The 89,504-nt window shown below is 72.2% G+C and carries 74 protein-coding genes (1 of these 74 running past the window's edge); 40 read left to right on the plus strand and 34 right to left on the minus strand.

Features of this window, described 5'->3' with window-relative positions:
* Positions 1–262 carry the end of a PaaI family thioesterase gene (locus tag ACIRL2_RS02255; RefSeq protein ID WP_395869459.1) on the plus strand. 443 nt of this gene lie to the left of the window's left edge, so only the last 262 of its 705 coding nucleotides appear in the window; its start codon lies beyond the left edge, outside the window; it ends in the stop codon at positions 260–262.
* A gap of 136 nt (positions 263–398) precedes the next feature.
* Here the strand turns inward: ACIRL2_RS02255 and ACIRL2_RS02260 are convergent, their stop codons facing one another.
* From ACIRL2_RS02260 to ACIRL2_RS02275, 4 genes are all read right to left on the minus strand, one after another.
* Positions 399–1,976 (minus strand): ABC transporter substrate-binding protein, encoded by a 1,578-nt coding sequence (locus ACIRL2_RS02260; protein WP_402229504.1) that lies wholly within the window; start codon positions 1,974–1,976, stop codon positions 399–401.
* Between the two features lie 1,305 nt (positions 1,977–3,281).
* Positions 3,282–3,386 (minus strand): DUF397 domain-containing protein, encoded by a 105-nt coding sequence (locus tag ACIRL2_RS02265; RefSeq protein ID WP_402229633.1) that lies wholly within the window; start codon positions 3,384–3,386, stop codon positions 3,282–3,284.
* On the minus strand, positions 3,365–4,474 hold the full coding sequence (locus tag ACIRL2_RS02270) for a Scr1 family TA system antitoxin-like transcriptional regulator (protein WP_402229506.1): 1,110 nt from the start codon (positions 4,472–4,474) through the stop codon (positions 3,365–3,367). The genes ACIRL2_RS02265 and ACIRL2_RS02270 overlap by 22 nt, the downstream gene beginning before the upstream one ends.
* Before the next feature lie 477 nt (positions 4,475–4,951).
* Positions 4,952–5,566, minus strand: coding sequence for a TetR/AcrR family transcriptional regulator (locus ACIRL2_RS02275; protein ID WP_402229508.1), 615 nt, complete (start codon positions 5,564–5,566; stop codon positions 4,952–4,954).
* 158 nt (positions 5,567–5,724) lie between these two features.
* Here ACIRL2_RS02275 and ACIRL2_RS02280 point away from each other — a divergent pair, with 158 nt between their 5' ends.
* The 5 genes from ACIRL2_RS02280 to ACIRL2_RS02300 all read left to right on the plus strand — a co-directional run bounded on the left by ACIRL2_RS02280 (position 5,725) and on the right by ACIRL2_RS02300 (position 9,673).
* Positions 5,725–5,982 (plus strand): hypothetical protein, encoded by a 258-nt coding sequence (locus ACIRL2_RS02280; RefSeq protein WP_395869468.1) that lies wholly within the window; start codon positions 5,725–5,727, stop codon positions 5,980–5,982.
* A 74-nt stretch (positions 5,983–6,056) separates the two neighbouring features.
* The gene (locus ACIRL2_RS02285; protein ID WP_402229510.1) at positions 6,057–6,950 is read left to right on the plus strand and encodes an SDR family NAD(P)-dependent oxidoreductase; all 894 of its coding nucleotides are present in this window, start codon (positions 6,057–6,059) and stop codon (positions 6,948–6,950) included.
* A 92-nt stretch (positions 6,951–7,042) separates the two neighbouring features.
* Positions 7,043–8,023 (plus strand): EamA family transporter RarD, encoded by a 981-nt coding sequence (rarD, locus tag ACIRL2_RS02290; protein WP_402229513.1) that lies wholly within the window; start codon positions 7,043–7,045, stop codon positions 8,021–8,023.
* Complete coding sequence (merB, locus tag ACIRL2_RS02295) at positions 8,020–8,670, plus strand: organomercurial lyase (protein WP_395869474.1); 651 nt, start codon at positions 8,020–8,022, stop codon at positions 8,668–8,670. The genes rarD and merB overlap by 4 nt, the downstream gene beginning before the upstream one ends.
* Positions 8,671–9,028: 358 nt before the next feature.
* Positions 9,029–9,673: a LysE family translocator gene (locus ACIRL2_RS02300; protein ID WP_395869476.1), complete on the plus strand. Its 645-nt coding sequence runs from the start codon at positions 9,029–9,031 to the stop codon at positions 9,671–9,673.
* Positions 9,674–9,872: 199 nt separating this feature from the next.
* Here the strand turns inward: ACIRL2_RS02300 and ACIRL2_RS02305 are convergent, their stop codons facing one another.
* Entirely contained in the window at positions 9,873–11,555 is a 1,683-nt protein-coding gene (locus tag ACIRL2_RS02305) for a long-chain-fatty-acid--CoA ligase (protein ID WP_402229516.1), read from the minus strand.
* A gap of 181 nt (positions 11,556–11,736) precedes the next feature.
* Here ACIRL2_RS02305 and ACIRL2_RS02310 point away from each other — a divergent pair, with 181 nt between their 5' ends.
* Positions 11,737–13,035 (plus strand): NYN domain-containing protein, encoded by a 1,299-nt coding sequence (locus ACIRL2_RS02310; protein WP_395869479.1) that lies wholly within the window; start codon positions 11,737–11,739, stop codon positions 13,033–13,035.
* 204 nt (positions 13,036–13,239) lie between these two features.
* Here ACIRL2_RS02310 and ACIRL2_RS02315 read toward each other — a convergent pair whose 3' ends face one another.
* Both ACIRL2_RS02315 and ACIRL2_RS02320 read right to left on the minus strand, forming a co-directional pair.
* Complete coding sequence (locus ACIRL2_RS02315) at positions 13,240–14,442, minus strand: lipid-transfer protein (RefSeq protein WP_395869481.1); 1,203 nt, start codon at positions 14,440–14,442, stop codon at positions 13,240–13,242.
* A gap of 112 nt (positions 14,443–14,554) precedes the next feature.
* Positions 14,555–16,759 (minus strand): acyl-CoA dehydrogenase, encoded by a 2,205-nt coding sequence (locus ACIRL2_RS02320; RefSeq protein WP_395869483.1) that lies wholly within the window; start codon positions 16,757–16,759, stop codon positions 14,555–14,557.
* Between the two features lie 196 nt (positions 16,760–16,955).
* Here ACIRL2_RS02320 and ACIRL2_RS02325 point away from each other — a divergent pair, with 196 nt between their 5' ends.
* The 7 genes from ACIRL2_RS02325 (at position 16,956) to ACIRL2_RS02355 (ending at position 25,154) form a co-directional block, all read left to right on the plus strand.
* Complete coding sequence (locus tag ACIRL2_RS02325; protein ID WP_395869485.1) at positions 16,956–17,594, plus strand: class I SAM-dependent methyltransferase; 639 nt, start codon at positions 16,956–16,958, stop codon at positions 17,592–17,594.
* A 436-nt stretch (positions 17,595–18,030) separates the two neighbouring features.
* Positions 18,031–19,338, plus strand: coding sequence for a hypothetical protein (locus ACIRL2_RS02330; protein WP_402229519.1), 1,308 nt, complete (start codon positions 18,031–18,033; stop codon positions 19,336–19,338).
* Entirely contained in the window at positions 19,328–20,431 is a 1,104-nt protein-coding gene (locus ACIRL2_RS02335) for an N-acetylmuramoyl-L-alanine amidase (protein WP_395869489.1), read from the plus strand. Before ACIRL2_RS02330 ends, ACIRL2_RS02335 begins: the two co-directional genes overlap by 11 nt.
* A 240-nt stretch (positions 20,432–20,671) precedes the next feature.
* Positions 20,672–21,694, plus strand: coding sequence for a hypothetical protein (locus ACIRL2_RS02340; RefSeq protein WP_395869491.1), 1,023 nt, complete (start codon positions 20,672–20,674; stop codon positions 21,692–21,694).
* A 111-nt stretch (positions 21,695–21,805) separates the two neighbouring features.
* Positions 21,806–22,816, plus strand: a complete 1,011-nt coding sequence (locus ACIRL2_RS02345) for a hypothetical protein (RefSeq protein WP_395869492.1) — start codon at positions 21,806–21,808, stop codon at positions 22,814–22,816.
* A 180-nt stretch (positions 22,817–22,996) separates the two neighbouring features.
* Positions 22,997–23,884 carry a hypothetical protein gene (locus ACIRL2_RS02350; RefSeq protein ID WP_402229523.1) on the plus strand — a complete coding sequence of 296 codons (888 nt, stop codon included), beginning with the start codon at positions 22,997–22,999 and terminating at the stop codon, positions 23,882–23,884.
* Positions 23,885–24,140: 256 nt separating this feature from the next.
* A complete protein-coding gene (locus tag ACIRL2_RS02355) occupies positions 24,141–25,154 on the plus strand; it encodes an LLM class F420-dependent oxidoreductase (protein WP_402229525.1) in 1,014 nt (337 codons plus the stop codon).
* 72 nt (positions 25,155–25,226) lie between these two features.
* Here the strand turns inward: ACIRL2_RS02355 and ACIRL2_RS02360 are convergent, their stop codons facing one another.
* The 4 genes from ACIRL2_RS02360 to ACIRL2_RS02375 all read right to left on the minus strand — a co-directional run bounded on the left by ACIRL2_RS02360 (position 25,227) and on the right by ACIRL2_RS02375 (position 30,757).
* Positions 25,227–27,050: a protein kinase gene (locus tag ACIRL2_RS02360; protein ID WP_402229528.1), complete on the minus strand. Its 1,824-nt coding sequence runs from the start codon at positions 27,048–27,050 to the stop codon at positions 25,227–25,229.
* Positions 27,051–27,378: 328 nt separating this feature from the next.
* Positions 27,379–28,512, minus strand: coding sequence for a prenyltransferase (locus tag ACIRL2_RS02365; RefSeq protein WP_402229530.1), 1,134 nt, complete (start codon positions 28,510–28,512; stop codon positions 27,379–27,381).
* On the minus strand, positions 28,509–29,276 hold the full coding sequence (locus ACIRL2_RS02370; protein WP_395869502.1) for a class I SAM-dependent methyltransferase: 768 nt from the start codon (positions 29,274–29,276) through the stop codon (positions 28,509–28,511). The genes ACIRL2_RS02365 and ACIRL2_RS02370 overlap by 4 nt, the downstream gene beginning before the upstream one ends.
* 65 nt (positions 29,277–29,341) lie before the next feature.
* The gene (locus ACIRL2_RS02375) at positions 29,342–30,757 is read right to left on the minus strand and encodes a glycosyltransferase family 4 protein (protein WP_402229533.1); all 1,416 of its coding nucleotides are present in this window, start codon (positions 30,755–30,757) and stop codon (positions 29,342–29,344) included.
* 197 nt (positions 30,758–30,954) lie between these two features.
* On the opposite strand from ACIRL2_RS02375, the gene ACIRL2_RS02380 reads away from it, so the two are divergent.
* On the plus strand, positions 30,955–31,560 hold the full coding sequence (locus tag ACIRL2_RS02380) for a TetR family transcriptional regulator (protein ID WP_020554687.1): 606 nt from the start codon (positions 30,955–30,957) through the stop codon (positions 31,558–31,560).
* A gap of 167 nt (positions 31,561–31,727) precedes the next feature.
* On the opposite strand, the gene ACIRL2_RS02385 is transcribed toward ACIRL2_RS02380, so the two are convergent.
* On the minus strand, positions 31,728–31,958 hold the full coding sequence (locus tag ACIRL2_RS02385; protein ID WP_395869506.1) for a ferredoxin: 231 nt from the start codon (positions 31,956–31,958) through the stop codon (positions 31,728–31,730).
* 81 nt (positions 31,959–32,039) lie between these two features.
* A complete protein-coding gene (locus ACIRL2_RS02390; protein WP_395869508.1) occupies positions 32,040–33,503 on the minus strand; it encodes an aldehyde dehydrogenase in 1,464 nt (487 codons plus the stop codon).
* Between the two features lie 310 nt (positions 33,504–33,813).
* Between ACIRL2_RS02390 and ACIRL2_RS02395 the strand changes: the two genes are divergently transcribed.
* Together ACIRL2_RS02395 and ACIRL2_RS02400 are read left to right on the plus strand one after the other, a co-directional pair.
* Positions 33,814–34,854, plus strand: coding sequence for an MBL fold metallo-hydrolase (locus ACIRL2_RS02395; protein WP_395869510.1), 1,041 nt, complete (start codon positions 33,814–33,816; stop codon positions 34,852–34,854).
* Positions 34,855–34,950: 96 nt separating this feature from the next.
* The gene (locus tag ACIRL2_RS02400) at positions 34,951–36,267 is read left to right on the plus strand and encodes a prenyltransferase/squalene oxidase repeat-containing protein (protein ID WP_402229537.1); all 1,317 of its coding nucleotides are present in this window, start codon (positions 34,951–34,953) and stop codon (positions 36,265–36,267) included.
* 55 nt (positions 36,268–36,322) lie between these two features.
* Here ACIRL2_RS02400 and ACIRL2_RS02405 read toward each other — a convergent pair whose 3' ends face one another.
* From ACIRL2_RS02405 to ACIRL2_RS02415, 3 genes are all read right to left on the minus strand, one after another.
* A complete protein-coding gene (locus ACIRL2_RS02405; RefSeq protein ID WP_395869514.1) occupies positions 36,323–36,763 on the minus strand; it encodes a DUF779 domain-containing protein in 441 nt (146 codons plus the stop codon).
* Positions 36,763–38,280, minus strand: a complete 1,518-nt coding sequence (adh, locus tag ACIRL2_RS02410; protein WP_395869516.1) for an aldehyde dehydrogenase — start codon at positions 38,278–38,280, stop codon at positions 36,763–36,765. The genes ACIRL2_RS02405 and adh overlap by 1 nt, the downstream gene beginning before the upstream one ends.
* A gap of 247 nt (positions 38,281–38,527) precedes the next feature.
* Positions 38,528–38,719 carry a hypothetical protein gene (locus ACIRL2_RS02415; RefSeq protein ID WP_395869518.1) on the minus strand — a complete coding sequence of 64 codons (192 nt, stop codon included), beginning with the start codon at positions 38,717–38,719 and terminating at the stop codon, positions 38,528–38,530.
* 18 nt (positions 38,720–38,737) lie between these two features.
* Between ACIRL2_RS02415 and ACIRL2_RS02420 the strand changes: the two genes are divergently transcribed.
* The 4 genes from ACIRL2_RS02420 to ACIRL2_RS02435 all read left to right on the plus strand — a co-directional run bounded on the left by ACIRL2_RS02420 (position 38,738) and on the right by ACIRL2_RS02435 (position 42,220).
* On the plus strand, positions 38,738–39,022 hold the full coding sequence (locus ACIRL2_RS02420; RefSeq protein WP_402229541.1) for a hypothetical protein: 285 nt from the start codon (positions 38,738–38,740) through the stop codon (positions 39,020–39,022).
* 232 nt (positions 39,023–39,254) lie between these two features.
* Positions 39,255–41,549 carry a collagenase gene (locus ACIRL2_RS02425; RefSeq protein ID WP_402229542.1) on the plus strand — a complete coding sequence of 765 codons (2,295 nt, stop codon included), beginning with the start codon at positions 39,255–39,257 and terminating at the stop codon, positions 41,547–41,549.
* A gap of 114 nt (positions 41,550–41,663) precedes the next feature.
* On the plus strand, positions 41,664–41,984 hold the full coding sequence (locus ACIRL2_RS02430; protein ID WP_395869524.1) for an antibiotic biosynthesis monooxygenase family protein: 321 nt from the start codon (positions 41,664–41,666) through the stop codon (positions 41,982–41,984).
* A 23-nt stretch (positions 41,985–42,007) separates the two neighbouring features.
* Positions 42,008–42,220 carry a zinc ribbon domain-containing protein gene (locus tag ACIRL2_RS02435; protein WP_402229545.1) on the plus strand — a complete coding sequence of 71 codons (213 nt, stop codon included), beginning with the start codon at positions 42,008–42,010 and terminating at the stop codon, positions 42,218–42,220.
* A 287-nt stretch (positions 42,221–42,507) separates the two neighbouring features.
* Here ACIRL2_RS02435 and ACIRL2_RS02440 read toward each other — a convergent pair whose 3' ends face one another.
* Both ACIRL2_RS02440 and ACIRL2_RS02445 read right to left on the minus strand, forming a co-directional pair.
* Positions 42,508–43,185 carry a restriction endonuclease gene (locus ACIRL2_RS02440; protein ID WP_395869528.1) on the minus strand — a complete coding sequence of 226 codons (678 nt, stop codon included), beginning with the start codon at positions 43,183–43,185 and terminating at the stop codon, positions 42,508–42,510.
* A 179-nt stretch (positions 43,186–43,364) separates the two neighbouring features.
* Positions 43,365–44,186, minus strand: coding sequence for an SDR family NAD(P)-dependent oxidoreductase (locus ACIRL2_RS02445; RefSeq protein ID WP_395869530.1), 822 nt, complete (start codon positions 44,184–44,186; stop codon positions 43,365–43,367).
* 229 nt (positions 44,187–44,415) lie between these two features.
* Between ACIRL2_RS02445 and ACIRL2_RS02450 the strand changes: the two genes are divergently transcribed.
* The 5 genes from ACIRL2_RS02450 (at position 44,416) to ACIRL2_RS02470 (ending at position 47,903) form a co-directional block, all read left to right on the plus strand.
* Positions 44,416–44,721 (plus strand): GNAT family N-acetyltransferase, encoded by a 306-nt coding sequence (locus ACIRL2_RS02450; protein ID WP_402229549.1) that lies wholly within the window; start codon positions 44,416–44,418, stop codon positions 44,719–44,721.
* A gap of 43 nt (positions 44,722–44,764) precedes the next feature.
* Positions 44,765–45,250 (plus strand): (4Fe-4S)-binding protein, encoded by a 486-nt coding sequence (locus tag ACIRL2_RS02455; protein ID WP_395869534.1) that lies wholly within the window; start codon positions 44,765–44,767, stop codon positions 45,248–45,250.
* Positions 45,251–45,427: 177 nt separating this feature from the next.
* On the plus strand, positions 45,428–45,961 hold the full coding sequence (locus tag ACIRL2_RS02460) for a hypothetical protein (RefSeq protein WP_402229551.1): 534 nt from the start codon (positions 45,428–45,430) through the stop codon (positions 45,959–45,961).
* An 11-nt stretch (positions 45,962–45,972) separates the two neighbouring features.
* Entirely contained in the window at positions 45,973–46,785 is an 813-nt protein-coding gene (locus tag ACIRL2_RS02465; RefSeq protein WP_395869538.1) for a serine hydrolase domain-containing protein, read from the plus strand.
* A 173-nt stretch (positions 46,786–46,958) separates the two neighbouring features.
* The gene (locus tag ACIRL2_RS02470; RefSeq protein WP_402229554.1) at positions 46,959–47,903 is read left to right on the plus strand and encodes a hypothetical protein; all 945 of its coding nucleotides are present in this window, start codon (positions 46,959–46,961) and stop codon (positions 47,901–47,903) included.
* Between the two features lie 56 nt (positions 47,904–47,959).
* Here the strand turns inward: ACIRL2_RS02470 and ACIRL2_RS02475 are convergent, their stop codons facing one another.
* Positions 47,960–48,220 carry a hypothetical protein gene (locus ACIRL2_RS02475; RefSeq protein WP_020554669.1) on the minus strand — a complete coding sequence of 87 codons (261 nt, stop codon included), beginning with the start codon at positions 48,218–48,220 and terminating at the stop codon, positions 47,960–47,962.
* Positions 48,221–48,485: 265 nt separating this feature from the next.
* On the opposite strand from ACIRL2_RS02475, the gene trxA reads away from it, so the two are divergent.
* On the plus strand, positions 48,486–48,854 hold the full coding sequence (gene trxA / locus ACIRL2_RS02480; protein ID WP_395869542.1) for a thioredoxin: 369 nt from the start codon (positions 48,486–48,488) through the stop codon (positions 48,852–48,854).
* Between the two features lie 446 nt (positions 48,855–49,300).
* Here trxA and ACIRL2_RS02485 read toward each other — a convergent pair whose 3' ends face one another.
* From ACIRL2_RS02485 to ACIRL2_RS02510, 6 genes are all read right to left on the minus strand, one after another.
* Positions 49,301–50,464: a PrsW family intramembrane metalloprotease gene (locus ACIRL2_RS02485; protein ID WP_402229557.1), complete on the minus strand. Its 1,164-nt coding sequence runs from the start codon at positions 50,462–50,464 to the stop codon at positions 49,301–49,303.
* Positions 50,461–51,051 carry a hypothetical protein gene (locus ACIRL2_RS02490; RefSeq protein WP_395869546.1) on the minus strand — a complete coding sequence of 197 codons (591 nt, stop codon included), beginning with the start codon at positions 51,049–51,051 and terminating at the stop codon, positions 50,461–50,463. Before ACIRL2_RS02490 ends, ACIRL2_RS02485 begins: the two co-directional genes overlap by 4 nt.
* A 117-nt stretch (positions 51,052–51,168) precedes the next feature.
* A complete protein-coding gene (locus ACIRL2_RS02495) occupies positions 51,169–51,624 on the minus strand; it encodes a tellurite resistance TerB family protein (protein ID WP_395869548.1) in 456 nt (151 codons plus the stop codon).
* A 390-nt stretch (positions 51,625–52,014) separates the two neighbouring features.
* Entirely contained in the window at positions 52,015–53,253 is a 1,239-nt protein-coding gene (locus tag ACIRL2_RS02500) for an Ig-like domain-containing protein (protein WP_402229560.1), read from the minus strand.
* A 250-nt stretch (positions 53,254–53,503) separates the two neighbouring features.
* Positions 53,504–55,069 (minus strand): DEAD/DEAH box helicase, encoded by a 1,566-nt coding sequence (locus ACIRL2_RS02505; RefSeq protein ID WP_402229562.1) that lies wholly within the window; start codon positions 55,067–55,069, stop codon positions 53,504–53,506.
* Between the two features lie 379 nt (positions 55,070–55,448).
* Positions 55,449–55,652, minus strand: a complete 204-nt coding sequence (locus tag ACIRL2_RS02510; RefSeq protein WP_020554660.1) for a cold-shock protein — start codon at positions 55,650–55,652, stop codon at positions 55,449–55,451.
* A 347-nt stretch (positions 55,653–55,999) separates the two neighbouring features.
* Between ACIRL2_RS02510 and ACIRL2_RS02515 the strand changes: the two genes are divergently transcribed.
* The gene (locus ACIRL2_RS02515; RefSeq protein WP_402229565.1) at positions 56,000–56,476 is read left to right on the plus strand and encodes a hypothetical protein; all 477 of its coding nucleotides are present in this window, start codon (positions 56,000–56,002) and stop codon (positions 56,474–56,476) included.
* Here ACIRL2_RS02515 and ACIRL2_RS02520 read toward each other — a convergent pair.
* Complete coding sequence (locus ACIRL2_RS02520) at positions 56,467–57,234, minus strand: rhomboid-like protein (RefSeq protein ID WP_395869555.1); 768 nt, start codon at positions 57,232–57,234, stop codon at positions 56,467–56,469. The two genes, ACIRL2_RS02515 and ACIRL2_RS02520, sit on opposite strands and share 10 nt — an antisense overlap.
* Before the next feature lie 207 nt (positions 57,235–57,441).
* Here ACIRL2_RS02520 and ACIRL2_RS02525 point away from each other — a divergent pair, with 207 nt between their 5' ends.
* Positions 57,442–58,404 (plus strand): DMT family transporter, encoded by a 963-nt coding sequence (locus ACIRL2_RS02525; protein WP_402229567.1) that lies wholly within the window; start codon positions 57,442–57,444, stop codon positions 58,402–58,404.
* An 18-nt stretch (positions 58,405–58,422) separates the two neighbouring features.
* A complete protein-coding gene (locus tag ACIRL2_RS02530; RefSeq protein ID WP_402229569.1) occupies positions 58,423–60,066 on the plus strand; it encodes a tetratricopeptide repeat protein in 1,644 nt (547 codons plus the stop codon).
* Between the two features lie 46 nt (positions 60,067–60,112).
* On the opposite strand, the gene ACIRL2_RS02535 is transcribed toward ACIRL2_RS02530, so the two are convergent.
* Both ACIRL2_RS02535 and ACIRL2_RS02540 read right to left on the minus strand, forming a co-directional pair.
* Entirely contained in the window at positions 60,113–60,598 is a 486-nt protein-coding gene (locus ACIRL2_RS02535) for a DUF1269 domain-containing protein (RefSeq protein WP_395869561.1), read from the minus strand.
* An 88-nt stretch (positions 60,599–60,686) separates the two neighbouring features.
* A complete protein-coding gene (locus tag ACIRL2_RS02540; RefSeq protein ID WP_395869563.1) occupies positions 60,687–61,187 on the minus strand; it encodes a hypothetical protein in 501 nt (166 codons plus the stop codon).
* A gap of 255 nt (positions 61,188–61,442) precedes the next feature.
* On the opposite strand from ACIRL2_RS02540, the gene ACIRL2_RS02545 reads away from it, so the two are divergent.
* Together ACIRL2_RS02545 and ACIRL2_RS02550 are read left to right on the plus strand one after the other, a co-directional pair.
* Positions 61,443–62,672, plus strand: coding sequence for a hypothetical protein (locus tag ACIRL2_RS02545; protein WP_402229572.1), 1,230 nt, complete (start codon positions 61,443–61,445; stop codon positions 62,670–62,672).
* A gap of 26 nt (positions 62,673–62,698) precedes the next feature.
* Positions 62,699–63,544, plus strand: coding sequence for a ribonuclease BN (locus tag ACIRL2_RS02550; RefSeq protein ID WP_402229574.1), 846 nt, complete (start codon positions 62,699–62,701; stop codon positions 63,542–63,544).
* Here ACIRL2_RS02550 and ACIRL2_RS02555 read toward each other — a convergent pair.
* The 4 genes from ACIRL2_RS02555 to ACIRL2_RS02570 all read right to left on the minus strand — a co-directional run bounded on the left by ACIRL2_RS02555 (position 63,535) and on the right by ACIRL2_RS02570 (position 67,767).
* The gene (locus ACIRL2_RS02555) at positions 63,535–64,353 is read right to left on the minus strand and encodes an AraC family transcriptional regulator (protein WP_395869569.1); all 819 of its coding nucleotides are present in this window, start codon (positions 64,351–64,353) and stop codon (positions 63,535–63,537) included. The genes ACIRL2_RS02550 and ACIRL2_RS02555 overlap by 10 nt on opposite strands.
* Before the next feature lie 46 nt (positions 64,354–64,399).
* Positions 64,400–65,314 (minus strand): carbohydrate ABC transporter permease, encoded by a 915-nt coding sequence (locus ACIRL2_RS02560; RefSeq protein ID WP_395869571.1) that lies wholly within the window; start codon positions 65,312–65,314, stop codon positions 64,400–64,402.
* Positions 65,311–66,177, minus strand: coding sequence for a carbohydrate ABC transporter permease (locus ACIRL2_RS02565; RefSeq protein ID WP_402229635.1), 867 nt, complete (start codon positions 66,175–66,177; stop codon positions 65,311–65,313). Before ACIRL2_RS02565 ends, ACIRL2_RS02560 begins: the two co-directional genes overlap by 4 nt.
* Before the next feature lie 189 nt (positions 66,178–66,366).
* Positions 66,367–67,767, minus strand: a complete 1,401-nt coding sequence (locus ACIRL2_RS02570) for an ABC transporter substrate-binding protein (RefSeq protein ID WP_402229578.1) — start codon at positions 67,765–67,767, stop codon at positions 66,367–66,369.
* Between the two features lie 414 nt (positions 67,768–68,181).
* Between ACIRL2_RS02570 and ACIRL2_RS02575 the strand changes: the two genes are divergently transcribed.
* Positions 68,182–69,906 carry a beta-galactosidase family protein gene (locus ACIRL2_RS02575; RefSeq protein ID WP_402229638.1) on the plus strand — a complete coding sequence of 575 codons (1,725 nt, stop codon included), beginning with the start codon at positions 68,182–68,184 and terminating at the stop codon, positions 69,904–69,906.
* Positions 69,907–69,981: 75 nt separating this feature from the next.
* Here the strand turns inward: ACIRL2_RS02575 and ACIRL2_RS02580 are convergent, their stop codons facing one another.
* Entirely contained in the window at positions 69,982–70,869 is an 888-nt protein-coding gene (locus ACIRL2_RS02580; RefSeq protein WP_395869575.1) for a LysR substrate-binding domain-containing protein, read from the minus strand.
* Positions 70,870–71,339: 470 nt separating this feature from the next.
* On the opposite strand from ACIRL2_RS02580, the gene ACIRL2_RS02585 reads away from it, so the two are divergent.
* The 7 genes from ACIRL2_RS02585 to ACIRL2_RS02615 are packed head-to-tail and all read left to right on the plus strand — an operon-like array spanning position 71,340 to position 88,181.
* On the plus strand, positions 71,340–78,464 hold the full coding sequence (locus ACIRL2_RS02585; protein ID WP_402229582.1) for an SDR family NAD(P)-dependent oxidoreductase: 7,125 nt from the start codon (positions 71,340–71,342) through the stop codon (positions 78,462–78,464).
* Complete coding sequence (locus ACIRL2_RS02590; RefSeq protein ID WP_402229584.1) at positions 78,461–82,990, plus strand: beta-ketoacyl synthase N-terminal-like domain-containing protein; 4,530 nt, start codon at positions 78,461–78,463, stop codon at positions 82,988–82,990. Before ACIRL2_RS02585 ends, ACIRL2_RS02590 begins: the two co-directional genes overlap by 4 nt.
* Positions 82,987–83,298 carry an acyl carrier protein gene (locus ACIRL2_RS02595; RefSeq protein ID WP_402229587.1) on the plus strand — a complete coding sequence of 104 codons (312 nt, stop codon included), beginning with the start codon at positions 82,987–82,989 and terminating at the stop codon, positions 83,296–83,298. Before ACIRL2_RS02590 ends, ACIRL2_RS02595 begins: the two co-directional genes overlap by 4 nt.
* A complete protein-coding gene (locus tag ACIRL2_RS02600) occupies positions 83,295–84,140 on the plus strand; it encodes an alpha/beta fold hydrolase (RefSeq protein ID WP_395869582.1) in 846 nt (281 codons plus the stop codon). The genes ACIRL2_RS02595 and ACIRL2_RS02600 overlap by 4 nt, the downstream gene beginning before the upstream one ends.
* Positions 84,137–85,300, plus strand: a complete 1,164-nt coding sequence (locus ACIRL2_RS02605; protein WP_402229589.1) for a glycosyltransferase — start codon at positions 84,137–84,139, stop codon at positions 85,298–85,300. Before ACIRL2_RS02600 ends, ACIRL2_RS02605 begins: the two co-directional genes overlap by 4 nt.
* Positions 85,294–87,183 (plus strand): methyltransferase domain-containing protein, encoded by a 1,890-nt coding sequence (locus tag ACIRL2_RS02610; protein WP_402229591.1) that lies wholly within the window; start codon positions 85,294–85,296, stop codon positions 87,181–87,183. The genes ACIRL2_RS02605 and ACIRL2_RS02610 overlap by 7 nt, the downstream gene beginning before the upstream one ends.
* The gene (locus ACIRL2_RS02615; RefSeq protein ID WP_402229594.1) at positions 87,180–88,181 is read left to right on the plus strand and encodes a hypothetical protein; all 1,002 of its coding nucleotides are present in this window, start codon (positions 87,180–87,182) and stop codon (positions 88,179–88,181) included. Before ACIRL2_RS02610 ends, ACIRL2_RS02615 begins: the two co-directional genes overlap by 4 nt.
* 82 nt (positions 88,182–88,263) lie before the next feature.
* Here the strand turns inward: ACIRL2_RS02615 and ACIRL2_RS02620 are convergent, their stop codons facing one another.
* Positions 88,264–89,148, minus strand: coding sequence for a LysR substrate-binding domain-containing protein (locus ACIRL2_RS02620; protein WP_395869590.1), 885 nt, complete (start codon positions 89,146–89,148; stop codon positions 88,264–88,266).
* Positions 89,149–89,504: the final 356 nt, after the last annotated feature.

An 89,504-nucleotide genomic window follows, 5' to 3' on the forward strand; every position in this document is an offset into this window, starting at 1 on the left:
GCGCGTGCACGGCGGCTATGTCGCGGCGGCCTTCGACGAGGTGATGGGCTGCGCGCAGTCCGGCGCGGGGGCACTCGGGATGACCGGGTGGCTGACCGTGCGGATGCGCCGCGCGACGCCGCTGTACACGCGCATCGACTACGAGGCCGGCGTCACCCGCGTGGACGGGCGCAAGGCCTGGGTCACCGCCCGGTCGTACGCCGACGGCGAACTGGTCGCGGACGCCGAGGCGTTGTTCATCCGGGCCGCGCCGCGCGGCTGATCCGAGCGGCCCGCAGCCGCTTGGGGCCGGGTGCAGCCGGCCCGGGTTCACCTGAGACGACGTCAGGGACGTACCGTGGGTACGTCCCTGACGTGGCGTCACTTCACTGCGTCGGCCCGGTCGGCGTCGGGTGCGACTACTTGAGCGCGATCCGGTCGAAGAGGATCAGGCCGTCCTCGAACAGCGCCAGGCCCTCGATCTTGGTGTTCTTGCCCTGGACCGCCGCCGCGAAGGACTTCTCGTAGGAGAAGAACGGGACCTCCTTGACGATCTCCGCCTGCACGCTCTGGTAGGCGGCCTTGCGCACCGCCGCGTCGTCGCTGTTGCGGGCGTCGTCGAGCGCCTTGTCCACGACGGGGTCGTTCCACTTGGTGCGGTTCTCAGAGCCCTTGGAGTGGGTGAAGTTGTACAGCACCGGCTCCGGCTCGTCGAAGGTGATCACGAACTCCGAGGCCTGGAAGTCGTTGTTGATCAACACCTTCTGGATGTAGGCCGCGCCCTCGAGGAACTCGGTCTTCATCGTGATGTTCTTCATGTTGCCGATCTGGGTGAGCCAGTACTCGGCCGTCAGCCGCGCGCTCGCGCTGCTGTTGGTGGTGTACGTGAAGTTCAGCGGCTTGCCCTCGGCGGCCAGTTCGTCGAGCAGCTTCTGCGCCTCGACCCGGTTGTTGGTGGCGTACACCGCGTCCGGGTTGGCGAACGGCGACGCGGGCTGGAACAGGGTCTTGAGCGTCTGGCCCGGCGAACCCTGGATCGTCTGGTTACGGTCGTCCGGGTTCATGATCAACGCGAACGCGCGGCGGGCGCGCGCGTCGTTGAACGGCGGCTTGGACGTGTCGAACATGGTCATGAAGCCACCGCTCTTGGGATCGAGGGTGACCGTCATGCCGTCCTTGCGCGCCTGCTCGGTGGACGGGAAGTGCGCCGTCGTCATGAGCTGGGCCTGGCCCGAGGACAGCGCGGCCAGGCGCTGCTTCTGGTCCATCACCGGCTTGAAGATCAACTCCTTGAGCGCGGGCTTGCCCTGGCTCCAGTACGAGTCGTTGCGCTCCAGCGTGAGCTGCGAGTCGCGCATCCACGTCTTGAGCTTGAACGGGCCCGCGCCGACCGGCTTTTGCGCGAACAGCTTGGGGTCCGCCTTGATCGCCGTCGGCGAACCGATGAACGCCAGGTTGTGCGCGACGACCAGGTCGAAGTGGGCGTTCGGGGCGGGCAGCGTGACCTTGACGGTCTGCGCGTCGACCGCGTCGAACTTCATCCCCTTGACGGCGGTGAACTGCACCGACCGGTTCGCCGGGTCGGCGTGCCGTTCCCAGTTGAACTTGACCGCCTCGGCGTCGAGCGCGGTGCCGTCGGAGAACTTCACGTTGGGCTTGAGCTTGATCGTCCAGACCGAGTTGCCCTCGCCGGCGGTCGCGCTCTCGGCGATCTGCGGCTCGGCCTTGCCGGTCTTGGGGTTGATCCAGAAGAGCATGTCGAACACGGCCGCGGCCTGATTGCCGCCGGTCAGCGACGACACGGTGGTCATGATCGGGTCGATGCCCTTGGCCTCCTGCGTGATGAGCACCGTCATCGAGCCGGAGGCTCCGCTGCCGGCGTCGTCGCCGCCACCACCGCACGCGGTGGCACCGAGCGTCAGGCCGGCGAGGCCCGCGAGTACGCCCGCGCGGCGCACCAGGCGGGTTTTGAGGGGTGTCGAGTTCACGGTTCGCACGGGACGCTCCTGCGTTCGGGAAGCACAAGGCACGCCGTCCCGGGAGCGGGGTGGCGTCGTTTCCTTGATCCAGACGTGGATATACGGCCACGGTAAGGAGAAATCTGACGGTCCGTCAAATAACAATTCCGCACCGTCCGTGACGGTACCGCAGCCCCAATCCCCAAATTCCACCGACCGAAGTGACTCTCCGTCAGTTTTCCCTGACCCGCCGACCGATGCCCCGATATCCCCCACCTCGGACCCCTCCCCCAAGCCACATCACGCACCCCGGAGCCAATTCACGCACCATCCGATTCACGCACCCCAGTCCTGATCACGCACCCCCCCGAAGCCCGCGGAACACGAGATGGACCACACCGGGAGGCGGAGCGGGCCGGCCGGGGCGGGCGGCGCGGGGCCGGGCCGAAGCCAGGGGCGGGCGGCACTGGGCCGGGCCGAAGCGGGAGCTGCGGATTCGAGGCCCAAGGCGCACGCACATCGCAGCGCGCGGCGGAGGCGGCACAGGGGTGGAGACGGGCGGAGGGGAGACGGGGACGGGCGGAGCGGGAGCCGTCGATCCGAGGCGACGAGGCCCACGCTCAACGCGGCGCGCACAGGAGCGGGCGCGGCACGGGCTGATCGGGGCGGGAAACGGGCCGGGATGGGGTGGGGCCGAGGTGAGGCCGGAGCTGCCGATCCGGGCCCCGAAGCCCACGCGCGGCGCGAGGGGGCGCGGGGAACGGGCCGGGGTGGGGTGGGCCGGAGCTGCCGATCCGGGCCCGAAGCCCACGCGCGGCGCGGGGCGGGGCGGTCGAGGGGGCGGCCCGGGAACAGGGCCGGGCGTGAACGGGGACGGGGTGGAGCGGGCTGGGGCCGAGGCATGCCGGCGTCGCTGATCCGACCACGGGACACGTTCGACGCGTCGCGGGCATGGGGAGCACGGGAACGCGAGCGCGCGCGGGGCGCAAGGAGCACCGCGCGCTTGAGCTACACGTCGGTGGCGTCACCCGGCTTATCGCCGGGTACCGCTGCGGCGGCCCCCTGGGCGGCGCAGCGCAGCGCTCGACGCCTCCGACGGGACGAATGTTTGTCGCCGGTTCGGGGCCGGTGACCGGTCCGCGTTCGGTGCTTCACCGCGTCGCCAATTGCCTGATCCGCGAGTTCGGTTGCGGCCGGGCCCACTACCTGCGCGTGATCGCGGAAGGAAGACTCCCACCGGGCCCGCGGGCCCTCAAGCGGCGCTCTCGAACGTCATCCGTCGAATCGTGAAACGAGATCGACGCGACCGGCACACTGCGGCCGCCTGACCCACAAAGGCGCCGATCAGCGACCGGCACGCTCTATGAGGTGAGCCCACGCGGCCGAGTTGACGGCGATCACCGGCGAGTCGGCGACCTTGTTGTCTCTCACTCCGACGAACGCTCCCAGAACCGCGACCTCGACACAGTTTTCTCCTCCGCTGTGGCTGCTGGTCGTCCATCGCCCGCGAGCATCCATGCCGTCTCCAATTCCGCGAGCCTCTGTGCAACGAGATGCATCGACTCGTCGGCCGTGAGTGCTGCTGCCTGAAGTCGATCGTAGGCGAACGCGTACGCCGCGAGACATGCCGGCCGTGAAGTCCACGAAGCCCCGGTGAGGGCCTCGGTGTACACGACTCGCCTGTCTCCGAGGTCGAACAGCACGAACGGACCTGCCATGCCGGGATGACCACCGGCGGAGAGCGGCATCACCCGAAGTTCCACATGGGGCAGCGCAGACACCGTGACAAGCAAATGAGCAAGCTGATCACGCAGGATCGCCTCGCTGCCGACGGAACGATGCAGGACGGGCTCGTCGATGATGTACAGCAGTGCACGAGACCCGTCGGAGCGCGCCGTCAGGTCGGCCAGCCGTTCGGTGCGCCTACGTGCTCGCCGAATGACTTGATCCTCGGGCAGCGCGGGCACGAATGCGCGAATCGCCGCGACTGCGTACTCATACACCTGAAGAGGCCCAGGGATCAGACTGGACTCGTACGTGCGCGTGACCACCGCGCGTTGTTCCACCTGCACCAAGCGGTCGACGCGAGCGGCTGACCCTTCGTTCGGGTCGGTGCGCCACCACCCCGACTGCTCGCCCTCGTGCAGTCCTTCGACGATGTCGACGACCTGGGCGCTCGCGATCTCCTCCTCGAACCGGCGCGAGCCGACCGGTGGCGAGAAGCCAAGCATGGTCAGTGGCAGCCCGAACAGTGCCTCCAGGACCGTTTGGTAGTCGCTCGACGGCCACGGCGGCTCGGCACTCTCCCAGCGCCGGACCTGACGCACGCTGACACCGATGCGAAACCCGCATTCGACCGCCTTCTGCTCGAAGGCGTCCGCGAGCCGCTGCTGGGAGTGCCACCCACGCTGGTGCCGCGCGGCGACGAACGCCGGGTTGCCCGGCTCGATCAAACGTTTCACGACGCCCCCAAGATGATCACCAAACACACGGTAACCACCTTGATCCGCCCATTTCGCCGTTTCATGCTTCTGCACAGGTGGCGGATGGTGGCGACCCGCAGCCCGGCGCGGTTGACCGGCCGTCCCGATCGCCGATCCGGGGTCGCGGTCCAAGCGACCGCACCTTCTCGCCCCGGGCATCGATGTGGCCCAACACGTCGCCGAGCGAGTCGGGCGGGAGCCGGGTACACAGGCTGGATCAGGTTGACCGGCAGTCGATCCGTGAATGCCGGCTCGTGCCGCACCCGGCCCCGGCGGCGCGGCAAGGCTCACCGCCGCGCCCCTCGCACGGCGCGGACTCCCACCGCGCCTGCGACGGTCGAGCCGACTCCCCGACGACAAGCAACCGCAAGGCGCGCAACCAACACTCGCCGCCCGCCCCGCGCGGAGACGCTCGTCCGGTATGCGGCTGCTCCGACCGACACCCGCCTGCCCGGCCCGCGAACCCGTCGGAGCGCGCTGCCGATTGCGGGTGGGGAGCATCGGTCGTCGGTCGGGGGCGGGGCTCGGCTCTCAGGGGCGGAGGGCCTTGAGGGTCAAGTCGACCAAGGCGTCGGCGTATTGCTCGGTGAGGGGGCCGGAGCGGAGGAGCCAGCGTTGGTAGAGGGGGGCGTAGAGGAGTTCGAGGGCCAGGTCGAGGTCTATGTCGGGGGCGATCTGGCCGGCCCGCTGGGCGCTGCGCAGGCGTTCCTTCTTGGCCTCGTCGATGGGGGCGGCCATCTTCTCGTGGTAGAGCCTGGCGAGCTTGGGGTCGTTGATGATCTCGGCGTTGAGTGCGCGGATCGGGCCCTCGAACGCGGGATCGGCGAACTCGGCGACGGTCTCGCGCATCAGGTACTTCAGGTCCGTCGCGATATCACCCGTATCGGGCAGCACGATGCCCTCCCCCGGGTCGCTCAGCGCCAGGAACGCCTCGAAGACGACCTCGCCCTTGGAGCCCCACCACCGGTAGATGGTCTGCTTGCCGACGCCCGCGCGTGCCGCGATGGCCTCGATCGTGAGCTTCGCGAAACCGAGCTCGGAGACCAGTTCCCGGGCTGCGGCGAGGATCGCGCGGCGGGACTGTTCGCTGCGCCGGGACGGGTTCGGCTTCGCGGCGGTGCCGCTACTCGTGTTGTCGATGCTCATGGGCACAGCATAGCCGATCCACGAGACGAACCGTCTCGTCTTGACATGCAGAGCCGAAGCGTGCATGCTCGAATCTCGAAGCGAGACGAACCGTCTCGTCTCACATGACATGCGTCCCGCATGCCTCTCGCCATCGCGTTTTCGAGGAGTTGTCACTCATGTTCCGCACCCCGACCGCCGCCGCGCCGATCACCGTCCCCGCGACCGACGCGAGCGACGCGTTCTCCGTCGTCGATGTACGAACCGCGACCACGACCGGTATGCGGATCTCCGCCGCGGCCGCAGCCGTCCCTCGTGTGGTGTCCCCCGCCGAGCCGCCCCGACCGCGCCACCGGCGCGAGGCGCGGATCACCGCCCCTCGTCCCGCGCCGGCCGGCCGCCGCGCGGCGACCTCGTCCGGCTACCGACCGAGGTGAGCCCGATCCCGACCACCGCCCGAACCATCCCGCCGACAGCCTCCGACACCACCCCCACGAAGGAGCCCACGCTCATGACCACCGCCACTGTTGCCGACACCACCACCCCCACCACCGCCACCGAACCGACCGCTGTCACCGGCCCCACCGACCGCGAGCCCCGCGTCTGGTTCATCACCGGCGCGTCGCGAGGTCTGGGTCGGGCCTTCACCGAGGCCGCGCTCGCGGCGGGCGATCGAGTCGTCGGCGTCGCGCGGGACGTCGCGCCGCTCGGCGATCTCGCCGCCGAGTACGAGGGTCGCTTTGTGGCTCTTCCGCTCGATGTCACCGACCGCGGAGCGGTGTTTCGCACCGTGGCCCGTGCCATCGCGACCTTCGGTCGGCTGGACGTCGTCGTCAACAACGCCGGCGTCAGTCTGATCGGCATGGTCGAGGAGGTGACCGAGGAGCAGGTCCGGGCGCACTTCGACGTCAACTTCTTCGGCGCACTGTGGGTGAGCCAGGCCACGGCGCCCTACCTGCGCGAGCAGGGCTCGGGGCACATCCTCCAGATCGGTTCGATGGGCTCCGCCGTCGGCTTCGCGTCCACCGGTCTGTACGGCGCGGGCAAGGCCGCGCTCGAGAACGTCACCGGCGCCCTGGCGATGGAGATGGCCGCCTTCGGGGTGCACGTGACCCTCGTACAGCCCGGCGGCTACGAGACGACGCTGTTCACCCACGGCCTGACCATGACCACCGAGAACGAGGCGTACGCGCCACTGCGCGCCGAACTGGCCGAGATGTGGGCCGAGTCGAAGGACGCCGACCCGGCCAAGGCGGCCACGGTGCTGCTGCGACTCGTCGATCTGCCCGAGCCGCCCCGCCGGATCATCCTGGGCGGCGCGGCCTACGACATGATCGCCGAGCTGGACCGGGCCCGCCGTGAGGAAAACGACCGCTGGGAGGCGATGAGCCGTGACGGCGACTGAGACCCCGGCGGCGCCCGGCCGCGCGAGGGGCGGATCCACTCATTCCGGATTGGCCCCTGACGGCAGGCCAATTCGCCAGTACCGTCTGCGGCATGGGTTCAGAACGACGCGGATTGCTCCTGGGCACGGCGGCCTACGTCATGTGGGGTCTCTTCCCGCTCTACTGGCCCCACGTCAAACCGGCCGGCGCCGTGGAGATCCTCGCGCACCGGATGACCTGGTCACTGCTGTGCATGCTCGTCCTGCTCGCCGCGCTCCGGCAGTGGTCCTGGATCCGCGAGATCATGCGCGCCCCGGCCAAGTTGGCCACGGTCACGCTGGCCGCCGTGATGATCTCGATCAACTGGGGCGCCTACATCTACGGCGTCAACCACGACCAGGTCGTGGAGACCTCGTTGGGCTACTTCATCACCCCGTTGGTGCTGATCGGCATCGGTGTCGTGGTGCTCGGCGAGCGGCTGCGGGCGATCCAGTGGACCGCCGTGGGGATGGGCGTCGCGGCGGTGGTGGTGCTGATCGTCGCCTACGGCCGAGTCCCGTGGATCGCGCTGAGTCTGGCCGCGTCGTTCGCGACCTACGGCTATGTCAAGAAGCGGATGAACCTCCCCGCCACCCACTCGATGACGGCCGAGACGGCGGTGATGTTCCTGCCCGCGCTCGGCTACCTGACCTGGTTGGCCTGGACCGGTGAGGGCACGTTCGGGCACGAGGGGACGCCGCAGGCGTTGATGCTGATGACGGCGGGGCTGATCACCGTGATCCCCATGCTGTGCTTCGCGGTCGCCGCGAACACGGTGCCGCTGAGCACGATCGGCATGCTGCAATACCTGGCCCCGATCATCCAGTTCGGGATCGGTGTCTCGGTCTACCACGAGCCGATGCCCGCGGCCCGGTGGGCGGGCTTCGCCCTGGTGTGGACGGCGCTCGCGGTGCTCACCTACGACGCGATCCGCCAGTCCCGCCGCAATCGGGTCGCCGTCCTCGTATCCGAGCGGGAGCCCGAGGCCACTGTCACCACCGCGCCCCGGGAGACTGCGGTCACCGTCGTGCCCGAACGAGAGGCGACCTCGTGAGCGTCGAACAGTTGCGCCTGGCGGTCTATCGGGGCTTCGCCGACACCGGGCGAGCACCGTCCGATCAGGAGCTGGCCGCGATCCTGGGCGTCTCGGAGCTCACCGTACGCGCGGGCTTGTGGACGCTGCACGAGCAGCGGCACATCGTGCTGCACGACGGGGCGATCGTGATGGCGCATCCGTTCAGCGCGGTCCCGTTGGGCTTCTCGGTGATGGGCTCGCGCACGTTGTGGTGGGGCGGCTGCGCGTGGGATTCCTTCGCGGTGCCGCACCTGGTGGACGAAGAGGTCCTGGTCGCGACCCGCTGCCCGGGCTGCGCAGGGGCACTCGCCTGGAACGTGGGCACCGAACAGCCGCCCAAGGGCGACGAGGTGGCGCACTTCCTGGTCCCGATCACCATGCTGTGGGACGACGTGGTGCACGCGTGCGGCAACCAGCGGCTGTTCTGCGACGAGGGCTGCGTGGATCGCTGGCTCGCCCGCACCGGCCAGACCCGCGGCTACGTGCTCGACCTGACCACGCTGTGGCGCCTGGCCGAGCACTGGTACGAGGGCCGCCTGCACCGAGGCTACGAACGCCGCGACCCGGCCATGGCGGCGGCCTACTTCGCCTCGATCGGACTCGAAGGCCGCTTCTGGGGCCTGTGAGACGCGCCGTTATGGCCCCAACGGTGCCACCCGTCAACGCCGGCACGGCCCACCGGCGCCGGAACGCGCCCGACACCACGCCCGCTCCGAGCCCTCGCCGCACACACGCCGGGGGCGAAGTTCACCGCCCGATCCCGCTCCCGCCCAACCGCCGCCTCGACCCCGGCCCCGGACTCCGGTTCTGGCACCGGTCCCGGCCCCGCCCCAACCCGGGCCCGGCATCGGCCGTCCGCCCCGGCCGTACGCGACCTCGCCCGAATCGCCCGCCAGGACTCGATCATGACGACGTGTCAGCACGTCGCGCGACCGATCTTCGCCCACCGCTTGGGCTCTCGGCCGAGGCCGGCAGCATGACCGTATGGACGTGTTGACGCACCTCGCCTCATTCGCCCTGGTCGCCGGGCTGCTGACGATCATCCCGGGCCCGGACACCGCGATCGTGCTGCGCGCTGCCCTCACCCGGGGGTCTCGGCACGGATTCGCCACCGCGCTCGGCATAGGGTCCGGCACGCTGGTCTGGGGCGCCGCCGCGGCGGCCGGCGTCTCGGCGGTGCTGACCACATCCCGGGTCGCCTATACGAGCCTGCGAATCGTCGGTGCCTGTTACCTGTTGTGGCTGGCGTACGGGCTGCTGCGGGCCGCGTGGGCGAACCGGTACACCGATGTCGAGGTCGGCGCGGAGTCCGGTGCCAAGGCAGCTCCGGGGCTGTGGTCGGCGTGGGGGCGCGGCGTGCTGACGTCGTTGACCAATCCCAAGGTCGGCGTCTTCTACATGGCGATGATCCCGCAGTTCATCCCGTCCGGGACGCCGCACCTCGCCTTCGGGATACTGCTCGCGCTGGTCCACGACATCGAGGGCATGGTGTGGTTCGCGGTGATCATCCTCGGCGCGAACAGCCTGCGCGCCAAGCTCCGCCGCCCCCGCTTCCGCCGCACCCTCGACGCCTCGACCGGCACCGTCATCGGCGCCTTCGGCATCGGCCTCGCCGCCTCCGACGGCTGAAGCCGCACGGCCTCCCCGCCCCACCGGCGACCGGCCGCGACGGGAAGCGGGCGTCGCGCCGGCCATCGAGTCAGTGCCGAGCCGAGCGCGACGATACGTCGGTTGATGCGCCCGCGCCCGCACGTCACCTCGGGATGACACAGCCCAACCCGACCTCGACCGCCCCGACCCGACGCCCGCCCCGCGCGCACTCCCGCCCCTACCCCTCCCGTTCCATCAGCGCCAAAACATGCGCCCGCCCCCGGTCGGCGAATGCCGTTTCCAGCGTCTTGCGATCAGCCTCGGTGAAGGGTCGGTACGGGCCGTCCTTCGCGTCGCGCCACCACAACTCGTCCGCGCCGGTGTACCAGGCCTGCCGGACCAGGACGCGGGTCAGGATCTTGTTCGTGCTGGTCTGCGGGAGCGCCGCGGCAATCCGGACGTAGCGCGGATGCCAGGCCCGGGACAGGTCCGACTGCTCCGCCAACCACGCGGCGAACTCCGCCGGTTCGAAGCGCGCGCCCTCGCGCAGCACCAGGGCCGCCATCGCCTGGTCGCCCGCCGCCTCGTCGGCCACGCCGTACACCGTCGCCACCGCGACGTCCGGGTGCCGGGACAGGATCCGGGTGACCGGTGTGGCGCCGAAGTTCTCCCCGCCCACGCGCAGCCATTCACCGCTGCGGCCCGCGAAGAAGATCAGGCCGTCCTCGGTCCGGTAGGCCAGGTCGCCGCTCCAGTACCAGCCCTTGCGCATGCGCTGCGCGGTCGCCACCGGATTGTTGTAGTAGCCCTCGAAGGAACCCGCGCCGCCGATGTTGACCAGTTCGCCGACCGCCTCCTCGACGTTGGTCATCCGGCCCTCGGCGTCGAAGACCGCCGGCGGGCACTCCTCGCGGGTGTCCTGGTTCAGGATCCGGATCTCGCCGTTGGGTCGGCCCAGCGCACCCGGCGGCATGCCCGGGACCGGAACGAAGGACAGGCCGCCCTCGGTCGAGCCGAATCCGTCCCGCACCGTGCAGCCGAACCGCCGGGCGAACCGCTCGACGTCCTGCGGCCCGCCCTCGTTGCCGAAGACGCGCGTGAGCGGGTTGTCCGCGTCGTCGGGCAATTCCGGTGTGGCCAGGATGTATGACAGCGGCTTGCCCACGTAGTTCGCGTAGGTGACCTTGAACCGCCGCACGTCGGGCAGGAAGCCGGACGCGGAGAATCGCCGGCGCAACACCAGTTCGGCCCCGGCCGCGACCGCCGGCGCCCAGCACGTGATGACCGCGTTGGAGTGGAACAGCGGCATGGCGCAGTACGCGACGTCCGCGCCGGTGAGCCGTTCCATCGCCACGACGCTCGCCCCCTGCGAAGCGATCTTGCCCTGCGAGCAGATCACCGCCTTGGGATGCCCCGTGGTCCCCGAGGTGAGGATCAGCATGAAGGTGTCCTCGACCGCCGGTCGCTCCGCCGGCGGCTCGGCGTCCGCGTACGGCTCCAGCGCCGCCGCCCAGGACGCGTCGTCCACGCACAGCAGCCGGTCCGCCGGGAAGTCCGGAGCGGCGGTGCGCAGCTGCGCCAGGTGCGTGGCGTCGGTGATCACCAGCGAGCAGTCGGTGTGGTCGATGTCGCGCGCGAGCTCGGAACCGACCCGGGTCGGGTTGAGCCCGACGATCACCGCGCCGGACAGCGCCGCGGCACCCAGCAACAGCGGAAACTCGGGGACGTTCTCCAGCATCACCCCGATGTGCCACGGCCGGCCCTCGACCCGCATCCCACGCAGCAGCGCCGCCCGGCGCGCGGACTCGGCGACCACTTCGGCCCAGGACCACACCCGGTCCTCGGATCGGAGTGCGGCCGAGGAATCCGCGGCCCGCCGGCGTAGCAGTTCGTCCAGGGTGGTGGTCCAACGTCCCGACACGGCACGACTCCTGACGGACAGACACACGTACGTGGCACGATCAAGCTTTCGCTTGGCAACCTAACCCGGGTGCGCGCGGATCGGAAGACGGCCAAGATCGGAACCGGACCGTAAGTGGCCTCGCTTGCCCGCACGTGACGCGTCGGACAGATTGAAGCCGTACGCATCGGGGGAGGCAGGCATGGACATGAGTATGGATTCGGGCATACCAGGCAGAATTCGCAGCGCGCTTTTTCTTGACTTTGACAATATTTACAGCGGGCTGCGCGAGACGGATCGGGCTTCGGCGGAGATTTTCGCCCGCAAGCCCTCCCAGTGGTTGGAGTGGTTGGAGAACGAGGCGACCGAGCGTGGCCTGCGCCGATCGTTGCTCGTGCGCAACTGTTACCTCAACCCGGTCATGCACGACCGTTACCGGGCCTTCTTCACGCGGTCGGCCTTTCGCGTGATCGACTGCCCGCCGCTGACGGGACGGGGCAAGAACAGCGCGGACATCCACATGGTGATGGACGTCCTCGACACGCTCCAACACTCGACCCGGTTCGACGAGGTCATCATCATGAGCGCGGACGCGGATTTCACGCCCGTGCTGCTGCGGCTGCGCAGCCACGACCGGCGCACCATGGTGATCGCGAGCGGCCCGGCCGCCCAGGCGTACGTCGCGGCGGGGGACGTGGTGATCAGCGACCAGGAGTTCATCGAACGGGCCCTGCGCGACGAGATCGACGTCGCGCCGGCCGACGAGGGCGTGCGCGAACAGGTGATGGCACACGTGCGCGAGCAACTCGGCGGGTCCGAGGAGCCGATCGTGCTCGCGACGCTGGCCCACTCGGTGCTCCAGCAGGTCGGCCGGGAGCAGGTCACCCGCACCCGCTGGGGCGGCGCGGCCACCTTCTCGTCCCTGCTCGAACTGATGCTGGAGCAGGGCTCCGACGAGAAGCTGCTGATCAGCCGGGTCCCCCCTGGATACATCTACGACCGGACCCGACATCAGCCGCCCTCGGCACGTCCCAACGGCCAGGGTCGGATGGACCACGTACGCGAGCCGGTCCGCGACCTGATCGACCGGGTGGCCACGGTCACGGGTGCGCCCCGGCTGTCCCCGGAGGAGTACCACGTGCTCTTCGAGGAACTGCACGCCGAGGTCAGCGAGAACGGCTTCCAGGGCAACCAGACCTCGGGCGCGGTCCGCGACCGGTGCGCCGAGCGCATGCAGACCATCGCCCGCAAGGCGATCGCGTTCGTCACCACGGGGCTGGTCTACTCCGGCTACTGGTCCTCCACCGCGCACCCGGTCGCCTCCGCCGACGACCTGGCGGTCGCGTTCCTGCGCAACGTCGAGACGTTGTGCGCCAACGCCCGGCTGTACCTGAACGACACCGAGCGCGCCATGCTGTCCGAGTGGCTGCACGGCAAGACCACGACCGCGGACCGGATGGCGCCCGACCTCACCATCGTCCCGGGCACCAACGGCGGCTGACCGCACCCGACGACGGGTGCGGCCCCACGCCGCACCCGTCACGATGTCGAGCCGCCCCACGGACGCCGACCCGGCGCAGCCATAACGCAACAATCACGACACCCCGGACAGCCGGAAGCCACGGACGACGACCGGCAACCAACCACCGGCAGGCACCGGCGGCGCCGGCAACGGCAACGGCAACGGCAACGGCAACGGCAACGACTAGAACTGACCCCGGCGGTACAGCCCCACGACGGCCGCGCCACCCAGACCGATGTTGTGCGTCAGGCCGACCTTGGCGTCGGCGACCTGGCGCGCGTCCGCCAGCCCGCGCAACTGCCAACTGATCTCGGCGGCCTGGGCCAGGCCGGTGGCGCCCAGCGGGTGGCCCTTGGAGATCAGGCCGCCGGACGGGTTGACCACCCAGCGCCCGCCGTACGTGGTGGCCCCCTCGGCGACCAGCTTGCCGCCCTCCCCCTCGCCGCACATGCCCAGCGCCTCGTAGGTGAGGATCTCGTTGATCGAGAAGCAGTCGTGCAGCTCGATCACGTCGACGTCCTCGATGCCCAGACCGGACTGCTCGAAGACCTGCCGACCGGCCGCGGCCGACATCGGCTTGCCGACCACGTCGATGCACGTGTTCGAGGCGAAGCTCTCCTCGGTGTCGGTGGTCATCGACTGGGCCACGATCTCGATCGCCTGGTCCTGAAGGCCGTGTTCGCGCACGAAGCGCTCACTGACCACGAGCGCCGCGGCGGCGCCGTCCGAGGTGGGCGAGCACTGGAGCCGGGTGAGCGGCGAGTGGATCTCCTTGGCGCCGAGCACCTCTTCGAGCGAGTACTCGACCTGGAACTGCGCGTACGGGTTGTTCACCGAGTGCCGGTGGTTCTTGACGCCCACGTGCGCGATCTGCTCGGCGGTGGTGCCGTAGCGGGCCATGTGCTCACGCGCCGCGTTGCCGAAGATCTGCGCGGTCGGCGGCGCGGTCATCGAGAACCCGTGCGCGTCGCCCATGATCTTGTAGTGCCGCGCGACCGGCGACGTGGAGAAATCGCCCTCGCCGCCCCCGCCCAGCGATCCGCGCTTCATCTTCTCGAAGCCGATCGCGAGCACACAGTCGTTCAGCCCACCCGCGACGAACTGACGGGCCATCATCAGCGCGGACGAGCCGGTCGCGCAGTTGTTGTTGACGTTGTAGACCGGCACGCCGGTCAGACCCAGCTCGTACACCGCGCGCTGGCCCGCGGTGGACGCCTGGAAGCAGTAGCCGACCGGCGCCTGCTCGACCAGGTCGTAGCCGACGCCCGCGTCCGCCAGGGCCTTGTCGCCGGCCTCCTTGACCATGTCCCAGTACTGCCAGTCGCGGCTCTCCGGCTTCTCGAACTTGGTCATGCCGACGCCGACGATGAACGCCTTTTGTGCCATGTCGCGAACTCCCACTGAAAGAGAACCACTGAACGGAAAATCGAACCCGCGGAACCAACGGAACGAACCGAACGAACCGAACGAACCGAACGAACCGAACGAACCGAACGAACTACTTCTCGGCCGGCTGCGGGTCCCTGGGCAGTCCGAGGATGCGCTCGCCGACCACGTTGAGCTGGACCTGCGTGGTGCCTCCCGCGATGGTCAGGCAGCGGCTCATCAGGAAGCCGAACGCCGCCTGCTGCCCCGCGCCCTCGTCCACCGCGCCCAGCGGGCCGAGCAGTTCGAGCGAGAGCTCGGACTCGCGCTGCTGGTGCGGCGTGCCGACCAGCTTGCGCACCGACGCGCCCGCGCCCGGCTCCAGGCCGGACAACCGGGCCAGCGTGGTGCGCAGTTCGATCAGCGCGAGCGAGGACGCCTCGGCCACCAGCGCGCCGAGCCGCTCGCGGAAGCCCCCGTCCACGAACTCGCCCGCCGGACCGTTCACCGCCGCGACCAGGTTCGCGATGCCCGCGCCGAACGAGCTGCCCGCGCCCATGTGCACCCGCTCGTTGCCCAGCGTGTTGCGGGCCACCTGCCAGCCCTCGTCGACCTTGCCGACGACCATGTCGTCCGGCACGAAGAGGTCTTCGAGAAAGATCTCGTTGAACATCGCCAGGCCGCTGATCTCCTTGAGCGGCCGGATGTCCAGGCCCGCAGCGGCCATGTCCACGATGAAGTAGGTCAGGCCTTCGTGCTTGGGCTTGTCCGGCGAGGTGCGCGCGAGCAGGATGCCCCACTGCGACTCCCGGGCCCGCGAGGTCCACACCTTCTGCCCGTTGATCAGCCAGCCGCCCTCGGTCCGCGTCGCGCGCGTGCTGATCGCGGCCAGGTCCGAACCCGCGCCGGGCTCGGAGAACAGTTGGCACCACTGGATCTCGCCGCGCAGCGTGGGCGGCGCGAAGCGCTCCTGCTGGGCCGGCGTGCCGTACGCGATCAGCGACGGGATCACCCAGTTGCCCATGGTGATGTCCGGCAGCCGCACGCCCAGCGCCTTCATCTCCTGCTGGATCACCAACTGCTCGACCGGACCGGCGCCGATGCCGTACGGCTTGGGCAGGTACGGCGCCGCGTAACCGAGCGGGGCCAGCCTGGCGCGCTGCTCGGCGCCGGACTCGCCGGCCACCTCGGTCAAAATCGCACGCGCGGTGTCGCGCAGGCCCTCCGCCTCCTCGGGCAGGTCCAGGACCAGTTCGCGGCGCGCGCCGGCGCTCGCCAGCTCGCACACGCGCAACCGCCAGTAGGCGGCGGGCCCGGCGTACTGACGCAGCGTCAGACCGCGACGCAGGTAGATGTGTGCGTCGTGCTCCCAGGTGAAGCCGATACCGCCGAGGATCTGCACGCAGTCCTTGGTGGTGGTGAACGCCGCCTCGATCGCGTACGTGGCGGCGATCGCCGCGGTCAAGGACCGGGTCGGCGCGTCCGCGCCCGCGTCGATCGCGCGCGCCGCGTCCCAGGTGACCGCGCGCGACTGCTCGACGCGCACCAGCATGTCCGCGCACAGGTGCTTGATCGCCTGGAACTGGCCGATCGGCCGACCGAACTGCTCGCGCACCTTGGCGTATTCGGTCGCCGTGGTCAGCGCCCAGGCGGCCACCCCGCACGCCTCGGCGGACAGCAGTACGGCCGCCAGGTCGCGGGCCAGGTCCTCGTCCACGCCGCCGAGCACGCGCCCGGCCGGGACCACGGTGTCCACCGTGACCTCGGCGCTGCGCCGGGTGGGGTCCACGCTCTTGAGCGCGCGCACGCTCACGTCCGCTGCGTCCACGACCACGTACGCGGGCGTGCCGTCGGCCCGGCGCGCGGCCAGTACCAGCACGTCGGCGAGCGCGCCGCCCAGGATCGGCGTGGCCACGCCGGTCACCCGCAGGCCGCCCGCCTCCTCGCTCGCCGCCACGGTGCCGGGGCCGACCGCGACCGCGCCGATCAACGTGCCGTCCACCAGGCCCGGCAGCAGTTCCTTGGCCGCGTCGCCGCCGTCCGCCTGGATCAGCGCCGAGGCCAGGACGGTGGGCAGGAACGGGCCGGGCAGCATGCCCTGACCGGCCTGCTCCAGCGCCACGACGGTCTCCACCAGGCCGTATCCCGCGCCGCCGAACTCCTCCGCGACATGCATGCCGAGCAGGCCCTGTTCGGCCAGGCCGGCCCAGTGGCCGGGCCGTTCCTCGGCCGCCGCCTCCAGCACCCGGCGCACCTCTCCGATGGGTGCAACACGTTGCACCCACCCGTGTACCGATTCCGCCAGGGAGCGGTGCTCCTCCGTGATGCCGATGGCCATATCGCGCCTTCCGTGACTCGGTCCAGTACTTGCGATAGTAGAACCCGTTTCAATTAATCGGGAGACCGAAGTGCCGTCGAGGGGCCCGAATGTGGCCCCCGACACGGTGCCGCGGGAGCGGCTGCGGCAGCATGGCGGCCCCGGGGTCGCACCGACCCGGTGCGCCGCGCGCGGCTCGATCAAGGAGAACCCCAGGATGAGCACCATCGACCCCGCCGTGCGGGCCGCGTTCGAGGCCGCCACCGGATTCATGCCGGCGAACGAGGGCGACGCGCTGTACGCGGCGGCGACCGAGGCCGCCAAGGTCGGCCCGCTGGTCGAACTCGGCACCTACTGCGGTCGCTCGACGATCCTGCTCGCCGCGGTCGCCCGCGACGCCGGCACCGTGGTGGTCACCCTCGACCACCACCGGGGCTCCGAGGAGCAGCAGCCCGGCTGGGAGTACCACGACCCGACCCTGGTCGACCCCGAGGTCGGCGTGATGGACACGCTGCCGCGCTTTCGGCGCACGCTGTACCGCAGCGGCCTGGAGCCGTACGTGGTGGCCCTGGTCGGGCACAGCCGGGTGATCGCGCCGCTGTGGAACACCCCGGTGGGCCTGGTGTTCATCGACGGCGGGCACACCGACGAGCACGCGCAGGGCGACTACGAGGGCTGGGCGCCGCATGTCGCGGTCGGCGGGCTGCTGCTGATCCACGACGTGTTCCCGGATCCGGCCGACGGCGGCCAGGCGCCGTACCGGGTCTACCTGCGCGCGCTGGCGTCGGGCGCGTTCGAGGAACTGCCCGGCGACGGGTCGCTGCGGGTGCTGCGGCGGATCGCCCCGGGCATCTGAGCGGGCCCGGGGACGGAAGCGGCGCGGGGACAGAGCGGGCCCGGGCCCAGGGCGTCTCGGGCCCAGGGCGTCTCGGACCCAGGGCGTCTCGGACCCAGGGCGTCTCGGACCCAGGGCGTCTCGGACCCAGGTGGACCCACCCGAGGCGACCCGGATCCGACGAGGCATCCACACCCGAGGCGACTCGGCCCCGAGGCGCCTCATATCCGGGCGACTCGACCTCACCCGACCAGACCCGCGGCACCCGGGATCCGCCACCGACCCGCCCCGAACCCGCCGGGCCGGCGGTCTGCCTCGCCACCGCCGCGCGCGCCCCGTTGACCCGGTCAAGAGTGAATCGAGCCTGATTCGATTTCCGAAAGCAATCGGATCCGGTCCCGCGCGGGTCCCGTTTGCTGGGACAATGCCGTTCCGGGAAGGACGCGGGGGGATCTTGATGTCCGATCAACAACAGCACGACGACCGGCCCGGCGAACCCGAGGCGGACGGCGAGCGGTTCGAGACCGTCTGGGAACGTTCGGCCAACGGCGGTGTGGGCGGTTGGGTCCGCCGCCGACCGGCCGCACCGCCGACCGTGGTGAACCCGGACCCGCCGCCGCGACCACACCACCAGCCGACGGCACACCTGCCGGCCGCGCCTCCGGGGCCGGCCGCACCGCCCACTCCACCACCCGCACCATCCGCGCCCCCCGCACCACTCGGGCCGCCCCCTCCACCCGGTGCGCCTCGCTCGCTCGAGGATCAGGACACGGTGGACAACCCCGCCGCGCGTGGTCTGCCGGCCGGGCCTCCGCCGCCCGCGTGGCCGGTTCCCGCCCCGCCCCCGACGCCCCGCCCGTCCGCGCCGCCGGGCGAACCGGCCCCGCCCGCCGACTGGTTCCAGCACGAGCGCGGCCCCTCGCCGATGCCCCCGGGCGGCACCTTCGCCGACGCGGCGCACACTCCCGTGCACGGCTTCGGCGTGCCGCCGGCGCGGGACGTACCGGCCGCGCCGGACTGGTATCGCGCGGCCGGCCCGCCGCCGCCGGGACCGCTGTCCCCGACCCCGCCCGGCCCGTCCTTCGAGCGCACGCTGCTGTTCATCGTGGTCGCCGTCGTCTTCGTCGCCGCGCTGGGCACGCTGTTCGCGCTGCGGCCGTGGGAGGAGGACAAGAAGGAACCGGCCGCGCGAGGCTCGGAGAGTGCCGGACCGTCCACGGCGGCCTCCCCGACCCCCTCGGGCGACCGCTCGGGCCTGCCCCCCGCCCCGCCCCCGACGCAGAGCGCGGTGGTGACCACCCAGCCGCCGACCACCGCACCGCCGGACGGCCGCACTCAGGCCGCGGCGCTGGACTCGCTGCTCTCGCGCAGCGGTTCGTCCCGGCAGGCGGTGATCGACGCGGTGAACAACGTCGGCTCGTGCTCGGCGCTGGCCGCGTCCCGCTCCGCGCTGCTCGACGCCGCCGCGCAACGCGATCAACTGGTCACCCAACTGGACGCGATGCGCTTCGACGGCGTTCCGGAACTCCAGTCCGCCGCACCGACGTTGCGCACCGCGTGGACCGCGTCGGCGCGCGCCGACCGGGCCTTCGCCGCGTGGGCGCAGTCGGCCGCCGACTCGGGTTGTCCGGGCACCCGTTCGCTCTACGACGACGGCGCCACGATCAGCGCCGAGGCGTCCACCGCGAAGAAGTCGTTCGTCGAGACCTGGAACTCGCTCGCGTCGCGGTACGGCCTCACGTCCAGGAGTGAACTTGACCTCTGACCGCCGCGACGACCGCGGCCGTCCCGACGACCCCGGCTTTCCGTACCGCCGAGAAGCCGGCTTCTTCGGCCACTCCGCGTCGCACGAGGCCCGAGTCGAGGCCGCGCGCGACCGGTTGCGCCGGCGTCGCCGGATCACCCTGACCGTGCTCGCGCTCGCGCTCGCCGCAACCGGCACCACGATCGCGGTGGCCTGGCCGGACGGGCACGACAAGGCCCGCGCCGACGTCGGGCGGCCGATCCCGACCGTCGTCACCCCCGGCGCGCCGGCCGACTCCTCCGACCCGGCGACCGCGGGCGGCGCGCCGGCCCCGACGGCGACCTCCTCGCCGGGCGGGCAACAGGCGTCCGGCGCACCGCCGATCGGCGCACCGGCGACCTCGGCCGGCGCGCCGCCGCACGCCGGGACCACCGGACTGCCGCTGTCCGGCCGGGTGGTGATGATCGACCCGGGCCACAATCCGGGCAATGGCGGCCATTCCCGCGAGATCAACAAGCAGGTGTACGCGGGCGGGTTGTCCAAGGAGTGCGACACCACCGGCACCGAGACCGACAAGGGCTACACCGAGGCCGAGTTCACCCTGGACGTGGCACATCGCACCAAGCGGCTCCTGGAGGCCCAGGGCGCGACCGTGCTCTACACGTGGGAGACCGAGGTCTGGGGTCCGTGCGTGGACGAGCGGGCGGCGCGCGGCAACGCGTCCCGGGCGGACGCGATCGTGTCCATCCACGCCGACGGCGGACCGGCGAGCGGGCGGGGTTTCCATGTCATCCTGCCCGCCCCGGTCAAGGACAAGAACGTCGACACCACCGCGATCCTGGCTCCCTCGCGCGCCTTGGGCAGCACCCTGGCCGCCGCCTTCCGGGCCGCGACCGCCACGAGCCCGGCGACCTACCTCGGCACCGACGACGGGCTGGTCACCCGCACCGATCTCGGCGGGTTGAACCTGTCCACCCGACCCAAGGTGTTCATCGAATGCGGCAACATGCGCAACGCCTCGGACGCCGCGCAGTTCACCGACCCGAACTGGCGCGAACGCGCCGCGTCCGGGATCGCGACCGGGATCACGGCCTATCTCCTGAAGGGGACGTGAGGCACGAGTCACTCGTCCCCTAGGGTCTTCCCGACCGTTCTCGCCGCGCACGCAGCGGTGACGGTCCCCGCTTCGCGGCGTCCACGCGCGCCGTGCACCACCGGACGGTTCCGGGTCGGGTCAACCGACCGCCGCGAGCCGCACGCTCGGGCCCGGCACGAGCCGTCCACGCACCGCACGTCCTACGGCGCGCCCGCGCCGTCGGCGTCACGTCCCCCTCCGTACCTCTAAGGAGAAACGTTGAACCGGAAAGGGATCACGAGGGGCGATGCGATCGTCATTCTCGCGATCGTCCTGATCTTCATCTTCTCGTTCTTCAAATACTACGAAATCAGCGCGTCCTTCGGCGGCAGCAGCAGCGATGACGACGACCCGCTGGGCAGCGGCCGTAGTCAGAGCAAGGGCTGGAACGCCTGGACGGTCAACTTCTATCCGTTGATGCCGGCCGTGGTGCTGGTGCCGCTGCTGGCGGTACTGCTCATGGTGATCGGCCGCTTCGCGGCCCAACCGGACAAGCCGGCGCTCGGACTGGCCCCGCGCCAGTGGGCGATCGCGTTCGGCGTCACCGGCGCGATCAGCGGCTTTTTCGCCCCCTTCGGGGCGGGCGGCATGCTCGGCGACATGTACGAGGGCTCCGGTTCCTCCCGCTACTCGATCGACACCGGACCCACCGTCTTCGCGTGGTTGATGATGGTGGCCGGGCTCGTCGCGGCGCTTTTCCTGATCATCGGGGATCGCATCCCCAGCCTGGCCGCACCGCTGTTCAGCCCGGTGCCGCAGCAACCGTGGGGCTACCCCCCGCCGAACGGAACCGGCGGCTACCCGGCTCCGGTCGACCCGAACACCGGCTACCCGCTGCCGAACGCCACCGGCGGCTTCCCGCCGCCCGCCTACCCGGCACCGGGCGCCACGGGCACCGGCGCGCCGATGGCCGGCGTACCGGCCCACATGCCGCCGCCGGACGCCGGCACCGGCACCGGCACCGCGGTCGCCGGCGGAACCGGTGCCACGCCGGCCGTCACCGGGCAGCCCGCCCCGGCCGCGGCCGGCCAGGACACGCGCGAGTTCGCACAGTTCTGGTTCGCCGTACCGGAGGCCCGCCCGCTGGCACCCACCGAGGGTCTGTCCAAGACGCCGGTGGCCACCCTCCAGACCGGCCAGTGGTACCTCGCGGTCGCCCCGCACCCGGGCGGCGTCCTGGTCGAGGTCGACGGCGTCCGAGGGGTCCTCGGCGACGTCTCCGGGATCCAGCGCGGAGAATGACGGTACGTCAGGCTCCGGTGCCGGTGCGGTCACCCGCACCGGCACCGGATCGGCGCAGCAGACGCACGGCAATTCCGAGCAGTACGAAAAGCCCCGTCAGGGAGGAGCACGATGCCACGCAAAGGCGTCACCCGAGGTGATCTGATCGTCGCGGTGGCGGCGATCGGAGTTCTGGTCTTCTCGTTTCTCCCCTGGTACACGGTGACCGCCAAGGGCAAACGCATCACCGAGGGAACCACCGACTATTCGGCGTGGATCGGCGACTTCTGGCCGCTCGCGCCCGCCGTCGTACTGCTGTCCTCGATCTCGCTGGTGCTGCTGCTGATCGGCCGGTACACGATCCGGCCGGGCTCGCCGCAGCCGACCGAGATCCAGTTCGGCGGTCTGGCGTTTCGCCAGTGGGGCATCGCGTTGGGCGTCGCGTCGGCGTGGAGCGCGGTGTGGGCCGTGTTCGGCGCGGACGGCGGCTACGAGAAGTTGGCGCACGCCGCCGAGCAGATCGCCCGCTCCAACGGCGACGCGCAGGCGACCGTGGACGCCGGCCACGGCTGGGGCGCGTGGGGGCTGGCGGGCTTCGCCGTGCTCCAGGCTCTGCTGCTGCTGACCATCGACCGGATCGGCGGGCTCAACGTCCCACTGGTGCGTCCGCGCGAGAACAACTGGCAGGGCTACCCCGGCGGCGGCTTCCCCGGCGCTCCCGGCGGGTATCCGCCCGGCCCGCCCGGCACCGGCGGCTTCCCGGTCCCGCCGCCCGTCGCGCCGCCGGTCTACGGGCCGTCCGGCAACACTCCCCCGCCGCTGACGCCGCCGATGCAACCGCCCGCCGTGCAACCGCCGGTACTGCTGTACAAGTCGGACGAACCGGAACCCGCCCCGGCAGCGGACCCGGTCCGCGCCCCGGAGCCGGAATCAGGCGATCCGGGCACGTTCGAGCAGTACTGGCTGGCCGTGCCCGAACAGAGGCCGCTCCAGCCGCTCGACCACCCCGGTGACGCGGTGGCCACGCTGCATCCCGGCGTGTGGTATCTCGCGGTGGGCGTGCAGGACGGCGGCATCGTCATCGATATCGACGGCCTGCAGGGCATGTTGACCGATCTGACGGGCATTCAGCGGGGCGAATAGACATCTTTGAAAAAATGCCCCCATACGGCGCGTCGCGTGGGGTCGGGGCACAGATCGTTCGCCCGTCTGGCACAGTGTCCCCGGACCAATGCACCGGGGACGCGCGGGGGCGACGTCGGTGGCACGACTTGGGTCGCCCCCGTACGCTGTCGGCGCCCATCCCCCTCGGGAGGAGTATTAGTGGACGTCAGAAAGCTTTCGCGTGGCGACGCGGTCATCGGGGTCGCCGCCGTGCTCATCTTCATCTTCTCGTTCCTGGATTACATCGGTGCCAAGGACGGCCTCGGCCGCTCGTCCGACTTCACCTGGAACGCCTGGTCCGGGTTCCTGGCCCCGACCATCTCGGCGGTCGTCCTGACCCCGATCATCGCCGGCGTGCTGTTCATCCTCGGCGGGCTGCTCCCGCAACTGCGCGACCGTCAGATCCTCGGTCTGACCGCGCGTCAGTGGGCGCTGCCGCTCGCGGCGATCTCGCCGATCAACGCGCTGTGGTCGATCGGCGGTGCCGACGACGGCCTGGAGATGAAGTTCGGCGGCATCATCATCATCCTGCTGGTCCTCGTGCTCAGCGGAACCCTGATCGCCACCACGCTGGTGCCCGCCCTCCAGGCGCCGCTGCTCGGCGCCGCGGGCCCCGCGGCGGGTCCGCAGGGTCAGTTCGGCGGCCCGCAGGGGCAGCAGCAGTACGGCGGCGCGCCCTACGGCGGCCAGCCGGGCCCCCAGGGTCCGCAGTCGTACGGCGGCGCCCCGCAGCCCGGCGGCTTCGGCGGCCCGGCGCCGCAGGGTCCCCAGGGTCCGCAGGGTGGCTTCGGTGCTCCCGGGCCGCAGGGTCCCGGCGCGCAGCAGCCCAACCCGGCCGGGGCACCCGGCGGCGCGCCGTTCCAGCCCTTCTGGTTCTCGGTGCCGGACTCGCGGCCGATGCTGGACGAGCACACCAACCAGGAGAAGGGCGTCCTGAACACGGGCGTCTGGTACCTGGCGGTGGCCGAGCACCCCAACGGCCTGCTCGTCGAGGTCGACAACGTGCGCGGCGTGCTCCAGAACACGATCGGCATCCAGCGCTCGTGACTCCGGTGCTCCCGAGGAACCGGTAGTACCGAGACACGAACCGCGACTCGGCAACAAGGCAAGGGCGTCGTCCACACCGGACGGCGCCCTTTCGCCTGTCCCGGGTACGGAAGTCCGCGCCTGCCCGGGACGCGAGTCCGCGCGCCCGTCCGGCAGCGGCCGGAAGTCCGCGCCAGGGGAGTCGGTCTCCCCACGAACTAAAACGTGTTCTAGTCTGCGGGGGCGATTCGCCGTGCAACTCCGTGGAGGTAACGCCATGAGGCTGGGTCTGACGTTCGGGTACTGGGGCCGAGGCCCGTCCGCCGACTTCGTCGAACTGGCGCGGGAGGCCGAACGACTCGGGTTCGACGCGGTGTGGACCGCCGAGTCGTGGGGCTCGGACGCGTTCACGCCGCTGACCTGGATCGCCGCGCACACGTCGCGGATCAAGCTGGGCACCGCGGTGACCCAGATGACCGCGCGTACGCCCACCGCGACCGCGATGCACGCGCTGACCCTGGACCACCTCTCCGGCGGGCGGGTGATCCTCGGCCTCGGCCTCTCCGGGCCGCAGGTGGTCGAAGGCTGGTACGGGCGGCCGTTCCCGAAGAGCCCGCTGACCTTCACCCGCGAATACGTCGACGTGATCCGCCAGGTGCTGCGCCGCGAGGGGCCGGTGGTCGCCGAAGGACGCTACGCCCGGCACCCGTATACCGGCGAGGACGGCAGCGGGCTCGGCAAGCCGCTCAAGTCGATCACCCATCCGTTGCGCGCGGATCTGCCGATCTTCCTCGGCGCCGAAGGGCCCAAGAACGTACACCTGACCACGCGGATCGCGGACGGATGGCTGCCGTTGCACTGGGCGCCGACCCGGCCCGAGGTGTACGCGGACGCGCTGCGCGACAAGCCGGCCGGCTTCCGGATCGCGCCGATGGTGCAGGTCGCGCTCGGCGACGACGTCGAACAGGCGATGTTCCCGATCAAGGCGGCGATGGGCTTCTACGTCGGCGGGATGGGCGCGAAGAACAAGAACTTCCACGCCGACCTGATGCGCCGGTTCGGCTACGCCGAGGAGGCGGACCGAATCCAGGAGCTGTTCATGGCCGGCAAGCGGGACGAGGCGATCGCCGCCGTCCCGAGCGGCTTCGTCGACGAGATCGCCCTGGTCGGCCCGGCCGACCGCATCCGCGAGCGCTACGCCGCGTGGGCGGCCGACCCGCACGTCACCGACATGATCGTCACCACCCGCAACCCCGAGGCCCTGAAGCTCCTCGCCGAACTCGCGAGCTGACCGCCGCCCGGCCGTCGCCGCCCCGTGGCCCGCGGGCACGGGAGCGGCGGTCGGGACGACCCGGGCCTGCCATCAGGGCAGCGGGGCCATGCACAGTTCCTGGACTCGGGACGGCAACGGATAGTAGACCGGCGAGCGGCCCGGGCAACTGGTGGCGTTCGACGCGGTCATCGGGTGCACCTCGTCGATCCGCAGGCGCGCCGGGCGATCCTGCGGAAGCGGCCCCTGGCACGGCACCAGCGAGGCCAGGAAGGCCCATTGCCGACCGTCGCGCGTCTCGGCCGGCACGCACTCGCCCGGGCGGAAGATCCGCTCCAGGCACAGCGCGGGCACGCCGGGCGTCGCCGGCCAGCGGCTGCGCCCGTCGGTACTCATGCAGTCGCTCGCGCCGCCGGCCGCCGAGGTACGCGCCAGCACCCGCTGCCGGGCCGCCGGGTCCTCACAGGGCAGCGAGCGGGGCGCGGCCGGTCGCCATCCGGGCGTGCCGTCGCTCGCGAAGTCCACGCAGCCGCCCACCGGTACGCTCGCCACGAAGGCCGCGACCGGGTCGCCGGGCGGAATCGAGGGGCGGGCATCGGCCGCACCCGCCTTGCCCCGATCACGATCCCCGCGCCCGCGCTCGTAGGCGACACCCGCGAGCAGGCCGCCCACGAGCGCGATTACCACGAGCGCGGCGACCAGGAGCCACCCGGCCCCGCCGCCCTCGTGCGGCTCGGGCGGAACGGGCAGGTCGTAGGGGTCCTGACGGTCGTCGCTGTCGTCGATCCGCGGCACCATCGCGTCGACGATCCGGGCGAGTTGCATCGTCTCGGCGACGGCCTCCTCCGGCTCGGGCGCGCCTTCCCCGGGCTTGGCCGCATCGGCCTTCGTGGCCCCGCTCGGCACGGCCTCGCTCTTCGCCGGATCCTTCTTCGCCGCGCCGGCCGGAGCCGACACGGCCACACCCTCCCGGGCCGGCTCGGCGTCCTCGGCCGGAGCGCCCGCCTCGGCGGGCCCGGCGGGCTCGGCGGCCTTTCTCGGGCCGACCTTGTCCCCGACCGAACCGCCATGTGCGGAACCGCCCTTCGACGCGCCGCCGAATCGATCGCCGAGCGGCACGGTCGGCGGGTCGCCGACCAGACGCCCACGCCGGTGGTACGCGTCGATCAGCTCCACCGCGGGTCCCGGCAACCACGACGCGGCACCGTACGCCCCCTGACGATCCGCCAGTTCCGCGGCCGACTCCTCCAACAGCGCGCGCGGCGTGGGCCGATCCTCCGGATCCCGGGCCAGACAGGACCGGATCAGCTCGGCCAACTCAACCGGCACATCCGCAAGTTCCGGCTCGCCGCCGGCCACACTGCGCCGGATCGCCGCCTCGCCCTCGCCGGTGTGCGGCGGCCGTCCGGTCGCCGCGAAGCACAACAACGCGCCCAGCGCGTAGACGTCGGACGCCGGCCCCGGCTCCTCGCCTCGGGCCTGCTCCGGCGCGAGGTACCCGGGCGCGGTCAGCGGACTGCCCGCGCCCTCGATCCCGAATCCGGTCACCCTCGGTCCGTCCGAGGCCACCACTATCTGCGCGGGTCGCAGATCGCCGTGCGTGAGCGAGGCCTGATGGATCGTCACCAGACCCTCGGCGATCCCGGCCGCCAGCCACCGCACCGCGTCCGGCGGCAGCGGGCCGCACGAGATCACCAGGTCCCCCAGCGACGGCGCCGGCACGTACACCGACGCCACCCACGGATTGCGGGTCGCGCCACCGCTGCCGATCACCTCGATCACACCGGGCCCGCGCACCTTCTGGGCCCGCTTGATGCCACGCTGCTCGCCGTACAACATCCGCACGGCCATCGGCCGCCCGGCACCGGTCCGCGCGAGATACACCCACCCGGGGCTGCCGGCGCCCAGCAATCCCACCACCGTATAAGGACCTATCCGGTCCCCCGGCCCCAACCCAGCCGCCATGCCCACCCTCGTCACGCGAGTCGCCCAGCCCCCCACGCGAACCCTATTGCCGCCCCGACCAACCCCGACAACCGAGTACACCCACGCCGACTACCGACCCATACAGCCCGTCCGGCGCCCAAGCCCAAGCCCGCCACACCCACGCCCGAACCAACCGCCCCCTTCAGCCCGTCCGACGCCCAAGCCCGCCACACCCACGCCCAAGCCAACCGCCCCCTTCAGCCCGTCCGGCGCTTGAGGACAACCCATCCAGCCCGTCCGGCGATTGAGGACCCCGGCCTCAAACCCCATCCACGCACAGCTCCGAGCCACACCGCACCTGCTCGGGCGCAAGCCCAACCGGCAACCCGTCGCCCGCGAACGCCGAGCCCCCACCACCGAACACCGCGGTGGTCGCCGGCTCACCCCCCAGCACGGCCGTGGCCAGGATCATCGCCCCCGCCGTCCACGCCGTGCGCTCCACGGGCCAGATCGCGTCGTCCTCGAACACGTACCCGGTCCAGTACAACCCGTCCTCGTGCCGCAACCGCTGGATCCACGACACGATCTCCACCGCACGGTCGCTCTCGCCCAACGCCCAAAGCGCGATGGCCAGTTCGCAACTCTCCGCACCGGTCACCCAGGGCCGGTCGGAGACGCACCGCACGCCCAGGTCCGGCACCACGAAGGTGTCCCAGCCGTCCTTGATCCGCTCGTCCGCCGCAGCCCCCCGCAGCGCCGTGCCCAGGATCGGGTAGTACCAGTCCATCGAGTAGCGGTTCTTGTCCAGGAACCGCTCGGGGTGCGACAACACCGCGTGGCCCAGCCGACCCGCGGCCAACTCCCAGTCCGGCTGCGGCTCGCCGAGGTGCTCGGCGATCGCCAGCGCGCAGCGCAGCGCCTGGTACATGCTCGCCGAGCCGGTGAGCAGCGCGTCCGGCACCGGCACGCCGTGTTCGTCGCGCTTCCAGCGGATCTCGCCGCCGGGCGCCTGGAGGTCCAGGATGAAGCCCATCGCCGCACGCAGCTTCGGCCACATCCGGACCAGGAACTCCTCGCCCCCGGTGAGCAGATGGTGGTGCCACAGGCCGACCGCGAGGTAGGCCGTGAAGTTGGCCTCCTTGTTGCGATCGGTGACCACGCCGTCCACGTAGGCCGCGTACCACGAGCCGTCCGGCTCCTGCCGGCTCGCCAGCCAGCGGTACGCCCGCTCGGCCTCGTCGTGCCGGCCGGCCACGTCGAGCGCCATCGCGGCCTCGGTGTGGTCCCACGGGTCCAGGTGCCCGCCGACGAACCACGGGATCGACCCGTCCGGCCGTTGCACGGCGGCGATCCCGTCGATCGTCTCGGCCACCTGCCGAACGGTCAACACGCCTTCCAGCGCCAGCAGTTCGAGCGCCGACTCGGGGCCGCGACGGCGACCCGCGAGGCTCATGCGCGGGCTCCGGCGAGGTCGCCGTCGGCGCCTGCCGCGGTGTCGCCGTGCGGCCGGGGCTTGGTCGCGTAGACCACCAGGCTCTTGCCGATCAGCGGATCCAGCGCCTTCTCCGCGAGGCGGGTGGCCAGCGGGCGCTTCATGATGTCCCAGACCAGGAGCTTGTGCCAGGCCCGGACCGGGAGCGCCTTGTCGTTGTCCACGCCCACCGCGCACTTGATCCACCAGTACGGCGAGTGCAGCGCGTGCGTGTGGTGGGTCCCGTACGGCCGTAGCCCGGACTCGCGGATCCGGGCCTGGAACTCGTCGCCCTTGTAGATCCGGATGTGCCCGCCCTCGACCTCGTGGTACGCGTCCGACAGCGCCCAGCAGATCTTCTCCGGCCCGTAGCGCGGCACGGTCATCGCGGCCAGGCCGCCGGGCTTGAGCACCCGGAACAGCTCGGCCAGGACACCCTTGTCGTCCGGGATGTGTTCGAGCACCTCGGAGATGATCACCCGGTCGAAGCTGTCGTCCGGAAACGGCAGCGCCAGCGCGTCCCCGACGAGCGCCTCGGCACGCGCGCCCTCGGGAACCTCACCGGCGGCCAGCATCGAGGCGAACATCGCGTCCACCTCGGCGATGTCCTTCGCGTTCCGGTCGAGCGCGACCACGTCGGCGCCACGCCGGTATGCCTCGAAGGCGTGCCGGCCGCCACCACAACCCATGTCCAGGACCCGATCCCCCGGGGCCAGGGGAAAGCGGGAGAAATCCACGGTGAGCAAGTCGGCGACTCCGTCTCGTATTGCGCGAACCGGTTGCGGGGGCGGCCGGCGAGGGTGGGGTGTGGTCAGCGGTTTCCGGGTCCGGCGCCGTGCGACGCGGGCGGGGGCAGCCGGCGGCCGAACGGCGAGCGGCCGAGCAGGACGTCGCTCGCGCGCTCGGTGAGCCCACGTCTACCGGCGCCGGCCGTGGTCGGCGCGGTGGGACCGGCCTCGACTGCGGCCCGGTAGCGCTCCGCGGTCCGGACCGCGGTGTTGCGCCAGGTGAACCGCTCGAGCACCCGGGCACGGCCCGCCTCGGCCAGTCGGGCCCGCAGTTCGGGGTCTTCCAGCAGTCGGGTGAGCGCGGCGCGCAGGGCTTCCGGGTCGCCCGGCGGCACCGCCAGGCAGGTCTCCCCGTCCGGCCCGGCGACCTCGGGGATCGCGCCGCCCGTGGTGGCCACGAGCGCGGTCCCGCAGGCCATCGCCTCGGCGGCGGGCAGCGAGAAGCCCTCGTAGAGCGAGGGTACGCAGGCGATCTCGGCGCTGCGGATCAGGTCGACCAGTTCGTCGTCGCTGAGTCCGGACACGAAGCGGATCGCCGAGGTCAGTCCCAGCCGGTCGATCGCGCGCAGCACCGGCCCGTCGCCCTTGGGGCGGCCCACGACCACGAGTTCGACGTGGTCGTTGTCGGCGCGCAGTTTGGCGAGCGCCTCGACCAGGTGGATCAGGCCCTTGAGCGGCACGTCCGCGCTCGCGGTGGTGACGATCCGGCCGGGCACCTTCGGGACCGAGGCGTCCGGCGCGAAGCGGTCGGTGTCGGCGCCCACCGGCACCACGGTGACCCGGCTCGGCGAGACGCCGAGGTGGTCGATGATCTCGGCCTTGGACGAGCCGGACACGGTGAGCACTTCGCTCAGCCGGGCGGAGACCCGCTTCTGCATGGTGGTGAACCCGTACCAGCGGTGCAGCGTGGCCTTGCGGCGCAGTGTGGTGGCCTCGCCGATCTCCAGCGCGCGGTCGACCGTGATCGGGTGGTGGATCGTGGTCACCAGCGGGAAGCCGAGTCGGGGCAGCGCGAGTTGGCCGTAGCCCAGCGTCTGGTTGTCGTGCACGACATCGAACTCGCCGCGCCGGGCCGCCAGGTGCCGCCATGCGCGCAGCGAGAAGGTCAGCGGCTCGGGAAAGCCCGCGGTCAGCATGCCGCCGACCTCGAGCACGTCGATCCAGTCCCGGTACTCGCCGAGCCGGGGCAACCGGAACGGGTCCGGGTCGCGGTACAGGTCCAGGCTGGGCAGGGTGGTGAGCTTCACGCCCTCGTCCACGACCGCGTACGGGGGACCGGAGATCACCTCGACGTGGTGACCGAGCCGGGTGAGTTCGCGGGACAGGTGGCGGACGTAGACTCCCTGTCCGCCGCAGTACGGATCGCCTCGGTACGCCAACAGGGCGATTCGCAAGGGTCGCTCCGGGGAGGTCCGCGCCGGGTCCACCTGGGTATCCACAGCGGTTGCGGTCTCCCGTATCACGAATGGCCCCCTATCGCTGCCCTCGTCGGAGCATAGTAGTCGCGTAATCTAGAACAAGTTTCAGTATCTGCTCGTCGGAGAGCAGCCAAGATACCGCCGGGTACCCACTGCGACGAGCACGGCGTGACCCGTAACACACCAGCCGGCGAACCGCCGCGCACCGAGGGGCTGACATGACCACGTACACGAAGGCCGACCGGGCGCCGCTGACCGAGCGGCAGGAGGCGCGCCGCCGCCGGATCCTGCGTGCGACCACCCAGTTGGCCGCTCGGGGCGGCTACGAGTCCGTCCAGATGCGCGAGGTCGCCGAGCTGTCCGAGGTGGCGCTCGGCACGCTGTACCGCTACTTCCCGTCCAAGGTGCACCTGCTCGTGGCCACCATGTACGACCAGCTCGATCAGCTCCACGCCCAGCTCCGCCGGCGCCCGCCCCGGAGCGCCGGCTCGCGCGAGCGGGTGGTGGACACGCTGCTGCGCGCGTTCAAGGGCATGCAGCGCGAGCCGCATCTGACCGAGGCGATGATGCGCGCGCTCCAGTTCGCGGACCGTTCGGTCGGCGCCGAGGTGGACACGGTCAGCCGGGAGACCACCACGATGATCCTGGAGGCGATCAGCGGCGACGAGCCGGCCGGGGAGCCGACCGCCGAGGACCTCGCGGTGATCCGGGTGATCACCCACACGTGGCACTCGTCGCTGATCGCGTGGCTGAACGGCCGCGCCTCCATCGCCCAGGTCCGCACCGACATCGAGACCGTCTGCCGGCTGATCCCCGAGGACTGAGCGCGCCCGTCGCCGTCGTGACGCCGCACGGCCCCGGTCGGCGACCAGGGCCCGCGGCTTCCGTGCCGGCTCGTCCGCGGCGACGTCGAACCGACGCGGTGCCGCGGCGCGCCGACGTCGCCGCGGGCCGTGCCCCAGGCCCTGGCCCTGGCCTCCGGACAGGACCTCTAGTCCGGCGGGAACACCGTCTTCCCCGAGCCGGCCTCGATGATCGAGATCGCCTCGACCGGGCAGCTCTCGGCCGCCTCCAGGATCGCGTCCGAGGCGTCCATCTCCTCGGCCCGGGGATGCGATTGCCGGCCCGCGTCCAGCTTGAAGTCGGCCGGGGCGCTGCCGATGCACATGCCCGAACCGATACAGACGCTTCTGTCGACCTCGACGCGCCAGCGATCACCCATCAGAACACCTCTTCTTCGCTCGGCCCGGCAGGGCCTGGAACCGCCGGCCCGCCCCGCGCGGAGGCGGGCCGGCGGCGACGGTCAGATCTGCGCGTCGTAGCCCGCGGGCAACGCGATCGACTTGGCCTCGGTGTACGCGCCCAGGCCCTCGATGCCGAACTCCCGGCCGATGCCCGAGTTCTTGAAGCCGCCGAACGGGCCGAAGAAGTCCAGGCCGAACGTGTTCACCGAGTAGGTGCCGGTGCGGATCCGGCGGGCGACGTCGATGCCCTTCTCGATGTCGGTGGTCCACACGCTGCCGGACAGTCCGAAGTCCGAGTCGTTGGCCAGCGCGATCGCCTGCTCCTCGTCGTCGTAGGGGATCAGCGCGACGACCGGGCCGAAGATCTCCTCCTGCGCGATCCGCATCGAGTTGTCCACGTCGCCGAACAGGGTGGGCTCGACGTACCAGCCCTTCTCCAGCGCCTCGGGACGGCCGCCGCCGGCGAGCAGCTTGGCGCCCTCCTCCTGGCCGATCCGGATGTAGTCGAACGAGCGCTGCTGCTGGCGCTTGGCCACCAGCGGGCCGACCTGGGTGTCGGCAGCCATCGGGTCGCCGACCTTGAGCTCGCCGACCCACGCGGTGAAGCGCTCGGCGATCTCGTCGTAGCGGGCGCGCGGCGCCAGGATGCGGGTCTGCGCGACGCACGCCTGGCCGTTGTTCATGTACGAGTTGGGCAGCAGCGTCGTGGCGGTGTGCTCCAGGTCGGCGTCGGGCAGGATGATCGCCGCCGACTTGCCGCCGAGTTCCAGGGTGACCCGGGTGAGGTTGCGCGCGGCGACCTCCATGATGCGCTTGCCCGCGCCGACCGAGCCGGTGAACGCGACCTTGTCGATGCCGGGGTGGGCGACCAGGTACTCGCTGACCTCGCGGTCGGCGGCGACGATGCTCAGCACGCCGTCGGGCAGGCCGGCCTCGCGACAGATCTCGGCCAGGATGTACGAGTCGAGCGGGGTCTCCGGGGACGGCTTGAGCACGATCGTGCAGCCGGCCGCGATCGCCGGCGCCAGCTTGGCGGCCGTGACGAACTGCGGGACGTTCCACGGCACCACGGCGGCCACCACGCCGACCGCCTCGCGGCGGATCAGCAGCGGGTTGAGCAGACCGGTCCGCTTCTCCTCCCACTGGTAGTCGCGGGCGATCTTGGCCACCGTGTCGTAGATCATCCCGGCGCCGATGGCCTGCGCGAACAGGCCCCAGCCGACCGGCGATCCGTTCTGCGAGGCGACCACCTCGGCAATCTCCTGCGACCGCGTCATGAAGCCGTCGCGGATCTTCTCCAGGATGGCGATCCGCTCGTCCAACGACATGCGCGGCCACGGGCCCTCTTCGAACGCCTTGCGCGCGGCGGCGACCGCGGCGTCCACGTCCGCGGTCGAGGCGTGCGGAACGCGCGCGATGACCTCTTCGGTGTGGGGCGAGACGACCTCGATCGTGTCCTTGCCAATGGGGTCGACCAGCTCTCCGCCGATGACCAGTTGGCTGTGCTCCACGATATCCGTCATCACGGTCCTCCTCGGTGCGGGCGTGCACACACGCTGCGCGATACAGGGGCTTGCGGGCTATGAGCAGAACTCTGACTAGAACAGATATCAGTTTGCCGATGAGGGAACAACGCATTCGCGGCTCGAATGAGACTGGAGTCTCATCGGCTGACAGGTAAGGATCGTACGTGCCGGATCTCGATCTGACGACCCCTCAAATCATCGGCGCGGTGGTGTATGAGAGAACGTGTTCTATGGTGATCATCGAAGTCGGGCGCGCACCCGGCGTTCGACTGGCGCCACTTCGAGTACATCGAGAAGGAGGCCGCCCATGACCACCGCATCCAGCCGCCCCACCCCGCCGACGCCTCGGGTCGCCGATCTGGGCAACGGTGTGTGGACCGTCCCGGTTCCGATCCCGAACAATCCGCTCGGTTGCACCCTCGTCTATGTGCTGGAGACCGACGCCGGACCCGTCCTGGTCGACTCGGGCTGGGACGACCCGGTCTCCTACCGGGCCCTGGTGGACGGCCTGGTCGAGGTCGGCACCTCGATCGAGGAGGTGCACGGCGTACTGGTCACCCACGCGCACCCCGACCACCACGGGCTCTCCGAGAAGGTGCGCGAGGTATCCGGCGCGTGGGTCGCGCTGCACGCGGCGGACGCCGAGCAGGTCGAACTGATCAACAACGCGCCGCGCTCCGCCTGGCTGCGCCACCACCTGGAGGTGCTCGCCCTCGCGGGCGCACCGCAGGAGGCGCTGGACGCGCTCACCGGCCTGCGCACCGCGACGGCCGGCAGCCGCCCGCGTCTGCACTACGCGGTGCCCGACCGCGAGTTGGTGCACGGCGAACTCGCACCCGCGCCCGGTCGCACGGTACGCACGGTGTGGACGCCCGGGCACACGCCCGGCCACGTCTGCCTGCACCTGGAGGGCGGCGACGGCCGGTTGCTCTCCGGCGACCACCTGCTGCCCTCGATCACGCCGCATATCGGGCTGTACGACGAGGCCGAGGAGGCCGACCCGCTCGGTGACTTCCTGGCCTCCCTGACACGTGTCGCCAGGCTGCCGATCACTGGTGTGCTCCCCGCCCACGAGCACGCCTTCGAGGACGCGGCGGGTCGGGCGGCCGAGGTGGCCCGGCTGCACGAGGACCGGCTCGCGGCGCTGCACACGCGCCTGTGCGCGGCGTCGCTGACCCTGTGGCAGATCGCCGAGGGCATGGACTGGAACCGGCCGTGGGCGCAGTTGGGCGCGCAGAACCGGCAACTGGCCCTCAGCGAGGCCGCCGCGCACCTGCGCCACCTGGTCAAGCGCGGACGGGCGGGCGCGGAGCCCGGCGGCGACCCCGTGCGCTATACGGCCCTGTGACCCTCGGGCCCGCGGGGGCGCACGGGTAGGGTGGCCGGGACCGTCGACCGTCGGTTTCGCGGTCCGATCCGCTCAGCGTTCAGCGAAAGGCACTGCATGCCCTCCCCCCGACGCCGCGGGCGTGCCGCGGCGGCCTCCGTGCTCACGACGACGCTGTTGTGCTCGCTCTGGACGGGGGGTGTGGCCGCCGCCGCGCCGACACCGCCGCCGCCCGGCGGCTCGCTCGGGGCGGCCGTGGGCGACTCGGTGCCGCGCACCATCACCACCTCCGTGTCGGCCGTCCAACGCGTCTCGGTCGACAAGGCCCAGTCCGGACCGGTGCCGCTCGCGCTGTACGGGCGAAGTGATCCGACCTCGGACGGGGTCTACCGGCAGTCGCTGGCGATCATGGCCCTGGCCTCCACGGACAGCCAACCGGCCCCGACCGCGATCGAGTGGCTGCTCGGGCAGCAGTGCGCGGACGGCGGCTTCACCGCGTATCGAGCCGATCCCGCCGCGCCGTGCGACGCCGCTCGGGAGAACACCGTCGCGACCGCGACCGCGATCGAGGCACTGCACGCGCTGCGCACCTACGACACGCGGGTCGCGCGCGGCGTCGACTGGCTGCGGTCCAAGCAGCTCGCGGACGGCTCGTTCGCGACCGCACCGGCGCCCGACGCGACCGGTGACCCTGCCGCGACGGCGGCCGCGATCAGCGCGATCGTCACCGCCGGCCGCTCGCCGGAGCTGCTGAGGTCGCCGCAGGGGCGTACGCCGACCGACGCGCTCAAGGCGACCCAGTCGCGCTGCGCCGCGCCCGAGCCGGACCGGGGCGCGTTCGCCACGCGCCCGGGCGGTCCGGTCGATCCGACGGTGACCGCACACTCGGTGCTCGCGCTCGGATACGGCACCCAGCCCGCCGTACCGGCCCCCTCCATCGCGGTCACCCCGCTGGTCTGCCCCGGTGCCGAGCCGGGCCGGGCGTTGGCCGCGCAGGGCGGCGCGGCGTGGCTGATCGCGAAGCTGAAGGCGGGCGGCAATCACTTCGGCGGGCCGAGCGACTTCGACGCCACGGTGGCCGCCGTCCAGGCGCTGTCCGCGACCGGTCACCCGGCCGAGGCGGGCGCGGCGGTCGACTGGCTGGCCTCGGGCGCCAAGACCATGGCGGGCAGCGACCCGGTCCGGCTCGCCTCGCTGATCCTGGCGGCCAAGGCGACCAACCGCACGGTGACCACGTTCGGCGGCCTGGACCTGCCGAAGCTGCTCCAGGCCACGGGGCCGGCCGCGACGCCGACGCCGGACATGACCAACCAGAGCAACCTGATCGACGGCCCGGCGGACCACACCCTGCGGGACACGCTGGCCGCGGTGATCGCGGTACTGCTGGCGGCCACCCTGATCCTGGGCATGCGACGCAGCCGCCGCGAGGACTGAGCCGACCGTGCCGGCGGGCCCGGGACGGTAGCGATCCCGTCCCGGGCCCGACCGTTCAGTGCCCGCGCCCCGGCTGCGCCCGGTCGCTCTCCAGTCGGCGCGCCTCGTCGTCGGTGAACACCCGCGAGCGGATCAGGAATCGCCTGCCGGTCGGCGCCTCGACCGAGAACCCGCCGCCGCGACCGGGCACCACGTCCACGGTCAGGTGGGTGTGCCGCCAGTACTCGTACTGCGCCGCGGACATGTAGAACGGCTGCCCGGCGACCCAGCCGAGCAAAACGTCCGCGTCGCCGACCAGGAACTCCCCTCTCGGGTAGCACATCGGCGAGGACCCGTCACAACAACCGCCCGACTGGTGGAACAGCAACGGCCCGTGCTCGGCCGCGAGTTCGACCACAAGTTCGGCGGCGGCCGCGGTGATCGCGACCTTCTCGACCGAAGTCCCCGGCCGTTCGGGCGGGTCGGCCACGCTCGGCGTCTGCGGCGACTCGGTCATCAGAAGAATCCGAGCTTCTTCGCCGAGTAACTGACCAGCATGTTCTTGGTGTTCTGGTAGTGGCCGAGCATCATCCGGTGGTTCTCCCGGCCCATCCCGGATGCCTTGTACCCGCCGAACGCCGCGTGCGCGGGGTAGGCGTGGTAGCAGTTGGTCCACACCCGGCCGGCCTTGATCTCCCGACCGAACCGGTAGGCCCGCGTCGCGTCCCGGGTCCACACCCCCGCGCCCAAGCCGTACAGCGTGTCGTTGGCGATCCGCAGCGCTTCGGCGTCGTCGCCGAACGTGGTCACCGAGACCACCGGACCGAAGATCTCCTCCTGGAAGATCCGCATGTCGTTGGTGCCCTTGAAGATGGTCGGCTCGACGTAGTAGCCGTCCTCGAAGCCCTCGACCACCTTGCGCGCGCCGCCGATCAGGACCTCGGCTCCCTCCTGCCGGCCGATGTCGAGGTAGGACAGGATCTTCTCCAACTGGTCGTTGGACGCCTGCGCGCCGACCATGGTCGCCGGGTCGAGCGGGTTGCCCTGCACGATCGCCCGGGTGCGCTCCAACGCGCGCGCCATGAACCGGTCGTAGATCGACTCGTGGATCAGCGCCCGGGACGGACACGTACAGACCTCGCCCTGGTTGAGCGCGAACATCACGAAGCCCTCGACCGCCTTGTCGAAGAAGTCGTCGTCCTCGTCGGCCACGTCGGCGAAGAAGATGTTCGGGCTCTTGCCGCCGAGTTCGACGGTCACCGGGATGATGTTCTGCGACGCGTACTGGAGGATCAGCCGCCCGGTGGTCGTCTCGCCGGTGAAGGCCACCTTCGCCACCCGGTTGCTGCTCGCCAGCGGCTTGCCCGCCTCGAAGCCGAAGCCGTTGACCACGTTGACCACACCGGGCGGCAGCAGGTCGGCGATCAGTTCGATCAGCACCAGGATGCTCACCGGGGTCTGCTCGGCGGGCTTGAGCACGACGCAGTTCCCGGCGGCGAGCGCCGGCGCGAGCTTCCAGGTGGCCATCAACAGTGGGAAGTTCCACGGGATGATCTGCGCGACCACGCCGAGGGGCTCGTGGAAGTGGTACGCGACGGTGTCCTCGTCGAGTTGCGAGATGGACCCTTCCTGGGCCCGGATCACCCCGGCGAAGTAGCGGAAGTGGTCGACGGCCAGCGGCAGATCGGCGGCCAGGCACTCGCGGACCGGCTTGCCGTTCTCCCACGTCTCGGTGACCGCGAGGCGTTCGAGGTTCTGCTCGATGCGATCGGCGATCTTCAGCAGGATCAGCGACCGCTCGGTGACGCTGGTCCGCCCCCACGCGTCGGCGGCCGCGTGCGCGGCGTCCAGCGCGAGTTCGACGTCCTCGGCAGTGGAACGGGCCACCTCGCAGAACGGCTGTCCGGTCACGGGGGTGATGTCGTCGAAGTACCGGCCCTGCACGGGCGGCACCCACTTGCCCCCGATGTAGTTGTCGTACCGAGGTTCGAAATTGACGATGCTGTCCGGTTGGCCGGGCTGACTGTAGACCACGCAAGCCTCCGCTTCCCTTGCCGTGCACTGGGCATGACGGACCATCAGCGGCACACACCCGACCGGGTCGCGGCTCGGGGCGCCTGCGGCCGACGCTAGTCGCCGGCGGGCCGAAGGTCACGGGTTCATCGGCGGGAAATGCCGGCTCCGGGGGGCGTCGCGGGCCGGCCCGCTCCTGGGCTGCCTACCCCTGTCCCATCGCTGTTCTGTCCCGGTCGTGTTCCCGTCCCACGGGGCACGGTGGTGGTTACGACGGCTGCGCGTCGGCCCCTTCGGCGGCCCCGATGCCGGCGATCAGCGCGTCGAGGCCGCGCTTGATGCGGTCCACGTCCCAGCCGCGCTCGGTGCGCTGGAAGTCGAACAGGCCCGGTGCGAACGCCATCAGGAGCAGATCGGCGACATAGGCGGCGTCCGCGTCGGGGGCGAACTCCGCGACCATGCCGGCGATCTGCTCGTGGTGTCGGCGAAACGGGGCGCTGCGATAGCGCCCCGCCGGCGCGCTCCCCTCTGCGAGTCGCAGGCGCACACCCTGCTCGACGAACTCGCCGACGCCGGGCTGGTCGACGGCGCCCGAACGGCTCTCACCGACAAGGGCGCCGCCCTCCGGCAGGGGTTCACGGACGCCGTGGCCGGCGTGGCCGAGCGGCTGTACGGCGACCTTCCGACCGCCGACCGGGAGATCGCCGCCCGCGCGCTCGCCCATGTCACCGCCAAGGCGAACGCCGAACTCGCCGCCCGGTAGCCGACACGACCGCCGAGCGCCGCGAGCACGGCGGCAACTTCCGAACCGACTTCCGCCCCCGTCGGAAACGATTCACCGTGAATCCATCTGGATGTCACGTGTGACATATGCCATTGTACTCAGCGTCGTGTTCTCACTGTGGACCACCGACCGTGGTCCGCCCGTGCCCGAAGGGCCGTACATGAGCAATCACGCACGCCGCAGGAAGTGGTTTGCCACAAGCGTTCCCCTCTTGGCACTGGCCGTCGGCGTGCTGCCGATCGCAGCTCCGTCGACGGCCTCGGCCGGCCCCGTCCCGAGCACGAACTCGCGGGTCGGGCAAGCGAACACGGCGACGGCGGCCGATCCGGACGACGAGGTCGACCGGATCGGTTCGCCACTCTCGCTCGGCCCCGACCGGGGTCCGGGTCCGGTCGACGGGAGCAACGCGAAGCCGCCCGGCCGGGGCCCCTCCCCGGCGGACCTCCCGATCGCCCCGCCGGCGCACCTGCGAGCCCAGGCCGCCGCCCTGCCGGCCGGCTGCACGCTCGCCGAGTTCTCCGCACTGTCCCCGCAGGCCCTTGCCGACTTCCTCACCCGTGCCGACGTCGGACCCGACTGCCTGCGCGGCTTCCTGTGGACCTACACCCCCGAGTTGGGCCGGGTGCTGACGCCGGCTCACCTCCAGGCGGTACTGGCCCGGATCACCGCGCTGGCCCCCGGCTACGACGGCACGAACGCGTCGCACCTGTACGAACTCTGGTACTTCACCCACGCCGCGCTCTACCTCGACTGGGACAACCCGGCGATCGACCTGCGCGGGCCGGCCGTGGTGGCCGCGATCAACGCGGCGGCGGACGCCTTCCGCGCCGCGCCGCACGCGTTCGACCTCACACCCACCTCGGGCGCACTGCTGCGCGAAGTGCTGATCAGCGCCGACATCGACGGCGTACGCGGACGGCAACTGCCTCTGCTCACACGGATGTTCCGCGACATGGACGGCAGCACGGCAGCCTGGCAGGACGCGGCCCGGCGGAACGCGGTGCTCTCCGCACAGACCCTCGCCTACCACGGCATCTACAACGGCGACGCGGGCTTCATCGCCGCCGTACAGGCCGATCCGGCCTACCGCGCCGGCCTGAAGGCGTTCGTCGGCTACCGGCACCTGAACACGCCGAGCACCTCCGGGCTGCTGCGCAACGGCGTCTACGAGTACGGCCGACTCGGGCAGATCCCGAGTCTGACCGCCGAGACGGTGACCGGGCTGAACACGATGCTCACCGACACCGAGGGCTGGTACGGCCGCTTCTCGGTGCCGTGGAGCGAGGTCGCGCACTGGCTGGAGACCTACGGTCGCTGTCACGCGGCGGGAGTCTGTCGGGCCGACGTGGAGGCGGCCGTGTTCCCGAACACGTACACCTTCGACCGGGGTGACATCGAGGTGCACACGTCTCTCGACCGGGCCACCGTCGAGCAGTTGTACTACGCCTCCAAGCAGGTCAAGGAGCAGTTCTTCCGCACGGTGGGCGCCGACCTGCCGCTCACGGGCGACCCGAACCACAAACTGACCGTCCGGCTGTACGCGAGCATGGCCGACTACCACACGTACCAGCCGTTCCTGTACGGCTACTCGACGAACAACGGCGGGTTGTACATCGAGGAAGGCGCGACCTTCTACACCTATCAACGCGTCGTGCCGCGCGATTCCCTCCTCCAACTGGAGGAGTTGTTCCGCCACGAGTACACCCACTACCTCAACGGCCGCTGGGCGGTGCCCGGTTCGTTCGGCCAGGGCCCCTGGTACGCGGAGAACCGGACCACCGCCTTCGACGAGGGCATGGCCGAGTACCTGGCGGGCGCGACCCGCGACCAAGGCGTGCAGCTACGCAAGTCGCTCGTCACCAAGGTGATCTCGGACGTGCGGAAGTACGGCAGTCGGCCGTCCGTCCGCGAGACGCTGCACTTCACATACGACGACGACGGCTATTTCTTCCGCTACTACGCCTACGCCGGCTCGTTCTTCTCGATGCTCGGCCGGGACCACCCGGACCTGCTCACCGAGATGTACACCCACCTGCGGAACAACGACGTCGCCGCGTTCGACGCCTTCCTCGACCGGGTGAGCGGCCCGACCTTCCAGGCCGAGTTCGACACCTACCTCGACCGCCAAATCGCCGACGTGGACAACCTGATCGTGCCGGTGGCGAAGTACACCCCGCCCGGGAAACTCACCGCGACCGGCGCCGACCAGGTCCGCCGGGCCTTCCGTGGGGCCACCTCCAACAACCCGACGTCGTGCAGCGCGACCCGCGACAGGCTCCCCCGCTTCACCTGCACCGGCGCGATCACCGCGAACATCGACTCGACCGATCCGGGCCGCATGCACACCGCCATGGCGGCCACGGTCGACTACTTCATCCTCATCCGCGCCGGCGCGGCCCTCGACAACCTCGCCGACATGAACTGCCACTTCACCGCACCCGTCGCCTGGACCAACGCCCGGGCCGCCACCTCCACCTACACCTGCGAAGGCCCCCTCCGCCCCTGATCCACCACCCCCACCAACGACGGCCCCCGAGCGCTGCCCACCCCGCGCCCGGGGGCCGTCCCCTCCACCCGCTCCGGTGCGAGGCGACACCCGACCGTCCGGCAGACTGGGGGCATGTCTGTGGTGAAGATCAACGCGCTGACCGTGCCCGCCGAGATGCGGGAGACCCTGGAGCAGCGATTCGCGTCGCGTGCGGGGATGGTGGACTCGCAGGACGGGTTCGAGTGGTTCGAACTGCTGCGGCCGGTCGAAGGGACCGACCAGTACCTCGTGTACACGCGCTGGCGCAGCGAGGAGGACTTCCAGGCGTGGATGGCCGGGACCATGAAGGCCGCGCACGGGCAGGGCGACGGCGGCGAACGGCCGAAGCCGGCTTCCACCGACTCGGCGCTGTGGTCCTTCGAGGTCGTCCAGAGCACCGGCCCGAAGGCCTGACCTCCGGTACTAGCCTTGGCGCCATGCCACGCTACGACTACCGCTGCCGCACCTGCGACATCACCTTCGAGCTCAACCGCCCGATGTCCGCCGCAAACGACCCGGCCACGTGCCCCCAAGGCCACGGCGACACCACAAAACTCCTGTCCACGGTCGCGGTAACCGGCGCCGCCTCCACCCCCCGCCCCACCGGCAACACCGGAGGCGGCTGCTGCGGAGGCGGCTGCTGCAACTGACCCCACCCAAGCCCAGCGGAAAACCACCCACCCCAACCGCCGCACCACTCAGCCCGGCCGGCGCATGAGGCCAACCCAACGCAGCCAACTCCCCAAGACCAGCCGAAACCCATCAGCCCGGCCGGCGCATGAGGCCACCCAGCCCGGCCGGCGTTTGAGGCCAAATAGCCCGGCCGGCGCTTGAGGCCAACCCAGCGCAGCCAACTCCCCAAGGCCAGCCGAAACCCATCAGCCCGGCCGGCGCTTGAGGCCAAATAGCCCGGCCGGCGCATGAGGCCAAAAGCCCGCTACGCAGCCAAAGGCGCCGGCACCTCTTTGTCACACTCCCAGTGCGCCAACGCCGCGCGATCCAAAAGCACCACCCCCGCAGACGCCGCAACCGCCGCCGCCTTGGCCGAAAAGCACCCGGCCGTCGTAGCGAGCAACAACGCCCCGGACCCATCCCCGCCCGCGCCGGCCCCCGCAGCAGCCCCATCCCCACCCGCGTGAGCGGCGAGCGCACTCACGAAGTCCTGGACCACGCCCCCCGCCACCGGCCCGGGCCCCTCCGCACTGCGACACCGCAACACCGCCGATGTCCCGTCGACGCGCCTCGCGTGGATGTCCACCGCGTACGCGTCCTCGACGACCCGCACCGTCTCCACCTCGGCCAGCCCGTCCCGCTCGCACAGGTCGGCCACGTGTTCGGCCAGCCGGGCCGGGTCCATCCGGTCCAGCCGCGCCTTCGCGTCCCGCAGCGCGGTGTCGTCGCAGCGTTCGACGAACTCGTCGGCCCGAGGCCGATATCCGCCCAGCCAGATGGCCGAGCCGAGCACCGCGGCGGCGCAGACGTAGACCACCATCATGCTGTCCGCCTGGTCGACTCGGATGCCCTCGAGGACGAACCAGATGCCGATGGCGAGGAGTTCGAGCCCGGCCACCAGGATGGCCAGATTGAGGTAGGCCCTCACCGTCGTACGTGCCATGTCCGTCGTCCCCCCGGTGACGCTGTGGCCGGTCGTACTCGTGTCGTTCACGCTGTCCCGATCCGATCGGCGCCACCGACTCCGCGGCCACGCCATCGTTCCCTCTTGCTGTCCCGACGTATGGGACACCTGCCCGGTTCCCGGCCCGAACAACAACCGGACACCCTACGAAATGCCGCTCACGCGCCATCCGGCAGGTTGGTCCAACCGCGACCGTCCGCCCGCCCGTACCACCCGCTCGCGGCGGTCGTACCGCCGTCCACCGGGATCAGGTGACCCGTCACATACGACGATGCGGCACTCGCCAGGAAGAGCACAACCTTCGCGTAGTCCTCGGGTTCGCCGAACCGCGCCATCGGCACCCACGAACCGATCAGCGCGGGGTCACGATCGCGCAATTTCGCCTCGTATGTCGTCTGCGGCGTGTTCGCCATGTCCGGTGCGATCGCGTTGACCCGCACCCCCTTGCGCGCCACGTCGACCGCGAGACTCTTGGTGAACGCGATGATCGCGGCGTTGTACGCGGAGTAGACCGGGCAACCCGGGATGCCGCGCAGTGCCTCGACCGTGGACACGTTCACGATGCTGCCGGAGCCGCGCTCGATCATCTGCGGCAACAGTGCGTGCGTGACGCGCAACACATGTTCGAAGTTGATCGCGTGCAGCGCCCGCCACTCCTCCTCCGTGCTGCGCAGGAACGTGGTCGAGGGCCGATAGTCGCCGACGTTGTTCACGAGTACGTCCGCGCCACCCGCCGCCAGCGCGGCATCGCGCAGCCTGGCCACCGCGGCCGGCTCGCGGATGTCGCCGAGCACCACCTCCACCCGCCCGCCGGCCGCCTCGATGTCCACCCGGGCCTGCTCGGCCCAGTCCGCGTCGATGTCGTTCAGCAGCACCAGCGCGCCCGCTCGGGCCAACAGCCGGGAGACCCCGCCGCCGATGCCCGCGGCTCCGCCGGTGACGACCGCGACCTGACCGGCGAGGGGTTCGGGATCGAGCATGAGTGGTGCCTCCCAGCAAATATGACGATGCGTCAGATCTGCGCATGCTCTCCCAGGTCGCGCGCGAGGTCAACGGCGGAGCACCGACCGGAGCGCGGGAAACGATCAAGCGCTCCGGCCACCGCGACGGTCGCCCTGGGTCGCACCACACCCGGGTATGCGTTCGAATGGATTCGAGAGAGAGTGTCGGGTCGGCATCCGCCTATCCGAACCACATCGAGGGGATCACATGGACATCGCGGTCGAGGACGTTCCCGCACAGAACCGCTTCGAGGCCCGGGCCGACGGCGACCTGGCCGGCTACGCCGAGTACATGACCACCGACGCCCTGATCGTGTTCACCCACACCGAGGTGGACCCGAGGTTCGAGGGCAAGGGCGTCGGCGGTGCGCTCGTGCGCGGCGCGCTCGACCTGGTGCGCGGCGGCGACCGCAAGGTGTTGCCGCTGTGCCCGTTCGTCAAGGCGTGGATCGGCAAGCACCCCGACTACTTCGACCTCGTCTACGACGCCCCGCCGAGCACGGTCACGGACTGACCCGTCCGACGGTCCCCGCTCCGACCGATCCGAGTTGATTCAGATGAGCACCGCCCCAGGTCCCGACCGAGGCGAGGAGTATCCGGCCGAGGACATCGTCGTCACCTTCGACGCCAAGCGTTGCCTGCACTCCGGCGAGTGCGTACGCGGCCTGCCCGAGGTCTTCGACACCGATCGGCGGCCCTGGATCGACCCGACGCGGGTTCCGGCCGAGCAGGTCGCGGAGGTGATCCGGCACTGTCCCAGCGGCGCGCTGCACTACACGCCCACGGGCGGGGCGCCGGAGATGCCGACCCACCCCACCCGGGTGTACGTCGTGGACGGCGGCCCACTGGTGCTGCGCGGTCATATCCAGGTGACCATGCCCGACGGCACGCACCGCCACGAGACGCGGGCGGCGCTGTGCCGCTGCGGCTCGACCGGCAACGTGCCGTTCTGCGACCGCAGCGCCGGGTGCGCGCTGACCGGCCGCGACTGGGGCCAATCGGACCCACCCGGCCGCCCGGCCGCCGAACCACCCGGAACCTGACCCACCCGGAACCGGACCCAGCCGACCGGGCCGCCCACCTCGCCCCGGTGGCACCGAGCCCACACCCACCCGACCCGGCACCGCCCGACCCGGCACCGCCGAGCCCCACACCCACCCACCCCGGACCGACCGCGGCCCGCCCCGCCCCGCCTCGATGACCGGCCCCATGATGTACGGATGACCTCGCTGCTCTTCGTGTGCACCGGCAACGCCACCCGCTCGGTGATCGCCGGCGAACTGGCCCGCGCGGCCCGGCCCGATTGGCGCGTGGCCACCGCCGGCACCTTCGTGGTCGAGGGCCTACAGATCAGTTGGCGCACCCGCGCCGCGCTGGAGCGGCTCGGCCTGAGCGCCGCGGGCCACCGCAGCACCCAGCTCACCGACGCGCACGTGGCCGCGGCCGACCTGCTGATCACGCAGGAGTACCAGCACGTGCAGTACATCCGCCGGCACCACCCGGAGGGCGCCGCGCGCACCGCGACCCTGCGGCGTCTCGTCCGCGACCTGCCCGCCACCGGACCGGCCGGCGAACCCCTGGCGCACCGGCTCGCCGCGCTCGACCTCGCCTCGGTCGAGCTCGAACCGGACTGGGAGGACGTGGTCGACCCCGGCGGCGGCGAAGAGGCCGATTTCGTCGCGTGTGCGCACGAACTGGCCGCGTTGATGGCGGATCTGATCCCTCGGTTGGGCGACCGCGTACCCTCGCCGTAGGCTCGACTCCCGTGAACAGCCTGCGCATGATCGACACGTGGCCCGTCGGGAAAGCCGCTGCGGCCGTGATCACCCGGGACGGGGTGGTCAAGGGCGAGCACGGCCCGGTGGACGAGCCGTTCCGACTCGCCTCGGTGACCAAGTTGCTCACCGCGTACGCGGCGCTCGCCGCGATCGAGGAGGGCGCGATCGAGCCCGGGGACGCGGCGGGGCCGCCCGGGTCCACGATCCGGCACCTCCAGGCGCACACGTCGGGTCTGGCCTTCGACGAGGACCGCGTTCTGGCCGGCCCGGGCCGCAAGCGGATCTACTCGAACACCGGCTTCAACCTGCTCGGCGCCACCATCGAGAAGGCCTGCGACATCCCGTTCGACGAGTACGTCCGTCAGGCGGTCTTCGAGCCGCTGGGCATGACCGAGACCACGATCGGCGACTCCCCCGCGGCCGGCGGCGTGTCCACCGTGCGCGACCTGAGCCGGTTCGCGGCCGAGTTGCTCGCACCGCGCCTGCTCGCGCCGGAAACGGTGCGCGAGGCCACCACCGTGGTCTTCCCCGGCCTGGACGGCGTACTGCCGGGCTACGGCACCCGACGGCCCAACGACTGGGGGCTCGGCTTCGAGATCCGCGGCACCAAGTCGCCGCACTGGACCGGGACCACCAACTCGCCCGCGACGTACGGCCACTTCGGCGCGTGCGGCACGTTCCTGTGGGTGGACCCGGAGCTGGACGCGGCCTGCGTGTGTCTGACCGACCGCGAGTTCGGGCCGTGGGCGGCCCAGGTATGGCCGGTGCTGAACGACGCGGTGGTCGCCGAACTGCGCTGAGCCGGCGAATCGGGCCGCCCGGTCCGGCAGTTCGGCGCATCCCGGAGGGCCCACGCCGAGAGACCCATCCCGAGAGGCCGCACCGACCGGCCGCGCCGGGCACCATTCCCGGTCACCCCTTCGCACCGCCCGTCCTGCACCACGCGGGCCGGAACGACACATACCGTCGAACCGTGTTGTTCTCCGTGCTCGCGGCGCCGGCCGCCGCGCTCTGCTACGGCGTCGCGACCGTGCTCCAGGCGCTGGGCGCGCGGCGCACCGCGAGCACGAGCGGGCTCGATCCCAGGGTGCTGGTCCGGGCCCTGGGGCAATGGCCCTTCGTCCTCGGCACCGGACTCGATCTGGTCGGGTACGTCTGCCAGTTCGTCGCACTGCGGCAACTGCCGATCTTCGCCGTCGAGGCCGTCCAGTCGGCCAACCTCGCGGTCACCGCGGTGCTGGCCGTCCCGATCCTGGGCGCCCGCCTGCACAGTCGCGAATGGGGCGCGGTCGCGGCCGTGTGCGCCGGCCTGGCCCTGCTCGGCGTCTCCGCGGGGCACGAGGGCCCGGCACACACCCACGCCGCGTTCCGCTGGTCGCTCCTGGCCGGCGTCGCCCTGCTCGGCCTGGCCGGCCGGCGCTGCGCGCGCCTGACCGAGCCGTGGCGCTCGCGCCTGCTCGGCCTGCTCTCCGGGCTCGGCTTCGGCCTGATCGCGCTGGCCACGCGCGTGATCACCGACCTGTCCCCGTCCGCGCTGGTCCGCGACCCCGCGTGCTACGCGCTGCTCGCCGGCGCCGCGCTGACCTTCCTGCTGTACACGGTCGCGCTCCAGGGCGGCGTGGTCACCGCGGTCGCCGCCGCCCTGGTCGTCGGCGAGACCGTACTGCCCGCCGCCGTCGGCATCGTCTTCCTGGGCGACCACAGCCGCCCGGGCCCGTACGTCCCGCTCGCGCTGATCGGCTTCGTGCTGGCCGTGGCCGGCGCGATCGCCCTCTCCCGCTTCGCCGAGGTCGAGCCCGGGCCGGCCGGTACGCCCGAACCGGACACCCGCGCGACGAAGGCGGGTCCGGCCGCCCCGGATCCGACCGACGAGCAGGGCGGGACCCGGGAATGCCGACGGCTCCCGCCGAGCGCGTGACGGGAGCCGATGCGAGGTGGACTGCCACGACCGGGCCAGACCCGATCGCGGTCCGCTCACTCCTCCGGTTCGATGATCTGGTAGTCCAGCTCACCGATCGAGTGCGCCAGTTCGGCCGGGGTGTACACGGCACCGTCGTAGACGAACGCGGGCTCGATCGCGGTCTCGGTCAGCCCCTCGGCGCTGGTGTCGAGCACGACGATGGCCCAGCCGATGACGGGGCACAGAACGGCCTCTTCGCCGGCCTTGGTCACCTCGACGTCCCACCCGGGTTCGGCCGGGGCGAGACTGACGACGCTGCGGCGGGTGTAGCGCATGGCGGGACTCCTCGGCTGCACGGTAACCGGCGGTCGGCGCCGGTTCGAACAAGCCTATGGTGCGGGTGTGACGGTTGGGGTCACGGGGCGTGTGCAGTGCGGCGGTCGGCTGGGTAGGTGTTCGCGGAACGCGCCCGCAGGACCCCGTCGACGCCCCGCGCGGTCGTCGCGAAGTCCCGCGGACGGGCCCGAGACAAGCCCAGGAATGCCCTCGCCCCCGCGCCTGTTGACAGCCACGTAGACGCAAGCCACGGGGCACGAACGTTTGGGAGGACGCATGGCCACGGTCGCACTGACCAAGGAGAACTTCGAAGAGGTCGTATCCGGCGACGGACTGACCGTGCTCGACTTCTGGGCGTCCTGGTGTGGACCCTGCCGATCGTTCGCACCGACCTTCGAGAAGGTTTCCGAGGCGACCCCGGACGTGGTGTTCGCCAAGGTGGACACCGAGGCGGAGACCGACCTCGCGCAGGCGTTCTCGATCCAGTCGATCCCGACCGTGATGCTGGTCCGGGACGGCGTCGTGGTGTTCTCGCAGCCGGGCGCGCTGCCCGAGGCCGCGCTCGTCGACCTGATCAAGCAGGCGCAGGGGCTGGACATGGACGAGGTCAAGCGCAAGATCGCCGACGGCTGACCGACACCCTCGACGGCCACACCGGCGCCCTCGGCCGGCCAGGCCCGAGGGCGCGGCCGACGCCCGAAAGCCCGCCGGATCGAGTCCGGCGGGCTTTCGTGTCGCCTGCTCCAGGCAACCGGGGTGGCGGTGACCGGGGTTGCCGCGGTGTGCCCGACCGCGATGATGCGGCCGAGAGGGGCCCATCCACTTCTCGTGGATCCTGATTGCGCGGTGCGCGGTCCGACTTCGATCGCTTCTCCGCGTCTATCTCCGTCGGACCCCTCTCGCTCCATCAAGTAGAACTCCACCGCCGCGAAGTTGCAAAAGATCCCCCGCCGGCGTGCGCGAATCCGGGACGGCATCGAACTCGGCAGCCCAGAGGGGCTGGTGAGACGCAAGAGGGGCCGAGCCCGCGACACGAGAGGGGCCGGGCACAGGACACGACGCCGGTGCCAACCGCCCGCTCACGAAGGCGGCGCCGGTGTCCGCCCCGGCCATCCCGACGCGTCCGCGACGGGCCTCGCCCGCAGGTGCGCCCGCAGCGTCGCGATCTCCGCGCGCAGCCGCTCGGCGCGGGCCGGCGCCTCCGGGTCCGCGGATGGAATCCGCGCGGCCACGAGCGCCAGTTGGGCCGCCTCGATCTCCCCGATCAGCACCCGCGTCGGCCGCGGGCGCGGGCCGGAGCGAGCCTGTCGCCGACCATGGCACCGCGGCAACAACGCGGCCTCTTCCGGCCGGATCGCGCCGCTCGCGGCCTCCTCGGCGGCCACCTGCCGGAACCTGGCCAGGTAGTGCCGGCGCGCGGCCCGGTAGACCAGCAGCGCGATCACCAGGTTCGCCGCCACCTTCACCAACGTGCCACGCCATCCGAACACCGTCGGCGCGTTGAACGACACGTGCATTCCCATCGCGAGCAGCCAGCAGCCGAGCGCGACCGCCAGTCGGCGGGCGAGCGGTCGACCGTCGCGCGCGACCAGGTAGCCGATGCCGGTGCCCGCCACCGCGCTCATCGCCCAGTGCGAACCCCACCCGGTGATCCCGACCCGGGCCGCGAACGACGCGTCCACGGACGCGCCCGGATCGGTCGCACCGTCCAGCAGGATGGTGTTCAGCGCGTACAGCAGGTTCTCCACCACCTGGAAGCCCAGGCCGACCAGGGCTCCGTACACCCAGCCGTCGATCGGCGCGCGGATCGCGCGTGACGCGGCGAACGCGAGCAGCAGCACGCCGCACAGCTTGAGCGTCTCCTCGTTCAACGGCGCGGTCACCGCGGCGCCCCACCTGTCCGCGAAGTCGACCCCCCTGGTCTTCGCCCAGATCCCGCCCAGACCGGTGTTGGCCAGGATCGCGCAACCGGTCGCGGCGGTCATCCCCCACCCGACACACGCGAGTGAGCTCGCGTGCGGAGGCGCCACCACCGGCCGGATCCGGCGGGGCAGCAGATAGCCCACGCCCAGGGTGAGCACGAGCAGGAAACCGGCGAGCGCCGCCGCGGCCGGGAACACCCGTACCGTGTCCCGGTATTCGTAGCCGATCACGCCGAGGCCGAACACGCAGGCGAGCAGTCCCACCGTCAGGGCGATCGGTGCGGGACGCTCGCCGGACGGTCGGACCACGACAGCGCTCACGCGGCCTCCTCGGTGAAGGTCAGCGAGCGCATCACGTCCCGTACCGGCAGCCAGTCGGGATCGGCGGTATCCGGTGGCGCGAGCGCGATCAGCCGGATCGCGAACGCGTCCTCGGGACCGGGATAGATCACCGCCCGTCCGGTGTCGTCGCCCCGGTCCAGCGTGCCGACCATGCCCTGGGCCCCGGCGTCGGCGGTCAGCGGCACCGGCGCGCCGAGCCGGGCGTGCCGGTCGCCGACCCGAACCGTGTCGCGCAGTCCGGTCCACAGCGCGTCCGCGTCCTCGGCCCGAGGCAGCGAGATGTACGCGATCGACAGGTCCACGGCGCCGTGTCGCAGCACGAACACGCGCGAGGGTGTGGTCGCCGCCTGGTCCAACGTCCAGCCGGAGCCGACCCGGAACCACGCGCGATGGTCCTCGTCCGGTCCGACCCGAAAGACCGTGCCCGCCCGGACTCGCTTGTCGCCGGCGATCCACGAGTCGATCAGCGGCCACCCGCCGGCGAGCAGCACCACGATGGCGGCGACCGCGAACGGACCCCACCAGCGAGCCCGCCGCGGCCCGGTGCGGAAGCGGGCGTCGGTCATGTCACCAACGTCCGACGAAGCCGGGAATTCCGCCCGACGAACATCGGCCGTCGGGCGGAATCGGTCCCTCGAAAGGGTTGGCGGGCCCGCCCCGGTGATCGGCGCGGGCCCGTGCGATCAGAGCCCGAACTCGACGGGGGCCAGGTCGAGGGCGAAGCACGCGTCGCGCACGACGGCCTGCTCGGTCTTGTCGAAGTGGCCGTCCGCGCCGCCGATGACGATGCCGATCTGGATCACCGCGCGCGCCTCGGTCGGCTTCTTCTTGACCTTGCCGATGTCCTGGAGCAGGGATACCTTGCCCAGCTCGAAGTCGGCGGTGAGCTTGGCCAGATAGGCCTCGAAGCGCTGCTCCAGGTCGCTCGCGGCGAAGTTGCGCAGCACGTCGTTGGTGGTGATCAGCGTGGTGACCCGCTGCCGCTCGGCCGGATCGATCGAGCCGTCGGCCGCGGCCACCAGAGCGCAGATCGCCATGCTCGCGTCCCGGAAGCCGCCGCTCTTGAGCTCGTTCTTCTTCGCCTCCAGCTGCCCCTGCATCGTCTGGGCCGACTGCTTGAACTTGTCCCACAGAGCCATCGGGATCCCCTGCCTCTCGCACACACGCGCTCGGAACTTGATCTACAGACTCGTAGAAGATACATGTCCTGCACACCACCCGCAGAATCCATTCGCCAACCGCCCGGCGGGCCGAGGCATCCGCCGACGCGGCGCCACGACGGCGCGTGCCCGACCCGGGGACCGAGGCGGGCAGGCGGTATGGGCCGGCCGCACGCTGCGGGGCGTCGGGCTGCGGGGGCTGCCGCACCGCGCGCCGGGGACGCGCAGGATGTCGGTGGGGGTGCGGCCACGCCGTCGCTGCCCGAGCGCCCGGGCGGCCGGCGGAGCGCGCCGGCCCGGGTGCCGCGTTCCGGCACGTGAACCGACCCGGGGCCCGACCGATTCGGCCGAGCCCCGGGCATACCCGGCTCAGCTCGCGAGGGCGCTCTTGGCCTTCCACTGGTCGTAGGTGAGCTGCCAGTTGCCGAAGCCGTTGCCCGGCTCGGTGGCCTCGGTGTTGTTCGAGCCCTTGACCACGACCGGGTCGCCGACCTGGACGCGGTTGTAGAACCACTCGGCGTCCGGGACGGTCATCCCGACGCAGCCGTGGCTGGTGTTGGCGACGCCGATGTTGGCGGTGTTCCACGCGGCCGAGTGGAAGAAGGTGCCGGAGGAGGTGAAGTGCACCACCCACGGGACGTCCGGGAGGTTGTAGCTGTCGCCGAGGCCGACCGTGGTCGAGTCGAGGGTCTCGGTGGCGTTCTTGTTCAGGATCACGTGCGTGCCGCCGCGGGTGGGGAACTCGTTCGAGCCGGCCGACATCTTGATCGTCTTGACCGCCGTGCCGTCCTCGATCACGGTCAGCCGCTTCTTGGGGATGTCCACCTCGACGACCCGGTTCGTGCCGACCGTGAAGGTGCTCTCGTAGTCCCGGGTGAAGTAGGTCCCCGGACCGCTGGCCACACCCGCCAGGTTCGCGTTGAGGGTGATTTTGGTACCGCTCGGCCAGAACTCGCGTGGCCGCCAGTCGACCCGGTCCTTGCCGGACTGGTCCTTGGTCCAGCCCCACGAGCCCTCGACGTTGGGCGCGGTGGTGACCTTGAGGTTGCGCTCGACCTCGGCCTTGTCCTTGACCGCGTGGTCGAACATGATCGACACCGGCTGGCCGACGCCGAACGTGCCGCCGTTGGCCGGACGCAGCGTGACCTTGTTCACGGTGTCGGCCTTGAGCGTGCCGAACTTGCTGGTGACGGAGGTCTCCGCGCCCTTCTTGCCGCGCGTGGTGGCGGTCACCGTGTAGGCGGCGCCCGGGATGGTCCGCGTGGTCGAGGTCCAGGTGCGGCCGTCCGCCCCCACCGCGCCCTCGATCGCCCGGTTCTGCGCGTCCACCACGCGCACCGAGGCCAGCGTGCCCGAGTCGGCGGTCACCGTGATCGGCTTGCCCGGCACCACACCCTGGGTCCCGTCGATCGGATCCACGCTCACCCGCGCCGGTGTGTCCTTGGCCTCATTCCCGTCCGAGCCCGGTTTCCCCTGCGCCGCCTCCGACTTCCCCGCCTTGTCCGCCCCTCCCGAACCGCATCCCGCGAGCAGGACGGCGGCCGCCGCCAGGGGCAGCGCGACCATGCGAATTCCCTTGCGGGAGCCGGATATCAGTGGCTTGCGCACGTGCTGACCTCACGAACTTGGACGACCGGGGATCGTTCAACACTAACAATGCGGATCAATTCCCCATGCCCGTCCGGGGTGTGACGGTTTCGACACCCTTGGGGCGCAACCGCCCGGCACGGCACGGCACGAAGCCGCGCCCGGAGGAAATCCCGGACGCGGCTTCGGAGTTCTCGAAGGCTTGCGCGACGGTCGACAACCGCGGTCGAGGACCGCGGCCCACCGGCCGCCCCGGCAAGCCCGACCGTGGCTACGCGGCGGCGGTGCGCCGGCGCGGGGCGCCGCCGCCGGTGGAACCGCCGGAGCGGCCCGAGGAGGCGCCGGAGGCCGCAGCGGACGGACGACGGCCCGTACCGCTGCCGCCGCCCTGGCCGGGACGACGGCCACGACCGCGCCCACCGGCCGAGCCACCGCGACGCGGCGCCTCGGAGACCGGCGAGGAGATCACGACCGGGACGCCCGAGGGCACCTGGGCGCCGGTGACGCGGGTGAGCTCCTCGTCGCCCGACCGGACCTGGATGGTCGACGCCTCGATGCCGGCGATCATCATCAGGCGGGCCATCTCGCGGCGCTGGTTCGGCGTGACCAGCGTCACGACGCTGCCCGACTCGCCGGCGCGCGCGGTACGACCGCCGCGGTGCAGGTAGTCCTTGTGGTCGGTCGGCGGGTCGATGTTGACCACCAGGTCCAGGCCGTCCACGTGGATGCCGCGGGCCGCGACGTTGGTCGCGATCAGCGCGGTGACGTGCCCGCTCTTGAACTGCTCCAGGGTGCGGGTGCGCTGCGGCTGCGACTTGCCGCCGTGCAGCGCGGCGGCGCGGACGCCGCTCTGCAACATCTGCCGGGTGAGCCGGTCCACCGCGTGCTTGGTGTCCATGAACATGATGACCCGGCCCTCACGCGCCGCGATGTGCGTCGCGGCGGTGTGCTTGTCGGCCTCGGTCACGTGCAGCACGTGGTGCTCCATCGTGGTGACCGCGCCCTGCGAGGGGTCGACCGAGTGCACCACCGGGTCGGACAGGAAGCGCTTGACCAGGCGGTCGACGTTGCGGTCGAGCGTGGCCGAGAACAACATCCGCTGGCCGTCCGGCTGCACCTGGTCGAGCAGCGCGGTGACCTGCGGCATGAAGCCCATGTCGGCCATCTGGTCGGCCTCGTCGAGCACCGTGATGCCGACCGCGTCCAGCCGCGCGTCGCCGCGGTCGATCAGGTCCTTGAGCCGGCCGGGGGTGGCCACCACGACCTCGGCGCCGTTGCGCAGCGAGCTGGCTTGGCGGCCGATCGACATGCCGCCGACGACCGTGGTCATCCGCAACTGGACCGAGTTGGCGTACGGCATCAGCGCGTCGGTGACCTGCTGCGCGAGCTCGCGGGTGGGCACCAGGACCAGGGCGAGCGGCTGCTTGCTCTCGGCCCGACGGCCGGCGATCCGGGCAAGCAGCGCGAGGCCGAACGCGAGCGTCTTGCCCGAGCCGGTCCGACCGCGACCGAGCACGTCCCGCCCGACCAGCGCGTTGGGCAGCGTGGCCGCCTGGATCGGGAACGGCTCGGTGACACCCTGGCGGGTGAGCGCGGCCAGCATCGGCTTGGGCATGTCCAGCTCGGCGAACGAGCCCACCGCGGGCAGCGAGGGGGTCGTGCTGACCGGCAGCGCGAACTCGGCCACGGGGCCGGCGGTCATCGGCTTGCGCCGGTTGCCCGACGGGGCGCCACCGCGGCCGCGGCCGCCGCCACCGCCGTAGCCGCCACTGCGGCCGGCGCTGCTGCCGCCGCCGCTGCGGCTGTATCGGTCGTTGGAGCGGGGGGTGCGATTCATGGAGAACCTTCCTCGATGCGGCGCGTATCGAGGACGTCTCCGCGGCATGACGCCGCACAAGGAGTCGCAAGAACGAGCCGAACTAGCTGAAAAAGAACCGACGTGGTGACTCGGGTCACTCGCGTCGAGATAGTGCGCAACGGTCGGGCGCCTGCCGAAGAGCGGCGGCCGATGTGCCGGACCGTGCGGGGCCGAGGCGACGAGGTCGCGTCGGGCAGGGTCCTGATCGGCGGATGTCGGGCATCCGCCTGGGGTGCTGCACCGTGGCCTTCTCGGTCGAAGAACCGTCGACCCCGATGGGGCCGCGGGCCACGGGAAGGGCCCGCACCGTGCGGCGCGGGCCCTCGCTGCACGGCCGAAGCCGCGCCCATGAGCGGGTTCAGACGATGTTGATGTTCTCCGCCTGCGGGCCCTTCTGGCCCTGCGTGACGTCGAAGGAGACCTTCTGGCCCTCCTGCAGCTCACGGAAGCCCTGAGCGTTGATGTTCGAGTAGTGGGCGAAGACGTCGGGGCCGCCACCGTCCTGCTCGATGAAGCCGAAGCCCTTTTCGCCGTTGAACCACTTCACGGTGCCAGTAGCCACGTATCTTCCCCTTCGGGGCAGTACCGGGATCTCGCACCCTGCGAGACCCGAATCGTTGCTGATTACCCCGCCCGGAGTTGGACACCGGAAAAACAAAAGTGCACCTGTTGGCTACAACCAGCAGGCGCACAGAAAATTCCATGGGAACCACAGCAGCAATTAACGTTAGCACGCCAGGCGACCGGGCCGGCGGGATATCTCGATCTTGTGCCGGCCGGCGAATCCGGCCCCGACCCGCGCGATGCCGCGCCGATCGCGCGCCGATCCCGCGATCGCACGCCGGGTGCGACCATGGACGCTCCTCCGCCCCGCCGGCCTCCCGGCGCAAGCTTCCCCGAAGGGTTCGCGTGTCCTCCTCCGACTTCCCCGCCTCCGACGCCTCCGCCCAGCCGATCCCCCTGCCCACCGTCGGCACTCCCCTGAGCCTGGAGGACGTCAGCGCGGTCGGCGGCTGCGGCGACGGGTGCGGGTGCGCCGGCGGTGGTGTCGACATCGACGCCGATCTGCTCGACGCGTTCGTCACCGAGCAGGTGCTCGTCCGCCTCGAAACCGAGCCGGCCTTCGTCGCCCGGTCCATCGCGGCGCTCGCCGCGACCGACGACCTGGATGCCGAACTGGCCGAGGAGATCGAGGAGTTGGAGTCCGACCCGGTGCTCCTGCTGGACGTGCTCGGGGCCACCCGGCAGACCCTGCCGGACATGGAGTCGGACGCCGTGGTGCTGCTCTTCCGCTACGTGATCGACCACGTCGCACTCGGCCCGGAGGAACTGCCGCTGGAGGATCGGGTGCTGATCGAGTGGCGGGTGCCGCCGGTTCAGGCCTGACCCGAACGCGTCCCGCGGGCCGGCGCGGAGCCGTTCCCGGCCGCCTCCGGGAGCGGCTCCGCGGCCGGCGGGAGCACGGCTTCGCCGGCCCGCGGCGCGCGCTCGGACGCGGGCCGCAACCGGCCCGAGAACAGGAATCCGGACCCGAGGCCGATCAGCGCCGCCGAGAAGTGGCCGATCGTGGTGAAGTCCGGGAGATCGCCGTACCACTGCGCGGACGAGAACGGGTACAGCAGGCACGCGAGCGCCCACCACGGCCGCAGCCGCCCGGGCAGCAGCGGCGTGATCGCCGCTATGGCCGCCATCGAGGCGTAGCTCACCCCGTAGTCGAGCGTGTACCGAATGTCCTCCGGATAGGTCCCGTGGTGGATCGCCGCGATCAGCACGACCGCTGTGACGAGCGTCGCACCCACGTGCCCGAGCACCGTGATCCCCACCGCACGCAGCGTGCCGATCCGGTGCTCCAGGAACGCCATGCACACCCCGATCCCGAACCCGATGGTCAGCAGGTTGCCCATCAGCGTGCCGTGCACGTCGGCCAGCATCAGGCTGCCCGCCATCGCGCGCAGCGGACGGTGGCCGAGGTTGTCGAGGTTGGTGCTGATGTCCGCCAGGAGGCGATCCGCGGCCGCGTCGGACATGAGCCATCCGACCACGATCCCGTCGATCGCGAGCAGGATCAGCACGGCGAACGTCGCCGGGCTGCGGCGCGGGTATCCGACGAGTCCGCGCAATGGGCTCGCGGGGTTCCGACTCACGGTGCGACTCTCCTTGTGCCGGCGTGGGGACGCGGCGGGAAACCACCATGCTGCATCACCAGGACAAGCCGGCGCGGCCCGGCCCCCGGATCCGGGCGGCCGACGATTCGGTGGGCGCCGAAACGACCCGCGCCTACCGTCGTGCCCGAAACCGAGTCCGCCGCCGGCGCGCACGCCGCGCACCGGCAACGCAGAGGGGTCCACACGATGTCGGATGTACGTCTTCGCCCGGCGACCGGTCCCGATCGGCGCGCCCTCGCGGCGGCCGGGGTCACGGTCTTGTTCTGGGCGTCCGCGTTCGTGTCCATCCGCAGCGCGGGCGAGCACTTCGCGCCCGGGGCGCTGGCCCTGGGGCGCATGCTCTGCGGTTCGCTCGTGCTCGGGGTGATCCTGCTCGTGCGCCGCGAGGGTCTGCCGCCGCGCGCCGCGTGGCCCGGCATCCTGCTCTCCGGCGTGTTGTGGTTCGGCCTGTACATGGCGGTGCTGAACTGGGGCGAGCGCGAGGTGGACGCGGGCACCGCGGCGATGGTGGTCAACATCGGCCCGATCGCCATCGCGCTGCTCGGCGGATGGCTGCTCAAGGAGGGCTTCGCGCCGCGACTGCTGGCGGGTATCGGCGTCTCGTTCGCGGGCGCGGTCGTGGTCGGCGTCTCGATGTCCGACGGCGGTGGGGCGCCGCTGCTGGGGGTGGGCCTGTGCGTGCTGGCCGCGCTGTCCTACGCGGCCGGTGTGGTCGCGCAGAAGCCCGCGCTGCGTCACGCCTCCGCGCTCCAGGTCACCGCGTACGGGTGCTTCGTCGGCATGTCGTGCTGCCTGCCGTTCGCGGGACAACTGGTCACGCAGACCGCCGACGCCCCGCCGGCGGCCACGCTCAACGTGATCTACCTGGGCGTCTTCCCGACCGCGCTGGGCTTCACCACGTGGGCGTACGCGCTGGCCCGCACCAGCGCCGGCCGGATGGGCAGCACCACCTACGCGGTGCCGGCCGTCGTGGTCCTGCTGGCCTGGGTGTTCCTGAGCGAGGTGCCCGGCCCGCTGACCTTCGTCGGCGGCGCGTTGTGCCTGGCCGGCGTCGCGGTCTCGCGCGGCGGTGCCCGGCGGCCGGTCGCCGGGTCCGACCGCGAGGCCGCCGATTCCCCGCCGGTGGGGCAGGATCTTCCCGGACGGTGACGGGACGAGGGAGATGTCGTGACAGTGGTGGGTCGGGTTCTGACGGACCGGTACGAACTCGTCGAACAGCGCGGTCGCGGCGGCCTCGGCCGGGTGTGGGCCGCGCGGGATCTGACCGAGTCCCGCGACGTCGCGGTCAAGCTGCTGCACGGCCCGCCGGACGACGAGGCCGCGGAGGTGTTCGTGCGCGAGGCACGGGCCGCGGCGGCGCTGACGCACCCCGGCCTGGTCCCGGTGTCCGACGTCGGGCAGGACACCGACGGCACACCCTTCCTGGTCACCGAGTTGCTCACCGGTCGCGACCTGCGGGCGACGCTGCGCGCGGGGCTGCCCGAGGTGTCGAGCGTGCTGGCGTGGGCGACGCAGATCTGCGCCGCGCTCGAACACGCGCACGGGGCCGGGCTGGTGCACGGCGATCTCAAGCCCGCCGACCTGTTCGTGTCCGACGACGGCCGGGTCCGGGTGCTCGACCTCGGCCTGGCCGGTCGCCTCGCCCCGGTCGCCGCGACCGGCACACACCTGCTCGGGACCCTCGCCTACACCGCGCCCGAGCGCCTGCGCGGCCAGGCCGCCGCCCCCGGCTCGGATCTGTACGCGCTGGGCTGCGTGCTCTACGAACTGCTCACCGGGACCCCGCCGTTCGGCACCGGTGACGTCGCCGCCACGGTGTACGCCCAGCTCGATCGGGTCCCCGAGCCGCCGGAGCGGCGCCGCCCCGAGCTGCCGCCGCACGTGAGCCGGCTGGTCCTGGACCTGCTGGCGAAGGACCCCGCGCACCGCCCCGCCGGCGCGGCCGCGGTCGCCGCGCGGCTGACCCAGGCGCCGCCGCCCGCCCCCGCCGATCGCCCCCGGCCGCCCGCCGCACCGCCGATGATGCCGCCCCCGCCTCCGCCCGGCCCGCCGCTCCCCGCCGACCGCATCTCCTTGGCGAAACCCCTCCGGGCGGCCGTCGAGGCGCCCGCCGAGGACGACGAACCGCAGCTCCGCAGGGCGGCGGCGGCCGGCGATCCGGACGCCGCCGTGCAACTCGCCTTCCACCTCGCGGACACCGGCCGGGAGAGCGAGGCCGAGGCGCTGTACCGCGAGGCGCTGGCCCGCAACCACCCGGAGGCCGCGAACGATCTCGCCGACCTGCTCGCCGCGCACGATCGCGCCGCCGAGGCCGAGGAGTTGTACCGCCACGCGCTCGCCCAGGGGCATCCGGACGCCGCGAACAACCTCGGCCGGCTGCTGGTCCGGCTCGGCCGGGCGCCCGAGGCGGAGATGCTCTTCCGGCACGCCTCGGCGCACGGTCACGACGACGCGGCGAACAACCTGGGCCTGCTGCTCGCCGGCTCCGGCCGCCTCGACGAGGCCGAGCAGTTGTTCCGGCACGTGTACGCGCAGGGCCACCCGGACGCGGCGATCAACCTGGCCGGGCTGCTGGGCGCGCGCGGCCGGTTCAAGGAGGCCGAGAAGCTCTACCGCCGCGCGTTCGCCGAGGGCCACCCGGACGCCGCGCTCGGCTTCGCCGGGCTCCTGGAGCGCCGGGGCCGCACCCGCGAGGCGGAGGAGATGTACCGCCGTGCCCTGGCCGAGGGGCATCCGGCGGCGGCCGGGCAACTCGCCCGCTTCCTCGACCTCCTCGGCCGCGGCCAGGAAGCGATGTGGCTGCGCTCGTAGCACCCGCGTCCGGCGGCGGGCCCCGCCCGCCGTCGGATCCTCGGCGTCAGTCCGCGAAGACCTCACGGAGCTTGGCCTCCTGGTCGCCGGACAGGTTGCTGCGCACCAGTTCGGCCTGGGACCCGCCGAACGCCTCGTGCACCCGGTCCACCACGGCGTTCGAGGTCATCACGAACAGCGCGGAGGTGCCGGGGGTGATCTGCCGGCGCACCTCGGCGACGAAGTCGTCGTCGATGCCGACGTCGCTCATGCTGCCGCCGAGCGCGCCCGCCGCCGCGCCGATCGCCGCGCCGAGCAGCGGCACGAAGAAGATCAGACCGAAGAGCATCCCCCAGAAGGTGCCGGACAGCGCGCCGATCCCGGTGAGGCTGTTGAGCTGCTTCGTCTTGGGCTTCTTCGCGTCCTCGGGCCACCACACCACGGCCGCGTCGTGTACCTGCACGAGTTCCTGCTTCTGGAGCGCGAGCAGGGTCTGTTCGGCGTCGGCGGCGCCGTGCGCGGTGGGGAACTTCCAGACGGTGAGCGTGGACACGGGACAACCTCCGGTATCGACAGGAAACCGCCACGCACGGAAAGCCCTGGCGGGTCCGTGCGTGGCGGATGGTGCGGACGGTGCGGGGTCAGGCCATCGGTTCGTCGCGATCGATGTCCCTGCGGTGCGCGCCGGTCCCGGTCCGCTGGGCCTCGTCCCGGGCGCGCCATTCGGAAACGCTGTCCTCCGAGTAGCCCTGCGCGGCGCCCCAACGGACGGTCAGCGCGAACAGGACCACCAGGTCGAGCGCGATCACGATGGTGGACCAGGCCGGGTGCGCGGCCAGGAAGCCGATCTGTCCGACGATGTTCAGCATCACCAGCACCGAGCCGACCACGCGGGCCCAGGTCGCGCCGGTGAGCAGTCCCATACCGACGAGCAGTTGCAGCCCGCCGAAGATCAGCAGGATCACGCCCCACGTGTCGTAGCTCCACACCAGGAGCTGACCGGACGCGGTGACGAAGTAATCGTCCTCGAACAGTGCCGCGAACCCTTGGAAGAGGTTGAGCACACCCAGGACGAGCAGGGTGCAGGCGGCGAATGCCACCCATCCGGACCAAGCGCTCGACCTGCCCATTTTGCTGTTCATGGCCTACTCCCAACCCCGGCCGGGCAGCCGGGCGGTGTTGCCTCGTACCGCTTGCCTGCCGTCGTGGGGGCCCACGACCTTGCAACACGGCTTCTCGCACTTTGACACGTAATTGGGCGATTTGCACCTTTATGATCCCCCTCCCCTCCGTACACCATTCGTCCGCTGTGAGTAGACGTCCGTTTTTCATGGAACCGGCTCGGGACACAGCGTCACGAATGGTCATGAACGGTCACGAGCGGGAGGGCGCCTCCGATGTCCCAGTCAGCCGAGCAGGGCCGGAGCCGGCATCGGTTGCGGCTCGCGGTGGCGTGTCTGCTGCTGGTCCTCGCGTGCGTCCTCACCCCGGTCGCGGTGGTCGCCGTGTGGGCCGACGACGAGATCGGCAACACCGATCGTTTCGTCGCCACGATGGCGCCGCTGTCCTCGAACGAGGCCGTGCAGGACGCCGTCGCCGCCCGGGGCACCGCCGCCGCCGTGCAGGCGGTGGACGTGTCCGGCCTGAGCAACGCGCTGCGCGAGGCGCTCGGGCTGGACCTGAACAACGGATCGGGACCGGTGTCCGGATCGATCCGGGGCCTGTTGAACGAGTCGGTCGGTCAGGCCGCGCAGGCCTTCGTCACCAGCGACGCGTTCGCCGTCGTGTGGCGCGAGGCGCTCCGCGCCGCCCACGCGTCCGCGCTGGCCGCGCTCAAGGGCGAGGACGAGGGCGCGGTGACCTCGACCGGCGGTGAGGTGGTGCTGGATCTGGGGCCGGTGGTCGACGGGGTCCGCAAAAATCTGGCGGCCGGGGGCATCCCGTTGGCGACCGGCATCCCGGACACCGATCGCCGGTTCGTGCTGTTGCACCGTGAGGGCCTGCGCAAGGGCCAGGACGTGTTCCGCGTCGTCGACGAGGCCGGGACCTGGCTGCCGATCGCCGTGGTGCTGCTCTTCCTCGCGGGCGTGTGCGTCGCGCCACGGCGTCGCCGGGTGATCATGTGGGCGGGTGTGGGCACCGTGCTCGCGATGATCGTGCTCGCCATCGCGCTCGTCGTCTCCCGCCGGATCTACCTGGACGATTTGCCTCGGGACATCTCCCGGGACGCCGGGGCGGCGATCTTCGACGCGCTGATCCGATTCCTCCGCGACACCACCCTCACGCTGGCGATCACCGCGGCCGCGGTCGCGATCGCGGCGTTCCTGGTCGGCCCGGCACGGTCGGCCGGGAAACTCCGGCGCGGGCTGGCCGCCGGCCCCGACGCGGCGGGCGGCGCGCTGGCTCGGACCGGTGCGGGCACCGGGTCGGTGGGCCGGTTCGTGGCCGCGCGACGAGGCCCGCTGTACGCCCTGGTGGGCGTGCTCGGCGGGATCTGGCTGGTGTTGTGGGACCACCCGACGGTGGGCTCGGTCCTGCTGGTCCTGGGGGTGGTCGTGGCTGTCGTGGCCGTACTGGAGGTGATCGCGGCGGCCGGGGCGCGGGAGCCGGTCGCGCTCGACCGGTGAGTGTGCGGGCGCCGGCCCGGGGATTCGTGCCACGACTGCGGGGCCGGCTGAAGGACCTGCCGGTGATGGCCTTCGTGGGTCGGCTGACCACCAGGTTCCTGGTCGTCAACAGCATCGAGGCGGCCACCACCCTGGCCGCGAAGATGTTCCTGGCCGGCGTCCCGGCGCTGTTCGTGTTCGCCGCGTTCGCACCGGAAGCCTTGCGCGAGGAGTTGCGCGACTCGCTGCGTGCCGTGCTCGGCCTGCCGGCCGGCTCGCTGGACGAGGTCGCCCGGGTCCACGACGCGGGTGCGCACCTGCGCCAACAGACCGGTGCGGCCAGTGCGGTGTTCACCCTCCTGATGGCGGTCCAGGTGGCCCGGTCCTTGCAACGGTTGTGCCGACGGGCGTGGTTCGTGCGCGCGACCGGCTTCAGTCTGCGGCTGATCCTGCGCTGGCTGCTGTGTATGTCGGTGTGGCTGGTCGCGCTGCTGCTCCAGTCGCAGTTTCACGAGGGGTTCGGCGTCGGGCCCTGGCTCGGCGTGGTGATGCTGTTCGTGGCCTCGATGCTGGTCTGGTGGTGGACCCAGTACCTGTTCCTGGAGGGCCGGATCGGCTGGTTGCCGCTGTTGCCCAGCTCGCTGTTGGCCTCGCTGGGCACGGTCGGCGTGCAGTACGGCTCACATCTGGTGATGCCCAGGGCGGTGGCCCGCAGCGTGGCCGAGTTCGGTCCGTTCGGACTGATGCTGACCCTGATGTCATGGCTGGTCGTGGCCTGCGCGGTGGTGGTCTTCGCGATCACCATCGGTGCGTTCCTGGCCGAGGAGGAGCCGCTGCGCGGCCTGCTCGGGGCACCCGCGCCGCCGTCGACCATCGACCCCCGTCAATTCTGACCGGAGGTCTGTCCGGTGCGCCGGAACTCGGACGGCGACTGTTGCACGCGGCGGGAGAACAGCCGCGCGAAATAGGCCGGATCGTCGTAGCCGACGTTGCGGGCCACCTCGTGGATGGACTGGTCGGTGGCCAGGAGCAGGCGTTTGGCCCGGGACAACCGGGTGCGCACGATGTACTCCTTGGGGGTGGTGCCGGTCGCGCGCTGCATCTCGCTGCGCAACCCCGCCTCGTCCAGGCCCAGTCGGCGGGCGTGCTCGCCGACGGTGAGCGGCTCGGTGGCGTGCTCGTCGAAGTAGCGGACCACCCGCGAGCCGTCCTCGTCGACCCGGATCGTCTTCAGGTCGATGATCAACTGGTGCACGATCGCCGAGGTGACCACCTCGCGGTTGGGCGCGCCCGGCTCCACCGCGGTCAGCAGGCGGTCGAAGCCCTGGCGCAGCGGCCGCACCCCGCCCAGCGACATCACCGGCTCGGTCCGGTCCAGGAAGCCCAGGTCCTCGTACGCCGCGGCGGTCGGTCCCTCGAACAGCACCCAGTGCTCGCGCCAGCCGGTGGGGTCGGGGCTGTACGCGTGGTACTCGCCGGGGAAGAGCAGGAAGGCCGCGGGCGCCTGGACCGGGATCCGCGGCGCGTGTCGGTTGCCCGAGCGGAACCAGCCCGATCCACCGGTGATCAGGGTGAGTTGGTAGCAGCCCAGCACCCGGCCCTCGAACTGCATGGCGGTGACCTGCTGCCACCCCACGCCCAGGCACACCAGGCCGAGCCGCTGGTGTTCCCGGGCGGGCGTGAGGTAGCGCGCGAAGATCATGGTGCGCCGATCGTACGGCGGCGGGCGGCGGGCGTGCGGCGGTTGTTCACGCCTTCACCCCGCCCGCGACCAGGTCGGTGCGCCAGAACCGCTGGAGCGACCAGAAGGCGGCGACCAACGGGATCACCGACACCAGCGCGCCGACCACGACCAGGTTGGCGTGCGGCTGGTTGGGGTCGCTGTTCCACGCGTTCAGGCCCAGCGTGACCGGCCACAGGTGCTGGTCGTTGAGGGTGATCAGGGGCAGGAAGAAGTTGTTCCACACGGCGACCAGTTGGAACAGGAAGATGGTCACCAGCGCGGGCGACATGATCCGCAGGCCGATGGTGCGAAAGATCCGGAACTCGCTCGCACCGTCCAGGCGGGCCGCCTCGATCAGTTCGTCCGGCACCGAGGCCTCGGCGTAGGTCTTGGCCAGGAACACGCCGAACGGGCTCACCGCGGCGGGCAGCAACACCGCCCAGACGGTGTCGACCAGGTGCACCTTGGAGAGCATCAGGTAGATCGGCAGCGCGAGCATCGGGGTGGGGATCAGCACCGCGCCCAGGATCACCGAGAAGATCGCGCCCCGCCCGCGGAACCGGTACTTGGCCAGCGCGTAGCCGGCCATCGCGGCCAGCAGGGTGGCCACCACGCCGCCGCCGACCGCGTACAGCACCGAGTTGAACACCCAGCGCAGGAAGATGCCGCCGTCCTCGGAGAAGAGTTGGCGCAGGTTGGCACCCAGGTTCCAGTCGGCGAACCAGAAGCCGTTGCTGCCGAACAGGTCACTGGAGGACTTGGTCGAGGAGACCAGCAGCCACCACACCGGCATCAGGAAGTAGGTCGCCACCAGGAACAGGAACGAGGTGGTCAATACCTGCGAACGCATGGGCGTGGTACGACCCTTGCCCACCCGGGTCGCGGGTCGCGGCGTACGTTCGCGGACCGGGCTCGCGGGCGGTGTGGTCAGCGTCGTCACAGCGAGGACCTGCCGTTCGTGAGCCGGGCGGAGAGCTTGAGGACCACGAAGGACAACACGCACGTGCCCAGGGCGAGCAGCACCGAGACGGCGGCGCCCTGGCCGTAGTCGTTGTTCTCGACGGCCTTGTGGTAGGCGGACATGATCGGCGTGTAGTCCGCGTCCACGGACGAGGTCAGCGGTCGCAACACGCGCGGTTCGGTGTAGAGCTGGAGCGTGCCGATCACCGAGAACACGGTGGTGAGCGCGATCGCCGGGGCCACCAGCGGAACCTTGATCCGCCACGCCGTGCGCCATGGCCCGCAACCGTCCAACTCGGCCGCCTCGTACAGCTCTTGCGGGATGGCCTGGAGCGCGGAGTAGATGACCAGCATGTTGTAGCCGGTCCAGGTCCAGGTGACCACGTTCGCGATCGACCACAACACGGCGTCCTCGCCGAGGAAGTCGGAGGGCAGGCCGACCGCGTCGAGCACGCTCACCACCGGGCTGGATCGCGGCATGTAGAGGAAGGCCCACAAGATGGTGGCGACCACGCCGGGGATCGCGTAGGGCAGGAAGTAGGCGGTGCGGAAGAAGCCCTTGAGCCGGGCCGACTTCGCGTCCAGGAGCAGCGCGAGCACCAGCGCGAGGCCGAGCATCACCGGCACCTGGACCACGCCGAACAGCAGCACCCGGCCCACGCCGTGCCACAGCGCGTCGTCGTGCAGCGCCTTGGTGTAGTTCTCGAAGCCCGCGTACACCCGCTTCGGCGGGGTCAGGCCCAGGCCGGAGCGCTGCATCTTGTGCAGGCTCTCGACGATCGCGTAGCCGACGGGGACCGCGTACATCGCGGCGAACAGCACGCCGAAGGGCGCGAGGAACATCAGGGGTGCGGACCGCCGGCGCTTGCGCCGCGGGATCGGTGCGCTCAAGGGCGGGCTCCCGGTGGATGGTGCGGTTGATTGGAACCGGTGGGTGGGGCCGACGGCGGCGTGCCCGCCGTCCGCGCGAGGTGACGCGGGACGACGGGGCACGGTGCGAACCGCCCGCTACGTCGGGGTGGTGACGGCGGGTCAGCCCGCGGCGGCCTTCAGTCCCTTGTCCTGGACGGCCTTGATCGTGGTGCCCTGGACGCCGGTCAGCGCGTCGGCGAGCTTGCCGTTGCCGGCGCCGGCCTTGCCGAGCCGGTCGGTCAGGTCGGCGGAGACCTGGGTCATCGTGGGACCCCACTGCCAGCCGGCCGGGACCTGCGCGGCGGACTCCCTGAAGATGTCGTAGATCTTCGCGTTGCCGAAGTACGCGGACGGCTGCCGCATCGCCTCCAGGTCCGCCCCGGCGGTGGCCGCCGGGTAGATGCCCGCGTCCTTGACCAGCGTGGTCAGGCTCGCGGTGTCGCTGCTCATCCAGTCCGCGAAGGCGACCGCGGCCTTGGTGTTCTTGCAACCCTTGAGCACGGCCGTGCCGGAACCGCCGATGTTGCCGGTGGCCTTGCCGTTCGCGTCCCACTGCGGCATCGGCGCGACCGCCCACTTGCCCGCCGCGTCCTTGGCGTTCTCCTCCAGCAGCGCGGTGAACCACACCGGGCCGACATAGCTGGCCACGCTGCCGTCGCCGAACCGCTTGTACCAGTCGGGGGTGAAGGTCGGGTCGGACGAGACGACCTTCCTGTCCAGCAACTGCTGCCAGTACTGGGCGACCTTCTGCGTGCCGGGCTCGGTGAGCGAGACCTTCCAGGTCTCGCCCTCGGGCTTGAACCAGCTGCCGCCGTTCTGCCAGGCCATGCCCGCGTACCACCACGGGTCGTTGCCACCGAAGGCCGAGTAGGCCACCGCCGGGTCGGCCGTGTGCACCTTGTCCGCCTGCTGGGCGAACTCGTCCCAGGTCTTGGGCGGGGTCAGGCCGTTCCTGGCGAACACGTCGGTGCGGTAGAACATCGCCACCGGGCCGGTGTCCACCGGGATCCCGTAGGTCTTGCCCGCGACGCTCATCTGCGACCAGGCGCCGGCCGAGTACTTCGACTTGACCGCCGCCGCTTCCTTGTCCACGTCCTGGAGCGCGCCCTCGACCAGGAAGCTGGGCAGCGTCTCGTAGCCCATCTGCGCCAGGCACGGCGCGTTGTTCGCCTTCACCGCGGCGAGCATCTTGGCGTAGCCGCCCTTGGAGCCCGGCTCGACCTTGTTGTAGTTGACGTGGATGTCGGGGTGCGCGGCGTTGAACGCGGTCACGGCCTTGTCGTAGGCCGGGTTCCAGCCCCAGAAGTCGAGCTGGGCGGTGCCCTGGCCCCCGGCCTTGTCGCCCTGTGCCGCCTTGTCGGTCCGGTCGCCGGAGTCCGAGTCGGAGCCGCAGGCGGTGAGCACGGTCAGGGCCGCGATCGTGGCCGCGACGGCGGCGCGCCGGGCCGTCCCGCCGGCTCGGCGCGAGGAGCGCGAAGCGGCGGGTGACGACGAGCGCGGAACGCGGGTGCTACCCCACATGAGGTGGCCGTCCCTTCGGGAAATGGGCAGGGCTCGACGGAGCCCGGCGCGTGGTCGGAGGCAGTGGAGGCTGTCTTGGCCGCCGATCATGTGCCCTGCCCGACAAGGCGTCAACGGGTTGCCGCCGCCCTCGTGCCTTAGTCGCAGTGATCCTCAAGAAAAGTCCAAGTGCGTGGTCACCGAATGGCAAGGAAGGTGAACCAGAGAGTATCCACCCTGGTGAGAGCCTCGACAGGACGGGTAGCGGAATGCAAAAAAGTCCACGACACCGTGAAGAAGAGTGCACATCCGGGCCGCGCGCCTCGTGCACGATGATCCGGTCCCACCGCACGGATCTGCCCGAGGAGTGTCTTGACCACCCCCAGCCTCGTCCCGAGTCGAGACGGCTTCGCCCTCGACGGCAGGCCGTTTCGCATGCTCTCCGGTGCCCTGCACTACTTCCGCGTCCACCCCGGGCAGTGGGACGACCGGCTCACCCGGCTGCGCGGCCTGGGTCTGAACACGGTCGAGACCTACGTCGCCTGGAACGTGCACGAACCCACCCCGGGACGCTTCGACTTCACCGGCGGCAAGGACCTGGTCGCATTCCTGCGCGCGGCCGAGCGGCACGGGCTCAAGGCGATCGTCCGGCCCGGCCCCTACATCTGTGCGGAGTGGGAGTTCGGCGGCCTGCCCGCGTGGCTGCTCAAGGATCCGGGGATGCGGCTGCGGTGCGCCCACCCGCCGTACCTGGCCGCCGTGGACCGCTACCTCGACGCGGTCATGCCGCTGCTGGAGCCGCTGCTCGCCGAGCACGGCGGGCCGGTGATCGCGCTCCAGGTGGAGAACGAGTACGGCAGCTACGGCAACGACGTCGCGTACCTGCGGCACCTGGTCGAGGGGCTGCGCCGGCGCGGCGCGAACGGACTGCTGTTCACCTCCGACGGGCCCACCGAACCGATGCTCCAGGGCGGGACCGTGGCCGGCGTGTTGCCCACGGTGAACTTCGGCTCGCGCGCGGACGAGGCGTTCGCGACGCTGCGCCGCTGGTCGCCGGACGGGCCGCCGGTGTGCATGGAGTTCTGGAACGGCTGGTTCGACCACTGGCGCGACCCGCACCACGTGCGGGACGCGGCGGACGCGGCGGGCGTGCTCGACGACATGCTCGCGGCCGGCGGGTCGGTGAACCTGTACATGGCGCACGGCGGCACCAACTTCGGGCTGATGAACGGCGCCAACGAGCACGAGGGCGTCTACCAACCGACGGTGACCAGCTACGACTACGACGCGCCGATCGGCGAGGCCGGCGAGCTCACCGAGAAGTACTGGGCCCTCCGCGAGGTGATCGGGCGCTACGCGCCGCTGCCGGCCGAACCGCCGCCGGCCCTACCGCCCCGGATCAAGCTCGGCGAGGTCGCGCTGCCCTCGGCGGCGGCGCTGCTCGCGCACGTCGAGGACCTGTCCGCGCCCGTGTACTCGCCCGGCACGCTGACCATGGAGGAGCTCGATCAGGCGTACGGCTTCGTCCTGTACCGCACGTGGGTCAGCGGCCCGCGCGAGGCGGCGCCGCTGCACGTGGACGGGCTGGCCGACCGGGCGCAGGTGTTCCTGGACGGGGTGCCGATCGCGGTGCTCGACCGCGGCGAGGGCGGTTCGGCCTCGTGCGAGCTTGCCATTCCCGCCGGCGGCGCGCGCTTGGACCTGCTGGTGGAGAACTGCGGGCGGATCAACTACGGGCCCGGCCTGCACGACCGCAAGGGCATCACCCGGGGTGTGCGGTTGGAGCGGCAGAACCTGTTCGGCTGGCAGATGTACCCGCTGCCGTTGGACGCGCCGGGCGGGCCGGTGTTGCCGGACGCCGCCGGGCCGATCCCGGCGGGCGTACCGGTGCTGCGCTCGGGCACCTTCGAGGTGGAGGCGGTCGGGGACACCTTCGTCCGGCTGGACGGGTGGACCAAGGGGCTGGTCTGGATCAACGGCTTTCTGCTCGGCCGCTACTGGAGCACCGGTCCGCAGCGCACGCTGTACGTTCCGGCGCCGGTGCTGCGCGCGGGGGCGAACGCGGTGACCGTGCTGGAACTGCACGGCCCCGGCGGAGCACAGGTCACCTTCACGGACACGCCCGACCTCGGCGAACCCGCGGCGGCGCCGATCGAGTAGGCGGGCGCGGTCGCCCGCCGGGTGGGCCGACGGGCAGCTCGCGCGGGCGCGGAGCCGCCGATCGCGCGGCGGGCCTCAGTCCGCGTCCGGTTCGCTGTGGCCGGCTCGGCGGGCCAGGTCGACGAACAGTCGCGCCGAGCGGGTGCGGGCGTTCTCCTTGCAGACCAGCATGATGCCGCGGCGCAGCGGCGGGTCGAGCGAGCGGATCACGGCCGAGTCGCCGAACACGTCCTCGGCCACGTCCCGGTACCAGATCAGCGAACCCTCGCCGTTGAGGACGCCGGCGACCCAGTTGACCCGGTCGTTGTGCTCGCAGGCGCCGATCGGCCGCACGCCCATCTCGGCGAACATCGCCTCGAATTGCGAGCGCCGCTCGCTGCCGCGCTCCGGGAGCACCATCGGGAGGCCGTCCAGCGCGTTCCAGGGCACCGGGTCCGGCAGCCGCGTGTCCGGCGGCGAGACGAGCACCACCTCGGCGTCGGCCAGCCGGTAGGTGCGCAGGTCGCCGGGCCCGGGCGCGTCCGCCACCCCGATCTCGGCGGTGCCCGACCGTACCGCGGCCAGCACCGCTCCACGCGCGTCGTGCCGGGTCACCTCGATCGGCGCCTCGGGGTGCTCTCCCGCGAACGCCGCGACCAGTCGGGCCACGCGGCCGATCGCGAGCGTGGATGTGGTGGCGACGGTCAGCGTCGGCTCGGAGACCGGACCGGCCACCCGGCCGATGTCCTCGATCGCGGTGACGGTGTCGAGCACGGTCCGGGCGAGCCGGACCACCCGGGAGCCCTCGGCGGTCAGTCCCACCGTCCGGCCTTCGCGCACGAACAGTTCGGCGCCCAACTCGTGTTCGAGTGCCTTGAGCGCCCGCGACAGCGCGGACTGGGCGACGTAGAGGGCTTCGGCGGCGGCGGTCATGGTGCCGAAGTTCGCGACGGCGACGAGGTAGCGGAGCTGCTGGAGGGTCACGCGCCGCACCATAACGGTCACACCACCCATACCGGCAGGGTGCGAAACCGGCCAATTCCCTTTCGTGGAACGGTGGTGTGGGTGGGTCGGGTGAATCTCCAGGGCATCGGTGTATGCCGAGCGGGCAAGGATCGACTGTGCGGAGACCGCGCGTCCGGGTCGGTCCGGCGGGGCGCTCGGCCCGTGTCCCGCTTGGTCGAGCGGGGTCCCGAGCCGGGACTGCCGAAGCCTGTTCGGGCAAGTCGCGGCGGCCGAGCCGTCGTTGACTCCTCGTTGCCGGAAACCGACGATACGGCGCAGTGATTCGGCTACGGCCGATTTTTCGACCTCATACCGCTTTCGGATGCGGGGCGCGTTTCTTCGGCATCGGCGTGCACGCCGCGATTCGCCGTGCCCGGAGCCGGGTTCGCGTGTTCTCTCCACCGCACCGTTCATCCTGCCGCACGGTTTCCGAACGGAGGCACGCCCCCATGACGTCGCAGTCCCCACGTCGCGATCAGGTCCTCGCAGTGAGCCCCTTTGGTCGTCCCAACGCCCGACTCGTGATCGCCGCGCACCGGGCCGGCGCGCTCGGGGTGCTCGACCTCGGCCGCGATCGCGGCGCGGCGCTCGGCGAGTTGGCCGAAGCGTCGGCGGTCCCGTCCTTCGGGGTCCGGGTACCGGTGGGCTGTCCGCTGGAACCGCGTGAACTACCCGCGCACGTGCACGTCGTGCTGCTGGCGCCCGATGCGCCGTGGGCGCCCGCGACCGTCGGGCCGGGGCGGCGGGTCCTGGTCGAGGTCACCTCGGCCGACCAGGCCCACGCGGCGGTCGCGGCCGGGGCCGAGGGGGTGATCGCGCGCGGCGCCGAGAGCGGTGGACGGTGCGGCGAGCTGACCACGTTCGTACTGCTCCAGCAGTTGCTCGCGGACGAGCGGGTGTCGGTCCCGGTGTGGGCGGCCGGTGGCATCGGCCCGCACACCGCCGCGGCGGCGGTCGCGGGCGGGGCCGCCGGGGTGCTGCTCGACACCCAACTGGCCCTGGTGGCCGAGAGTACGGTGCCCGCCGACGTCGCGGCGGCGGTGCGCGCGATGGACGGCAGCGAGACCGTGGTGATCCGGGGCCACCGGGTATATCGGCGTCCGGACCTGCCGATCTCGCGGCTGGCCGGACCGGAGGGCGATCCGGCCGCCGTGTCGGGCGCGGGCGGACTGCGCCGGGAGTTGCTCCCGGTCGGCCAGGACGGCGCGTTGGCGGGCCGGCTCGCCGACCGCTACGGCACGGCCGGCCGGGTGCTGCACGCGGTGCGCGAGGCGATCGTGGACCACGTGGCCTCGGCCGCCCGGCGCGGTGTGGGTCCCAGGCCGGTACAGGGGCCGATGACCCGGGTCAGCGATCGGGCCGCGTTCGCGCACTCGGTCGCCCGGGCGGGCGGGTTGCCCTTCCTGGCGCTGTCCCTGCTGCGCGGCCCGGAGGTGGGCGCGCTGCTCACCGAGACCGCCGAGGCCCTCGGCGACCTGCCGTGGGGCGCGGGCCTACTCGGATTCGCCCCGCCGGCACTGCGCGACGAACAGCTCGCCGCGGTGCTCGCCGCCCGGCCGCCGTACGCGTTGATCGCGGGTGGTCGCCCGGGGCAGGCCGCGCCCCTGGAGGCCGCCGGGATCCGCACCTATCTGCATGTGCCCTCCCCCGGACTGGCGGCGCAGTTCCTGCGCGAGGGTGCCCGGCGCTTCGTCTTCGAGGGCACCGAGTGCGGCGGGCACGTCGGGCCGCGCGCGAGCTTCCCGTTGTGGGAGGCGCAACTGGACGAGTTGTTGTCGTACGCCGAACGGCACGGCGGCGCGGCCGGGTTGGACGTGATGTTCGCGGGCGGGATCCACGACGCGCGTTCGGCCGCGATGGTCGCCGCGGCGGCGGCCCCGCTGGTCGAGCTGGGCGCCTCGGTCGGCGTGCTGATGGGCACCGCGTACCTGTTCACCCGCGAGGCGGTGGAAGGTGGCGCGATCCTGCCCGGTTTCCAGGCCGCGGCGATCGAGTGCGCGTCGACCGCGCTGGTGCGGACCGCGCCCGGGCACGCGACCCGCTGCGCCGGCACGCCGTTCGTGACCGCGTTCGAGGACAGTCGGCGTGAGTTGGAGGCGCGTGGCGTGCCGCCCCGGCAGGTCTGGGCCGAGTTGGAGCAGCTCAACCTGGGCCGCTTGCGGATCGCCAGCAAGGGTCTGCGGCGCGAGGCGGGCGAGTTGGTCGCGGTGGACGCGGAGGCGCAGCGTCGGGACGGGATGTTCATGCTGGGCCAGGCCGCGGTGCTGCGATCGGCGCCGACCGACGTCGCCACGCTGCACCACGAGATCACCACCGGATCGGCCGCGTGGCTGGCCCGCCGGGTGCGCGAGCTGGGCGGGTCGCCGCGATCGGCCGCGCCCCGACCACAGGATGTCGCGATCGTGGGCATGGCCTGTGTGCTCCCGGGTGCCCCGGACCTGGCGAGCTACTGGCGCAACATCCTGGCCGGCGTCGACGCGGTGACCGAGGTGCCGCGCGAACGCTGGGACGTGGAGCGCTACTTCGCGCCGAGCTCCGAGCCGGGCGCAACCGCGCGTGGTTCGGTCAAGGGCGCCGGCCCCGGAGCGGTCCCGGCCGGGCGGACCCCGTCCAAGTGGGGTGGATTCGTGCCCGCGATCGGGTTCGACGCGACCGGGTACGGCATCCCGCCCGCCTCGCTGGCCTCGATCGAACCGGCCCAACTGCTCGCGCTGCACGTCGCGTCGGGGGCGCTGGCGGACGCCGGATACGGACCGGGGCGGACCTTCGCGCGCGAGCGCACATCGGTGATCTTCGGCGCCGAGGCGGGTACCGACCTGGCCGGCGCGTACGGCTTCCGCGCGCTGTTCCCGGGCTGGTTCGGCGATTTGCCCGAGGACCTGGATCGACAACTGCCCTCCCCCACGGAGGACTCCTTCCCCGGTGTCCTGGCCAACGTGATCGCCGGTCGGATCGCCAATCGGCTCGACCTGGGCGGCGTCAACTACACCGTGGACGCCGCGTGCGCTGCCTCGTTGGCGGCGCTGGATCTGGCCTGCAAGGAGCTGAACACCGGGTCGAGCGACCTGGTGTTGTGCGGTGGCGTGGACACCCACAACGGGATCAACGACTTCCTGATGTTCTCCTCGGTGCGAGCCCTGTCACCGTCCGGACGGTGTGCGACCTTCGACGCCGACGCGGACGGGATCGCGCTGGGCGAGGGCGCGGTGTGCGTGCTGCTCAAGCGGCTCGCCGACGCCGAACGCGACGGGGATCGGGTGTACGCGGTGGTCAAGGGCGTCGGGGGGTCCAGCGACGGCCGCTCGCTCGGGCTGACCGCGCCGCGTCCCGAGGGCCAGCGGCGGGCGCTGGAACGCGCGTATCGGGCGGCCGGCGTCTCACCGGCCGAGGTCGGCCTGGTCGAGGCGCACGGCACCGGCACCGTGGTCGGCGACCACGCCGAACTGGACACGCTCACCCAGGTGTTCGCCGAACACGGCGCGACCCCCGGGGCCTGCGCGGTGGGCTCGGTGAAGTCCCAGATCGGGCATACCAAGTGCGCGGCCGGCCTGGCCGGACTGGCCAAGGCCGCGCTGGCGGTGCACTTCGGGGTCCGCCCGCCGACCCTGCACCTGCGTCGACCGCCGCACCCGAGCCCGTTCGTGTTCGACGACCGGGCCCGTCCGTGGCACACGCCGGTCGGCGAACGCGTCGCCGGGGTCAGCGCGTTCGGCTTCGGCGGGACCAACTTCCACGCGGTGCTCGCCGGTTCGCCGCGATCCGGCGAGGCCGGGGCGGGCGGCGCGGACGCCGCGTGGCCCGCCGAGCTGTTCTGCTTCCGGGGCGCGGATCTCGCGGCGGCGCACGCGGCGCTCGACCGGTTGACGACTCGGCTGGACGCGGCGCAGGAGGTGCCGCTGCGCGGGCTGGCGGCGCTCGCGGAAGCCGACGCCGACGCGGGGGTCGGCGTCGGGGTGGGCGTCGGCGGCGAGTCCGGAACCGAGCTCGACGCCGGGACCGACGTCGGATCCGGTGGCCCGGACCCGGTGTGGATCGCCTTCGTCGCGACCGATCACGCCGATCTGCGGGTCAAGCTCACCCTGGCCCGGGCGGGCGCGGTCGATCCCGGCGGCGAGATCTTCCACCGGACGGTGAGCGAGAACAGGAGCGGCACCGGAGTCGGGGCCGGGGTCGGGACCGGGGCAGGGGTCGAGACCGGGGCCGACGCCGATCCGGCCGGGCGGGTGGCGTTCCTGTATCCCGGGCAGGGCAGCCAGCGGCCCGGAATGCTCGCCGACCTGTTCGCCCGGTTTCCCGAACTGTGTGACGGCCTGCGGGACATCTCGCCGGAGTGTGTACGGGCGATGTTCCCGCCCGCCGCGTTCGACGCCGCGACGCGCGCCGAGCAGGTCGCCCGGATCACCGACACCCGGCACGCGCAGCCCGCGCTCGGGGCGGCGGCGGTCGCGCTGACCCGGCTCCTCGACCGGTTCGGGGTGTGGCCGGACCAGGTGGCCGGGCACAGCTACGGCGAGGTGGCCGCGCTGTGGTCGGCGGGCGTGTTGTCCACGCGCGATCTGGGTCGGCTCGGCGGGATCCGGGCGGCGGCCGTGCTGGCCGCCGCGGGTCCCGAGCCCGGCGCGATGGCGGCGGTGTCGGCGGGTGCGGACCACGTGGCCGAGGTGTTGGCCGACGTCGACGGCGTCGTGCTCGCCAACCGCAATACGCCGACCCAGACCGTCGTCTCCGGCTCCGAACGAGCCCTGACCGCGGCGCTCGCCGCGCTGGACGGCGCCGGGCTGTCCGCGCGTCGCCTGCCCGTGGCGTGCGCGTTCCACAGTCCCGTGGTCGCGGCGGCGGCCGACACCCTCACGGCCGCCCTCGCGGACCTGGACGTACGCCCGCCCGGGATCCCGGTGTGGTCCAACAGCACCGCCGCGCGCTACCCGGACACGCCCGCCGGGGTACGTGCGCTGATCGCCCGTCAGGTGGCCGAGCCGGTGCGGTTCGGCGAGCAGATCGAGGCGATGTACGGGGCGGGTGTGCGGATCTTCGTCGAGGTCGGGCCGGGTAGGGCGCTGACCGGCATGGTGCGGGCGATCCTCGGCGACCGGCCGCACACCGCCGTGCCCTGCGACGTGCCCGGCGAGGACGGCCTGCGCCGACTGCTCACCGCGCTCGCCGAACTCGCGGTGGCCGGCGTGCCGGTCCGGGTCGCGGGCGGCCTGGCGGGCCGGATCCGGCCGATCGACGTCGAACCGGGTGCCCGCCCGGCCTGGACCGTGGACGGCCACCTGGTGCGCACCGCCGACGGTCGCCCGGTGCCCGGTGGGCTGCGCCCGGCGACCCCGGTGGCCGCGCTGCCCCTGGGGCCTGCGGCCGGTGGCACGGCCGAGCCGACCGGCTCCGCGCGGGATGCGGTGCTGCTCGAATACCTGGCCGGTGCCCGGGCCTCGGTCGCCGCGCAGCGCGAGGTGCTGCTCGGCTACCTGGGTGTTCCGGGCGGCGTGCCGGAGGCACCGTCGCCGGCTCCCGTGGCGTGGCCGGCTCCCGCGCGAGTGCCGTCGGGCCTCCCCGAGGCGACTCCCGGGGAGGCGGCGCCCGGGGAGGCGGCGCCCGGGGGATCGGCTCTCCCGGCCGAGGCGCCGGCCGGACCGATCACGCGCGAGCACGTGTTGGCCGTGGTGCTGGACATCGTGGGCACCCGCACGGGCTACCCGAAGGACATGCTCGACCCGACGCTGGACCTGGAGGCGGACCTGTCCGTCGACTCGATCAAGCGCACCGAGATCATCGGCGAACTGGCCCTGCGGCTGCGCTTGCCGGGTGCGGTCGGCGCGGTCGGCGCGGTCGACGAGGCCGTGGTCGAGCGGCTGGCCAAGGTCAAGACGATCGACGCGATCGTGTCCGGCGTCCTGGAGGCGGGCTCCGAGTCGGGCGAGGCGGCACGGCCCGCCGAGGTCGCCGAGCCCACCGCGTCCTCCCGCGAGGATTCGCCGCCGATCGGTGACCGCCCCACCCGGCACCTGGTCGAGTGCGTGCCGATCGAGGATCCGCCGCCCGGCGAATCGACGGACCCGCCGACCGGCGAGGCGCTGCGCGGTCGCCGGGTGGTCCTGGTCGAGGACGGCGGCGGGATCGCGTGGGCGCTGGCCGACCTGCTGGAGGCACACGGCGCCGTGGTCGAGGTCCGCGCCCGGGATCGGGCCGAACCCGCCGACGAACACCCGGACCCGGCGCGGTCGCACGTCCCGTGGTCGGACGTCGACACGCTGGTCCACCTGGCCGCGCTCGGCGACGGCCCGGACCCGGTCCTCCCGGACGCCTTCCCGCTGCTGCGGGCCGCGCTGGTGGGCGGCGTACGGCAGGTGTTCCTCGGCACCGCCGGCGGCGGCGACTTCGGCCGCTCGTCGGAGCCCGCCGCCGGACCCGACCCGGTGCCGGGCGCGGGCCTGGCCGGGTTCGCCCGCTCCGCCGCGCTCGAATACCCGGACCGCGTGGTGCGCGTCCTGGACGTGGATCCCAAGGAGGAACCCACCCGGCCCGCCCACCGTCTCCTGATCGAACTGGCCCGCACCACGCACCGGCCCGAGCCCGGGGCGCCGGTGCTGCTCGGCCTGGCCGACGGCCGCCGGACGACCCTGCGCACCCGGCCGGCGCCGCTGCCGGAGATCTCCTCCGCCGATCGGGACGCGCTGCTGCGCGAGCGGCTGGGTCCGGACGCGGTGCTGCTGCTGACCGGCGGCGCCCGGGGAATCACCGCCCGGGCGGCACTGGGCCTGGCCCGGGCCACCGGTTGTCACATCGCGTTGCTCGGTCGGACCGGCGACGGCGGCGAACCGGAGCCCGCCGCGCTCGCCGCCGCGACCGACGCGCCGGCGCTGCGGGCCGCGCTGATCGCGTCCGGGGTGCGTGAGCCGGCCCGGATCGAGGCCGAGCTGACCCGGGTGCTCAATCGCCGTCGAGTCCGCGCGACGCTGGCCGAGTTGGCCGAACACGCGGCCTCGGTACGGCTGCACGTCGCGGATGTCACCGACGCCGACGCGGTCCGCCGGGTCCTGGCCGAGATCGCCGAGCGGCACGGTCGGCTCAACGGGATCGTGCACGGCGCGGGCGTGCTGGCCGACCGGCTCCTGGTGGACAAGACGCCGGAATCCTTCCGAGCCGTGTTCGGCACGAAGGTGACCGGCGCGCGGGCCCTGGTCGCGGCCCTGCGCGCGCTGCGGCCGACCTTGGCGCCACCGGCGTTCCTGGCCATGTTCGGCAGCGTCGCGGGCGTGTACGGCAACCGGGGTCAGAGCGACTACGCCGCCGCCAACGACGCGCTGGCGACCCTGGCGCGGCACTGGTCGGCGGGCTCGGGCGACACGCTCGCGCCGGTGGCGGAGCGGGTGGTGACCATCGACTGGGGTCCGTGGGCAGCCGAAGGCGGCGGCATGGTGACGCCGGAGTTGGCCCGCGAATACGCGCGGCGCGGCGTCCCCCTGATCGATCCCGGGCACGGTGTGCACGCGCTGCTCGCCGAGTTGGCGCTGGGCGCGGACCGGCAGGCCGTGTACGCGTGCGTCCCGGCGGCCGGGCCGGTGTCCGGGTGAGCGCCCACACCGGCGGACCCGGCCCGCGGCCGGACGACGCGGCGATCGTCGGGATCGGCGCGATCTTCCCCGGGGCGGCCGACCCGGACGGCTTTTGGCGGCTGATCGAGGCCGGCGTCGACGCGATCACCGACGTGCCGGCGAACCGTTGGGACCCGGCGCTCTACTACGCGCCCGGCACGGCCGGCGAGCCCGTCCGCAGCGATCGCTTCTACTGCCGACGCGGCGGCTTCGTGGACGATCTGGCCACGTTCGATCCGGTGCGCTTCGGCATCATGCCCGCGGTCGTCGCCGGTGCCGAACCCGACCAGTTGCTCGCGCTGCGCGCCGGCGCCGAGGCGATCGCGGACGCGGGCGGCGAGGCGCGGCTGCCTGACCGCTCCCGGATCGGCGTGGTCTTCGGCCGCGGCGGCTACATGGGCGTGGCCACCGCCCGGCTCGACCAACGGGTCCGTACCGCGCCCCAACTGATCTCGCTGTTGGGCGAGTTGGCCCCGGAGTTGGATCACGCCCGACTGACCCTGATTCGCGAGGCGTTCCGGGACGCGATCGGCCCGGAGCGGCCGGACGCGTCGATCGGCCTGGTGCCCAGCTTCACCGCGTCCCGGATCGCCAACCGGCTCGACCTGGGCGGGCCCGCGTACACGTTGGACGCGGCCTGCGCGACCTCGCTGCTCGCGCTGGACCAGGCCGCCGCGGAGTTGCGTTCCGGGCGCTGCGACGCGGTGCTCGCGGGCGCCGTGCACCATTGCCACATCGCCACGTTGTGGAGTGTGTTCACCCAGTTGCGCGCGCTCAGTGCGAGCGAGCGGATCCGGCCGTTCGACCGGGCGGCGGACGGCACGCTGATCTCCGAGGGCACCGGTGCGGTGCTGCTCAAGCGCTTCGCCGACGCCGAACGCGACGGCGACCGGGTGTACGCGGTGGTCCGCGGCGTGGGCGTCTCCAGTGACGGCCGCGCGGCGAGCCTGATGAGTCCGCTGGTCGAAGGGCAGGTACGGGCCCTGGAGCAGGCCTGGCGGGTGGCCGGGCTCGATCCCACCACACCGGGCCTGCTCGGCCTGGTCGAGGCGCACGGTACCGGCACCCCGGTCGGCGACGAGGCCGAACTGACCACGCTGGGCAAGGTCTTCGGACCGCGCGCGGGCGACGGCCCGGCCGATGTCGCGCTGGGCACGGTCAAGTCCAACATCGGCCACGCGATGCAGGCCTCCGGGATGGCCGGTCTGATCAAGGCCGCGCTCGCGCTGCATCACCGGACCCTGCCGCCGACGTTGCACGTCGAGGATCCGCATCCGGCCTTCGCCGGCACCCGGATGCGGCCTCAACGGCAGGCCCGGGAGTGGCCGGTCAACCCGCGCGGAAGCCGACTGGCGGCGGTCGACGCGTTCGGCTTCGGCGGCGTCAACGCGCACGCCGTGCTGGAACAGCCGCCCGCGGGCCGGGCGGTCGCGCTGCCCACCGGACCGGGTCGGCCGGCCGTGCCCGACGTCCTGACCCTGGCGGCCGACTCGGTGTCCGAGCTGGCCCGGCTGCTGGCCGAGGTCACCGCCGGACGGCCGGCCCCCACCGGGCGGGCGGGACCGTGCCGAATCGCGATCGCCGACCCGACCCCCAAGCGCCTCACGCTGGCCGCCCGCGTCCTCGACCGCGGCGTGCCGTGGCGCGGCCGGGCCGAGATCTGGTTCACCCCGCGCCCGCTGCTGGGCCCGTACGCGCCGACGCCGGGTCGGGTCGCGTTCCTGTTCCCCGGTCTGGAACCCGAGACCTCGCCGCGCCTGGACGACCTGGCCGACGCGTGCGGCCTGCCCCGGCCCGAGTTGACCGGTGCCGAGGATCTGGTCGGGCGGGCCGTGGACGCGTTGACCGCCGGTCGCTTCCTGGCCGCCGAGTTGGAACGGGCGGGCCTGGTCCCGGATCTGCTGGCCGGGCACAGCATGGGCGAGTGGACCGCGATGGTCGTCGCCGGGATGTACCCGCGCGCCGCGGTGGACGGCTTCCTCGGCTCGCTGCGCCCGGACTCGTTGGCCGTGCCGGACCTGGTCTACGCGGCGGTGGGCTGCGGGGCGGACCTCGCGCGGCGGCGGGTCGGCGCCGGTCCGGTGGTCGTCTCGCACGACAACTGCCCGAACCAGAGCGTGCTGTGCGGCCCGCCCGACGCGGTCGCCGAGGTGCTGGGCCAATTGCGCGGCGCCGGCGTCGTGGGCGGCGAACTGCCGTTCCGCTCCGGCTTCCACACGCCGATGTGGGCGCCCTACCTCGGGCAGGTGACCGCCGCGTTCGAGCGACTCCCGCTGCGGGCGCCGCGCGTGCCGGTGTGGTCGGCGACCGCCGTCGGCCCCTACCCTCGGGACGCCGCCGCGGTCCGCGAGTTGACCGTCCGCCACCTCCTCGAACCGGTCCGGTTCCGGGAGTCGGTCGAGGCCCTGTACGCGCACGGGGTAAGGGTGTTCGTCCAGCCGGGCGCGGGCAGCCTGGTCGGGTTCGTGCACGACACGCTGCGCGGGCGCGACGCGCTGGCCGTCGCGGCGCACTCGACGCTGCGGCCGGGCCTGGCGGGATTCCGGCGGGCGGCGGCGGCGCTGTGGGTGGAGGGTGCGGCGATCGACCCGGCGGCCCCGACCAGCTCGGCGCCGGCACCGCCTGCGGTATCCGCTCCGGCGCCCGTCGGGCCGATCGTCCGGCTCGACCTCGGGTCGCCGCTGGTCGCGCTGGGCTCGGCCGCCGGGCCGCTACGGTTCGTGGGCGGGCACCGCCCCGCCCCGGTGGTCGGCGGGCATCCCGTCCTGGCGGCCTTCCACGCGGCGCTGGCCGAGGCGGACCGCTCGCTGACCGAGGTCGCCGACTTGGCCCTTCCCCCCTCGGCCGCCTCCCCGCCGGCGCCGACCGGGGCTTCGGAGCGCCGCGCGTACCGGTTCTCCCTGGCCGAACACCCCTATGTCCGCGACCACTGCGTCTACGAGCAGCCCGAGTGGTGGCCGGACGCGGCGGACCGCTTCCCGGTGCTGCCGATGACCACGCTGATCCGGCTCGCGGGCGAACAGGCCCACGCGGCGGCCGGGCCGGGGCGGGTGGTCGTCGGGTATCGGGACGTACGGTCCCTGCGCTGGTTGCCGGTCGCCCCGGCCACCGACACCGAACTGATCCGCACACCCCTGGCCGAGGACCGGGTCCGGATCGAGTTCGGCCGGTACATGTCCACCGAGGTGCTGCTCGCCGACGAGCACGCCGCTCGGCCGGCCCCGGCTCCCGACCGCACCCCGCTCACCGGCGAGGGCCCCGCACCGGTGCGCGCCGAGGATCTGTACCGGGATCGCTGGATGTTCCACGGCCCCGGCTTCGCCGGGGTCGAGCAGGTGTTGACCGTCGCCGACGACGGCATCCGGGGCGTCCTGCGTGCGCTGCCCGCTCCCGGTGCGCTGCTCGACGCCGCCGGGCAACTCCTGGGCCACTGGATGCAGTTGCGGCTGAGCACCGATCGCCTGGTGTTCCCGATGTCGGTGGCCGCGATCGACGGATACGGGCCGCCCACCGAGCCCGGCGCGAGGTTGCTGGCCACCGCGCGGATCCGGGAGATCGGGCCGACCACGGTGCGCGGCGACGTCGAACTGGTCGACCCGGCCACCGGCGCGGTCCGGATCCGGGTACGCGACTGGATCTACCGCCGATTCGCCGCCGACGAGCGGGTGTGGCCGATGAAGTTCACCCCGCACACCACCGGGATCGCCGAGCCACAACCCGAGGGCTGGTGTCTGCTGCGCACCCGCTGGCCCGATCCCGCGGCGCAGGAACTGGTCACCCGCCGCTACCTGGACACCGCCGAGCGGGCCGAATTCGCCGCCAAGCCACCCAGGGAGCGCCGGAGTTGGCTGCTCGGCCGGGTCGCGGCCAAGGACGCGGTGCGACAGTGGTTGTGGGCGTCCGGGCACGGGCCGCTGTATCCGGCGCAGGTCCGGATCACCCCCGCCGGCACGGATCGGCCGCCGGCGCGCGTGGTGGTGGCGCCCGGCGCCCGCGAGCCGGTCTCGCCGTACCTCTCGTTCGCACACAGCCATCGGCTGGGTGTGGCCGTCGCGAGCGCCAACGCGGCCGGCATCGCCATCGAACTCCTCGACCCGGCGCCCGACTCGTCGCCCGATTCCACGGCGCCGGGGCGCGCGCCGTCGACCGACGACGAACGCCGGCTGCTGGACGCGCTCGTGGGCGGCCGGCCCGAGCAGCACCGGTTGTGGACGCTGCGCTTTCGGTGTGCGAAGGACGCGGCCGATCGGGCGGACGGCACCGGCCCGGCCGGCCGCCCGACGGATCGGGTGGTGACCTCGGCCCGGCCCGTGGGCACCCACGACGCCGAGGTGTCGGTGGCTTCGCGCGCACCCGGCGGCGCCGAACACCTCGTGCGCACCCGGGACGTCGAGGATCCGGCGCCCGACGGCACGCGGATCGACCGCTACGTGGTCGCGTGGACGAGCACGCGGCCGCTTGACCCCGACGAATTCCCCACCACCTCACATGGGAGCAGCCGATGAGCGCGGACCCGCACGCCGACCGGATCCTGGCCGAGGTCGCCGAGATGCTCGCCGAGATCGTCGGCGAGGAGCTGCTGATCGCCGCCGAGATCACCCCCGAGAGCGGGTTCGACGACGATCTCGCTTTGGAGAGCATCGAGTTCGTCGCCCTCGCCGGGCGACTCCAGGAGCGCTATGGGGACCGGGTCGACTTCATCGCCTTCCTCGCCGACCTGGAGATCGAGGAGATCATGGCGATGACCGTGGGTCGACTCGTCGAGTTCATCGCCGCGCACACCCGCACCGAGGCCGTCGGCGGTGCCCGGTGAGCGAGGTGTACGCGAACGGGCTGCGGTTTCACGTGCAACGGCTCCGGGCCCCCGCCGACCGACCGGCTCCGCGTACTCCGGTGGTCTTCCTGCACGGCCTGGTCCTGGACAACCTCTCCAGCTTCTACTACACGCTCGCCGCGCCGATCGCCCGCGCGGGGTTCGAGGTGCTGCTCTACGACCAGCGCGGTCACGGGCGTACCGAGCGGCCCAGGACCGGCTACGACCCGGACACCGCGGTCGCCGACCTGGCCGCGCTGCTCAAGGCGTGCGACCTGGCGACTCCGGTGCACCTGGTCGGCAACAGCTTCGGCGGCCTGCTCGCGCTGCACGCCGCGCGTACCCGGCCGGACCTGGTCGCGAGTCTGGTGCTGCTGGAGGGGCAGTGCCTGGACACCCCGGCCGGCGCCGAGCCGTACGCCGGCGGCTGGGTCGAGGAGTTGGCCAACACGCTTAACCTGGCCGCCCTGGGCCTGGAGTCGCATCGCGGCCCGGAGCGGCCGCCGACCGGGCCCGCCCGCAAGGTGGCCCGCCTTCGGGCCGGCGCCGACGCGCTGTTGAACGGCACCACGCTGATCGAGGACGTCACCCTGCTCCGCGCACCGACGCCGAGCGAACTGGCCGACCTCGCCTGCCCGGTCCTGGCGCTGTACGGCGAACTCTCCGAACTCCGCCCACCCGCTGAAGAGTTGGCCGAGCTGCTGGCCGACTGCACACTCACCGTGCTGCCCGGCGTCGGGCACACCGTGCTGCGCGAGGCGACCGCGCCCGTGTTGAGCGCGCTGCTCGACTGGCTGCCCGGGCACGAGCCGGCCACGACGCGGCCCGAGGTCGGCCGATGAGATTCATGTTCGTGGTCCCGCCGTTCACCGGGCACGTGAACCCCACCGTCGCGGTCGCCGCCGCGCTCGCCGAGCGCGGCCACGACGCGGTGTGGTGCGGACCGCCGGAGATCCTGGACCTGCTTCCGGTGGGGGCCCGGCTGTTCGCCACCGGCGATGCCCCGGACCAGGCAGGCGGCTACGCCCGGCTGCACACGAACTGGCAGCGGTTACGCGGAGTGGCCGCGCTGCGCTTCCTCGTCGAGGAGACGCTGGTGCCGCTCGCGCACGCGATGTTGCCCGGGGTCACGGCGGCGGTCACGGCATACCGCCCGGACGTCGTGGTGGCCGACCAGCAAACCTTCGCCGGCGCGTTCGCCGCCGTCCGGGCCGGCGTGCCGTGGGCCACGTCCGCGACCACGTCGGCCGAGTTCACCCGGCCGCTGCTGGGCTTCCCCAAGGTCGCCGACTGGGTTCGCACCCGCATCGCCGGCGCCGCGATCGCGGCCGGCGTGCCGGCGGACTGCGATCCGCGCTTCTCCGCGCGCCTCGTGCTGGTCTTCTCCACGCCGGAACTGGTCGGCCTGACCGAGCCGGCCCCTGCCCATCACTGTTATGTGGGACCCGCGTTCGGGCCCAGGCCGGCGGCGGTGGACTTCCCGTGGGACCGGCTCGACCCGGGCCGGCACCGGGTGCTGGTCTCGCTCGGCACGCTCAACCGCGAGGCGGGCGCCCGGTTCTACCCGGCCGTGGTCACGGCCACCCGACCGCTCGCCGATCGGCTCCAGGTGATCCTGGCCGCCCCCGAGCGCCTGGCCGGCGAACCGGCCGAGCACGTCCTGATCCGCGAGTTCGTACCCCAACTCGACCTGCTTCCGCACCTGGACGCGGTGGTCACGCACTGCGGTCACAACACCGTGTGCGAGGCGCTCGCGTTCGGCCTGCCGCTGGTGCTCGCGCCGATCCGGGACGACCAGCCGATCGTGGCCCGCCAGGTGGTGGCCGCAGGCGCCGGGGTCCGGGTGCGCTTCGGCCGCGCACACGTCCCGGAGATCCGCGCCGCCGTCACCGACGTGCTGGACCGCCCCGACCTGCGCGCGGGGGCCCACCGGGTACGCGCCTCGTTCGCCGTCGCGGGCGGTGCCCACGCCGCCGCCGACCGTCTGGAGAAGCTGTGCTGAGCCCTGTCGCCGGACCGTTCCCGTGGCTCGCCCTGTTGATCGGCCTCGGCCTGGCCGGCGGCACCCGCACACTGCGCCGCCGACTGCGCGCACTGCCCGTACTGCCCGTCGGACCCGAAGCACCCGCGCCGCCCGTCGATCGACCCGTCGGCGGGTGGACGTGCGTGACCGCGCTCGGGGTGCACCCGGACGAATCCACCGTGCGCGCCGCCGTCGGGCACGCCGAGCGCGCCGGACTCTTGCTGCTCGACCTGGTCCCCGGCGACCTGCCCGCCGACGAACTGCTCACCCTGCTCGGCCGATTGGACCCGGACCGGACCCACCGCGACCCGCTCGCCCGCGGCCGCGGCGCGGGCCACCTGCTCGTGGTGCACGACGACGTGCTGCGCCGGGCCGCCGTCCCGGCCGCCGACCTGGTCGGCCTGGATCCGCCCGGTCTGATCGAACTCACCGCCAGGCTGCGTCCGTTCGCCGCGCTGGAGTCCGGCCACGCGGTCGCCCCCGAGCTGACGGCGACGCCGCCGGATCCGGCCCTGCGCAAGCGCCGACTGCGCGCCGAGGGCGTGCCGGTGTGGCCCAACCTGATCGGCCGGCTGGGCGAGGCCGCCGCCTACACCGGGGCGTGCGTGACCACGCCGTTCTGGGGCGCGCTGGTCTTCCTGGTCATGTGGGCACAGCCGTACGCGGTGGTCGCCGGCCACTCGCCGGTGCGCCCGCGCGACCTGGGTCGGGCCACCGCGCTGCGGCCGTTCCTGGCCGGATGGCGCTGGGTGCGCGCGGTCCTCGGGCCCCGCCCGGACCGGGCCCGAACGCCCGCGATGGACCCCGCCGCGCTGCGTCCGGAGTACGCGCGCAGCGTCGCGCACGGCCTGGACGCGTTCTTCGAGGAGCGCCGCGAGACGTGCCCGTGGTGCGGCTCGGACCGGCTCGGGGTGCACCGCCGGATCGGCGACCATCTCCAGGGCAAGCCCGGCCGGTTCACGCTGGAGCGCTGCCGGGACTGCGCGCACGTGTTCCAGAACCCCCGGTTGTCCCTCGCCGGTCTGGAGTACTACTACCGCGACTTCTACGACGGCCTCGGCGGCCCGGGCGCCGAGGCGCTGTTCGGCACCATGTCGCGCACCTACCGGGCCCGTGCCGAGTTGTTGCGCCGACACCTGCCGGCGGACACCGCCCCGCGCGCGTGGCTGGACGTGGGCACCGGACACGCGCACATGTGCGTGGTCGGCCGAAGCGTGTTGCCGGACACCGCCTTCGACGGACTCGACCTCGGCGACGGGGTCGCCGCGGCCGAGCGGCGCGGCTGGATCCGGGCCGGTCATCGCGGCCAGTTCCCCGACCTGGCCGACGATCTGGCCGGCGGTTACGACGTGGTCAGCATGCACCACTACCTGGAGCACACCCGCGATCCGTTCGCCGAACTGGACGCCGCCGCGAAGGTCCTGGTGCCGGGCGGTCGGCTGCTGATCGAACTGCCCGACCCGCGGTGCTGGTACGGCCGGCTGCTGCGCGGCCTGTGGCTGCCGCTGTTCCAGCCCCAACACCAGCACCTGATGCCCCGGCGCAACCTCGAACTCGCGCTCAACGCACGGGGATTCACCGTGCTCGCACACGAGACCGGCCGGGCGCACCAGGGCAACGACTTCACCGGCGCGGTGTCCCAGGCGCTCACCGCGCTCGGGCCGAATCCGACGATGCCCTGGGTCGCGGCCGGGCCGACCCCGTGGCGCCGGGCCCGTCGGGCCGCGCTGGTCGTGCTCTCGGTGCCGTGCTTCGTGGCGGCCGTACTGCTGGACGCGGTCGGTTTCCTGCTCGCGCGGACCGCCGGCGACCACGGTGCAAGCAACGCCTACCGTCTCCTCGCCCGAAAGGACCCGGGATGACCCGCCCACGACCGCGCCCACTCCCCCGCACGAGCCCGCGGGTCGGTCCCGGGAACGACCCGCGGACCGGCACACCGGTCGCCGCTGGGACCGACCCGACGCCGATCCGGTCCGCCGCCGCGGCGCTGCCCGCCGAGCGCGGCGCCGCGCCCGTACTGCGCCTGGTGCCGTTCGTGTTCGCGGAGGCGTTCGGCCGCCCCCCGGCCGGTGTCTGGTCCGCGCCGTACGTGCTGCGCCTGTCCGGCTCGCGGGCCGGGCCGGGCACGGCCGTGCCGCTGTCCTGGCGGGTCGTGATCGCCGCCGCGCCGCGCGCCGACGGGGTGGTCCGGGTCGGTTCGATCAACCGGCCACAGGAGTCGGCCGCGATCGACCCGGCCGTCGGCGTCGGCCCGCTCCCCGATTGGGCCCGCCCGGTGTTCGCGGGCACCACCGGCGCGGGTGGGCTGGACCTGCTCGTGCACACCGACCTGCCGGACAACACCGGCCTGTCCGCCTCGATCCCGCTGACCTGCGTGGCGGCGCTGGCCGAGACGGCGTTCCACGACCCGGGCGCCGGCACCGGTCGACGGGCCCCGATCCGGCTCGCCGACCCCCCACTGGGCGAGGTCGCGCTGTTCGGCCGCCCGGGCCACATCACACTGATCGAGGACGACGCGGGCGCGGTGGAGCACCTGCCGTTCGACCCCGAGCGGCTCGGCCTGCGGTTCGTGCTGACGGTGCCCCGGTGGGCGGACGGCCGGGCCGACGAGGACGCGCCGCCGGCCGGGGCGGCCCCGGACCGAACCGCCGCCGCGTCCCCGGCCTGCCGCGCCGCACTGGCCTCGGGAGCGGTCGAGGCCCGCCCGCTGGGTGCGGGCGGGCCCTCGATCGCGGTGGTACCGGGCGCCGCGCTCGCGGCCGTGCGCCGGGCCCTCGTGGACACCTACACGCGCGCCGGCGAACCGGCCCCGCGCGTCCTCAGCGCCTTGGTCGGATCCCCGTGCACTCGGGTCGCGTAGGGGGTGTCCTCGATCCCCCGTCGGGCTGTGGACGACACGCCCCGGAACGCACGGCGCATCCGACGGGCATGGCGCCGATTCCTCATACGTACTCGATCTCCTGGACGCCCTGACGGCGGCTGTAGTCGAGCAGCGCGCGCACCTCACGGCTGATCGGGCCGCGCCCGCGCACCAGGCCGACCGTCCTGACCAGCCTCGGGCTCATCGACCGCACCGAGACGCTGGACGCGAACGGCTGGGCCAGGTCGGCGTACCACAACACCGAGCCGTGCCCGGCCAGCACGCACGGGATCCACGCGCCGCGATCGTCGGTCTCCATCGCGACCGTGGGCCGCACCCCGGCCGTGGCGAACAACATCTCGAAGTCGGCCCGCCGCCCGCTGCGGCGGGACGGCAGGATCATCGGCAGTCCCTCCAAATCCGTCCAGGAGACCGGATCCGGCAGGCGGGTGCCCTTCGGCGAGACCAGGACCACCTCGTACGAGCGCAGCGGCAGCACCTCGAAACCGCCGGGCGCGGGCAGATCCACCAGCGCGATGTCGCTGTCGCCGGCCCGCAGTGAGGCGAACAGGGCCTCTCGGCTGTCCTGCCGATCCACCACGACGTCCAGATCCGGGTGCGACTTGGCCAGGCCCGGCAGCAGGCCGCTGGTGCACTCGATGGCGAGCGTCGCGGTGGCGGCCAGGTGTACCGTGTCCGCGTGCGCGGGCTCCTCAACCCGCACGATGTCCTTGATCGCCTGCACGCCGCGGAGCACCTTGCGTGCGAGGGAGACCACCTGGACACCGGCGGCCGTCGGCACCAGGCCGCGACCGACCCGGGTGAACAGGACCACGTTCAGCTCGCGTTCCAGGCTCTGCAACGATCGGGACAAAGCGGGCTGGACCACGAAGAGTTCCTGTGCGGCACCGGTCATGCTGCCGTGTTCGGCGACGGCGATCAGGTAGCGCAGCTGTTGAAGGGTCACGGGGTATCCACGCCCCCGATCGGGAGCTCGACCCGATCGCGCGCTCGGGTCCGGGCCCGTGCTCGATGTGTCGCACGGTGGCTGTCGACCATGGTGTTCCTCCAGGGTGTGCCGTGGTGCCGGGGTGGGTGAAAACGCTGGCTGAACCTCGGTTCCCGGGGCGGCCGGACGGGCCGGCGCGGCGCCCGGGGCGGCTGCCCCGAGCGACACGCCGACCCATCCGGCCGGAGCTGTGCTCGCACTGTGCGCTTCGACTGTGGTTCAGAACCAGGTGACATTCCAGGGGAACGCTGCGGTGGCTTTCGCGCCGGCCGCATCGGTCGCGGTCACCTCGACCGCGAACGACCCCACACCCC

Source organism: Embleya sp. NPDC127516 (assembly GCF_044765325.1).
Taxonomy (GTDB): domain Bacteria; phylum Actinomycetota; class Actinomycetes; order Streptomycetales; family Streptomycetaceae; genus Embleya.

Coding starts and splice junctions, on each gene's coding strand:
- ACIRL2_RS02275 (WP_402229508.1), bottom strand. CDS start 5,566: ATGAGCATCGACAACACGAGTAGCGGCACCGCCGCGAAGCCGAACCCG.
- ACIRL2_RS02280 (WP_395869468.1), top strand. CDS start 5,725: ATGTTCCGCACCCCGACCGCCGCCGCGCCGATCACCGTCCCCGCGACC.
- ACIRL2_RS02285 (WP_402229510.1), top strand. CDS start 6,057: ATGACCACCGCCACTGTTGCCGACACCACCACCCCCACCACCGCCACC.
- rarD (WP_402229513.1), top strand. CDS start 7,043: ATGGGTTCAGAACGACGCGGATTGCTCCTGGGCACGGCGGCCTACGTC.
- ACIRL2_RS02300 (WP_395869476.1), top strand. CDS start 9,029: ATGGACGTGTTGACGCACCTCGCCTCATTCGCCCTGGTCGCCGGGCTG.
- ACIRL2_RS02310 (WP_395869479.1), top strand. CDS start 11,737: ATGGACATGAGTATGGATTCGGGCATACCAGGCAGAATTCGCAGCGCG.
- ACIRL2_RS02315 (WP_395869481.1), bottom strand. CDS start 14,442: ATGGCACAAAAGGCGTTCATCGTCGGCGTCGGCATGACCAAGTTCGAG.
- ACIRL2_RS02320 (WP_395869483.1), bottom strand. CDS start 16,759: ATGGCCATCGGCATCACGGAGGAGCACCGCTCCCTGGCGGAATCGGTA.
- ACIRL2_RS02325 (WP_395869485.1), top strand. CDS start 16,956: ATGAGCACCATCGACCCCGCCGTGCGGGCCGCGTTCGAGGCCGCCACC.
- ACIRL2_RS02330 (WP_402229519.1), top strand. CDS start 18,031: ATGTCCGATCAACAACAGCACGACGACCGGCCCGGCGAACCCGAGGCG.
- ACIRL2_RS02345 (WP_395869492.1), top strand. CDS start 21,806: ATGCCACGCAAAGGCGTCACCCGAGGTGATCTGATCGTCGCGGTGGCG.
- ACIRL2_RS02355 (WP_402229525.1), top strand. CDS start 24,141: ATGAGGCTGGGTCTGACGTTCGGGTACTGGGGCCGAGGCCCGTCCGCC.
- ACIRL2_RS02365 (WP_402229530.1), bottom strand. CDS start 28,512: ATGAGCCTCGCGGGTCGCCGTCGCGGCCCCGAGTCGGCGCTCGAACTG.
- ACIRL2_RS02380 (WP_020554687.1), top strand. CDS start 30,955: ATGACCACGTACACGAAGGCCGACCGGGCGCCGCTGACCGAGCGGCAG.
- ACIRL2_RS02385 (WP_395869506.1), bottom strand. CDS start 31,958: ATGGGTGATCGCTGGCGCGTCGAGGTCGACAGAAGCGTCTGTATCGGT.
- ACIRL2_RS02390 (WP_395869508.1), bottom strand. CDS start 33,503: ATGACGGATATCGTGGAGCACAGCCAACTGGTCATCGGCGGAGAGCTG.
- ACIRL2_RS02395 (WP_395869510.1), top strand. CDS start 33,814: ATGACCACCGCATCCAGCCGCCCCACCCCGCCGACGCCTCGGGTCGCC.
- ACIRL2_RS02400 (WP_402229537.1), top strand. CDS start 34,951: ATGCCCTCCCCCCGACGCCGCGGGCGTGCCGCGGCGGCCTCCGTGCTC.
- ACIRL2_RS02405 (WP_395869514.1), bottom strand. CDS start 36,763: ATGACCGAGTCGCCGCAGACGCCGAGCGTGGCCGACCCGCCCGAACGG.
- ACIRL2_RS02415 (WP_395869518.1), bottom strand. CDS start 38,719: ATGGTCGCGGAGTTCGCCCCCGACGCGGACGCCGCCTATGTCGCCGAT.
- ACIRL2_RS02430 (WP_395869524.1), top strand. CDS start 41,664: ATGTCTGTGGTGAAGATCAACGCGCTGACCGTGCCCGCCGAGATGCGG.
- ACIRL2_RS02435 (WP_402229545.1), top strand. CDS start 42,008: ATGCCACGCTACGACTACCGCTGCCGCACCTGCGACATCACCTTCGAG.
- ACIRL2_RS02440 (WP_395869528.1), bottom strand. CDS start 43,185: ATGGCACGTACGACGGTGAGGGCCTACCTCAATCTGGCCATCCTGGTG.
- ACIRL2_RS02445 (WP_395869530.1), bottom strand. CDS start 44,186: ATGCTCGATCCCGAACCCCTCGCCGGTCAGGTCGCGGTCGTCACCGGC.
- ACIRL2_RS02450 (WP_402229549.1), top strand. CDS start 44,416: ATGGACATCGCGGTCGAGGACGTTCCCGCACAGAACCGCTTCGAGGCC.
- ACIRL2_RS02455 (WP_395869534.1), top strand. CDS start 44,765: ATGAGCACCGCCCCAGGTCCCGACCGAGGCGAGGAGTATCCGGCCGAG.
- ACIRL2_RS02460 (WP_402229551.1), top strand. CDS start 45,428: ATGACCTCGCTGCTCTTCGTGTGCACCGGCAACGCCACCCGCTCGGTG.
- ACIRL2_RS02475 (WP_020554669.1), bottom strand. CDS start 48,220: ATGCGCTACACCCGCCGCAGCGTCGTCAGTCTCGCCCCGGCCGAACCC.
- ACIRL2_RS02490 (WP_395869546.1), bottom strand. CDS start 51,051: ATGACCGACGCCCGCTTCCGCACCGGGCCGCGGCGGGCTCGCTGGTGG.
- ACIRL2_RS02495 (WP_395869548.1), bottom strand. CDS start 51,624: ATGGCTCTGTGGGACAAGTTCAAGCAGTCGGCCCAGACGATGCAGGGG.
- ACIRL2_RS02505 (WP_402229562.1), bottom strand. CDS start 55,069: ATGAATCGCACCCCCCGCTCCAACGACCGATACAGCCGCAGCGGCGGC.
- ACIRL2_RS02525 (WP_402229567.1), top strand. CDS start 57,442: ATGTCGGATGTACGTCTTCGCCCGGCGACCGGTCCCGATCGGCGCGCC.
- ACIRL2_RS02540 (WP_395869563.1), bottom strand. CDS start 61,187: ATGAACAGCAAAATGGGCAGGTCGAGCGCTTGGTCCGGATGGGTGGCA.
- ACIRL2_RS02545 (WP_402229572.1), top strand. CDS start 61,443: ATGTCCCAGTCAGCCGAGCAGGGCCGGAGCCGGCATCGGTTGCGGCTC.
- ACIRL2_RS02555 (WP_395869569.1), bottom strand. CDS start 64,353: ATGATCTTCGCGCGCTACCTCACGCCCGCCCGGGAACACCAGCGGCTC.
- ACIRL2_RS02565 (WP_402229635.1), bottom strand. CDS start 66,177: ATGTTCCTCGCGCCCTTCGGCGTGCTGTTCGCCGCGATGTACGCGGTC.
- ACIRL2_RS02570 (WP_402229578.1), bottom strand. CDS start 67,767: ATGTGGGGTAGCACCCGCGTTCCGCGCTCGTCGTCACCCGCCGCTTCG.
- ACIRL2_RS02575 (WP_402229638.1), top strand. CDS start 68,182: ATGCTCTCCGGTGCCCTGCACTACTTCCGCGTCCACCCCGGGCAGTGG.
- ACIRL2_RS02585 (WP_402229582.1), top strand. CDS start 71,340: ATGACGTCGCAGTCCCCACGTCGCGATCAGGTCCTCGCAGTGAGCCCC.
- ACIRL2_RS02595 (WP_402229587.1), top strand. CDS start 82,987: ATGAGCGCGGACCCGCACGCCGACCGGATCCTGGCCGAGGTCGCCGAG.
- ACIRL2_RS02605 (WP_402229589.1), top strand. CDS start 84,137: ATGAGATTCATGTTCGTGGTCCCGCCGTTCACCGGGCACGTGAACCCC.
- ACIRL2_RS02615 (WP_402229594.1), top strand. CDS start 87,180: ATGACCCGCCCACGACCGCGCCCACTCCCCCGCACGAGCCCGCGGGTC.